We start from the raw sequence: 113,952 nt of genomic DNA, 5'->3' as shown, positions 1-113,952 counted from the left end.
TAAAACGTTGGAAACCACATGGTAAAGGCCTGGTAGTTTCGCTTAAAGGTGTGAGTGATCGCACTGGTGCAGACGAACTGGTTGGCTCCAATGTCTGGATCTCTAAATCGCAACTGCCTCAAGCAGGCGTAGATGAGTACTATTGGTCTGATTTAAAAGGTCTAACTGTGTTAGGTCTGGATGATGAAGAACAAGAAGTCAATCTCGGTCAAATTTTTGAGCTGTTTGAAACAGGTGCTAACGATGTGATGGTGGTTCGCGCAACTGCCGACAGCATTGATGGCGAAGAGCGAATGATCCCATGGCATAAAGATGTGGTGCAACGCGTTGATCTTGAAGCTGGTCGTATCTACGTCAATTGGGGCGTAGACTACTAATATTTTCGGAAATACGGGAGTCTGCGATGTTTTTTGCAGTCATTACGCTTTTTCCTGAAATGTTTGAAGCGATTACAGCCTATGGGATTAGCGGGCGCGCAGCAAAACGTGAGTTGATGCAAATTCATTGCATCAATCCTCGCGATTATGCGACGGGCAACTATAAACGGGTGGATGAACGTCCATTCGGCGGTGGTCCGGGTATGGTGATGATGGCTGAGCCTCTGGCAAAAGCAATCCAGCATGCCAAAGAGCTTGCAACGCAAGCAGGTGCAGTTCAGGTTCCTGTGGTGTATATGTCACCGCAAGGAAAGACCTTAAACGAAACTGCGGTACAGGATTTTGTCAAATATGACGGAATCATCGTACTGTGCGGACGTTATGAAGGCGTCGATGAACGTTTGATCCAGCAATATGTTGATCAGGAATGGTCAATTGGAGATTATGTCTTATCGGGTGGTGAGCTTCCTGCGATGGTTTTATTGGACAGTATTATCCGGAGACTTCCAGGTGCCATGTCTGATGAACAGTCACACGTGCAAGACTCATTTGTGGATGGTCTGCTAGATTGCCCACAATATACCAAGCCAGATCATTTTGAAGGTTTGGATGTGCCTGAGGTGTTAAAGTCCGGGCATCATGCCAATATTGAAAAATGGCGGTTTTTGCAGCGATATCAGCGTACACTTGAACGCCGCCCAGAGTTGGTGGAAAAAGTCGAACTGACCAAGCAGCAGAAAAAATGGCTAAAAGATTTGTAAGATATTGATGAGTGATCATTTCTATCTTCAAGCAAGTACTTAAAATGATTTAAGTATTCTTTAATAGGCTCTTTATGGTTGAGATGGTCAACCATAAAGGGAAAGATAATCGGGTGTATGCGCTTTAGCCTCTATACCCAGCGATGATCAGACCTCTTCTGACTCGCATATATTGGAGATACCCCATGAGCGGTAAGCATCCTTTAGTTCAAGTAATTGAAAACGCACAATTGAAACAAAACATCCCTGCTTTTGCACCAGGTGATACAGTTATTGTTCAAGTTAAAGTAAAAGAAGGCGATCGTGAGCGTTTGCAGGCGTTCGAAGGCGTTGTAATTGCTAAGAAAAACCGTGGTTTGAACTCTGCGTTCACAGTACGTAAAATTTCTAGCGGTGTTGGCGTTGAGCGTGTATTCCAAACTCACTCTCCAATCGTTGCTGGTATCGAAGTGAAACGTCGTGGTGACGTTCGTCGTGCTAAACTTTACTACCTACGTGAATTGTCTGGTAAAGCTGCACGTATTCGTGAAAAATTACCAGCTCGTAAAACTAAAGCTTAATTTTAAGCTTTATACGAGTGAAAAAATGCGCCTTTGGGCGCATTTTTTATGCCTAATTTTTATGTAGATTTATTCGAAATGTTCCTGCAAAGGCAAGATCATAGCATCCAAAATATCCAAGAAAATTTTATGAATAAACATCAGGAATAATACAAAATATCCCCAAGACTGGAATCCTGCATTAAAAAGTTGAATGCAAATAAAACATTGTGTGATAACCAGTAAAATACTGATCCATACATTTGCGATAATATGTCGATGACAATAGGGGCAATAATAAGGCTCATATTTTTTAAATTGAAAAGGATTAATGACTTTTCGTTTGCAACAGGGACAGGTTCTTTTAAATTTGTTTTTGATTTCTATAGAACGTATCTGCATTTATTTTATTTCACAGTTCTTTTTATATTTGATGAATATTTTATATGCAGTTTGATCATGATTAACAAGTAAATTTCAAGAAAAAATTTAGAGAAAAATAAGATAGAAAAAGCCTCTGGAGGAATAGAGGCTTGTGTAACTCTATAAACCTTGCAGTTTTAAGCGGTTGGCATGTTGACGATAGGCAGCAACTGGATCAGGTGCCAAGGTACCTTTAATGCCAAATAGCAAGTTGATTTCATCCAGATGATTCCATGGATAATCATCACGAATCGTTTTACCAAATTTGGCACTACATACCGAGACGATTCCATCATTCGCGCCAGCCTTACTTGCAGAAAGTAGATCCAAGGCTTTCATGGCGGCATCACTGACATCTAGGAGATTAGTCACGGGTTGATTGCCGGTCATTGAATACAGTGCAATGCCTTGGTCTGTATATTTGCCTTCACCACATGGGCTCAGCGAAAGCCCGAGTTTAAAGCGCTGGTTAAATTCGGCTGTGCCTTCAATTGAGGTGCTGTGTCCTGCTGCAAGGGCGTTGTGTGGGAAAGCTTGACCGTCTAAGCCTTGTGCCCACATGATGACGTTGCCAAAACTGCTGATCAGGGTATTAAGCAATTCAGATGTACCGGTTTGATTAGCAAGTCGCATAACATCAGAGGCGACAATCGTCCCTTGGTTGGCACCGCCCACAGTCATCACTGAGGCTACATGTTGCGGCATCACCCCGGCTGCATAACGCACGCTATGTGCACCATGACTATGACCAATTAAATTCAATTTTTTTGCGCCGGTGATCGCCATGACTTCTTTCAGTTGCTCCACATATTGTTCACCTCTGATTTCGCTAGAATTGAAAGGTGAGATGCGGGTGGCAAAGGCAGTTGAACCATTACGGGCTAAATCAGGCAGAATTTGATACCAATAGTCCATGCCTAAGGCATCAAAACCAATGCGATTAAAGCCGACCATGCCATGTGCAAATACAATGGGGTAGTGTGTTTTGGCATAATTGGACACGACAAATCTGGATTCTGCTTGCTGCAAATTGGAAGCCTGCACATATTGGCCCGTAAATAACACGCAGCATAAGGTTATAAAATGCGTTCTAATTTTCATAAAGTTCCATTTTGGCGGTTTAAAAATTAAAAAATCCCTGCACATTGTGATGACAGGGATGAGATTGAATTACAGGCCTTGCAATTTGAGCCGGTTGGCATGCTGGCGATAAACATCGACTGGGTCTGGAGCAAAGATATTCTTTAATCCAAGGAGCTGGTTCACTTCATCCAGATGGTTCCAGTTGTAGTTATCCCGAATCGTTTTACCGAATTTGGCACTACAGCGGGAGACCAGACCATCATTTTCCTTGCCGCCATCAATGAGTAAAGCTGTAACTTTCAATGCTGAATCAGGATCGAGCGGGTTGGTGACTTGACCTATACCTGTGAATGAATAATGGCGAATATCACCGTCTTTTTCCTTACCTTCACCGCAGGCGGTGGTTGGCATACCCAGCGGATATTTCTGGTTGAATTGAGCGGATCCTGCCAAGGTTAGACTGCTACCACCTGCCAGAGAGTCATGTGGGAAACTGTTTGGATCCAGACCTTGTGCCCAGGTGATGGCCTTAGACACCAGGTTGATACCACCGACTAAAGGCCCTTGTATCGGTGTACCTTCTGCTTGCAGGATCAGGTCTCCAACCGGGGAGCCCTTATGCGGAGCACCGACAGAAGTCAGGGAAGCGACTATTCCATTCCCTGCACCTGCGACATAACGAATGGTCGGGCCGCCATGGGAATGACCGATCAGATTGACTTTCTTTGCACCGGTAATGGCCAGAATTTCATTTACCTGCTCTAAAAGTTGCTCACCCCGAATTTCCGATGAGTTAAAAGGCGAGACACGTGTTGCCCAGACATTACCGCCATTACGCGCCAGATCCGGTAAAATCTGATACCAGTAATCCAGTCCAAACTGGTCAGTACCGATCCGGATGAAACCCGCCATACCATGTGCAAAGACAATCGGATATTGGGTCTTGGCATATTGTGAACTGGCTTTTGCTGTGACCTGACTGGCCTGGGTGGATGCCTGGGTGCTGAGACATGTACCCGCCAGCAGCAGGCCGGTGATTAATATTCCGAATTTCATTATATTTTCCTCACTTTTGTTGTTTTAACGGGATGATCCTCATCCAGTTGCCTAAAGTTCCCCTATGTAGCAGGGACTCAGTTTCCTAAGTTTTTTTAATTAATAAAGATGATCTATTCATAAAATAAGTGATTTATAAGCCTTGCAGCTTGAGCCGGTTGCCCATCCAGGAATAGTGGTAAATTCCATTGGATGTAAGTTTGCTGCCTTGGGTCTGACAGTTTTGGGGAATGGCAGAGGAGCCATATTTCACATTGAAGGCCTGAATCGCCTCTGGATTCATGGCTTGCAGTGCCTCGATAATACTGACCGGATACTGGTTAGCTGTAACCAGATTCATGCTATGGCCCAAAATTGTACCAATGGCATGGATAAAGGGTTCAAGCAGTGGCGTCTGGCTGGCATTGACAAAAAACGGGGTGCCTTGCATCGCCCCGGCAATGGCGGTTAAAGAGGCGGCTTTATGCGGTGCAACGCCCTCGATATATTGAATTGTTGGGCCACCTTGGCTATGCCCAATCAGATTGACTTTCTTCTGGCCCGTCAGTGCCAGTATTTCATCAATTTGCATCAAGAGCTGTTCACCGCGCAGTTCATTGGACGCAACAGCAGACAATTCGGCAGAAAACACCCGTGCACCATACCGGCTCAGGTCTTGGGGAATCTGATACCAATAATCTAAACCGATGTGATCTGTTCCAATCCGGTTAAAACCTAGACCAAAACCATGAACAAAGACCATCGGGTATTTTGTCTTGGCATAACTCGAGAGGACAAAATTACTTTTATATTCCTGTAATGCCGAGGCTTGCACAGGACTAGTCAAGATGGAACCCAGCAGCAAAAGGTTTAAGTGATACATTATTTTTTTCATTGCAGCTTCCCGATCGCGGATAGGTCAAATAAAAAGAACCAGAAAAAAAGCCTATATTTCAGCTGAAAATACAGGCACTCTGGGGTTATAAACCTTCTAATTTGAGTCGGTTGGCATGCTGGCGGTAGAGGGCGACCGGATCTGGTGCAAACACGCCTTTCAGACCAAACATCATATTGGCCAGGTCCGTATGATTGAGTTTGTACTGGTCATGAATCACCTTGCCCATGAACGCACTACAACGTGAAACCATGCCATCATTGTCTTTACTGCCATAAGATAAAGGGCCGAGCTGCATCAGGATCGTATCAATATCCAGGGCATTGGTGGCTTGGGCCACACCCGTCCATGAATAATAATGAATGCCTTTACTATCTTTCTGTTTTAAATTTTTATTGCAGTTTTCTGTAGAAGCCAATACGCCATCTTTGACCACCTGCTGTGCCACTGTGGCATTAAAAGTATTTGAACCGGTCTGGCTCAGGGATTTCATGGAAGCATCAAAATCAATTTCCAGTTCAGGCTTAAACTGACCCAGTGCAATCAATGGACCAATAATATAATCACCTAAAATGTTAAAGGCGGTACGCGTCAGGCTATTGTTCTGAATATCATCTGCCACTTTGGAGCCATGGTAGGTTCCTGCAACGCCGGTAATAGAGGCGATATACTGCGGCTGGGTCGCTGCAACATACAGCACTGTTGGTCCACCATGGGAATGGCCAATCAAGTTCAGTTTTTGCTTTCCGGTAATTGCCAGAACCTCTTCAACCTGATGGATTAGTTGTTCTCCGCGATGCATCGTTGTATTTGCCGGCGATAATTGTGCAGCAAACACGGTTGAACCATTACGTGCCATATCTGGCAGAATCTGATACCAGTAATCCAGCCCGATACTATCGGTGCCAATACGTGACCAGCCTAACCAGCCATGTACCATCAGGATCGGATATTTGGTCTTGGCATAGTCAGACCGGCTCTTTTCGATGACTTGTGTTGCACTCGCTGCAGCCTGAGTCTGTGCAGAAAAACTGAATCCCAGAGTGGTCGCTAAAGCCACAGTCAGTAACTGGGCTGTCTTGCTGAAAGTATACATAGCTGTCCCTTTTTAAATTTTATCGTTATTCAAGCAATCATTGCTTTTTGTAGAGTGTTGCAAGCCACAAATCAGACGATGAAAATACAGTTTAGGCCTTCAGTGGCTGAGCAATTTTTCTTTTGAAGAAGCGGTATTTTTTCATTTCAGAGGTCTAAAACCATGTCATTTGGGGACATGCAGGACAGGAGGAATTTACATTGTAAGTATGCGTTTTATTTGCAGATGTATTTAAATAAAAAGTCTTTGAAATCATTATAATTTTTCTAAGTTATTTTGTGTAAATACGAAATATTTGGAAACAACTATAAAAGATCATTTTGAGAAAAAATATAAAGTTATCAAAAGGGCATTTATAAAAAAGCCATCAACAGGTGATGGCTTTTAGGCTTAGTCAGCAAAGGGTAGTTTGGCTCCCTGATCATGAACCTGTTCAAAGGTTTCTACTCGTAGCTGTTCTTGCGGTGTATTAAAATGTTGGCTGCGAAGTTGGGCAATGGCTTGCTGTTTGGCAGTATCGGACATGCTGGACTGGGTAATCTGATCTCGTTCATCTAAATAGCCCGTCACCCGGTTTTTCCAGTCGCTGCGTTTTACATCCAGCTGTTCCAGACGTTGTGTTGCTTCAGCACCGACCAGATTTATCCGCATCTGCCGGATTTCATCACGGGAACCACCACGGGCTTTAATATCAGCGGTGAGTTTGCGCAGATCTTCCAGTTTATTCAGTTGTTCCAAATTTTCCTGCCAGTCCTGCGGAAGCTGCTGAAACAGTGCTTTGAGCTTTTGCGCTTTTTCAATCTCAGTCAAGCTTTTGTCCGCCAGTACGCTCATCCGGTCCAGGGTATATTCATGATAGGCATCTTCTGTACCGAACAAGCCTTCGATTTCATACTTGGAAAAGTATTGCTGGCGCAAATTTTGGGTACTGTTATAGATGCTACGATAATAGGCAGGATCTTCCTGATTCAGCCCAGTCGGTGCAGTGAGCTGGCCTAAACCCTGACGATACTGGAGATAACGATCCCATAAATCCAGAATTTGCGAGAGTGCCGGTTCTTTATGATTCTGGCGAATATAGGCTTTAAAATCCTGCTGGATCTGTTGCAGATTTTTTTCACCGAACTGGGTAATAAAATATTCAAAACAGTTGCGGGTCTGTTCATTCACGAGCAGACGGTTGCTGGCGTCTAGCTGCATCTGACAATTAATTTCGGTATCTTGCTGGCTGGCACTGGGGAAGGCTGCATTGGCAGGACCATTGACCAAGAGTGCGGTTTGCTCTGCCTGAGTTTCGGTTAAAGGCATTTTTGTCCCGGTATCCGCCTGGGTATTTTCTTTTGGGGACAGCCATAAGAGCAGTGTGAGGATGCATAGCACCAGCAACGCCAGAATGATCCATATTTTATATTTCTGCATATCCTATGCACCTATTTTCTCGTTATTTCATTATTTTTAGATATTTAAGCTTTTAGATATTAAAGCTTTTAGATGTTCAAGCCGGCTCAATATGCCATAAAAATCATTAGAGACTATAGAAAAGTTGTAAATCCTCTCGCAGGGTTTTACCATGGCGCCAATTTATAAAATGTCTGATTTTTTGCCATGAAAGCATCATCTCCTAAAATTCAGCGTCGTCATCTTAGTGGTGTCTTCCTGCTCAATAAGCCTTTGGGTATCAGTTCTAATGCCGCATTGCAAAGAGTCCGCTGGTTGTACCGTGCACAAAAAGCCGGCCATACCGGCGCGCTGGATCCGTTGGCATCCGGTTTATTGCCCGTGTGTTTGGGGGAGGCGACCAAGTTTTCGCATTATTTATTAGATTCGGTCAAGCGTTATCAGACGACCGTATTTTTGGGGCATAGCACCACCACGGGTGATGTGGAAGGCGAGGTGCTCTTGGAAAAAGTGGTTCCTGAATTATCCGAGTCTTTGATTCAGGAAACACTGGCGCAATTTGTGGGTGATATCCAGCAAGTGCCGCCAATGTATTCTGCCTTGAAAAAAGAAGGCCGTCCTTTATACGAACTGGCGCGCAAAGGTATCGAGATTGAACGTGAAGCACGTCCGATTACCATTTTAGCGATTGAGCTTTTATCCTTTACGGAGAACAGTATCACGCTGGATATTACCTGTTCTAAAGGGACTTATATCCGGGTATTGGGTGAAGATATTGCCAAAGCACTGGGAACTTATGGCCATCTGACTTATCTGCACCGCATCAAAACCGGTCATTTTGATTTGATCCCGAGTTATACCATTGAATATCTGGAAAGCCTGAGCGAAGCAGAGCGTGATGCACTGTTGTTGCCGGCCTATGCACCGGTTGATCATTTTCCAAAAGTGCAGGTACCCGAAGGTCGCGCAGAATATTTTAGCCGCGGCATGGAAAGCAATATCGAACATGAAGCAGCTGAACAGGTGCTGGTTTTTGATGGCGAGAAATGTCTGGGTCTGGCAGAAATCACCGACAAAAAACGTCTGGTACCCAAACGCGTCCTGAACCTCTAATCGAGTCAATATATGGAAATTGAGATCATCATCAGTCTGGTTGTCTTTGCATTTTTTGCAGGGGCGATTGATGCTGCCGTGGGCGGTGGTGGTCTGATCCAGATCCCGGCAATTATGGGGACTTTACCGCATTTACAGCCTGCTACGGTCTTTGGCACCAATAAACTCGCGTCCATTTGTGGCACCGCTTCTGCGGCATTTTCCTACCTGCGTCAGGTAAAACTGCCCTGGTTGCTCTTGAGCGTGATTGCACTGTGCAGTTTTGTCAGTTCTTTTATTGGTGCAGCCAGCGTTACGCTAATTCCAGTCGAGATCCTTAAGCCTTTTGTGCTGGTCATGTTGATCGTGATCGCAATCTATACCTTGATGAAAAAACAGTTTGGCCAGGTGCATACCGAACAAAAACTGAATCGGAAAATGCTGATACTGGCCGCTTTGGGTAGTCTGGCGATAGGCTTTTATGATGGTATCTTTGGTCCGGGCACCGGCAGTTTCTTTATTTTCTTTTTTATTCGCTATTTAAGCGTCGACTTCCTGCATGCATCAGCCTTATCGAAAATTGCCAATTTCACCACCAACTTGGCCGCCTTAAGCTTTTTTATTCCCAGTGGCAATGTGCTGTTTATGGTCGGGACAATGATGGCGGTAGCCAATATTTGTGGTTCCTTGGTCGGGGTGCGTTTGGCATTTAAATATGGCAGTGGCTTTATCCGGATTTTATTCCTGATTCTGGTCAGTCTGCTGATTTGCCGGATGGCATACCAGATGTTTTTTTTAGATCTAAACCCGATGTAAATCATTCTCGATATTAAAATTTCTTAACAAATCACTGTATAAACTGCGTCTAAACCTGTTCTGAAAATCTTCTAGAATCAATGATATGAAAAATAAAACAATCGGAGAAATATCGGAATGACGACTATTTTTGAAGCATTAAGAGAGAGTCATGAGATTCAGCGTGATCTTGCAGAAAAACTATTACAGACTTCCGGGGATACACCAGAACGCCGTGAGCTGTTCAAGCAACTGAAAAATGAATTATTTGCGCATGAAGCTGCGGAAGACCGTTATTTTTATATTCCCTTGATGATGACTGATTCAGGCCTGAATATTACCCGCCATGCTTTAGCTGAACATCATGAAATGGACGAAATGATCGAGGAATTAACTGTAACTGAATTGAGTAATCCAGGCTGGATTGCCATGGCCAAAAAACTTTCCGAAAAAGTGCATCATCACTTAAAAGAAGAGGAACATGGTTTCTTCCAGCAGGCCGGTAAAATTCTGGGTGAAGAGCAGAAGACCGCTTTAGCAGTGCAGTATAAGAATGAATACCAGCGTTATAAAGACATGAAAAAAGATATGCTGGTACAAAGCTAAGCTTTGCATTCAAGTCGAACAAATAAAAAAGATGGCTGTAGTGCCATCTTTTTTATGTCTTCTATATTTTGCTTTCAAAGCAAGTAAAAACACAGAATGGATAGGATATTTAATCAGTTGTTCAAATTCCAATAAGGCTTTTAGGTATTCTTTTCTGCTGATCCTTGACGGGCGGCACGTACAGTCACACCGACTGATGCTAGCATGATACAGATCAGTGCCACGGCCTGAAGAAGCGTAATTTTTTCGCCTAATAGTACAAAACCGGCCAGTGCAGCCAAAGCCGGAGACAGGCTGGACAGGGTGCCATAGCTGGTTTTATTCAAATGCTGAAGTGCCTTTAAATCCAGAGCATAAGGAATGGCTGTTGCCAGTACAGCAATAGTAATTGCCTTGCCCCAATACTGGGTGTCTATCAAGGCAGGAGCATTGTTATACAGTCCGATTGGTAACAGGCATAAGGCTGAAATACTGATCGCAATAGTCAGTGCATGCATGCCGATATTTTGCTGCACCACGCGTTGCCCGAAGAAAATATACAGTGCCCAACATAAACCCGCACCTAAAGCACAGGCGGCGCCCAGAAGGTCGAAATTACTACTATTGGCCTGTCCCCATGGCACCATTAACGCAATGCCTAAAATGGCCATCAATACCCAAATATAATCACTACGATGTTTGATCGAGAGCAGGGCCAGACCCAAAGGACCAATAAACTCCAGACCGACTGCAATTCCCTGCGGTAATCTTCCCAGAGACAGATAGAATAAAATATTCATGACCCCTAAAGCGGCGCTATAGCAGAGTAAATCCCGCCATTTCAAAAAAGGCAACCGCTGAATGATTTTCCAAGAACGAAACATTACCCCAACAATCATTGCTGCAAAGCACAGCCTTAAAATGGTCACAGTGACCGGATCCAGCACACTAAACAGCTGTTTGGCAAAAGATGCACTGATCTGGTAGGAGGTCATGGATAAGACCATGAACAATACGGCAAGGAGTTGGGCGTTTGGCATGGAAGCAGCTTCTACCCAGAATGGGTGAAAATGAGAAATAGGGGAAAGTGAAATTATAGCAAACTGGTTAATTTTTAATGAGTAGGGCAAGGAAATATTTTGCCGAGGCGAACTTAAATTTTGATTCAATCAAGTTAAGTTTTGGCCCGATCAAATACCTAAAGATTTTAAATTCAAAGTTAACCTTCTATGTAATTGCGGTTACAAATTAATCAATTTTTAAATTGATCTTGTTTCTATATTTATTAAAATATCTTAGACCTCGTGATTCGGGTTAGTTTTAAAATAACAATGAAAACATCTTAGATCCCGTGTTTCGGGACAGCATTAAAATAACAATATCAAATAATTAAGGTAGATAATAATGAAATTAAGAATACTCTCTTGCGCCATTTTTAGCTGCATGCTGGCAGCATGTGGTGGTGGTTCCGATAGTTCTGATAATAATGGACCAGTCACTAGTCAACCGGCACCCACCAATCCTGGAACCCCGGGTGATGGAGCATCAGACACCATTTCGGAATTCTATAACTATCAATTCAACTTACCGAATATTGATGGATCAGAGATGGAATCGCAAAAACTTCTGTTAGCCAGTCATAAAAATAAAATTACTGACGGCATATTATATGCGGATGATAACAGCGCTGTTGATACTGAATATGCGATTGAAGAGGATATTGTTTTTCCAATTTATGTCACAGAGCAAGGCGTGTTCCCTACAGATCGTACACTTACGACATTAGGTTATAAGCTGGAAAAAGTATTGGAAAATACACCGGACAGATTTACGAGCCGCCCTGTAACGATACCGGAAAACAACATCAGTAATCATCGGCATATAGAGTGGTATGACCTGTCTGGTAAGGCATTAACTGAACGCACTAATATTGCTGTGGTGAAGATGTATGATGATACTGAGACCCGGGTATTCTTTAATATTGATAATACGACAGCCGCTGACCGTAAATATTATAATGAGTTTGCAAGCAACTTTGTTGGTTTACAAAAAGCCCGTACCTTCCCGAATGGATCTCAATGTTTCCGTATTCTGGCGGAACACCCTGAGAAAGAATATATTGAATTTGATCCGGATATAAAGGCCGGTTATCGCACACTTGATGAATGGCAGGCTGGCGAAAGAATTGGAGATCTGGCAAAAGATATTCTGGATGAATCGATGTCTAACTTGAAATATAAAAAGGCAGAATATAAAGACGAAGCTATGCAATATTATAAATATTTTGGTGCGATCGAATATCAAGGTGAAATTTATCCAAGTGCTTTCTCTGAACATGGGGAACATATTGATCACGCTGACTATATTGCGCAATCCAAAAGGGTTGCGGTGGACAGCTTAAAGCAAGAGGGTGCAAGTCCTTTAATGATCAAATGGACAGAATACAATTATGACCATCTTGCTTCCGCATGTGATGGCTATAATGTGACAGCAGCAAATGCATTAAATACTGCAATTAAAGACGCAACACCACGTTAAAATTTGAAAATAAGTAATCTTAAATAAAGGCGCTCTAGCGCCTTTATTTTTATTCAATGCTTCCTTTTTTGTGCTGTCACTGTACAGCCTACCGAAGCACTGATAATCGTGGCCAATGCCAGCCACTGTGTCCACAACAAGGTTTCACCCAGAAACAATAGGCCTGAGAGTGCGGCAATAACGGGTTCCAAACTCATCAAGGTGCCGAAACTCAGTGCGCTTAAATTACGCAGGGCAATCATTTCCAGTGTGAAAGGCAGGGCACTGGCCAGTACTGCCAAAGCCACAAAATACAGCAAACTCATCGGTTCAAAAGTATGTGCCGGCATGCCTGCAAAGAGCGAAATCGGCATCAAAACCAGCATACCGACAAACATGCCCAAGCATACAGTATGATTGCCAGAAATGCCTGAAGGTCTTTGGCCGGCAACGATATATAAGGCCCAGCAGGCACCGGCACCCAAGGCAAATGCAATCCCGATCGGGTCAAGTGGCTGGGCAGCCTGATCAAAAGGAAATAGCAGAACCAGGCCCAGAATCGCCAGTCCGACCCAGACAAAGTCGAATTTTTGCCGTGCATAAAACAGGGCAACACTTAAGGGGCCAATGAATTCAAAAGAGACGGCAATTCCCAGCGGTAGGCGATCAATCGATAGGTAAAACAAGAGGTTCATGCCGGCCAGAGCAAGGCCATAACTGATAATGGCCGGCCATTTGATCTGTCTGAAATGGATTTGCCAAATTTTAAAAATCAGTGCCAAAATCACAGCGCCCAAAAGCAGACGCATTGCGGAAACAGTCAGGATCGGAAACTGACCGAACAGATATTTGGCAAAGGAACCACTGCTTTGCATACTGATCATGGCGATCAGCAAAATCAGCGGCGCTTGCACGATGGGTGCAATTTTAAAATTCAGCATGACTAAATAGGTTTCGATTGCTCGAATAACGGAAGAGCAGCATAAGCTGAAAAAGTTTTAAAATAAAAACCTTAAAAAACAAAAAACCACAGCCCGAGAGCTGTGGTTTTTCTACTATATTGAATTAGAACAATACGCGTGCGCGGATTGTACCTTCAACATTCGAAAGCATATCGAGTGCTTCATGAGATGCAGCAGCATCGACATCCATTACCAGGTAACCGACATCACCTTTAGTCATCAGTGACTGACCAGAGATGTTGATGCCTTGTTCAGCAAACAGGTTGTTGATTTTAGACAACACGCCCGGAATATTTTGATGGATGTGCAGTAAACGGTGTTTGCCTTCAGTCAATGGCAATGCGATTTCTGGGAAATTCACCGCAGATAAAGTCATACCTTTGTCAGAATAAGCTACAAATTTCTCAGCGACTTCCAGACCGATGTTCGCTTGCGCTTCCATGGTCGAACCACCCACGTGCGGAGTCAGGATCACGTTTGGCAGGTTACGCAGTGGAGAAACAAATTCTTCACCGTTCGCTTTAGGTTCTTTCGGGAATACGTCAACCGCAGCACCAGCAATGTGACCAGATTTGATCGCATCTGCCAGGTCTTCGATCACGACACAGGTACCACGTGCCGCATTAATGAAGATCGAACCTTCTTTCATTTGCGCGAACTGATCTTTGGTCATGAAGTTACGTGTAGATGGAACATCAGGAACGTGTAGAGAAACCACATCGGCATTTGCCAAAAGTTCGCCTAAGCTACCGACTTGACGTGCATTACCTAAAGGCAATTTAGTCACTGTATCGAAATAGATCACTTTCATACCCATGCTTTCAGCAAGTACAGAAAGTTGTGAACCAATTGAACCGTAACCTACGATACCTAAAGTTTTACCACGTGTTTCGAACGAACCAACTGCAGATTTGTTCCAGCCGCCTGTGTGTGTGTCTGCTGATTTTTCAGGTACACGGCGTAGAAGAAGAATTGCTTCAGCAAGTACAAGTTCAGCCACTGAACGCGTATTTGAGTAAGGTGCGTTAAAGACTGGAATACCGCGACGCATTGCAGCGTCCAGGTTCACCTGGTTGGTACCGATACAGAAACAACCGACAGCAATCAGTTTGTTCGCAGCTTCAAAGACTTCTTCAGTCAATTGAGTACGGGAACGAATACCGATGAAGTGAGCATCTTTGATCGCTTCTTTCAACGCTTCACCCTCAAGCGCAGTTTTACGATAATCGATGTTGGTATATCCAGCAGCATTTAGAGTGTCGATTGCATTCTGGTGAACGCCTTCTAACAACAAGAAACGGATTTTATCTTTAGGTAGAGATAGATGTTGGCTCATTACGGCTCCGCTACAAAGGCCAAATTTAGTCGCGGTATAATAGCACAGGAAAAGCGCACTTATACATTTCCTTGATGACGCTCACATCAGCTATTCTGGCAAGATATATTGATAATAATGATCATGGTATTTGATTTAAATCTGCATTTTCAAAGGTATATTATCAAAATTTTCATTTTTCGAGGGAAACGCTAAAAAATAGCTTATAATATTGCGCCATGCTTTTAAAGCAGCGTGATCCGGTGCTTTAATAATCATGTTTCGCCTGATTTGTATCCATGTTTTTATGCGTAAAAAATGTGCAAATGAACCAGCGAAGTCTCTCTTGTTTAAATCATGCTAGGTCTGTAAACGATGAATGCTCCAGTCGCTTTAACCCCTGAGTTATTGACCCAATTGACTGCAATTGTGGGTGAAAACCGTATTAAAACCGATACGGACAGCCTCCAGAATTGGGGTCGCGATCATACGAAGCACTTTGATCCAAACCCGTCAGTCGTCGTTTTTCCATCGTCCACTGAGCAAGTTCAAGACATCGTTAAATTGGCGAACCAATTTAACGTTGCAGTGACTCCATCGGGTGGTCGTACCGGTCTTTCTGCAGGTGCAGTCGCAGCCAATGGCGAGATCGTGGTCAGCATGGATAAGATGAACCAGATTCTGGAATTCTTCCCGGCAGATCGCATGGTGCGTGTACAGGCAGGTGTAGTGACTGAACAGTTACAAAACTATGCTGAAGAGCAGGGCATGTATTATCCGGTTGACTTTGCGTCTGCAGGTTCATCGCAAATTGGCGGTAACATCGGGACCAATGCTGGCGGCATTAAAGTCATCAAATACGGCATGACCCGTAACTGGGTGCTTGGCCTGACGGTTGTGACAGGTAAGGGCGATGTATTGCGCCTGAACAAAGGCATGATCAAGAATGCAACCGGTTATGCGCTTCAGCATTTATTTATCGGTGGTGAAGGCACGCTGGGTCTGGTGACGGAAGCAGAAATCAAGCTTGAACGTCAACCGCAAGACCTGCAAGTGATGGTACTGGGTGTACCTGACTTTGATGCGATCATGCCGTTATTGCATGCCTTCCAGGCGAAAATTGATTTAACCGCGTTCGAGTTCTTTGGTGAACTGGCAATGCAAAAAGTGTTGGCACATGGTCACGTGCAACGTCCATTTGAAACTGAATGTCCCTTCTATGTGTTGCTTGAGTTTGAAGCGCCGTTTGAACCGATTATGGACAAGGCGATGGAAATCTTCGAGCATTGCATGGAACAAGGTTGGGTGCTGGACGGCGTAATGAGCCAAAGCCTTGATCAAGTAGAAAGTTTATGGCGTTTACGTGAAGATATTTCTGAATCTATCGCGCCATTTATTCCATACAAAAATGACATTTCCGTTCTGATCACGCACGTTCCTGCATTCATTAAAGAAATTGATGCGATTGTATCGACGAATTACCCAGACTTTGAAATCTGCTGGTTCGGTCATATCGGTGACGGTAACTTGCACTTAAATATCTTAAAACCTGCTGATTTGTCTAAAGATGAATTCTTTGCCAAATGTCAGGTGGTGAACAAGTATGTCTTTGATACCGTGAAAAAATATGACGGTTCAATTTCTGCGGAACATGGTGTGGGCATGACCAAGAAGCCATATCTTGAATATTCGCGTTCGGCGGAAGAAATTGAATATATGAAAGCCCTGAAAAAAGTGTTCGATCCAAATGGCATCATGAACCCGGGTAAACTTTTCGATCTTTAATCGATCGGAATTGAAAAAAGCGCATCGAAAGGTGCGCTTTTTTATTGCTGTGTAAATACAGTTACAGAGTCTAAATGGTTTTGTAGTAAGAAGCTCGGCATGATGGGTTGGAATAAGAATGACGATAAAGGGTTAAATAATATGTTCCGGATATTGGCAGTCGCAACTCTCGATTTTGGTATATTGGGTTCAGGCTGTGCAACTGCTCAACAGGTCATTGCAAAGGTACAGTCGTCTTCGGACACGCCTTTGGAACAGGTTTTACAATTAAGAACGGATTTACGCAAGGAACTGGCAACGGTTGAATTACGGCAGTTCTTTGACAAGGTAGAGTCGCCCACGATTGGACAGGTCAAAGTCACTGAAACCGGTTTAATGGATGATTCGGTACATTCGGTACAGACCATTTATTATTTTAAACGGGAAGATAACAGCTGGATGCTGGAAAACACCGAGAAGTTGTATCGTTGTGCAAGAGGTTCAAATACCAAGACTTTCCAGAAAGCGGTCTGTCCATAATAGTGTTTGATCTTTAGGCAGTTTTTGGTTAAAAGCGTATCTAAGGATGCGCTTTTTTGTTTTGGGAAGGGGGAGTTAATGGACTCAAATATATTAGCCGCTACAATTGGCGTAATTGGAGGATTTTTAGCTTCACTCTTATTATTCTATCTAAATAGGTTTTATACCAACTACGATAAAAGAAAATCAGAAAAAATCCTACGAGAAAAATTATTGTATCGTGAGAAAGATAGTGAACTAGAGGCAGATCAAAATTTTATTTTTTCTTTATCTAATTTGAAAAGAGAAGTGTATTTAAACTGTCATATCAATTGGGATAGCGGAATCACTCTTAATATGATGAAAGGTAATGAAGACTTAATCTGGTTTTTAAGATTCTGTTGGCTAAGCTTAGGGCGTGTCCTCATTTGGCTTTACACCAAATAAATATGCAAGCAATGTAAATCATAGACTGGTAATTTCGTGCAAGCTTATCAAATCGGGTTGCAATCGCTCGGAAATGCTTCAATCTCGCAAACACATTTTCAACTAAATGTCTTAATTTATATAGATATTTATCAAACTCCTTATTCGATCTTTTACTATTTGATCTCATTGGAATGATGGGAATCATATCCTTGTTCTGGGCATATATTCTAATGTGCTCAGCATCATACCCCTTATCAGCAATGAGATAAGTTGCCTCGCCTACAGTATCAATCAGTTGTTTTGCAACTTGACTGTCGTGGACGCCACCCCCAGTGATTTTAAAATCAATCGGTAATCCATTCGCGTCGGTTGCAAGATGTATTTTTGTTGTTCGTCCACCACGTGATTGTCCAATTGCTCTTTCGAAACCATTCCGAGCTCCACTTGCATGTTGATGCACGCGTATGTAGCTTCCGTCAATGAATACCCATTCTTGATCCAAGACGCCTCGTAATCTAAAAAAAATTTATTCCACAATCCCTTGCTTGCCCAACGATTAAAACGATTATAAGCAGTTTGCCAAGGACAAAATTCTTGAGGAATATCACGCCATGTGGCGCCTGTACGCAGTTTCCATAAGATCGCTTCCATGATATTTCTACTATTCTTTGAACGGTAGCAACCATGTAATCGCATAGTATCTTGAATTTGCTGCCAGATATCATCGGTAAGAAGAGTACGTGCCATTGAAAATATAGAAATAAAAATAACTCAAAGGAGGATTTTAAGTATTTAAAACCAATTCTTCAAATGAGGACACGCCCTAGTAAGATTTTTTCCTCAAGATCATTTTTCAACAGAAGGACATGTTAATTATATTGATCAATTTATCATGGATAGGGCTAACTATCATTCCTCTAGATTAGACTGTAGTGACCAATTAAAAAGTGGGAGTATTTCAAAAATAACGCTAGGATATTCAATAGCAAAAGATATTGATCAACTAATTATAGACTTGGTAGAACAAATTCTTCATTTTGAAAATGTTAGAAAAGAAAAATGGTTTCAAGAGTGGAATTCAGTAGAGTCTATTTGATTTTTATAAATTATTAGAATATAGATGAATAATGTATCCTCCCTTGATTTGTAATGATTATAAGTACTTTTCATTTCACGGCTTTTCAATAATTTTTATGAATTAGATAATTTGGTTTCAAGTCGCTAAAAGCAAAAATAATATTTTGATTAGGTCATTAAAAAAGAGAACGGACTTAAAAACAGGACTCTGCTAAAATTTCTTCTTTCTATTTTAAACAAAGTTCAGTCTGTTAAAACGGGCAGACTGACAATAAAAACTCCCATGCAAAAAATCCAAACCCAAAAACTGACCCGTGCCACACTCATGTTCCCGCTGGCACTGGTCCTATTTGAATTCTCAGTCTATATCTGTAATGACCTGATTCAACCGGCCATGCTGGCGATTACCCGTGATTTTGGCGTGAGTAGTTCATGGGCACCATCCTCCATGTCCTTTTTCCTGTTGGGCGGGGCATTTGTCGCAGCGATCTTGGGGCCATTGTCCGATCGTCTCGGACGTAAAACGGTACTGCTCGGCGGTGTGGCATTTTTTACCCTCAGTTGTCTGGCCATTTTATTGACACCCAATATCGAAAGTTTCTTATTCCTGCGCTTTTTACAGGGCTTTGGCCTGTCCTTTATTACTGCTGTAGGTTATGCCGCCATTCAGGAAAGCTTTGAAGAACGTGATGCCATCAAAGTCATGGCACTGATGGCCAATGTGTCTTTGCTGGCACCCTTGCTAGGACCAGTGCTGGGTGCCTTTATGATTGATCATATCTCCTGGCATTGGGGCTTTATCGGGATTGCATTTCTTTCATTTCTGAGCTGGTTTGGCCTGAAAGCCAAAATGCCAAACCTGAAAGTCAGTATTCCCAGACAACCGGTCAGCTATATTCTGGATGACTTTAAACAGGTTCTAAAAAATAAACGCTTTGTGATCATGACTGTAGCCTTGCCTTTGGTGAGTCTGCCCTTGATGTTATGGATTGCCTTGTCACCGGTGATTCTGGTCGAGCAATTTGGATTCAGTAGTGTGCAATATGGTCTGGCGCAGTTTCCGGTCTTGGGTGGCCTGATTGCAGGTAATCTGATTTTGCTGAAAATTATCGATAAAATGCCGCTGGGTAAAACCGTATTATTGGGTCTGCCACTGATGCTGTTGGGTGCCGGTTTATTGATGTTGGGCTTATTGATTCCAGAGTATTTTGTTCATTGTCTGATTATCGGCACCACCTGTATCAGTCTAGGTGAGGGCGTAAGTTTCTCGGTACTATACCGTTTTGCACTGATGTCTTCAGAAGTGTCCAAAGGTACGGTGGCTGCGACGGTTTCTATTATCCTGATGCTCAGCTTTTTTGTGGTAATTGAAGCAGTAAGAATGGCATATGAAGCTTATGATATCTGGGCCTATTGCAGTGCGTCTTTTATCTTGATTGCACTCTGGTTTACTTTGCCACGCATGCAACTCAAACAGTTAATGCTGGAAAGACAAGAGCGTGGAGAGTTTTGATTCCTTATTAAGGGAAATTATAAATTATTGAAATCATATGTTCAGTATTGAATTTCCCTCTCCTTTTAGGAGAGGGCTAGGGTGAGGTTAAGTATTTAATAAGTTCCCTCTCTCTAACTCTCTCCCAAAGGGAGAGAGAATTTTCTTTTGACTGATCTAATTATATTAGGATTCTACAATTAAGCTTCAGCGGGCTGTTCCAGCTTCTTTAGTTTCATATCAAACAGGAATGGACCGAAAGGCAGAATCGAAGCGATTAAACCCATCACAAACATGCTGAGAGACCATTTCTGTTTTTCACATACCGCGAATAACACCACCAGAAACAGCACAAACAGTACGCCATGACCCATGCCGACATATTTCACTAAAATCGGATTATCCATCATATATTTCACTGGCATCGCGATAAATAACAGCAGCAGGAATGAAATCCCTTCAAGCAAACCGACCAGACGCAAAGTTTTGATGTTCATAATACATATTGATTTAACCGAATTAGTTTTGAGTGTACCGAATATCACCTGAATATTGAATCTTAATAATAAAAATATATTCAATATTTTTAATAAGTTATAACCAAGTGAGGCAGTTGGTTATTTAATCTCGGCACCTAGTAATTCATGACGTAATTTTAGTAATTCCGGTAAGGTTTCCAGCAATAAACTGATCTGTTTCAGCACCAAAAGCAGATGTGCTGACTGGTTTTCCTGGGTACTTAAGCGTTGAATTTCTGCCAGTTTATGATCAATGTCGTAGGTAGCTAAAGGCTGTTGTTGCAGCAATACCGCAGTTAAGGTCTGCTGGCACCAACGCATTAAATCTAGAATTTGCGCATCAGTGACCTGCTCACGGTGACTCCCCAATGCTGCAATATAACTGAGCTGGCTATGGCTATAAACCAGATAGCGAAAGGCACTTTTGACTAGTTGCGGATCTGGATTCGGTTCGGTACTCAGGCTTGAAATCATGCTGGATAAATCAATCTGTGCATTGTGGGCCAGACGCCGTGCAGTCCTGTAAGCAATACTGTTATCTTTACCGTTTTGATATTGCTCGACCACTGCAGCAAAATAGTCCAGTGTAGCAAGCGATGATTTTTTAATATTGCTGGAAATATTGCGAAAATTCCAGTCAGGCCAGATCCAGCTTACTGCCATCCAGGCAATCAGACAGCCTATGAGGGTATCAATGATACGTGGCAAAATGATCGCGTAACCGGCACCTTTCAGGTTGAAGATCAGGAGTACCATCAATGTCGCCATGAGAGTGGCCATGGCATATTTTTTGGAACGTAGATAGAAAAAACCGACACCAAAAATTACTGTCAGGAGTAACTGACCTTCGACACTTGGCACAAAATACAGAATGGGAACACCCAGCATGACACCCAATAATGTTCCTAGGGTCCGCAATTTGAGCCGGCTTTTGGTGGCAAAATAACTGATCTGACAGACAAACAGGCTGGTCAGTAAAATCCAGTAGCCATTTTTTGCAAAGGGCAATAATGAAATGGCATAGCCGACTAGAAACACAATGGCAATCCGCACCGCATGCCGAAAGAGTGCCGATTGTGGACTCAAGTGCGGTTTGAGTTTCAGCCAGAGATCTGTGCTATCGCGAATATCATCATCAAACAGACTCAGGTCATCAAAATGCTGCTGATAGCGTGGCTTATACAGCGCCTGTTGATCATGCAGGTGTTGTAACTGCTCATATACACTCAGCAGATTGGCCAGAATAAGCTGTAAATTTTTAACTTCAATATTTTGTGGGTGTTGAGCAATCCAGTCCTGCATCGACTCCTGTAAATGTTTTAATGCCAGTTCATCATCTGTAGACAGGTAAAATTTCTCATTGCGCAGTACACATTCTGCCAAATGCTGACAGGCAAGGGCTTGCAGACGGATATTTTTCTGAATCCGGAAAATCAGGTCAGTGCGGCTAAAATGCTGTTCGATCTGTTCATAATGCAGATAATTCGCGGTGGCCTGTTCATGAATATCCTGCATCAAAAAATACAGATTCAGCCAGTAAATGGTATTACGATTGGCACGCGAAGCTTTGAGTCGGGTCAATAGCGAATCTTTGCTGCGGTTAAAACTCTGAATGACTAAAGTATTTTTAAGTGACAACTCATAGAGCAGGTTTTCAACATTCGCATGCTGGTCCGGATCAAACAGTTTGGCTTTACTCAGCAGTAACTCCGACATGTGCTGCAAGCTTTGTGCGAGATTTTCCTGAACCTGCAAGGTAGGACGCAGCAGAAAAAATAGAATAGACGTCAGGCCGTACCATAGCGCCCCAATGACAAAATAAAGCGGCTGTTCATACCAGTGCTGATATTCGCCCAAGCCGAACATGGTATAGATTGATAGTAAAATGGTGCCAAATGAAATTGTGGCATAACGTTGGCCTAATGCACCCATTAGAATAAACAGTGCACTCGACAGTGACAGCCACAGTGCAAACCAGAATTTATGCGGAGCAAGAAATTCCAGAATGCTGCTGACACTAAAAAACAGAATGATGACCAGTAACAGGTTGCGCAAACGCAGGCTTAGCCGGTCATCAAAATCAGTCAGTGCCGTGGCAATTGCCCCTAAAGTTACTGGAACGATCAAGAAGTCATAACCCAGAAATTTCAGACCGAAAGTGGTACCTAAAAACACTAGCAAGATTTGCAGGCAATAAGTCATCAGCGCACTAGACTGAAAGGGCAGCAGGACAGGTTTTATAATTTTAACAAAAGTAGCAGTCGCAGGTCGGGCAGCATTCACAAGGACAGGATCCGGGAAGTAAAAACGCAAAGTTCTGAATGCAATTTAGACGCCAAAATAAAGGAAATGTCTATAAAAAACGGGCATAGTGCCCGTTTTTCTATTGAGTCATTGGCATGAAGGTGTTTAGATCACACCACAGGCAATACGTTCACCGCCGCCGCCCAAGGGTAATGGGTTATCGGAATAATTGTCGCCACCGGCATGTACCATAATGGCACGACCCTGAACATCAGCCAGTTTCAGACGTGGCGCAAGCAGGGTGACACGTGCAGTTCCATCTGTATTGACTTTCAATGCGGGTAAATCACCTAAGTGACCTGTCACTGGTGTACCGTGATGCGGTGCCTGATTTGGATTGTAATGGCTACCTGCAGCCAGTGCTGCACCCATCTTGCCGTCTTTCATGGCAGGCGCGCATGAACCATTTTCATGAATATGGAAACCGCGTTCACCCGCAGGAAGTTGTTTCAGGTTGGTACGAATGACCAGACCGGCTGGGCTGTCACTGAGTAATACGGTCCCAATCTCTTGGCCCACACCTTGAGCATTTACAGCATTCACAGTCACTGCTCTGACCACTTCATTTGATGGAGAGGTTGATGCACAACCGGTAAAAAGTGCGGCGCTTAACGCGCAAAGTGTCGTAATTTTAAACAATGAAGACATGATTTTGGCATCCTGATCTTTATTCTGTTTTGTGGATTCATTTAAACAGAGCAAGATCAGAAGCTCTATATAGAATCAGTACTTAAATGTTTTGTTTTGTTTAAGTCGATTCTATCTATGCTTTAAGGTGCGTTGGGCGGTGTGTCTTGTGTTTCCGGATCAATCTCATGTGCCATAGTGGCTTTAGGCATCATTAAAGGTTCATTCAGATTACTTTCATGTAACCATTCACGCCAGATTGCAAGCAGCACAGCCAGAATCACCGGGCCAATAAACACCCCGACCAGACCAAAACTGGCAATACCACCCAAGACTCCAAACATGATCAGCAGGAAAGGAATCTGGGTTGCACCAGAAATTACCAGTGGACGAATCACGTTATCGGCAGTACTGACAATACAGACACCCCAGACCATGACCCCAATGGCCTCAATGGTTTGTCCTTGTGAAAACAGCCATAGCGCCACCGCACTATAGGCGAGAGGTGGGCCAAAGGGAATCAGGGCAAAAATAAAGGTCACAATGGTTAAAACCATCGGATTCGGCACACCTGCAACAAAATAGCTCAGACCAGCCAATAAGGATTGTGCAATTGCGGTCAAACCGACGCCATATACTACGGCACGTGTAGTCGCAGAAATGGTGGAAAAATAATGATGTACACGTGGACCGACCACCATTTCAAAGGCTTTACGCACCTGATTTAAAATGGTCTGACCATCACGATAGAAGAAAAACAGCGAAAGTATCGCAAAACATAATTTAAAGATGTTTTTACTAACTTCATTCAACACCACTTTGCCGTAATTCAGATGGCCTTGAATCCAGGTCGATACCGACAGTGCAATACTCTGCGGATCCGTATTGATTTCATTTAAGGTTCGGGTAATTTCCTTGCCGACAATCGGAAGCCCGCGAATAAAATCAGGGACATTCAGGTGACCGGAAAACACTTGTCGCTGCAATTCAAAATACAGGTTACGACCTTCGTGCTGCAGCATGAAAATGGCGAAAATAAACGGCAGACCAAAGACTAGAATCACGGCCAAGATCATTACGGTTGCGCTCAATGTTGGTCGATTGCCGCACAGGCGTAACACCGACTGATACAGCGGCCAAGTCATATAGGCAATAATGGCTGCCCAAACTACAGGAATGATGAAATACTTGAGTATATGAAAACTCAAAAAAATCAGGATAAAGAACAATCCAAATAATAAGACTTTTTGTAATGTAGGCGCGTACTGTTGCACTGAATTTAATGACTCATTTTTTAGGTCGTGTTGAGGCATATTAACTGAAAAAAAAGCGATCGAAAATGATAGCTAGCCAAGTAGCGAGATTATTTTCCCAAAGCTATACCACGATTCAGATGATTGACTCAAAACCACTGACTCGGATCATCAATAATGGCATTCAGTACCGGTTGCCATTGAGCCTGCAGCTCCCGATAGATTTTCTGAGGTTTATCAAAGACGGACAGGCCTTCCATAGCCAGTCGGCTATAAGGGGCACGTTCCGAAATCCAAGCCACTGGCTGCTGGTCAATCTTGTCAAAAAACTGCTGTATGTCCTGATTGCTGGCTGCATTTGCTTTGGTGCGATTGGCCAAAAGTAAAATTTCAACCTTGCCCTTACGGATGCGTTTGATGTCCTGCAAATGTTTGAGAAAACGGCGGGTCGAATCGATATCAAAAAAAGAAGGCTGGATCGGGATGATAATCGCATGTGCTTCACTGATCAGCTGTTCGGCATGATCATCGGTCAAAGCACCTGGTGCATCAATAATCAGGTATTCGATCTGTTTCGGCGCATCACCAATGGACTTGCTATTGCGCCAGTCCAGACTTTGGATCTGCGCTGCCTGTGCCGGACGATGCTTGAGCCATTGCAATGTTGATTTCTGGTTGTCGGCATCGGCCAATGCCACCTTATAACCCTTTTGTGCGAGTGCTGACGCCAAACTAATGGCTGTCATGGTTTTGCCACAACCGCCTTTCTGATTCGCAACTAAAATTGTTTTCATGACTCAAGGTGATTTTATTCTGTTCCGGCCTAGCATATCATTCTTTTCAAGTATGCAAATGGCCGAAGTCCTCAACTTCAGTCGAATGCGATGCTATAAAAATCAGGCAAATTAGGAAGATTGAATGTCCATATGGATGGCCATGTTGATTGGCGCATGTATCGGGGTGGTATTGACCACTATTATTTTAAGTCAGACGCGCAATGGACGGATCAAGGCCGAATATGAGCAGTATATTGCCGAGCTGGAACTAGAGCATCAGCAGTCCCTCATTGCCGCGCAAAAACGCAGCGTGAATACCAGCCGTGCAGTTCTCAAAGGAAAAATGGCGGAACAGCTCGCGCCGATCATGCCGGAATTTCAATATCTGCCGAGTGATGCCAAGTTTTTGGGTGATCCGGTGGATTATGTGGTCTTTGATGGTTATACCGATTTTCGTGATGGCGAAGGCGACGCTGAAGATATTGAAGTGGTTTTGATTGACATTAAAAGTGGCGGAGCACGTCTGACCAAAGGCCAGCAAGCCATTGCCCGTGCGGTTCAGGAAGGGCGGGTACGTTTTGAAACCATTCGGATTGATTTTCAGGATTGACCAAAATCCAGTGAAGAATAAAAAATTATGCAAAAATTACTGATCACTGCGCTGCTGTTTATGCTAGGACTCTGGGTGTGGAATGAATTTTTTCGTGCCATTCCGCATCTGCAAGAAAAGGGCGTACTTAAAAACTTTAAAGTAGAACCCGTTAAGCGCATTTCCGCGACTTATATTGTGCATGATCACCGTTTCGTAAAACCTGATCGTCGGGTGCTGCATCAGGCCAGCCCTGTGGTGGGGCATTTTAATGATCTGGCCTATCTGAGTAATATTGATGTGCTGTTGCTGACTCAACCGCTGCCCGCTATACAGGCAAAACTGGAGTTTGATGAAGCAAAACGCTGCTATCAGCTCGAAGGACAAACCAATAAAGCGGAGCGTGACTTCGTCAATACGCATGTACAGTATTTTAGTCTGATTGCTGCCACTGAAAAAATTGCCGATCAGATTCGCCGGCTAAAATCGGGGCAGAAAATCACGCTCACTGGTGATCTGGTGACAGTTCATTCAGGCACGACTGGACAAGAATTCCGGGTCGGGACGGGCTCTGAATATCGTGCTCATTGTCAGTTGCTGCAAGTAACCCACCTTCAGCCACACTAAATATAAGATGGTCGTAAATTAGCTTCCTAGTTTACGAACACGTGCTAACAACATACGTTGGCCAATCTTGGGTATACCTTCCGCATCTACATAATTTAAAGTTTCTATTTCAAAACCGGTTTCCAGCAAGGCGGTCTCAATATCCCGATTCAGATGACAGCCATCTGCGACTTTCTTTTGAATGGGAGTGAGTAAATGTTGTAGACGCTGAATATTTAAATTTTGTCGATTCAGAACATGTTCGACCACATGTAAAGTCCCACCCGGTTGTAGCACACGATAAATTTCCTGCAGGCTCTGTTCCAGCTCTGCAATACTACAAAGCGTCCAGGCAGACACAATATTTTCCACACTATTTTCGGCAAAAGGCAAAGCTTCTGCACTGGCCTGAATATGCTCGACCTGAAACCCTGCCTGTTGAATTCGCGCTTCTGCCAGTTTGAAGATCGCCGGATTTGGTTCTAGCGCATAGACCTTATCAACCGATTGATAAAAAGGCAGATTCAGGCCGGTACCAAAACCAATTTCCAGTACTTCACCGGAAATATCCAAAAGTAGTTCACGACGCAAGTCCATCAAGGATGGCGTTTGCATCACTTGATTCAGCAGATGCGGAAAGATATGTTGTTGATAAAGTTTATACAGCATTTGAGTTATTTTAATTTGATGGAAATACGTTCTAGCTTAACTGAAAAATAAAATGACAGGCATATATCGAGCTGACTAAATACGTGCAGTTTGTTACCAAGTTCAACTGTTTATTCATTAAAAAATCCGTAAGATCAAGGAAGATATCCTTAAAACGTTTGATCAACTTGATTAGGATTAGATTAAAAATTATGTTCAAATACGTTAAACATTATGCTTTGCTGGCCAGCCTGTTGCTGCCTATTTCGGGCTATAGCTCGGTCGACCACAATATTGCCAAAGGTTTGCCTCCTGTCGTTAAAGGCCAGTCAATTTCGGTCTTGCAGCCTTTTAAAGGTGATTTTCGTATTCTGGGTTCCAAGGTTTATAGTTCTGACCCGCAAGCCAAATTCTCTCCGATTGATTATGCTGTCAGTTGGGGGCTGTTTGCCGAACCTGAAATTGCTCGACATATCACGGTCAATCAATATGACCGCTATTTGAACTGGAAAATGGATCGGGTGCCAGTGCCGGTAGAACAAGCCAAGCAGATGGTGTCCAATATGCATATCATTCCCGCTAACCCTGAAATTGCTAAGGCAATTAAAAAGGTAAAGCGTGGCGATCTGGTGCGTATGCAAGGGGAACTGGTTGAAGTGCGTGACAAAGATCTGGTCTGGAAATCGTCTTTAACTCCGACCGATACGGGTGATGGTGCTTGTGAGGTCTTCCGCGTCAGTTCCATTAAATGGATCGAAAAAGTCGGTAAAAGCTAAAACATACTTCATGCACGCTTCTGAGTTGCAGATAAAAAACCGCTCCTTTGAGCGGTTTTTTATCTGCTTAGTACTTACTTCGCAGTTAAAGCCTGACCTTCAAAGGCAATTACATCCCAGCCATTGAGCATAAACTGGCGGATATTCTGATGATCAGTCGCCTCTGGCGTTGCCAATACAGAAGCATAATGCTCAGCAAACAGGCTTAAGGTCTGTGCCTGATCCAGACCATTTAATTGTGCAAAAGAAAAGACTTTGGCGCTGCCCTGGTTTTCTGTGGCCGCATTATTCTGCTGGCCATTTTTAAATGCAGTCGGTATATGCGTATAACGCGATTCGATATAAGCAATCACATCTGCAAATTTTGCTTCGCCTGCTGCCAACTGGGCCAATAAATCCTGTGCCATGCTGTTTTTTTCCTGTACCATTTATGAAAATTCGATGCGATAAATATAGCAATTTTCTTGCGAAGTTCCATGGTATTTCATTGATTTTCGGTTCAAGATAGCAGTGAAATTTATCCATGCTAAATATAAAACTTTGGATAAAATAAACTTGATCAATAAATAGAACAGGGAAAAATATGGGCTGGCTTTGGGTGGCAATGGGTGGGGCAATCGGTGCCAGTCTGCGTTATGCAGCAGGACTTTGGCTGTTTAAACCGCAAATGCAATTTCCCTGGCCCACCTGGTGGATCAATATTCTGGGCTGTTTATGTGCCGGGATTTTTTTTGCCTGTAGCCAAAAGTATCCAGTACTCCAACAAGAAGCTCGTCTATTTTTAATGGTGGGAATTCTCGGGGGCTTTACCACATTTTCCAGCTTTGGCCTGGAAAGCTTTTTGTTATTGAAACAAGGTGCTATGGGCCTAGCGCTGTTATATGCATTATCCAGCTTAATTGTCGGCATTATTGTTCTGGCACTGGGCTTTTATTTCACTTCACTCGTGTTGGCATAGAGTTAAAATAAACGCATAAAAAAGTCAGGAAATTGGAGGTCATTTCCTGACATAAACCGCGATTTAAATCTTAAGATAACCGAGGTTTTTCGGTTTTAACCCCGTTTAAAACGCCCAAAACGTTTGTTAAAGCTTGCCACACGTCCTTCATTGCTGGTCTGACGTTGCTCACCCGTATAGAAAGGATGTGATGCACTTGAAATATCTAGTGTTACATAAGGATATGTTTTACCTTGATATTCTTTGGTTTGACTCGAGTTCATCGTGCTGCCAATCACGAAATAGGCATCGGCATTGGTATCATGGAATAACACTTCACGATACTCAGGGTGGATATCTGAACGCATATCTAACTTCCTCATGATTCTTGATCAAATGTTATAATGTAACATTTGATATTTCAAGTAATCTAGGGTTACAGCGTGTAAGCCTATCGTCTCAACTTAACTTCGGCTCGGCACTAGTTCTTCAAATACATCACTTAAATCATCATGTACTTTGAGATGAATCAGGTTCCAGTATTGTCCTGAAATTGTCCGGTTCACCATCAAGGTATCAGGAGAGGGCTTAAATACATCCCAATATTTCAACGAAGGTTTCAGCAACTCCATCCCATCATGATGCGCTGAGTTTTCGGCAAAATCATAGTCAGTGACCAGAGGACGCATGAGCACTTCCAGCCATTGTTCATATAATTCTTTCGGGAATTTTCCAGTTTCAGTCAAGGAATGCAGCGCATCCAGCTGTTGCTCGATCACGGGAATATTCTTCTCGCGTGCAGCATGGATCAGTTCCCTAAAATGTCCAATCACTTCAGTCGATAAGGTTTTGACGCCACCATAATCATAAACAATCACAGAGCCATCTTCACGAAATGCAAAGTTGCCTGGATGCGGGTCACAGTGAAAGCGTTTCAGATAAAAAATTTCCTGACCAATGGCGCGGAAGAGGCGGCGGCCTAAAGCATTTCGGGTTTCGAGTGGCCAAGTGCTGGCAGTTTCGATACTTTCACCAAGCTCTTGGCTTAAGGTCAAAATATGTCGCGATGAATACTCATGAAACACTTTCGGAATCACAATTTTATTGTCCAGAGGCTCATGGAAGGCACGGGCGATTTCCAGATTCTGGGCTTCAATTTCATAGTTCAGCTCATTGTCCAGACTGTGCTGAATTTCTTTAAATAATTGATCTTGAAGTTTACGGTCAATCTTTAAGACGCCCATCATGCGCAGTGCCAGACGAACTTGTTTCAGGTCGCTTTCGCAGGCTTCATCCACACCAGGATATTGTACTTTGACCACAACTTGCTGGCCATTCGGTAGGGTGGCTTTATGCACCTGACCAATCGAGGCCGCGGCAAATGGCTGCTCATCAAACTGCTGGAAAAGTTGCTGTAAAGGTTTACCCAATTCTTTTTCCACTTGTGCCTGAATTTCTTTAAACGGCATCGGTGGCGCCTGACGCTGTAACTTGGCAATGGCTTTAGCGACTTCGGGCGGGAAAACATCTTTATATTGAGAGGCGATCTGGCCAACTTTCATGACTGCGCCTTTCATTTCCCCCAAGGTATCCGCAATCTGCACACCAATATCCTGAAATAATTTACTGCGCGCAGTGTTTTTCTGCTCGTCATCGGCAGTTAAATTTTTAATGGAATTGGAGAGGGTTTTACCTGCAATACTTGCGGTCATTCCGGCAAGTTTCATAAAGCGACGACCGGGTGTGCTAGCCGTTTTTGCCATGCGAGATTCCTTGAAACCAACTATGAATGGATGTATTTGATCATAGGTGACAAAGGTTCAATTGCCTAGATTTAATTGTAGAGGTTGTGTTGTGATTTCCTTCAGCTTCTCCATGTTTAATGCATCATCTTTGATTTGTTAAAAGATTTATCTTTATTGCTTGCGTTTAAACTATAAGAATATGCCGGAATCCATCATCGTTTTAGATAAGACCGAGTACTAATTCTGAATGTTGTTTTATAGCTAAAAGCTTAAAATAAACAGATTGCTGTAATGAAGAAAATTCAATGAAAGTCTATCGATATTTTACTGGGAAGGATGATGTGCATTTTTGTGCGCGGGTGACCCGTGCCTTAAATGAAGGTTATGAGCTATATGGTTCACCCACCATGGCTTTTAATGGTACGGATGTAATTGTGGGGCAGGTGGTGACCAAAGATGTGGCGGATGAATCGGAGATTCCACAAGGATTGAAGGAGGCTTTGGGAGCTAATTCTTAACTTCTACATCGAAATTAGAATACTCAAGGCTATGCTCTCATCTTTTATTTTTATGCTGTCGCATCGGCAATTTTTACTTTTGTCATGGCAAAAGTAACAGAACAGTTTCGTTGATCTGATGCTACTTCCCTGTATCACAGCTCAACGGTGACATTCATGTCACCTACTTATTATTTAAGATTGCTTGAAAGTCGCTAAGTTTTTACAACTTTAAGCTTAAACGTCTGTTATTGCTATAGAGTCGTGCCAGCAATAAAACACAGGCAACACTCAGACCCACGATCAGGCCAACCCAAACACCGGCGGCGCCCATCTCCGTAAAGCGTGATAAATATACCCCAACCGGGAAGGCGATGACCCAGTAAGCCAGCATAGTAATCCACATTGGCCCCTTGGTATCCTGCATGCCGCGCAGACAACCTGCTGCACTGATCTGCCAGGCATCCATCAGCTGATAGGCAATGGCAAACAGAATCAGATACACCGCAATTTGGGTCACGATCAGATCTGAGGTGTAGAGCGCCACGATTTCATTGCGAAAAACCCAAAGCAGAATCATGGTCAGGATCGCCAGAATAGTGGCAGTGATCAGGCCGAGATATTGCACTTTACGCATCGCTTGCCAGTTCTGTTCACCATAGTAGGTGCCGACCCGAATAGTCAGGGCAATCGCCAGTGACATGGGAATCATGAACAGTTGTGAAGTGACAGAAATAGCAATCTGATGCGCAGCGACAATAGTCTCACCCAAAGGACTCAGCACAATTGCCGCTGTACTGAAAATACTGACCTCAAAGAAAATTGCCAATCCAATCGGAAAACCCAGTTGCAGAATACGCTTCACCCATTCCGGGTTGATTTTTTCCCAGTGAGTAAAAGGCTGAGTACGCTGATAGGCTCTGTTTTTAAAGATATACAATGCCAGAGTCATGAGCATTAACCACTGCAAAATCGCTGTGGCAAATCCACAGCCTGCACTGCCTAGGGCCGGAACAGGACCAATACCATACATAAAGATATAGTTCAGCGGAACCAGCAAAACCAGGGCCAATAAACTAATTACAGTGACCGGGCGAGGATTTCCAATCGCTTCTGAGTAGCCGCGTAAGGCCGCATACATGGTTACCGCTGGCATACCAAAACCAATCGCATGCAGAAATAAACCGGCTTTAGGTTGTAAGCTTTCCGGTACACCTAAAAGTGGCAAAGTGGCCGGCAAGAGTTGCAAAATCAAGCCGGCAATTACCCCAAGAATCAGGGCAACCCAAAGTGATTGACGTGCAATGGTGGCAATTTTTTCAGGTGTACGTGCGCCATTGGCCTCAGCAACCAAAGGCGTCGTGGCAATCATAATGCCACTAAACAGCAGCATCACCGGAATCCAGAGTCCTACTCCGACGGCAATCGCGGCAAGATCGGTAGCAGACAGGTGACCGGCCATAATGGTATCAATCAGACCCAGACCAGCCTGAGAAAATTGGGTCACCAGAATGGGTAACATCAGATGAAACAGTTTTTTTAATTCAAAACCAAAGGTTGTGACTGGTGAAACATTCGACACAAAAATTACTCATCGTGATCATGTGCTTAAATAGAAGGTTTAGCGTTGTAAAGTGAGAAGCACACCAATAAAAATTACCACGCCGCCTAAAAGACGTTGCCAATTAATCGGCATTTTTTCATTACCCAATAATCCCAGATGATCGACCAGCATCGACATCACCATCTGACCAAAAATAATGAGACCGCTAAGAACCAGAAAGCCAAGTTTGGGCGCTGCATAAATGCTCATGCTAATCGCGTATACACCCACGATGCCCCCGAGCCATAAATACCAGGGAACACTCATCAGTTCCTGTAAACCGGGTTTGGGATTGGACTGAAAAAGTACGATTACGGCGAGCACTATTGTACCAATCAAAAAGGAAAAAAATGCAGCTTGAATAGGAGAATATAAATATTCTTTTAGTTGTGTATTAATTGCGGTCTGGAGTGTCAATAAAACACCGATTGCAAAAACCAAAGGAAGTAAAATAATAAGTTGAGAAGATATTTTCATAATTTTAACTGACTAATTCTATTTAAATTTTTAGGCATATCACACGATCAAATTTAATTTTAGCAGTGTTGCCGCCGAGTCATGTTAAAATTCGGCTATATCTTGTAATCGTTTTTGAGTAGTTCTTTGGCTGAATTGAATCCTGCTGCTGTCCCTTTGTCCTTATATATTCATATGCCTTGGTGTGTGCGCAAATGTCCTTATTGTGACTTCAATTCGCATGCGGTTCCGGATGGTCAATTATCACTGGAATTGGAACAGGAATATTTACGAGCACTGGTGGAAGACTTTAAAACTCAGGTCGATTTTGCCCAAGGCCGGCAGATTCACAGTGTCTTTATTGGTGGGGGGACGCCGTCACTGATTTCTGCCCCAGGCTATCAATGGTTATTTGATCAGCTCAAAGCCGTTATTCCCTTTGCCGAAGGCTGTGAGATTACGCTGGAAGCCAATCCCGGCACAGTCGAACATGATCCGTTTGCCGGTTATTTACAGGCCGGAATTAACCGTCTGTCGATTGGGGTGCAGAGTTTTAATACCGAGCATCTCAAGCGTTTGGGACGGATTCACAGCAATGAAGATGCGATTTCTGCCATTGGGTTAGCACGTGAAGCCGGCTTTCAGCGCATTAATGTCGACTTGATGCATGGTTTGCCTGAACAGACCTTGGATCAGGCTTTGCATGATTTAAAATTGGCCGTGGAGCAGGGTGCTACACATATTTCCTGGTATCAGCTAACGATTGAGCCAAATACGGTATTTTTCCGGACTCAACCGATTTTGCCTGTCGATGAAGTATTGGAAGATATTCAGGAGCAGGGTGAGCTCTACTTAAAAGCGCAGGGTTTTATCAACTATGAAGTTTCGGCTTGGCGTAAAGAACTGCCTTCAGCACATAATCTGAATTACTGGCAGTTTGGTGATTATCTGGCAATTGGCGCCGGAGCACATGGCAAAGTCACTCAGACAGATGGCGTGTATCGGTTCCAGAAAACCCGTTTACCTAAGGACTACTTAGCCAAAGTACCTGCCGAGCATGTGCAGTTTAAGCGGATTGAAGATGCCGACATGCCATTTGAATTTATGATGAATGCGTTACGTTTAAATCACGGCGTGGAAGCCAAGCTCTATGCAGAACGTACTGGCCTGAGTCTGGATCGCTTGAATGAGTTGCTGAGTTCTTTGCGTGACAGAAAGTTAATGGTCGATGATCAAGATCGTCTTTCATGTACCGAGCAGGGGCATATCTTTTTAAATTCGGTACTGGAAGAATTTCTTTAATTATTTAATTTCCCCATTGTTCTAAAAGAAACCCTAATAGGATTCTATTGGGTTTTTTTATTGCCTTAAATAAAATGCCTAAATTCTGATTGACGCTTTCTTAGAGAGAAGTTTTCTGAGAATATTCAAAGATTAAATTAAATGAATATTACGCCAATCTCAACTTTTAATTAAGTTTTCCAACTGTAAAGGAGGATTACCTAATTGAGAATTTAAAACGACTGAAATTGTATGTGAAAGAATTTTTCGAGTGATACGATGAGATAAATGCCATAGATCTCTAGCCCTGACTTTTTGTATATTAAACTGCGCTGTTAGTTGTCCTATGACTGTTTCAATTTTCCTTCGGGCATTCATCAGTATTCTCATAGCTTCTTTCGGTCGATGGTCAACCATATTTTTTCTAAATGGTGTTTGTAAATCAACAGACTGTAAATCATAATATTTTTTTAGTTCAGGTCTTAAATACCCTTTATCAGCACCAAGCAGACCATGAATATTCTGTGTAATTTCAGGTGCAACATCTCGTTCATCGCAGTTTGCTGGAGCAAAAGTATAATCTGTAATCATTCCTGAGAAATTAATCACAATATGTCCTTTAAAACCATAATATTTTTCTTGTTTAGCTGCACAATAACTGAAGCCAGCATCGGTTTTAAAATTTCTATGTTTTTTTGCTCGAGCATAGCGACAAACAGGAATAGGAAAGCCATCAATAAAATGAATATTATCGTGCATAAAGGTTTTTCTAATCTTGGTCATAATTTGCTGATTGACTTGCCATAAATTTGCACAGTGTTTACAGAAATTAGGATAAGAACCTAATTTTGGAAACCAGTCTAAGTAATTGTGTTTAAAATATTTCCAGATATTTTTATCAGAATCCAATCCTAAAAATTCACCTACAATTTGTATAGTAATTATTTCAATATCGGTTAAAGCTGGAGGAAATCCTCTCGTTCTTAATGGCTTTGTGACGATAAGTGAATAGCAAGAATCTATGAATAAATACACAGAAATGATAAATTCGTAAATGGACATAACACGAGGTAGTTTTCTTGGTCGAAATCTAAATTGTGTTATGTCCTTTTTATTTCAATAGTTTAGAAAGTTGAGATTCGCGTGAATATTATAATTTCTAGAGGGTGGGCAGGTGGATACATTATGGGATTTTCAACAGCTGGATTTAACTAATACCCGATTCTTTATTTTTGATAGTAAAAGTGATCATCTGGTTTATGAAGATCGGGACTTTAAAGAATATCATTGGGATCAGTCTAAATATAATCGAGTCAGGGAAGGGGATTTCTTTTTATATCGACGACCGCAAAAAGCCTCTGAAATTAAAAATCAATTCTATCTTTATGGTGCAGGCCGTATAGCCAAGATTATTGCACCTACTGCCATTCCTCAAAATCATCAAAAACGCCGAACCAAACCGGTCTTTGCGAAAGTGATCGATGGTATACGTTTTATAGATCCTATTCTGCAGTCCGATTTGGAAGATTTTCAATGGACTTTTAAACCACGCGGAAATACTTGGGAACATTTTTTTCAACAATATGGCATGAATGAGATCACGGCAGATGATTTTTGGCGATTACTTAAATTAGCAGGAATAGGCGAAAAACAGGATGCTTTGTTAGATACGCATTTACGTCAAGAAATCCTCGATTATAGTGTTGAAGATCAATATGCCAATGTAAAAGTTCGCGGTTCGCCACACCAGGAATTTGCTTTACAAGTTAAACTTAATTATCAATATCAATGTGCGATCTCTGGTATTAAGACCAAAGCCTTTTTAGTGGCTTCTCATATCGTACCTTGGTCTGAAAATCAGGTACATAGAAGAAATCCGCGTAATGGAATTTGTTTATCTTCTTTATTGGATCAAGCTTTCGATCAGGGATTTATCACGCTAGATAAAGGGCTTAAAGTGTGTCTTGCGAATCAAGCCAAGCAAGATGCGAGTTTATACGCCTATTTAAAACTTTATCACGGTAAACGAATCGACGTACCAAAACGTTTTGCCCCTGATCCGGTATTTTTAGCCTGGCATAGAGCACACCGGTTTTTAGAACAACCCAATGATCTTTAAAAGCGAGCGGTATGAGAGAAATGATAGGCACAAAAAAAGCACTCTAAGAGTGCTTTTTTCAATATCTTGCTTCTAAATTATAGAGCAACGATATTTACAGCTGTCGGGCCTTTTTGACCTTGAGCTACGCTGAAAGAAACCTTTTGGCCTTCAACTAAAGTTTTGAAACCTGAACCAGTGATTTCGCTGAAATGAGCAAAAACGTCTGGACCTGATTCTTGTTGAATGAAACCAAAACCTTTAGTTTCGTTGAACCATTTTACTGTACCGTTAACTGTATTAGACATAATATAACCTATTGAATCGTATGAATTTATAGCCAAAATTTCAGATGACTAACTGTAACTTTGAAAAATAAAAAGGATGGAGCTTTTTGATCTGTAATACGAAGGTTTATGACTAAAACTGCGATACTTAAAAGAAGACTAACCAAAACAAGAATTTTTCTAGTTGGGATTATCATACCGCTTATTTTGAGATATACAAGCGTTTTATTTGGCTAATTTATTAGGATGTTGAAAAATATAAAATTAAATTTGTATATTTTCTATCCAGAAAGGTTTTTTAAGTTAAACAAGGGCGTCTGCGTCAATAAAAAGAGCGCCGAAGCGCTCTTTTTAACTCAATTTACAACTTAATAGTCAAAGCTAAAGTGTTCTGGAGCGAGTGCCGTCATGGTTTTAGATGGATTCACCATCGCTTCTGCGTGACCTTGGGTACGTGGCAGGATACGTTCAAAGTAGAAATCAGCAGTTTTGATTTTTGCTTTATAGAATTCTGGAACTTCCGCACCATCGCCAGAAGCCAGTTTGGCTGAAGCGACTGCGGCTTGCTGTGCCCAGAAGTACGCCATCATCACATAACCGGAGAACATCAGGAAATCGACTGACGCAGAAGAGACGATGTCACGGTCCTTACGTGCTGCCAGCATGATACGTACGGTTAATGCATTCCACTGTGCACATAGCTTGGTTAAATCCCAGGCAAATCGGCGCATATATTTATTCCGTGCATGCTGACCACAGAATTTCAGGATTTCAGCAGTGTAATCACGAATTACTTTACCTTTCGATGTTAACAGCACTTTACGGCCAATCAGATCCAGTGCCTGAACGCCCGTCGTGCCCTCGTACAAGGTAGAGATACGTGAATCACGTACGATTTGTTCCATGCCCCATTCTTTGATATAGCCATGGCCACCGAAGACTTGCATACCGTGATTTGATGCTTCATAGCCCATTTCGGTCAGGAAGCCTTTCAGGATTGGAGTATAGAACCCCAAATGATCATCATGCTGTTCAAATGCAGCAGTATCGCCACGCAGCAAAGCATCATTCATGTTGTCGGCAATTTGCGCAGCATGATAAATCATGGCACGGCCACCTTCAGCAATGGCTTTTTGCGTCAACAGCATACGGCGTACATCGGCATGATGAATGATCGCATCCGCCACTTTTTCTGGATCTTTTTTGCCAGACAAGGCACGCATTGACATACGTTCTTTAGCATAAGGTAAAGCACCCTGGAACGACAGTTCAGCATGACAAATACCCTGAATCGCAGTACCAATACGCGCCGTGTTCATAAAGGTGAACATAGCGTGCAAGCCTTTATTCGGTTCGCCAATCAGGTAGCCAGTCGCATTGTCAAAATTCAGTACAGCCGTTGCTGAAGCGCGAATCCCCATTTTGTGTTCAATCGAACCGCAGTTCACTGGATTACGCTCGCCGATCCCGCCATCTGCAGCAGCAATAAATTTCGGTACGATAAACAGAGAAATCCCTTTGGTACCTTGCGGCGCATCTGGAAGGCGTGCCAGTACGATATGTACGATATTTTCAGTCAGGTCGTGCTCACCTGCGGAAATAAAGATTTTGGTGCCTGAAATGGCATAGCTGCCATCTTCTTTCGGCTCTGCTTTGGTCTTAACTTGACCCAAGTCAGTACCACATTGCGGCTCAGTCAGACACATGGTGCCCGCCCAAGTTCCTGCAACTAAGTGAGGCAGATACGTGTTTTTCTGCTCATCGGTACCATATTGCATGATAGTGTTGATACAACCCACACTTAAACCCGGATACATCTGGAATGACCAGTTTGCAGTCCCCATCATTTCCGATTTGATCAGGTTTAAAGACATTGGCAGGTTTTGGCCACCAAATTCTTCAGGATAAGACAGACCTTGCCAGCCACCTTGTACGAACTGGTCGTAAGCTTCTTTAAAGCCTTTCGGTGTTTTTACTTCGCCATTTTCAAAATGACAGCCTTCTTCATCACCGCTTTGATTCAACGGCGACAGTACATTTTCACAGAAATCTGCAGCGCCTTCTAAGATCATATCTACCGTGTCGGCATCGGCATATTCACCATTCGACAAATTCTGGTAGTGCGCAGGGTAGTCAAGCACTTCATTCATAAGGAAGCGAATGTCGTGTAAAGGGGCTTTATATGCTGGCATGCGTTTAATCCTGATTGAAATTAGTTTTGGATTATCTGTATCGATTCTTTGATTATTCACATTCGGGATAAAAAAACATTGATGAATTCAGTGAATAAAAATGTCAGAAAAGCGAATCGGTTTTTGAGGCTAATGAATGAAATCCTCGAATTTCATCATTAGGCGTTTACATTACAGGAAGATTAAAAAATTGTTGTATCAATGGACTTTAATGAATTAAAAGGTGATTTGTCCAGTATGTTTTTGTATAAACTGTGCTCGGATTGAAGTCGAAAAATAACTCATTCTAAAATGTCATTAAAACCAATCCATGGTTTTCAGCTTATAAAAATTAGTAGGAGGGAAGTAAAGGGTTGCAGTTGCAACCCGAACTGATTTCATCGAGATAAATTGGACGCTTAAAGAAACTCTTTTAAATCCGGCTTGATACCATTCCAGATGTAAAAAGATTCAATTGCCTGACCGACCAACATGCCAAAGCCTTCGGATGTCGGTACACCGCGTGCCTTGGCCTGATCCAGAAAGGAAGAAGGTTTGCCATAGGCCATTTCATAGGCCCGTTTAAACTGTAGCGTTTCCGGTAAAACCAAAGCATCACCGCTGAGGCTTGCAGAGGTGGCATTAATCACCAAATCAAATTTACCGGCTAAATTATCTAGGGAAATTACCTGTAATTCGACTTGCGGTACGGCATCCTGAAGATCAGCGACCAGTTGTTCTGCACGTGCCAAGGTACGATTGGCGATCACGATTTTTTTCGCACCTGCCTGGGCTAGGGGATAGATTACACCACGCGTGGCACCGCCTGCACCAATAATTAAAATATCTGTATTTTCCAGTGGCCAGTCCAAGGCACGGATGGCTTCAACCAGTCCCTGACCATCGGTGTTGTCGCCATGCAGGATGCCATTTTCCATCCATAGCGTATTCACGGCTTTGGCAATTTTGGCTCGTTCACTCAGTACCTGACAGTGGGCAAAAGCCTGTTCTTTAAAGGGTACGGTGACATTTATGCCACTACCGCCATTGCTAAAGAACTCCTGAATGTTGGCTTCAAAGCCATCTAGTGGCGTCAGACGTTTAGTGTAATTCAGGTCGATCCCGGTTTTGGCTGCAAAGGCGTGGTGCAATTCTGGAGAACGTGATTGTTCAATCGGGTTACCAATCACGGCAAATTTTTTGCTCATTTCACAATGTCCATGTGCGGAAATGGCCATCAATATACGTGAAAAAGCGCAGGGACTAAAGCCTGCGTGATTTTGAATTGCTGCTAAGTTATTAGGATTTTAGGAACTACAAATATCCATAATATGTTCCGCAAACATCAGCGCCATACTGAGAACAACCCCAAACCCAGTCAGGATACTCACCAGAATAGCGGCGCCATCCAGAATCAGGTTGTGACTCAAAATTGCGGTACTCATCGCACTGATGGCGAGAGCCAGAAAAAGCCAAAAGGCCAACACAGGTAGATTTAATTGAAGATTATGCATTGTTATTCTCACTAGACATCAAATGGAATATGATCGATGTAGCGATAGGGTGCCGCGATCAAATCAGGTATTTCTATGCAGCAGTATAGAGGATATATCTATTAAAACAGCCCTCTATTTGAGGGCCGTTTGTATCATTTCATTGCGTTGGATTTTAATTCTGTTAACCAGTTATGTGGTTTCAGGTAGTAATCTGTTAAACGTTTTTCCGGTGAGCCTTCATCCCATTCAGGACGATAAGACCATCCGGTAAGCGGGGGCAGGCTGACCAGAATCGATTCAATCCGGCCACCAGTCTGCAAGCCAAACAGGGTGCCGCGGTCATAAACCAGATTGTATTCCACATAACGGCCGCGACGGTATAACTGAAACTCGCGTTGTGCTTCGGTATAAGGCTTATCCTGATTGCGCTGGAAAATCGGCAGAATGGCTTCTAGATATCCATTGCCTACAGCCTGCATATACTGGAAACAGGTTTCAAAATCCCATTGATTCAGGTCGTCAAAAAACAAGCCGCCAACGCCACGCTGTTCATCACGATGTTTCAGATAAAAATAATCATCACACCATTGTTTATGTTCAGGATAAACCTCTTCGCCGAATGGCGCACATAGATCATGCGCTGTTTGATGCCAAGACAGTACATCTTCATCATTCGGATAAAACGGGGTGAGGTCAAAACCGCCACCAAACCACCAGATTGGATCCTGGCCTTCTTTTTCTGCGACAAATAAACGCACGTTGGCATGTGAGGTGGGCACATTCGGATTTTTCGGATGAATCACCAGCGATACCCCCATGGCCTGTGCTTTGGCACCGGCAATATTGGGATGGCGTTCGGTCGCAGAAGCGGGCAGCTTGGAAATGTTGATGTGGGAGAACATCACGCCGCCTTTTTCAATCACCGTGCCATTTTGCAAAACACGTGAACGGCCACCACCACCTTCTGGACGCTCCCAGTCATCGATGATAAATTCGGCCGTACCGCCGCCAGCACGTTCCTGCTGTTCTAGTGCTGCACAAATCCGTGCCTGCAAATCGAGGAGAAATTCACGAACGCGTTGAATATCCGTAGATGTAGGATGCTGCATCAGAGCCTCGTAAGTAAATAAAAAACTAACGACATCAAAGCATAAAATCAGTCAAAGATTAAGGTGTATTTGGTGATGCAGTTGATCGTCCGAGACTTTAAATTTCAAGATTCGTAAGCAGAATGCATCATTAAATCCGACCAAAGGGCTAGGTTGAATTCTTTTTTCAAGCTCAGCACAATAACTCCCAAGCGCTCATTGGCTTGAGCATTTTTCGATGGTAAAGGTGGGTATCATGTCGGTACAGGTCAATTCCCTGATTCAAAAATATAATGTTCCCGGGCCACGCTATACCAGTTATCCCACTGTTCCGTATTGGGAAGAGCAGAATTTCTCGCTGGAACAATGGAAGCAAACGCTAAAAAAGTCTTTTAATGAATCCAATCAAAGCGAAGGCATGAGCCTGTATATCCATCTGCCATTTTGCGAAAGCCTGTGCACTTTTTGTGGTTGTCACAAGCGCGTGACCAAACGCCATGAAGTTGAACAGCCTTATATTCAGGCAGTACTGAAAGAATGGGATTTATATTGTGAGCTATTACAAGAAAAGCCTCTGATTAAAGAGATTCATTTGGGCGGGGGAACACCGACTTTCTTTTCAATGGCGCATCTGGCTCAACTGATTCAAGGCATTCTGGCCAAAGTAGACGTAGCGCCTGTACATGAATTCAGTTTTGAAGGGCACCCGAACAATACCACACGTGAACATTTGCAAGGATTGTATGATCTGGGCTTTCGTCGGGTCAGTTATGGGGTGCAGGATTATAATGAAACAGTGCAAAAAGCCATTCATCGGATTCAGCCTTATGCACATGTTAAACAGGTGACCGAATGGGCACGTGAGATTGGCTATGAATCGATTTCTCATGATCTGGTGTTTGGTCTGCCTTTTCAGAGTCTGGATGATGTCTTAAATACTATTGAGCAAACCAATTCGCTTTTGCCGGACCGTTTGGCTTTATATAGCTATGCACATGTGCCCTGGATTAAAGGCAATGGTCAGCGTGGCTTTAAAGATGCTGATGTGCCCAAAGATGCAATCAAACGGGAATGCTATGAAGCGGGTAAAAAGAAGTTGCTCGCGCATGGTTATCATGAAATCGGCATGGATCATTTTGCCTTAGAAAAAGATGCGATGTACCAGTCCTTTCAAGCAGGAACATTACACCGCAATTTTATGGGGTACACCGCCTCTAAAACCCAGGTGATGATTGGACTCGGGATTTCTTCAATCAGCGATAGCTGGTACAGCTTTGCCCAGAATGTGAAAACCATTGAAGAATATTATGAATGCCTAACGCGCAATGAAATTCCGGTATTTAAAGGACATGTCTTAAATCAGGAAGATCTGATCATTCGGCAACATATTCTAAATTTGATGTGCAGCTTTAGCACCTCATGGGAAAATTCCGAGCTACGTTTTCCTCAAATTGATGAGGTTTTGGAACAGCTTGAGGAAATGGCACAGGATGGTTTAATTCAATTTTCAGACTCGTCAGTCACGATTCTGGAGAAAGGGAAACCATTTGTACGCAATATTTGTATGGCTTTTGATTTACGTTTAAAACGACGGATGCCTGAGAACCGGATTTTTTCCATGACGATTTAATCTCCCCTTAACCCCATTTTTAAGAAAAAGAGGGAAAGCCTCCCTGAGCAAGACTTAAGTATGGCTTTAAGTCGAAGCGCAAGAAAGGGAGGTTTGGAGGGATGAAGTTAAAATAACGCGGTAAGGAGTTTAAAAATATTAAAAATCATCCTTTTGATAAAGATGTGCCATGCGTTCGTGCTTGGTCTTAAGATATTGTTCATTAAACGGGTTTAAGCCTACTGTTAGCGGTACACGATCGACTACATTAATGCCTTGTGCTTTTAAGGCTTCTATTTTTGAAGGGTTATTGGTCACGAGACGTACCGATTTTACCTGTAAATGATCCAGCATAATGCTACACATGTCGTATTGGCGTGCATCCGCCGGTAGGTTCAGCATCAGGTTGGCATCTACTGTGTCATGTCCCTGATCTTGCAGGGCATAAGCGCGAATTTTATTGGTCAGGCCAATACCACGACCTTCCTGACGCAAATACAGAATGACCCCGCGGCCTAATTCATTGATCAGTTTTAAAGTCGCTTGCAATTGCGGGCCACAGTCGCATTTGAGTGAAGCAAAGGCGTCACCGGTTAAACATTCAGAATGTACACGCACCACCACCGGCTCATCTGATACTTCTTCAAGTCCTTTGGAAAGTGCGACATGTTCTTCGCCAGTCTTAGGGTCTTGAAATACAGTAATTTTAAATTCACCGTGAGCGGTAGGTAATCTTGACGTTGCGACAAATTCGATTGGCACAGCTGAACCCGTTAAATCCTGAAATTGGCTAAAGTATAGCGTAATGCTTGAATATTGGTAGAATTGCAAAGTCGAAATTCTGCAATAGATTTTCTTTTTTGTAGAAAGCGAACGATAATAGTTGATAAATAGTAAGATTATTCAGGATAATCGTAGGCTGCAATTTTTCACCCCGACGAGATCATTGTTTAATATTGCATCGCTAGAAGCGTAGCTGAATTGAAGCTGCTACAATTCAGCTATATGATCGGGTACTCCCCATTGACCTAGCTTTAGATTTGCCAGGCTTTAGAAGGCTTTGCCATAATATGCTGTATACAGAAATCCCAACTCAACGCCCTGTAACACCGTTGCTTGATGCGATCAATCATTCTGAGCAACTGCGTGCACTCGAGCAAAGCCAGCTGGAACAAGTGGCGGATGAGTTACGTCAATTCATTTTGTATGCTGCCGGGCAAAGTGGCGGACATTTTGGTGCCAACCTCGGTGTAATTGAGCTCACCGTGGCCTTACACTATTGCTTTAATACGCCACATGATCGCCTGATCTGGGATGTAGGTCATCAGGCCTATCCGCATAAAGTGTTGACTGGTCGTCGTGAACAGCTCACCACCATTCGTGCCAAAGACGGTCTGGCTGCATTTCCGGCTCGTGAAGAATCTGAGTTTGATACTTTTGGGGTAGGGCATTCTTCGACGGCGATTTCTGCTGGTCTGGGTATGGCGCTGGCACGTCGTTACCAGAATAATCCGTGTGAGGTGGTATCGATTATTGGCGATGGCGCCATGACGGCAGGTATGGCTTTTGAAGCCTTGAATGATGCCGTGGCACACAGTGCTGATCTGATGGTGGTGCTGAACGACAATGATATGTCGATTTCTTGCAGTACCGGTGGTTTTGCCAAACATCTGGCTGCCATTTGGGAGCGCGGTGAGTTCGTTAATGTTACCGAGCAGGGTGAGGCATATGTACAGCCACATCCAGAATGGTTGTATAACTCGCGTTTGCACAGTGCAGCGACCGATGCTGCAGATAACTTATTCCAAGCCATTGGCTTTGACTATTTTGGCCCGTACGATGGTCATGATGTCAAACAGCTGGTGCATGTCTTTAATGCGCTGAAAAAGCGTAAAGGCCCACGCCTGATTCATGTCTATACTAAAAAAGGCAAAGGCTTTGCTCCGGCAGAATCCGATCAAATCAAATATCACGCGATTAGCAAAATCAACGCCGTTGCCGCCAGCAATACTGCACCGAAATATTCGGATGTATTTGGACAATGGCTTTGCGATGAAGCGGCACAAGATGCCCGTTTGCTCGCAATCACACCTGCGATGTGCGAAGGCTCAGGCATGGTCAAATTTGCCAAAGAATATCCAGAACGTTTCTTTGATGTCGCGATTGCCGAACAGCATGCGGTTACCTTGGCTGCCGGTATGGCTTGTGAAGGCTTGAAGCCGGTGGTTGCAATTTACTCGACTTTCCTGCAACGCGGTTATGATCAACTGGTACATGACGTGGCTTTGCAGAATCTGGATGTTACTTTCGGTATTGATCGTGCCGGTCTGGTTGGTGAAGATGGCCCGACGCATGCCGGTGCTTATGACTATGCCTATATGCGTACTATCCCGAATATCGTGATCATGGCGCCGAAAGACGAAAATGAATGCCGTCAAATGCTGCATACAGCGTATTTGTATCCAGGGCCGGCAGCGGTACGTTATCCGCGTGGCAATGGACTGGGCGTCGATATCCAGCAAAAGATGATCGAGATTCCGATCGGTCAGGCGGAAATTGTGGCCAGCTTTAATGGGCAGTATGATGAATATATTTCTGTACTGGCATTTGGTAGCCGGGTACAGGCTGCAGTCGACGCTGCTGAAGCATTTGCCGTGAAACATGAGATTGGCGTGCGTGTGGTTAACATGCGTTTTGTCAAACCACTGGATACTCAAATGCTCGATGATCTCGCTTTAAGCACCAGTCTGTTTGTCACGGTGGAAGAACATGCAGTGATGGGCGGTGCAGGTAGTGCCGTGAATGAATATCTGGCAGAAGCACAGATTGTCAAACCGATGTTGAATCTGGGTCTGGATGATACGTTTATGGCGCAAGCGACCCATGCACAGATGTTGCAGCAAGCGGGTCTGGATGCGCAAGGCATTGAAAAATCGATCAATCAGGCTTGGTCCAGCCTGGGGCAAAGCGTCTTGTCATAATATCTTAAAAATTTTAGACACATTTTTCCCAAAAAAGCCCTGATATTTGCTAAGATATCGGGGCTTTTATGCATTATTCTTTATCAGTGTCTTCAAATTTGTAGTGGGTGTTCAATGGAACCTATGGTGGTGATGGCTGCGCGTGCGGCTCAGTTAGTTGGTCAAGAGCTTTTAAAAGCGCATCAGAATCGTCATAAACTCGATCTACAAGTCGAAGAAAAAGGAATTGATGGTCCGGTAACGCGTGTAGATCGTTATTTGGAACAGTTGACCATCGATACCCTACGTAAAAGCTATAAAAATCACAGTTTCCTTGGTGAAGAGTTTGGCTATCAGGAAGGTAAGGGTCATGACGCCGATTGGTGTTGGGTGATCGATCCGCTAGATGGTACTTTAAACTTCATTAACGGTTTCCCGCATTTCTGTATCTCTATCGCAGTTCAGCACAAAGGCATTACTCAACACGGGGTGATTTATGACCCGGTGAAAGATGAGCTATTCTCTGCCAGTCGTGGTCGTGGTGCCATGATGAACCAGCGTCGTATTCGTGTGAATGTCAAAGACAGTCTGGAAAATACCTTTATGGCTGTTGGTCACGCTTACCGTGCTAAACGTTATGGCGAAGTTGTATCTTATGCCAAGAACCATTTTCAAAGTTTGTTAAACGTGACTGAAGCTGGCGCGCAATATCGTCGTTCAGGTTCTGCGGCATTGGATTTAGCCTATGTTGCTGCAGGCCGTTTTGATGCTTACTTCGAACTTGGTTTAAAACCTTGGGATATCGCAGCGGGCGAATTGATCGTGAAAGAAGCAGGCGGTACTGTGGTTGATGCACGTGGTGGTAGCGACTCTATGGAAAATGGTCAAGTTTTGGCTTGTTCAATGAAAATGCTGAAGCCTTTAATGCAAGCAGTTGTTCCTGCTTGGGGCGAAGCCGCAAAATAATCGGGTTTAGATGAATCAGATCTAATATTGAGAAAAGGCGTCCTTCGGGATGCCTTTTTTATGCATGGGAATCTAGGTCACCAGTTACTGATATAAAGTTGTTGATCTTTGCTTGAATACTGGAAATATCAGGTGAATTGGCGAAAAGTGACTTTTTATACCGCCTGTTACATTTTTTATTATATTTTAAGTATTAGAAATATATAAATAAATTAAGAATAAGGGAAATTAGTTTTAAAACTTAATGACATTGTGGAATATTCTGCTATAATTCCGCCACGCACTTAATTTCTGTTCTTTACCTGAACACTATCTTCTAATCATTGTATGCGCGTGCTGTCCATAGAGAGGACATATCCTTCGCGCCCCAATCGCTTAAGCGATTCCTTCAGGTTTGCGGCCGTAATCATGCGTGCGTTATATCCACATCGTCGTTACTCGGATCGCTGCTGAATCCTAATATTTTCAGCATTATTTGCTGTGCCGCTTTTTGCCGATGTCCATAATTGTTATTTATTAAATGGAGCACCCACTTCAGGGTGAATACTCTCTATGAGCAAAACTTTTGCTGATTTTTCCCTCGACGAATCTCTAACCCAGGCTCTCGACGCTTTAGGCTTTACTACTCCTACTCCTGTACAAGAACAAGCGATTCCAGCTGCGCTTGAAGGCAAAGACCTTCTTGTGTCAAGCCAAACAGGTTCTGGTAAAACTGCTGCATTCTTACTGCCTACGTTAAATGCGTTGGCAAACCAAGATACATTAGTACCGTTTAAAGACCGTATGAAAGCGGTTACTCAACCGAATATTTTGGTGATTTCACCGACTCGTGAATTGGCACAACAGGTATGTCAAGACGCAATCGCATTTGTACGTCACATGAAAGGTGTTCGTATTGCAGCAATCATGGGCGGTATGCCTTTTGGTAAACAAATTCAACAGTTGAAAGGCGCGCAAGTTGTTGTTGCAACTCCAGGTCGTCTACTTGACTTGGTGAATCGTCGTCAAATCAAATTGGATAAAGTTGACGCGTTAATCGTCGATGAAGCTGACCGTATGCTTGACCTGGGCTTCTCTGAAGACTTAGAAGCAATTGGTGAGTTGGCTGCAAACCGCAAACAAACTCTTATGTTCTCTGCGACTTTTGCACCACGTATCATTACACTTGCAGAACGCATGATGAATGATCCAATGCGTATTTCGATCGAAACTGGTCACTCTACAAATACTGATATTACTCAGACTTTGCATTGGACTGACGGTTTTGAGCACAAGAAAAAACTTCTTACTCACTGGTTGAACGAAGAAGACGTTGATCAAGCAGTTGTATTTGCGTCAACTCAAGAAGACACAGATATGTTGGCTGAAGAGCTTGCTGAAGCAGGTTTATCTGTTGTAGCGCTTCACGGTGCTATGCCACAAACTGTTCGTAACCGTCGTTTACGCAGCATCCGTGAAGGTCGTGCGAAGATTCTGGTTGCAACTGACGTTGCAGCGCGTGGTCTTGACGTACCAACTATTTCACACGTAATCAACTTCGGTCTTCCAATGAAGAACGAAGACTATGTACACCGTATCGGTCGTACAGGTCGTGCGGGTCGTACTGGTAAAGCAATTACTTTGGCGACTTACCGTGAACGCGGTAAAATCCGTGCTTTGGAAGACTTCCTTGATGCGCGTCTAAACGTATCTGAAATTGAAGGTCTTGAGCCATCTCCACCTCCTGCACGTGGTAGCCGTGATGGCGCTGGTCGCGGTCGTGGCCGTGATGGCGGTCGTCGTGATGGCGGTCGTGGTGGTTTCGGTGGCGGTCGTCGTTTTGAAGGCGAAAGCAACTTCAAACGTCGTGAAGGCGGTGATGATCGTCCACGTCGTAGCTTCGATGACAAACCTCGTGGCGAACGTCCAGCATTTGGCGAAGATCGTCCACGTCGTGACTTTGGTGATCGTCCTGCTCCACGTCGTGAAGGCGGTTTCGGTGATCGTCCACAACGTTCGTTTGATGACCGTCCAAAGCGTGACTTCGGTGATCGTCCAGCTCCACGTCGTGAAGGCGGTTTCGGTGATCGTCCACAACGTTCGTTTGATGACCGTCCAAAGCGTGACTTCGGTGATCGTCCAGCTCCACGTCGTGAAGGTGGTTTTGGTGACCGTCCTCGTTCTAATGATGACAACCGTGGCAACCGTGTAGATTATAAACCAGCTCGTGAAGGCGGTTATGGTGATCGTCCAAAACGTGATTTTGGTGATCGTTCAGCTCCACGTCGTGAAGGCGGTTTCGGTGATCGTCCAGCGCGTTCATTCGGTGATGACCGTCCAAAGCGTGATTTCGGTGATCGTCCAGTACGTCGCAACTTTGATGACAAGCCACGTGGTGAACGTTCGTTCGGTGGTGAAGATCGTCCACGTCGTAAATTTAACGACTAATTCAGTCGCTAGATGAAGATAAAAAAACCGGTAGAAATACCGGTTTTTTTATGCATTGAGTTTTTTGCTTTTTAACGTAAAATGTCTACTAAATCATATTTTGTCAGGGTTATGATAATTATTAATATGAAAAGCTTAGCTCTTCGATCTCAATTGATAGAGGTGTATATGCCATATATCGCATTGACTTTGATTTTATGTAATATTATCTATTATTTATACAGTCTTTTTAATTAATCAATGTGCTTGAATCAAGCTTAAGTGCATATTTTTATTATAAAAAATACGAAATAATCCATTGTTGTCATTTTTTTATGATATTAAACCATCTTTTTCAACTGCTAACATTTTGAACTTCGTTCCTTTATAGTATGCATGCTGAAAAAATGCAGGAATAAACTCAGCTATGAAAAATCAAACAGCGCGAGATACTCAATCTCTGATTGAAGTCAAGAATCTGAGCTTCAAGCGGGGTGAGCGCGTGATTTATGACGACGTGAGTTTAAATATTCGTCGTGGGCAGATTACCGCCATTATGGGACCATCCGGTACTGGTAAAACCACCTTATTAAGATTGATTGGTGGGCAGCTGGTTCCTGAGCACGGTCAGGTTTTATTGGACGGCAAGGATATTGCCACGATGTCACGTTCCGAACTTTTTTCAGCACGTGCACGGATGGGCATGCTGTTTCAGAGCGGTGCTTTGTTTACCGATATGAGCGTGTATGAAAATGTCGCATTTCCGATTCGAGCACATACTAAATTGCCGGAACATCTGATTAAGGAAATCGTGGCACTGAAGCTGGAATCAGTCGGTTTACGTGGTGCAGAACAGATGATGCCGTCTGAACTATCCGGTGGTATGAACCGACGCGTGGCTTTGGCCCGTGCGATTGCGCTGGATCCTGAGCTGATCATGTACGATGAACCCTTTGCCGGACAAGATCCGATTGTGATGGGCGTTTTGACTCGTCTGATCCGTTCATTACGTGAAGCACTGGACTTAACCACAATTATTGTCTCGCATGATGTTGCAGAAACTTTATCAATTGCAGACTACATCTATGTGGTGGCAGAAGGCAAAATTCAGGGCGAGGGCACACCGGCAGAGCTGAAAGCGCATCCGTCTGCTTTTGTACAGCAATTTCTGACCGGTTCGGTAGAAGGTCCAGTGGATTATCAGTTTAGTCATCAAGCTTATTTAAGTGATGAGGTTCGTTCATGAATGCAATTGCCGCATTAGGTAGACGCGTTATTGAACGTGTACAGGGGATTGGGGTCGCGACCCTGATGCTGTTGCAGATTTTATTTTCCATGCCGACCTGGCTTGGCGTAAAGCTGTTTATTTATCAGATGTATCGGGTTGGGGTATTGTCCCTGCTGATTATTGTGGTTTCTGGCCTGTTTATTGGTGCCGTGCTTGGTTTGCAGATGTTTAGCATCTTGTCGACCTTTGGTAGTGAGTCGATGCTAGGAACAGCGGTCGCGTTGACCTTGCTGCGTGAACTGGCACCTGTGGTCGCTGCTTTGCTATTTGCAGGACGTGCCGGTTCAGCCTTGACTGCGGAAATTGGCCTGATGAAAGCTACTGAACAATTGTCCAGTATGGAAATGATCGGTGTCGATCCATTGAAGCGGGTGATTTCGCCGCGTCTTTGGGCAGGGATTTTTAGCTTGCCAATGCTTTCCGTCATCTTTGCCGCAGTTGGCATTATGGGCGGTAAAATGGTCGGGGTAGATTTCCTGGGTGCCGATGAAGGCGCTTATTGGAGCGGCATGGAAAGCAGCGTGCAATTCTATAAAGATGTCTTGAATGGCACCATTATTAAAAGTTTTGTATTCGCATTAATTTGTACCTGGATTGCGGTGTATCAAGGCTATGCCTGTGTCCCGACATCGGAAGGTATTGCAACTTCTACAACGCGTACAGTCGTGTATTCTTCACTGTGCGTTTTAGGCTTTGATTTTGTGTTGACTGCGGTCATGTTCGGAGGTGTTTAATGAAATCACGTACTAGTGAGCTGGCCGTTGGTGTTTTTGTTATTTTGTTTGGTATTGCCTTATTTTTCCTGGCGATGCGTGTCAGTGGTCTGGTCGGACACAATATTTCCGACAGCTATAAAATGACAGCGACTTTTGAAAATGTAAATGGGATCAAGCCGCGTGCCAAAGTGGCATTGAGTGGTGTGAAAGTGGGGCAGGTGGATGATATTACCCTGGATCCAGTGACGCGTCTGGCGACCGTGCATATGACCCTGGATGGCTCATTGACTTCGTTTAATACTGAACAGTTAAAGCAGGTTCAGCAGGAAGCGTTGGAAGAGTTACGTTATAGTTCGGACTATACTACGGCTACCCCTGCGCAACAAAAAGACATGGAAAAACAACTGTTAGCTAACATGAAATCCATCACCAATATTGATGAGGATGCTTATATTATGGTAGCGACCAATGGGTTATTGGGTGAAAAATACCTGAAAATTATTCCAGGTGGTGGTCTGAACTATTTGAAACGCGGTGATCAGATTGCCAATACCCAAGGCACCATGGAAATTGAAGATTTAGTGACGAAGTTCATTACTGGCGGTGCCGGTAAATCGTCAGATAGTCAAGAAACTGCCCCAGAACAGGCGACAGTTTCAGAATCGACTGATGCAGAACCTGCATTTGTTGAATAATAGATTGAGGAGATTTCAGTGAAGACTTTAGTAAAACAAACGCTTGCAGCAAGCATTCTTTCAACAATGGTTGCTGGTACAGTGTTTGCTGCACCGTCTGAAGCACCACCTGCTTTTATTAAAAAAGTGGCAGATGGTTTGATTGAGCGCCTCAAAGCTGATAATGCCAAATTGCAGAACAATCCAGCGCTGGTAAAAGCGATTGTCCGCCAGAATCTGGATCCATACATTGATTCACAGTCTTTCACGCGTATTGTGATGGGGACTTATGCGACGAACCAGTATAGTACGGCTGCACAGCGCGCTCAGTTTGAAAAGAATTTCCGTGAAACGCTCATTGAAAATTATGGTTCTGCATTTTCCAAGTTCAGCAATCAGACCTATAGCGTACGTCCATACAAGGCTAGCAATAGCAAAAACCCTGTTGTAACCATCGACTTTAATAATAAAGGCGAAAAAATTCCGGTAGCGTTTCAGCTGGTGGACAAAGGTTCACAATGGAAAATCCGCAACATCAATGTATCGGGTATTGATCTAGGTTTGCAATTCCGTAACCAGTTTGCTGCGACAGTCAAACGTAATGGCGGTAACATAGATAAAGCTATTGCTAACTTCAAACCGGATGCAGAAGCTGCAATCGACAAGAAATAATCAGATAGGTGAGCCGTGATTGTATTCAAGGATCAGGAATTGCAGGTTTCAGGCAAGATTGACTATGCTAATGCGCAGGACTATTACTTAGATGGTCTGCGTGTGGTTCAGTCGCAGAGCAAGTTTCCGCTTGTGGTTAATCTGGCTGGGCTTGAAAGTGGCAGTACTTTGGCTTTGGCAGTATTGGTGCGCTGGTTGCGCCAGACTCCTCAAGCGCAAGGACTACAGTTTAAAGCTGTCCCTACTAAAATGATGAATATCATTCAGGCCTGTCATTTACAGGATGATTTACAAATCATTCAGTAAATAAAAAAGCACCGAAAGGTGCTTTTTTATTGCTTTTCCAATAAGCATGAATCAGATGAGGAGCGTTTCTTGCACTTCGCTTTAAAAGCAGTGCTTTAAAGCTCGCTCAAATCCACTTCTTCCATCTAAAGTAAATTAATGGCCCGATTAAAAAGCCGATCAAAATAATACTGACCATAATGAAGCTCATGGTGCCTTGTGCAAAAGGCAGGACTTCGGTATTCATCCCATAAATACTGGCGATCAGCATCGGCGGTGCAAGCATACTTGGCAAGATCGAGAATCGACGAATCGTATCGTTCTGTTCCGTGTTAATGAATCCGGACGTGGTATCGAGCAGGAAGCGCACTTTCTGGAACAGGAAGGCATCATGTTCAACCAGCGAGCGCACATCTTCACTGAGTTCTCGGATATCCGCATCATAAATATGACTGCCCAAGGCGCGTGGACGAGACAGGAAAGTCAGAACACGACGTAAATCGATCAGACAAAGCTGCGCTTTACCGAGCATATCTTCCAGTTGAGCCAGACGGGTAATCATGTCATCCAGATCGAGAATCTGTTCACGATGACGGTTATTCAACACTTCAGTTGAATATTTTTCTAAATCTTTATGGACATCTTCCAGAATGTCGGCCAGTTCATCCAGTTTGGCTTCGAGCAGGCCCAATAAAATCCAGGTCGGATCTTTATAATCGATTTCATAATCATTGCGGCGTGCACGAGCACGGAAGGCACGAAAGGCCACCAGCTTTTCGCCACGCAAGGTAAACAGACGGTCCTTATGCAGAATGAATGCTACGGTTTGCACCGTCGCCAGCATGCTGGATTCATCTTCGTTTTCGTTCTCGACCTGATAGTTTTTATTTTTGGTTAAAAAATAGGTGCTGATATGCAAAATACCGTCATCATCACGGTAAAATCGGGCACTCGAGGAAATATCTTCCAGCGATTTTAAGGTCGGTAAATTTTGCGCATAGGCATCTAGAATCCATTGCTGCTCTTCTTGTGAAGGTGCAATCAGATCAAGCCATACTAAATCTGGATGTAGGTCGAAATCACCGTTAATCGTGATATCTTCTAAGCTACCGCGCTCTGTGGCGTAAAAGGCTTCAAGCATGCTGTCTTTTCTCCCTGGCGCAGTATGTGAATTGGAATGGGTGTATTTTAGACAAGGAATTGAATAAAAACACTGATATTAAGCAGTTATTTTTGGAAAAAATGCGCTTGCAGCGATTTCGTACAATATAGCGTCAATTGGAGAGTGAAATAATGAATTCTATCGCAATTTTTTGTGGTTCAGCACTGGGCTCGGATCCTCTCTATGCCGAGATCGCCGAAAAGGTTGGCCAGACCTTGGCAGCAAGGCATCAGACGCTGGTCTATGGCGGTGGTCGTTCCGGTTTGATGGGTATTGTTGCTGATAGTGCTTTGGCTGCTGGTGGCAAGGTGATTGGCGTAATTCCAAGACAGCTGGTCAATCGTGAACTGGCGCATCCGCATATTACCGAGCTATTTGTGGTCGATAATATGCACGAGCGTAAAACCCGCATGTCGGAACTGGCACAGGGATTTATTGCCATTCCGGGTGGTGCTGGAACCCTGGAAGAAATTTTTGAACAATGGACCTGGGCACAGTTGGGAATTCATAAAAAGCCTTGTGCTTTTTTAAATGTAGATGGTTTTTACGATGATTTACTCAAATTTATCCATATGACGACTGAGAAAGGTTTTACCAAAGCGCGCTTTAGCGATGCTTTAATTGTGAGTGATAATCTGGATGATATTTTGCGCCAGTTTGAAAGTTATCAGCCGCCTGAAGCGAAATGGGGTATGGTCGATCAGACAGATCTTGTAAAATAAGCTGTCCACAGCATGATTTGTAGAAAATAAATGAACGTGATTACGGTGGCTGCGGCCATTATTTTAAATGAAACGCAGCAACTGCTGGTGGTTCGCAAAAAAGGGACGTCCTGCTTTATGCAGGTTGGTGGCAAGCTGGAGCCAAATGAAGCACCAGAAGCAACGATGTTGCGTGAAATTCAGGAAGAGATTGGCACACAGGCGCAGATTCAGCAATTCATTGGGCGTTTTGAAACCCAGACGGCGAATGAACCAGATCATCAACTGGTGAGTTATGTCTATTGGGTAAGTCTGGATCAAGCACCAAAAATTGAAGCGGAAATTGCCGAAATGAAATGGGTCGATCTGGATGAAAAAGAGCTACGACTCGCACCCTTGACCACTGAAATTGTGATTCCTTGGGTGAAGTCGCAGTTACTCGCCCAAGCTTAAATTTTCAGATTTGAGCACCTGCCAGACAGGCTGCATAAACTTTTTGACAGCCCAGTTGTTCAAGTGTTTGGCTCAGTGCTCGAATCGAGCTGCCGGTCGTCACCACATCATCAATAATCAGCACCCGACGATACCGTAGCTTGGAAATGGTACTGATCTGGAATTGTGATTGGATGTCTTCAATCCGCTCCAGCCGGCTTAGGCCCTTTTGCGAGTGTTGTTTCATTCGTCGAACAGGTTGCCAGATGGGTACATTCAACTGTTTTGCCACATGTTTGGCCAGCACTAGAGATTGATTATAACCGCGCTCAGCCAGACGCTCATTCGAGATCGGCATCGGTACTATCGCACTGACTTTAGGTAGGTCTAAACTTAACAGCACACCTGCCAGTAAATTTTGCAAATGCAGCTTCTGTTCATATTTAAACAGTTGAATCAGCCGGTCCATCGGGTAAGCATAGTCGCAGGCAATCTGGAACTGCATTTCCTGCCGTTGAATGGTTTGATGTGCCCAAGGTAATTGTCGCCAGCAATCTTCACAGACTGAATGAATGGACTGATGATCAGTCAGACACAGCTGGCAGGGCTGCAAGCGAGTCAGCCAGGATTTTCCATGTTCCAGTAGTTTAAACATAGGCATAGCGCGGTGCTTCCGGTAGCCAGCGTTGCAATAATGCCTCCGCCTGATCAGGATAATCCTTGAGCATCTGCTGAGCCACATAATGTGCCTGATTGAGCAGGTGATCATCACGTTCCAGTTTGGCCACACGGAAATTCATGTCGCCAGTCTGTTTGGTCCCGAGCAGCTCACCTGGGCCACGCAATTCCAGGTCTTTCTCTGCAATCATAAAACCATCATTGGTTTCGCGCATGATTCTTAAACGTTCCTGACCATTTTGCGAAAGAGGGTGTTTATAGAGCAGGGCGCAGAAACTGGCTTTGGCACCACGACCAACCCGGCCACGTAGCTGATGTAATTGAGACAAGCCCAGACGTTCAGCATTTTCAATCACCATAATAGATGCATTCGGAACATCCACGCCGACTTCGATCACGGTGGTGGCAATCAGGAGCTGTAATTCATTATTTTTAAACTGCTGCATTACCGCCTGTTTTTCATCGGCTTTCATCTTGCCATGTACCAGTCCGATATTCAGCGCAGGAAAGCGCTCGCGAATTTCGGTAAAAGTCGCTTCGGCAGCTTGAGCATCTAGGGTTTCGGATTGCTCTACCAGGGTGCAGACCCAGTAGGCCTGCTTGCCTTCGGCACAGTTGCTGGCAATCCGTTGCAAGACTTCTTCGCGTCGATCTAATGGAATGGTCACGGTCTGAATCGGGGTACGGCCCGGCGGCAGCTCGTCAATCACCGAGGTATCCAGATCACCATAGGCAGACATGGCCAGTGTGCGGGGAATCGGAGTCGCAGTCATCACCAGTTGATGCGGAGACATACCATCTAGCCCTTTATTTCTGAGTGCAAGGCGCTGATCCACACCAAAGCGGTGCTGTTCATCAATAATCACCAGACCCAGTTTGGCAAACTCGACATTTTCCTGAAACAGGGCATGCGTTCCGATCACCAGATGGGCGCTGCCATCACGAATAACCTGTTCTGCTGCGGCACGGGCTTTGCCTTTCTGTTTGCCGGAAAGCCAGGCCACATTTAAACCTAATGGCTCAAACCAGCGTTTAAAGTTCAGATAATGCTGCTCGGCCAGAATCTCGGTCGGTGCCATCAAGGCCACTTGCCAGCCTTCCTCTAAGGCATGGCAGGCTGCGACACCGGCCACTAGGGTTTTACCTGCACCAACATCGCCTTGCACCAGACGCAACATTGGTTTATTGCTTTTTAAATCCTGCACGATTTCTCTGGATACACGTTTTTGCGCACCGGTCATTTCAAAAGTCAGACTCGCTAGTAACTGTTTGGCATAGGTCTGACTGGGCGCAAATGAAGGCGCTTCGACCTGCTGAATAAAAGCCCGACGTGTCAATAAACTGATCTGATGCGCTACCAGCTCTTCAAAGATCAGACGCTGCTGTGCAGGATGTGAGCCTTGTGCCAGCTGCAGCATATTGGCGTTGACAGGCGGGTGATGGATATATTCCAGTGCCTGTTTCAGCGCATAACCGTTACTAAATTTTGCTGGCAGTAGTTCAGGCAGATGGTCGCTGTATTGAGCCAAGGCCTGCTGAATATAATCCCGTATTTTGGGTTGGGTCAGGCCTTCAGTCGCAGGGTAAATCGCCGTGAGCTGGGTTTGAGGTAAAAGTGTGTCCTCAGTAATGACTTGCAGTTCGGGATGATACATTTCCAGACCGCGCGCACCGACCCGCACTTCACCAAAAATTCTTAAACGGTTACCCAGTTTGCAGCGGTCAGTAATACCTTTATAGATATGATAAAAACGTAAAGTAACCTTGCCAAAATCATCATCCAGCAGCACAGCCATAGATTTGCGTTTACCGGGTGGAAAATCTACACCTTTAACGATCCCTTCCAGCAGATAACTGCGTCCCACGCTCAATTGATTCATGGGAATGATCGTGCTACGGTCTTCATAGTCACGTGGTAGATGAAAAAGCAAATCATCAGTATTGAAGATATTTAGTTTTTCGAGTAATGAAGCGGCGGCATTGCCAACGCCTTGTAACTGATGGACTGCAGCCATGTCCCCTCAACCAGATTTGTGATTCGGTGCTCAATGCATATTTTATTTACCGGTTATGGTAAAACATCCCGACGTGTGGCTAAACAACTATTTGAGCAAGGTCATCAAATTAGCACAATTAGCCAGAGTCCCAAAACAGATTCATTCGCAACTCATCTGATTCAGGATGTGCATAAACTGGATTTAACAGCAGTTACACCGATTGACTGGGTCTATGTATTACTTAGTCCAAAACAAAGTACGGTTGAAGGCTATCAGCAAACCTATCTGGATTCTGTTCAGCCTATTGTGGCTGCCTTGAAACAGCATCCGGTGAAACAGATTGTGGTGGTGTCATCCACCCGGGTCTATGGGCAAAATTCCGGTGAAATCGTAGATGACGAAACTGAAATTCACCCGAATGATGCTCAGAGCAAAATCTTGCAGCAGATGGAGCAGGCTTATTTCACTGCTTATCCTGAGAAATGTACCATCATTCGTCCAAGTGGGATTTATGGAGCATCGGTAGAACGCCTACAAAAAATGGCCGCCTCGATGTTGAGATATCCGAATCTGCACTGGTCCAACCGGATTCATATTGAAGATTTATCACGTTTCTTGTCACATATGATTCACGTGGAACATCCGGAATCTTCTTATATTGTGACCGATAACCAGCCAAAATTATTGCATGAAATATTGCAATGGTTCCAACAGCAGCTGGGACTTCCTTTGTTGCAAGTAGAAAGTGAGCAGGTGACAGGTAAGAAACTTTATGCGACTCGAATGCAGAAAATGGGATTTGAGTTAGAGCATCCAGATTGTTATGAGGATTATTTGGAGTTGATGGAAAAATAATCTTTAGCCCCTTCTTTTAAAAGAGGAACATTCCTCCTTTTCTCGAAGGGGAGAGGGAGGATTAAATTCCCTCTCCTTTTAGGAGAGGGCTAGGGAGAGGTGGAGAATTTTTTGAACATTTTTCCTCATCTCCCTTGCGAAGCAGTGCTTTTCACCGCGGAGGGAGAAGGAGCTTAGGGGCTTAAATAATCTTACTTCTTCTTCCGCTTCGCGCGTTTCTTGGCTTGTTCAGCCGCAACTGCATCCAAAGCTTCTTTCAGTTCTTCATCCGTAAAGTCGGTGATGTGGTGCAGCATTTGTAGCTTCACTTCATCCAGTACCAAATCTGCATATTGAGCCACATTGGTTAGCTGCTCATCAAAGACAATCGCATTGTCTTCATTGGTACACAGATAACCTTTTTGGGTTAAGACTTTAATAAAGCTCTGGAATAGGGCTTTGTCGAAGAACTCAGGTGAGTTGAACTCATATAGCACAGACAGGCGCTGTCCCACCAGATAACTCAGCTCTTCGACCTGACGGGTCGAGATATTGCCAGAACCACGCTGGGTAATCAGTGCCAAAGTCATGTAATAACGTTCCAGACTTTGAGTCACGGGTGCAGCCAGAACTTCGAGCTGATGATGCGCTTCCGTATTCGGTGCAGGTGCAATCAGGTTTTCGCCATCTTGCGTGATCAGTTTCAAGGCAATTAAGCTATCAATATGGGCATTGACCTGATTTTGAATCTCATCTTCATGCCATTTTAAAAATAGCTCAGCTTTGAGGAACGGATATAGGGTGCTGCTGATATTGATCACATCATGACGGCGGATGGTGCCGTTATGTTCAGTCAGGGCTGCAATCAGGGATGGCAATATAAAAGTATGCACAATATTATTACGGAAGTAAGTTAGCAGAACCGCCTGATTATCCTCAATCGCAATAATATCTCCCAGTACATGCTTCACCCGTTTGATCAGTTTCAGCTTCATTGCATAGGCAATTATTTCTTTGCCTGACAGCGGTGTAACCTGCATGCGTTCATCATAAGGCAGGGCGGTGAGCAAGGTGCGATAGGTATCCAGCTGTTTGATACAGATTTCTTCATCCAGCGTATGTTTTGGTGTAGCCAGTAAGATTAAAGATAATAATGATACCGGATTGATCACGACCGCACTGTTGATATTTTCCAGAATGGCCTGTGCCGAGCTATTCACTGCATCAGAAACGGCTTGTGGAATCGGATCATCATTCTTTTCGATCTTGATATGTTCTGCGCCATGCTGTTTCAGAATATCATCCAGAAACACTGGGTTACCGAAGTTCAGGTGCACCTTGCCAAAAATGCGTTCAATCTTGCGCAGGGTTTTCAAAATACCAAAAATAGACTCAGCTTCTTTTGGCTTGCCACTCATTTCACCGACATAAGTGCCACCCTCCATCAGGCGTTCATAGCCAATATAGGTTGGCAAAAACACAATCGGTTTAGATTTGCCACGTAAATGACCATGTACGGTCATCGCCAGCATCCCGGTTTTTGGCGGAAGCAAACGACCGGTGCGTGAACGGCCGCCTTCAATAAAGTATTCCAGCGGGGTATTACGTGACAGGACGCTATACAGATATTCTTTGAACACCGTGGTATACAGGGCATTGCCGCGGAAAGTACGGCGAATAAAGAAAGCGCCACCACCACGTAAAATCTGACCGACAAAAGGCATATTGAGGTTATCGCCCGCAGCAATATACGGCACCATCAAGCCACGGCGATAGATCACATAAGACAATAATAAATAGTCAATGTGACTGCGGTGACATGGGGTATAGACAATTTCATAATCCTTGGCCAATTCACGCACGGTACTGAAATTATGGACTTCTACGCCGTCATAAAGCTGGGTCCATAAGCGGGTCAGGGCCTTGTCGGCAAAACGTACGGTAGAATGAGAATAATCGGAAACGATTTCGTTCAGATAACCAATCGCACGACGTTCAGATTCCAGCATCGAGATTTTGCTACGAATACTGTCATTGCGAATCGCTGCCTGTACATCGGGTGACTTGATCAGGCCATGCATGACATTACGGCGGTCGGACAGATCCGGCCCGAGAATGACTTCACGCTGACCATCCAGGTAATCATTTAAAGTGCTGACAATATAGGTGGCCGGCGCTGAATTTGGATGCGTCTCTTTGGCAAAGTTAATCAAGGTGCGTAAAGACTGCGGTTCATGAAACTCTAAATAAGACTGGCGACCATGCAGGCCGATATTGACCAGTTGCTTGACCCGGCTTGGTGTAGACCAGGTATCGGTAAATAGCAGTTTAAACCAAGAATCTTCTTTCTCCGGTTCACGTCCCCAAAGTACTGTTACCGGTACCAGTTCGACATCCAGCTCAGGATGCTGTTCCAGAATTTCAATCAGGCGTAACAGGCGCGGCGGGAAAGCATGCGGTGGTGAGCTCAGCAAATTATTTTCATCATGATGCTGTAAAAACAGTACCGATGCTTTTTCCTTGTTGTTTCCGAGTTGCATTGGATCAAGTGCAGCCGGTAATTTTAAGCGGCGTGTTTCTGCATCGACCACGAGCGCATTACTACGTGAATGGTTCTGTAAAACGTAGCAGACCAGCTTTTGCGATTCTGCTGTAGTCTGATCAGATTCAGGTGCTGTCACTTCACTTGGTACTTCCCCAAGAACATGAGGGGTAACCACAAGATCAAGTAACTTACTTGAAAGCTTGCGATACATTTGACCAAAGCCATTCTTGGACATAGCTGCTCCTAATTTTACTGACCAAAACCACAGGACTTCTGAGGGAATTTATTTTGCCGGTTTCTAAAGCGAAACAATATATCTTTTTTTAACAACTTCAACAGAAGTGCTTCAATTTTAGCGTGAAAGCAGGTGCTTTTCCTAGTCACTTATGACATCAGTATGACAGAACAGTCATGCAAACTTTAGAGTTTCGGTCTGATTTTGTGGCAGAATATTCCAGATCAATTATTTAGATCCTTTTTTCCATTTTGGGATATCTCCAATATTAGATAGGTTGCTTATGAATGCCTTAACACAGGAACTGGTCGAGCTGCTCAGCTTAGAAAAGTTAGAAGAAAACATTTTCCGGGGAATCAGCCGGAATCTGGTGGGCAAGCGCGTGTTCGGTGGGCAGGTTTTAGGGCAGGCACTACGCGCCGCGTCTTATACCACAGACCGTCCAGCACATTCATTACATGCCTATTTTTTGTTTGGCGGGGATGTCAATGCACCGATTATTTATGAAGTGGATCGTATCCGTGACGGCAAGAGCTTTGTCAGCCGTCAGGTGCGCGCTATTCAGCATGGCCGTACCATTTTCATGTGTATGGTGTCTTTCGCGCATCAGGAAGAAGGGCTAAATTACCAGATTTCAGAGCCTGAATATCCACCGGCAGAAAGCCTGAAAAATGAAGCGGAACTGATCAAACAGATTATTGAGTTTATTCCGGAAAATGTCCGTGCATCTTTCACTCGTGATCGTCATGTGGAAATTCGTCCGGTCAATCCGCAAAATCCATTCCAGCCTCAACCTGAAGCACCGTCTTATGCGCACTATATCCGTACGCATGACCGTATTGCTGCAGAAGTCGATCAGATCTCCTTGCATCAGGCTATTGCTGCTTTCTATTCTGATTTTACCTTGATGACCACAGCGCTTCGTCCACATGGTCTGAGCTATATCTCGCCAAGTTTGCAATGTGCCAGTATTGACCATGCCATGTACTTCCATAAACCGTTCCGTGCGGATGAGTGGATGCTTTACGATATGGATGCCACCCAAAGCGCCAGTTCGCGCGGCCTGAATTTTGGCCGGATGTGGCAGAACGGCGAGCTGGTCTGCAGTACCTCTCAGGAAGGCCTGATCCGCTTACGTGAAATCGAAACGCAGTAATTTTTTCTTGCTCAAAAAGCCGAATCCTAGATTGGATTTTTTGTTTTTAAGCCGGATGAAAAAGGCCATTTGATATCATGTCCTCACGCCGCGTTTATAAAATATTACTCGATTCTGTAGAATTCGCATGGCATAGTGCGGCTTAAGATCAATATTAAAAATGCATGAAAAGATGAGCTTAAATACGCAAATTCTAATTGCCGCCGTATTGGGGGTGCTGTTTGGATTTCTATTGACGATATTTCCGCAGACCTCATTTTTTGATGTCAGCTTATATGGCATCGGTATCGTCAGCAGCATTTTTATTGGCTTGTTAAAAATGCTGTTAGTGCCGCTGATTTTTAGCTCGATCGTGGTCGGCGTATCCAATCTGCAGGCGGGTGGGCAGCTAAGCCGCACCTGGAAAATCACCCTGATGTGCTGTGTGACCACCACTACCTTAGCACTCATTTTGGGGCTGGCGTGTGCGCATTTGTTTAATGTCGGTAAGGGTGTTGATGTGCTGATGTTCCAGGATGCTATGGCGCAACATCAAACACCGGATACGCTTACGCCATCTTCTTTCTTTACCAACTTTATTCAGAATACCCTGATCAATCCGTTTAAAGCATTTGCCGATGGGAATGTCTTGGCGGTGGTAGTCTTTGCCTTATTTGTGGGTGTAGCACTAGTCGCAGGTGGAGATAAATTCCGTACTGTGCGCAAGCTGAGTCACCAGTTTTTTGAAATCATGATGTTGATGATTGGCTGGGTGATGAAACTGGCACCGCTCGGTATTTTTGCCTTATTGGCTAAATTAATTGCCACTGAAGATGTTTCAGTTCTCAGTCGTCTGGCTGAATTCGCTGCGGTAGTCACCGGTACGACGATTTTTCATGGCATCGTGGTTTTGCCTTTATTGCTGTGGATTTTCGGCAAGATGGATCCGGTCACGTTCTTTAAAGGCACACGTGCTGCCTTGATTACTGCCTTTGCCACCAGTTCCAGTTCGGCCACCATGCCCTTGTCGATGAAATGCGCGCAGGAAAATTTAGGGGTACGTCCACATACTGCAGGCTTTGTGATTCCACTTGGTACACAGTTGAATATGGATGGTACGGCGCTGTATGAAGCAGCTGCAGCTCTGTTTATTGCCAATTTAATGGGGCTGGATCTGAGTCTGGGGCAGCAACTGGTGGTCTGTGCAACTGCGATGATTGCATCCTTAGGTGCACCGGGAATTCCGAGTGCCGGTATGGTGACCATGATTATGGTCTTGCAATCGGTTGGTTTACCTGCCGAGGCGATTGCCATTCTTTTACCGATCGACCGTTTACTGGATACCGTACGTACAGTGGTGAATGTTCAAGGGGATATGATGATCAGTGTGGTGGTGGACCGGCATACGCGTGAACCCGATCTTCAAGCTACAGATAGCTAAAACATTTAAAAAATAAAAAAAGCAGGCCATTGGTCTGCTTTTTTTATAAGGTAAGTTTTAATAAATCCAGAACGATCCCAGACCATTGCGGTGATATGGATCTTAATCCGGTGAATGCTTATTCTGATTCAATTCATCTGCCGCTTTAAGCTCGGATTGATCCTGCTCAAGTAATTCCAGCGGTTCTTCAGCTTCATTTAAATCATGAGTCGATACTTCAGCATGCTCAGAATCAGCTTCACTAAGCTCGAGCTCTTCAAGCGGTTCATCAGATTCATTCAAATCATGCGCTGATGCTTCCGGAATGCTGTCCAGATCATATTCAGATGCTTGATCTAAGGTAAAGTTCAAACGGCCACCCATGACGCTGGCCAGTTCTTCTAAACCTTGTTTGTTCATGGAGGAAAACAGTTGAATCGAGAAATCCAGCTTCATCTTTTTCAATGCCGCTTTGACTTCCTGCAAGGCTTTGGATGCAGGACCACGGTTTAGTTTATCTGACTTGGTTAACAAGACATGCACGAACAACTGGCGGGAATAAGCCCATTCCAGCATCATCACATCAAAGTGTTGCAGTGGATGGCGGATATCCATCAGCAATACCAGGCCTTGCAAGCTTTGACGGTGAATCAGGTAATTTTCCAGTTCTTTTTGCCAGACCAGTTTCATTTTTTCAGGCACAGCCGCATAACCATAACCGGGTAAGTCGACCAGACGCTGATCCGGATTGCCCAGGCTGAAAAAGTTGATCATCTGGGTACGGCCAGGTTTTTTCGATGCACGTGCCAACTGTTTCTGGTTGGTCAGGGCATTAATCGCACTAGACTTACCCGCATTCGAGCGGCCGGCAAAAGCAATTTCATAGCCTGTATCTTCTACACAAAGACTGAGTTTGGGTGCACTCATTAAAAATTCGGCTTTGCGTAGCCAGTTGAGTGCGCGCACAGAATATTCAGTAATGGCAGAATCAACTTTTTTCTCGTAGCTGATCTTTTGCTTAGGCGCATGGGCTGTCTTACTGTTTTTGGATTTTCCTCTGCTGTGGTGCATAACTCAACTTCAATAAATGATCTACAATGAAACATTATAAAGGAAGTCGCACAGGCAAGCGAACTTTGCCGCAAGAATAAGTCACAAGACATGACCCTGAAGACTTTAAAGATTAATCAGGCTGATCGGAGAATTTGTGCTGAAACGCGCATTTCGTGGCGTAATCACATCTTTAAGTACATAGTGATCCAGACTGCTATAAAACTGTTCCACGGCATCATCTAAAATGCCTTTTAAGCCACAGGTCGGACGTAATACGCAGGGTGGGCTATTGCATTCCACTACATTGTTGTCGCGTTGCAGGATCCGCACAATCTGTCCCAGCTGGAGGTTCAGGCTGGCCGGATTTAAACGTATGCCGCCACCTTTACCACGTATGGTAATCAGCCACTCCTGTTTCGCCATAAAATGCACGATTTTCATGGCATGATTTTGTGAAACCTGTAATCGCTCGGCAAGTTCTGCAATGGTATAGGGGAGATCACGTGGCTGTGCGACATACATCAGAATCCGAAGCGCATAGTCAGTGAATTTATTGAGTTGCATAAGGTCAACAGCTAGAAAATGAAAGAATTGAATGTTAAAAGCTCCACGAATGGAGCTTTTAATCAGAATCTGATGCTAGTCTAAACCGTTTTTGCAATTAAAGCTTGAGCGGGGCAGACACTTCAACTACATCACCAACTTTGTAGTGGTCGATCAGTGTCTGTGCAACCGAGAATGCGGTTGGATTTTCTTCCGCTTTCACAGTAATTTGATATTGCTCGTTTTGAGCCTGATCAAAGCTAAACTGTTGTGGTTGACGAATGTGCTGTTCAGGCACCTGTACACGTACTGAAATATGTTCACCGGCTTCAGCACTTGCAATCGCTGCACCATCTTTAGCTTTAAGTGTAAAGATTTTACCTGCGTCGGTATCATTCACTGCTGCTACTTCAAATTCGCGCCAGCCCGCCCAGCCACCATTTTCAGAAGCTAGGGTGGCATATTTAGATTTTTCCACACCAATCAAAATATCTGCCAGTTGCATATACGCTTCTTTCCAGGCTGCAATCAGGTCTGAGTCCATGGGTACATCTAAAACTTCGCTGATCGAGTGCAACAGATTCTCACCGACAATCGCATATTGATCCGGTTGAATATCCAGGCTGACATGTTTAGTGGTAATGCGTTCGATGGCTTTGGCCAAAACGCCCGGATTGGTAATGTTTTCGGCATAGGCAAGTACTGCGGCAGCCAAGGCACGTGGTTGACGGCCAGTACTTTGATGATCCATGTTGAAGGTGTTTTTCAACTCTGGATGGTTTTTCAGCATGCGGTTATAGAAATACGTGGTAAGTGCTACGCCGTTTTCACGTAAAACAGGAACAGTCGCTTGTACAAGTTCAATATGTTGTGGAGTCATGAGAGCTATCTACAGATGTTTTTTAAAAGATGTATTTAAATTACATCTTTTAAAACGGCTTTACAATAGCGCATAGTCATAAAACCATAAAAAAATTACGGGATATAAAAATATCCCATAAAAAGTGTGATGATGATCGGAAAAGGAGGGGGATTATTTGCGGCCAAACAGCGAACCCAGTAAGCCGCGCACAATTTTCTGCCCCGTACTCCCGCCCAGGCTGCGGGCAGCACTTTTGGCAAAGGTGCCGACAATATCCTGAGTCAGTTTTTCTCGTTGCTTGGCTGCGCGTTCAGCTTCTTTTTGCTGTTCTCGTGCCAGACGTTCCTGTTCTTTAATTTGCTGCTTGGCAAGAGCTTCTTGTTCCTTGCTTTGTTGTTTGGCAAATTCGGCGGCCTGAGCCTGTTGCTGGCGTTCTGCGACCTTGTTTTGCAGCATTTCGTGGGCGCTGTCCCGATCGACTGGCTGCTCATAAATACCGGCGACAATACTTTGCTGCATGAGAGCCTTGCGTTCTTCAAGCGAGATCGGTGTAAAGGATGAATGCGGCGGCATGACCCAGCCACGCTCTACAATTTGCGGAATGCCCTTTTCATCCAGGCAGCTAATTAGAGCCTCACCTACTGCTAACTCAGTAATCACCTGATCGACTTTAAATTCAGGATTGGCTCGGAAAGTCTCTGCTGCGGTTTTCACTGCTTTTTGATCTTTGGGAGTGAAAGCCCGCAAAGCATGTTGAACCCGATTGCCGAGCTGGCCTAAGACACTTTCCGGCAAGTCCAACGGATTTTGCGTGACAAAATAAATCCCTACACCTTTCGAGCGAATCAGGCGCACCACCTGCTCAATTTTATCCTGTAGGGCAGGGCTGGCATTATCAAACAAGAGATGGGCTTCATCAAAGAAAAACACCAGTTTAGGTTTGTCCAGATCGCCGACTTCGGGAAGCTGTTCAAACAGCTCGGAGAGCATCCAGAGCAAGAACGTGGCATATAGCTTAGGCGTATTCATCAGCTTGTCAGCCGCCAACAAATTGATATTGCCACGGCCCTGACTGTCCGTTTGTAAAAAGTCCATCAGATCCAGCGCCGGCTCGCCAAAAAACTGGTCACCGCCTTGGTCAGCCAGAGCTAACAAATTACGTTGAATCGCACCGAGACTGGCGGGTGAAAGATTGCCATATTCAGCTTTAAACTCAGCCGCATGCTCAGAGACATAACTCAGCATGGCTTTCAGGTCTTTAAAGTCGATTAGCAATAAACCCTGATCATCGGCAATCCGAAACACGGCAGATAAAACGCCTTCCTGGGTGTCATTCAGATTCAGTATTTGCGCCAGCAGCAGCGGGCCAATTTCAGAAATGGTAGTGCGAATCGGATGACCCTGTTCGCCAAATAAATCCCAAAACACCACTGGTGAGGCTGCAAAAGGAATGGACTCGATATTGAGACTTTTAATCCGTTCATCAAACTTGGGGCTGCTTTCACCTGCTTTGGCCAGGCTGGACACATCGCCTTTGGCATCGGCGAGGAATACAGGTACACCAATTCGAGAAAAGCTCTCCGCCAATACTTTTAAAGTCACAGTCTTTCCGGTACCAGTGGCACCTGCAATCAAGCCATGTCGATTGGCAAGTTGGGAATGCAGCACAATATCCTGTGTGGTATCCGCAGTTTTTTTAGCAATAACAATTGGTCTACCCATAGCTGTTCCTGTTATTTATTATTCGTTTTTAAGTTTTTTCATTTGTTCTAGTGCATGCTGAATATCTTGAATCAAATCTTCCGGATATTCCAGTCCAATACAGAAACGAACCAGCAAGCCGTCTTTTAAGTGTGAATGTTCCAGCACACGCATGTCTTTTAAGTTATATAGCATGACCAGACTGACAGGGCCACCCCAACTAAAGCCAAGCTTAAACAGTTTTAAGCTATCACAGAAATTCCGGATATCCTGCATTACGTATGTGCTGTCAAAGATCACGCTGACCAGGCCGGCACTATCACCTTGCTTGCAAATTTCTTTCCAGTACTGATGGCCTGCACTGTCCGGATCTGAAGGATGCAGCACCTGTACAAACTCGGTTTGCTGTTTAAGCCATGTCATTAATGTCAGCGCACTTTTCGACTGGTGTTCATAGCGAAGTTGCATCGAAGCCAGACTGCGTTGTACCTGTGCCACATCATCACCAGAAACACTAATGCCCTGAATGGCATGCGCACGGAACAGTTTGTGATGCAGGGTCTTATCTCGCGTAACCACTGAGCCCATCAGGATATCACCACCGCCGCTTGGATATTTGGTCAGAGCATGTACCGTCATATCTACACTTAAATGCTCTTCACTAAAATCAAAGGCATCAAAAGCCAGACCTGCGCCCCAGGTATTATCCAGTGCCGTCAGAATATGATGTGCCTGGGCTTTTTTCACCAAACCAGCCAGATCCGGAAATTCCAAAGTGACTGAGCCAGCAGCCTCGAGCCAGATCAGTTTGGCTTTATCTGTAGGCTGAAATGTATCAAGCTCTATGGAATTGTAGACTTTAACCGTAATTCCATAACGCTTTTCCAGATTGCGTAAATGCTCCATGTTTGGACCATAAATATTGTCAGCCACCCAAACCTCATCGCCCTGGCTTAAAAAGCAAGAATTCACGAGATTAATCGCGGATAAACCACTCGGTGCGAGCAGGTGATATAAACCACCTTCGAGCTGTGCGATGTTATCGCCCAGCGTAAAGGTCGTAGGCGTGCCATGCGTGCCATAACTATAATCATAGTCATCGGTCCAATGGCGATTAAACAGGGCATCGGTATTGTTAAAGATAATGGTCGATGCACGATAGAGGGGAGGCTGAATGGTGGAAATCGCTTGAGGAGCCTTTCGTGGTGCATGAATCAGGCGAGTTTGAGAGTCTTGTTTCACGTGAATGCGCTCAAATGTAATCAAATATTACTCTAGCTTAAGAGAATCTGTGACTCACTGCCAGTTACGTTGTGAATTGTTTAAAAACAACAAGTCTTATAAAAAGTTGGCTTCATTTTTGCAAAACCTAAATCTATATAGCTAATAAAATAGGTTGAGGAGCATGAAGTCGCATTTAAAAGTGCATTATTTTCAGCATATTGCTGGTGAAGGTTTTGGTAGTTGTTATGAATTTTTAAAGCAGCATCAGGCGCACATTACCGCGACTGAATTTTTTGCTTTACCCGTGGATCGGCCGCTGGAGATCGAGGCGCTGCCTGCAGTGGAAGAGGTGGATTTGCTGATCATTATGGGGGGAACCATGAGTGTGAATGATGAAGCAAATTTCCCTTGGTTAAAAATAGAAAAACGCTGGTTGCGTCGCTATCTTTCGCATGGTAAACCGGCAATTGGCCTGTGTCTGGGTGGGCAGTTGATTGCAAATGCTTTGGGTGCAGGTGTTAGTCGCAATCCAGAACAAGAACTGGGGTGGACCACGGTGCACAGAGTGGCGAATCTACCAGAGACGTGTTTTAGCCTGCCGGAGCAGTTTAATATTCTGCAATGGCACAATGAAACATTTGAATTGCCCAAAGGTGCAGTCCATCTGGCAGAAAATGAAGCCTGTCGTAATCAGATGTACCAGTTGGGCAGAAATGTATTGGGCTTCCAGTTTCATCCTGAAATCACGCCGGAAACCCTGGCATTGTTTTTGGAAAATGAAGAAGAGCTTGCGCAATTTTCAGGAAAATATGTGCAAAATTTATTTGAATTAAAAAAAACCACGAAGCAAAAATTTATTGAAGGAAATCAGATGTTAAATCGTGCTATAGAATATGTTTTGGCAAAAACTGCCTAATATTTAAACAATAAACTATTGTTTTAAGTCATAAATTGAAAACTTGGATAAAACCATAAAAGAGATTTGCTTATGCATTAAACAATGGCTATAATAAGCGACCCTTCAATAGGAAGGGGGTTAACTGCGAATAAAGTAGTTAACTATCGTTACAGTCGTGGCATCGATCATGACCTTAGTGATATTTCACTGCTCTTGACACTTGCCCATATAAAGTGGGGTGAGATGCGTCAAGAGTGATTCTTTATATATTTGGCTTGGAGTTTACTGGTATGTCTAACCAGAGAATTCGTATCCGTCTTAAGTCTTTTGATCATCGCCTGATTGATCAATCAGCTCAAGAAATCGTAGAAACCGCAAAACGTACTGGCGCACAAGTGTGTGGTCCAATTCCAATGCCAACACGCATTGAACGTTTTAACGTTTTAACATCACCACACGTAAACAAAGACGCGCGTGACCAGTACGAAATCCGTACTTACAAGCGTTTGATCGACATCGTTCAACCTACAGACAAAACTGTAGATGCATTGATGAAGTTAGATCTTGCAGCTGGTGTTGATGTTCAGATCGCATTGGGTTAAGGCTTTCGGGTTAATTAACACTCTAAGTTAATTAGGCCGCTTTTTTAGAGGTTTATGCACATGGCTATTGGTTTAGTCGGTCGCAAGTGCGGTATGACACGTATCTTTACAGATGCTGGTGTTTCTGTGCCTGTTACAGTGATTGAGGTTGATCCTAACCGCATCACTCAAATCAAAACGCTTGAAACTGATGGTTATCAAGCGATTCAAATCACTACTGGTGAACGTCGCGAATCTCGCGTAACTAACGCTCAGAAAGGCCACTTCGCGAAAGCGGGTGTTGCAGCTGGTCGTCTAGTTCAAGAATTCCGTGCTACAGAAGCTGATCTTGAAGGTCGTGAAGTTGGTGGTACGCTTACCGTTGAATTGTTCCAAGTTGGTCAAGTTGTTGACGTAACTGGTCAATCTAAAGGTAAAGGTTTCCAAGGTGGTGTTAAGCGTTGGAACTTCCGTACGCAAGATGCAACTCACGGTAACTCAGTTTCTCACCGTGTTTTAGGTTCTACTGGTCAAAACCAGACTCCTGGTCGCGTATTCAAAGGCAAAAAAATGGCTGGCCATTTAGGTGCTGAACGCGTAACTACACAGGGTCTTGAGATCGTTGCTATCGACACAGAACGTTCAGTTCTAGTTGTTAAAGGCGCGGTTCCTGGTGCTACTGGTGGCGACGTAATCGTTCGTCCTACGATCAAGGCCTGAGGGGAAATAACGTGAATTTAAATACTGTTTCCGGCTCTGCTGTTGAATTATCAGAAGTTGCGTTCGGTCGTGAATTTAATGAAGCTCTTGTTCACCAAGTGGTTACAGCTTATTTAGCTGGTGGCCGTCAAGGTTCAAAAGCTCAGAAATCACGTGCAGACGTTTCTGGCGGTGGTCGCAAGCCATTCCGTCAAAAAGGTACTGGCCGCGCTCGTGCTGGTTCTATTCGTAGCCCAATCTGGGTTGGCGGTGGTAAAACTTTTGCTGCTCGTCCACAAGACTGGTCTCAAAAAGTAAACCGTAAAATGTACCGCGGTGCTATGCAATGCATCCTAGCTGAACTTGTTCGTCAAGATCGCCTAGTTTTAGTTGAAGAGTTTGCTGTTGCAGCTCCAAAAACTAAAGAATTGCTTGCAAAACTTAACGACTTGAATGCGACTCGCGCATTGATCGTTACTGATGCTGTTGATGAGAACCTGTATCTTGCTGCGCGCAACATTCCACACGTTGATGTGGTTGATGCTGCTGCAATCGATCCGGTTAGCTTGATTGCGTTCGACAAAGTTGTTATGTCTGTAGCTGCTGCTAAGAAAATTGAGGTAGAACTCGGATGAACAACGAACGTATCTATCAAGTCCTGCAAGGACCTGTATTCTCAGAAAAAGCACAAGTTTTAGGTGAAACTGCTGGTGTTCAAGTGTTTAAAGTTGCATTAAATGCAAACAAGCTTGAAATCAAAAAAGCAGTGGAACAACTCTTTGGTGTGGAAGTTGTTAAAGTTAACACGACTATCACTAAAGGTAAGTCTAAACGCTTTGGTAAAACATTAGGACGTCGTTCTGATGTTAAAAAAGCATACGTCACCCTGAAAGCTGGCCAAGATGTTGAAATGGCTGACTTGGGCGATACCGCTGAAAGCACAGCGGAATAAGGACGAGAATTATGCCTATTCAAAAATGTAAGCCAACGTCTCCAGGACGTCGCTTTGTAGAGAAAGTGGTTCACGATCACCTTCACAAAGGCGCACCATACTCTCCGTTGGTTGAAGCTAAAAAACGTACTGGCGGCCGTAATAACAACGGTCACATCACGACTCGTCACGTTGGTGGCGGTCACAAGCAGCACTACCGTCTAGTTGACTTTAAACGTAACAAAGATGGTATTCCTGCAACTGTAGAGCGTATCGAATACGATCCTAACCGTACTGCACACATTGCACTTGTATTGTATGCTGATGGTGAGCGTCGTTATATCATCGCTCCTAAAGGCCTTCGCGCTGGCGATAAAGTACAGTCTGGTAACGATGCTCCAATTCGTCCAGGTAACTGCTTGCCGCTTCGCAACATGCCTATCGGTTCTACTCTTCACAACATCGAACTTAAAATCGGTAAAGGCGCGCAGTTAGCTCGTTCAGCTGGTACTTCAGTTCAGCTGTTGGGTCGTGACGGTTCTTACGCTATCGTTCGTCTGCGTTCAGGCGAGATGCGTAAAATTCACGTTGAATGCCGTGCTGTGTTAGGTGAAGTATCTAACTCAGAAAGCAACCTTCGTTCACTAGGTAAAGCGGGTGCATCACGCTGGCGTGGTGTTCGTCCTACCGTTCGTGGTATGGCGATGAACCCAGTTGACCATCCACATGGTGGTGGTGAAGGGCGTAACAAAGGTATTCAACCTGTAAGCCCATGGGGTCAAAAAGCTAAAGGGTACAAGACACGTACCAATAAGCGTACGACTAAGATGATTATTCGCGACCGTCGCGTTAAGTAACAAGTAAAGGAATCTGACAATGCCTCGTTCTCTGAAAAAAGGCCCATTCGTCGATGCGCACTTGTTCGCTAAGGTTGAAGCGGCTATCGCGGCTAATAACCGTAAGCCGATCAAAACTTGGTCGCGTCGTTCGATGATCCTCCCGGATTTTGTTGGTTTAACAATTTCTGTACACAATGGCCGTAACCACGTTCCTGTGATCGTTTCTGAGCACATGGTTGGTCACAAGCTTGGTGAATTTGCACCAACTCGTACCTATCGCGGTCACGGTGTTGACAAGAAATCTAAACGTTAATGGGTGCTATGATGGAAGTAACTGCTAAATTACGCGGTGCCGCTATCTCGGCACAAAAAGCTCGTTTGGTTGCAGATCTTATCCGCGGCAAATCTGTTGCGCACGCTCTTAACATCCTTAACTTCAGCAACAAAAAAGCTGCAGTTCTAGTTAAGAAAGCGTTGGAATCTGCGATTGCAAATGCTGAACACAATAACAGTTTAGATGTAGACGACCTTAAAGTTTCTACGATCTACGTTGATGAAGGCATGAGCCTGAAACGTATTATGCCACGTGCTAAAGGCCGTGCAGATCGTATTACTAAGCGTACTTGTCACATCACCGTTAAGGTAGGGGTTTGATATGGGTCAGAAGGTTCATCCAATCGGTATCCGCCTAGGTGTTGTGAAACGTCATAACGCTAACTGGTATGCGAATCCGAAACAATACGCTGAATACTTGCTTAAAGATCTTCAAGTTCGTGAGTTTTTGATCAAAAAACTTAAAAACGCGATGATCAGCAACATTCTTATCGAACGCCCTACAGGCGCTGCTAAAGTAACTATTAGCACTGCTCGTCCAGGTATCGTAATCGGTAAAAAAGGCGAAGATATTGAGAAACTACAACGCGAATTGACATCTATCATGGGTGTTCCTGCGCAAGTAAGTATCAATGAAATTGATCGTCCAGACTTAGACGCGCGTCTAGTTGCTGAAGCGATCGCTTCTCAATTAGAGAAACGTGTAATGTTCCGTCGTGCTATGAAGCGTGCGGTACAAAACACAATGCGTGCTGGTGCTAAAGGTATCAAAGTAGAAGTTTCAGGCCGTTTAGGTGGTGCTGAGATTGCTCGTACTGAGTGGTATCGTGAAGGTCGTGTACCTCTACATACGCTTCGTGCAGATATCGACTATGCGACTATGCGTGCTGAGACTACTTACGGTACGATCGGTGTTAAAGTTTGGATCTTCCGTGGTGAGATCTTGGGCGGCATGAAACAAGTCATGAACCCAGCTCCAGCAGAAGAGCGTCCAGCTAAACGCGGTCGTGGTCGTGGTGAAGGTCAAGAGCGTCGTGGTCGTCGCAATGATCGTTCTGCTGAAAAAGGAGAATAATCCATGTTGCAACCTAAGCGTACTAAATTCCGTAAAGTGCAGAAAGGCCGTAACACTGGTCTAGCACACCGCGGTAGCACAGTATCTTTCGGTACTATTGCACTTAAATCAGTTGAACGTGGTCAAATGACTGCGCGTCAAATTGAAGCAGCGCGTCGTACAATTAGCCGTCGTATTAAGCGTGGTGGTAAGATCTTTATCCGTGTATTCCCGGACAAGCCGATTACTTCTAAGCCTCTTGAAGTGCGTATGGGTAAAGGTAAAGGTTCTGTGGAATATTGGGTTTGCCAAATCAAACCAGGTAAAGTCTTGTACGAAATTGATGGTGTTAACGAAGAATTGGCTCGCGAAGCGTTTACGCTTGCAGCAGCTAAGCTTCCGTTTAAAACCGCTATCGTGACTCGGACGGTAATGTAATGAAAACTAAAGATCTACGTGAAAAGTCGGTAGAAGAGTTGACAGCTTTGCTTGATGAGCAACAGCTTAACCAATTCCGTCTTCGTATGGCGAAAGCAACTGGTCAATTGGGTAAATCGCATGAAGTTGCACTTACTCGTCAGACTATTGCTCGTATTAAGACCCTCCTTACCGAAAAACAGGGGAACGGACAATGAGTGATAAAACAGTCCGCACGTTAACTGGCAAAGTTGTAAGCGACAAGATGGATAAATCTATCGTTGTTCTTATTGAACGCCAAGTTCAACACCCGTTGTATGGCAAATTAATCCGCCGTTCAACAAAATTACATGCTCATGATGAGAACAACACAGCGAAAGCTGGTGATGTTGTAACCATTAAAGAAAGCCGCCCAATTTCTAAAACTAAGTCTTGGACTTTAGTTGAAGTTGTTGAAGCAGCTGCTGAGTAATTAACGTTCTTGTTGCATCATCGGTCAATTTCGAGTACTCTTTGAGCCTTTCGAAATTTCGACCGGTGTTGCTCGGTTTTGGAGTAGGGCAATGATTCAGACCGAAACTATGCTCGACGTAGCAGACAACAGTGGTGCACGCCGCGTACAATGTATTAAAGTACTTGGTGGCTCGCATCGTCGTTATGCTTCTGTTGGCGACATTATTAAAGTTACTGTAAAAGAAGCAATTCCACGCGCACGTGTTAAAAAAGGTGACGTGATGAATGCGGTTGTGGTTCGTACAAAATTCGGTATCCGTCGTGCAGACGGTTCAGTGATTCGTTTCGACGATAACGCTGCTGTTATTTTGAACAACAACAAAGCGCCGATTGCAACTCGTATTTTCGGACCAGTGACTCGTGAACTTCGTACTGAACAGTTCATGAAAATTATTTCATTGGCTCCTGAAGTTCTATAAGAGGCGATCATGGCTAAGATTAAAAAAGGCGATCAAGTAATTGTGATCGCAGGTAAAGAAAAAGGCAAACAGGGTACTGTTCTGTCTGTTTCTAATGACCGTGTTAAGGTTGAAGGCCTTAACTTGGTGAAGAAGCATCAGAAGCCGAACCGTGCTACAGGCGCTGAAGGTAGCGTTGTAACTCAGGAAGCTTCGCTTCATATTTCAAACGTGGCAGTTTTTAATGCTACAACCCAAAAGGCTGACCGTGTTGGTTACCAAGTGATTGATGGCGTGAAAACTCGCGTATTCAAATCAAATGGTGAATCAGTGGCGGTAGCGAAGTAATAGGTTGATATAGGCCATGGCCAGACTTAAAACACGTTACAACGACGAACTTAAAGCTCAATTACAAGAAGTATTGGGCGTTAAGAATGTGATGGAGATTCCTCGCATCACTAAAATCACGATCAACATGGGTGTTGGCGCAGCTGCTGCTGACAAAAAACTCCTTGATGGTGCTCTTTCAGATATGCAAGCTATCGCTGGTCAAAAACCAGTACTTACGTTAGCTCGTAAATCAATCGCTGGTTTTAAAATCCGTGATGGTTGGCCGATCGGTTGTAAAGTTACTTTACGCGGCGAACGTATGTACGAATTCTTGGACCGTTTGATCTCGATTGCGATCCCTCGTATCCGTGACTTCCGTGGTTTCTCTGCGAAATCATTCGACGGTCGTGGTAACTACTCAATGGGTCTTAAGGAACAAATCATGTTCCCTGAAATCGATTTTGACAAGATTGATCGTATTCGTGGTATGGATATTACCATTACTACGACTGCTCGCACCGATGACGAAGGCCGTGCGCTTATGCGTGCATTCGGCTTCCCGTTCAAATAAGAGGTCGATATGGCTAAGAAAGGTATGATTAATCGCGAATTGAAACGCGAAGCTACTGTTGCTAAATACGCTGCAAAACGTGCTGAATTAAAAGCTGTTATTGCAAACGTAAATGCATCAGACGAAGAACGTTTCGAAGCGATGATGAAATTACAAGCATTACCACGTAATGCATCTCCAGTACGTCTACGTAACCGTTGTGGTTTAACTGGTCGTCCTCATGGTTACTTCCGTAAGTTCGGTTTAAGCCGTAACAAATTACGTGAAACAGTAATGCAAGGTGATGTACCTGGCGTTGTTAAGGCAAGCTGGTAAGGAGCACTATAGATGAGTATGCAAGATACCGTTGCCGACATGCTAACACGTGTTCGTAACGCACAAATGGCAAAGAAACAAACTGTTTCTATGCCTAATTCTAAGTTGAAAGTAGCAATTGCTAACTTACTTCAACAAGAAGGTTATATTTCAAACGTAGAAGTTGCGGATGCTGAAGGCAAACCAACTCTTACTTTGACTTTAAAGTATTTCGAAGGCAAACCAGTTATCGAAACTGTGAAACGCGTAAGCCGTCCAGGTCTACGTCAGTATCGCGGTAAAGATGCACTTCCTAGCGTTAAGCAAGGTTTAGGTATTGCAATTGTTTCTACAAGCAAAGGCATCATGACTGATCGCGCTGCACGTGCTGCAGGCGTTGGTGGTGAAGTTATTGCTTTTGTTTCTTAATAGGTGATTCCTCATGTCTCGTGTGGCTAAAGCCCCAGTAACTGTACCTAACGGTGTAACAGTTACTCAGAACGGCCGGCAGGTCGAAGTGAAAGGCACTAAAGGTACATTGTCTTTCAACCTGCATGCGCTGGTCGAGCTTAAACAGGAAGACGGTATTCTAGCTATTGCTCCAGTACAAGAGTCAAAAGACGCTTGGATGCAAGCTGGTACTGCTCGCGCTGTGCTTAACAACCTTGTAAAAGGTGTTAGCGAAGGTTTCGAACGTAAGTTACAGCTTATCGGTGTTGGTTATAAAGCTGCGGTTAAAGGTGACGTTGTTCATCTTAACCTTGGTTTCTCTCACCCGATCGATTATGCACTTCCTGCAGGTGTAACTGCTGAAACTCCAACTGCAACTGAAATCATTCTTAAATCTGCTGATAAAGCAGCTTTAGGACAGGTTGCTGCAGATATCCGTGGTTACCGTCCACCAGAGCCATATAAAGGCAAAGGTGTTCGTTATTCTGACGAAGTTGTACTTCGTAAAGAAGCTAAGAAGAAATAAGGCGCGAGGTTCTTATGAACGAAAAGAAACAATCCCGTTTGCGTCGTGCGAAAAGCACACGCTTGCACATCCGTGCATTGGGTGCGACTCGTTTGTGTGTAAACCGCACTCCGCGTCACATCTATGCTCAAGTTATCTCTGCAGATGGTGGCAAAGTATTAGCGCAAGCTTCTACTTTAGACGCTACTCTACGTGCGGGTACAACTGGTAACGTTGAAGCAGCTCAAAAAGTAGGTGCTTTAATCGCAGAACGCGCTAAAGCAGCTGGTGTTACTAAAGTTGCATTTGACCGTTCTGGTTTTAAATATCATGGTCGTATCAAAGCCTTGGCTGATGCTGCTCGTGAAAACGGCTTGGAGTTCTAATCATGGCTAAAGTTGAACAAAACGAAGGTCTTGTTGAAAAGCTGGTTGCCGTTGATCGTGTAGCCAAAGTTGTTAAGGGTGGTCGTATCTTCTCTTTCACAGCATTAACTGTTGTGGGTGATGGTAATGGTCGCGTAGGTTTTGGTCGTGGTAAAGCACGTGAAGTTCCAGCTGCTATCTCTAAAGCACTTGAAGCTGCTCGTCGCAATATGATTACTGTTGACCTTGTTGATGGTACGTTACAGCACCCAATTCATGCACGTCACGGCGCTAGCCGCGTATTCATGCAACCTGCCTCTGAAGGTACAGGTGTAATTGCTGGTGGCGCTATGCGTGCAGTTCTAGAAGCTGTAGGCGTACGTAACGTGTTGACTAAATGCCGTGGTTCTACTAACGCTGCTAACGTAGTAAACGCAACTTTCAATGGTTTGCGTGATATGACTACTCCTGAAAAGGTTGCTGCGAAACGTGGTCTTTCAGTAGAACAAATTCAAGGGTAATCAATCATGAAAACGATTAAAGTTACCCAGACTAAATCTGCATCGCACCGCTTGAAAAATCACAAGCTTAGCCTGCAAGGTTTAGGTCTGCGTCGTATTGGTCATACTGTAGAAGTGTTAGACACACCTTCTAACCGTGGTATGATCAACCAAGTCTACTATATGGTTAGTGTAGAGGAATAAGCCATGACTCTGCGTTTAAATACAATTGCACCTGCAGAAGGTGCTAAACGTGACAACCTTCGTTTAGGCCGTGGTATCGGTTCTGGCGTTGGTAAGACCGGTGGCCGTGGTGTCAAAGGTCAAAACTCACGTAAGAGCGGTGGTACTCGTCCAGGTTTCGAAGGCGGTCAAACAGCACTTTATCGTCGTTTGCCTAAATTCGGCTTCACTAGCCAATTGGCTTTGAAAACTGCTGAAGTACGTTTATCTGAGCTTGCTAAAGTTGAAGGTGACATCGTGTCTCTTGAAACTTTAAAAGCTGCGAACGTTGTACGTAAAGACATGATCCGTGCTCGTATCGTACTTTCTGGTGAAATTACTCGTGCATTCACTGTTCAAGGTGTTGCATTGACTAAAGGCGCTAAAGCTGCTGTTGAAGCTGCTGGCGGCAAAGTCGAGGAGTAATCCCCAGTGTCTATGACTCCTAGTTCTTCAGGTCATGTCAACATGATGAAAGGCCAACCATTTCATGTGAAATACCGTGAAATTATTCGTCGAATGATGTTTCTCATTGGTGCGTTGTTGGTGTTTCGACTAGGAGCGCATATTCCAGTACCAGGCATCAATAATGCTGCGTTAGAAAACTTGTTTAATGCAAACCAAGGTACCATCCTTGGTTTGTTTAACATGTTTTCTGGTGGTGCATTAGAACGAATGTCTATTCTTGCTCTCGGGATCATGCCATACATCTCTGCGTCGATTATCGTGCAGTTGATGTCAACTGTGGTTCCTTCGCTGGAAGCTTTAAAGAAAGAAGGCGAGCAAGGCAAACGTAAAATTAATCAATACACACGACAAGGTACATTATTCTTAGCGCTGGTACAGGCGATAGGTATGTGTGCAGGCCTGATCAGTCAGGGGATTACCCTGAATACTGGTTTGGCTTTTTATGTTCCTGCAGTAACCTCACTGGTTGCGGGGACCATGTTCTTGATGTGGTTGGGTGAACAGATTACCGAGCGTGGGGTGGGAAATGGTATTTCCATGATCATCTTCGCGGGTATTGTTGCCGGATTGCCTAATCTGATTATGCAATCTTTCTCCTCTGTAGATAATGGCCAGACCAGCCTGATTGGCTTGGTAATTTTTGGTTTGTTATCTTTGGGTGTTTTGGCAGCGATCGTGTTTATTGAGAAAGCGCAGCGTCGTATTCCGGTAAACTATGCTCAAAAACAACAAGGTCGTCGTGTATTTACTGCACAGCAGACACATTTGCCATTAAAAATTAATATGGCGGGTGTGATTCCGGCAATTTTTGCCAGCTCATTGCTTTTGTTCCCTGCGAGCTTAGGTCAGTGGGTGGGTAGTGCAGATCCAAATGCTGGATTTATTAAGCGTAGCCTGCAAGATGTCGCATTGGTATTGTCGCCTGGTCAGCCGTTGTATTTGGTGCTCTTTGGTGCGTTAATTATCTTTTTCTGTTACTTCTATACAGCACTGGTATTTAGTCCTAAAGAAGTGTCAGAGAACTTGAAACGCAGCGGAGCTTACGTGCCTGGTATACGTCCAGGTGAGCAAACTGCTCGTTACTTAGATCATATTCTCAATCGTTTGACCTTTATTGGCGCGATTTACATCGCAGTCATTTGTTTGATGCCGATGGTATTGCAAAGTTCATTTGGTATTCCATTCTATTTGGGTGGTACCTCTTTGCTGATTGTTGTGGTAGTGGTGATGGACTTTATGGCTCAGCTGCAATCACACCTCACTTCGCACCAATACGATAATCAAACGTTAATGAGAAAAACGACTGCTCATCCTAAGGGATAAGCGCACTTGAGGTTTCATCATGAAAGTACAAGCTTCTGTTAAGAAAATTTGTGGTAGCTGTAAAGTTATCCGTCGTAATGGGGTTATCCGCGTAATTTGTAGCGCAGAACCTCGTCATAAGCAGCGTCAAGGTTAATCTGATTAAGACCTGTTGATTTCTGTAGGCGAATTAGGTTATTATCCGCCCCTCAAGATTTTTGTGGGGCGGTTGATTATCTACTGCCTTTTTGGAGAAAATTGAATGGCTCGTATTGCCGGTGTAAACATTCCGGATAACAAGCACGCTGTTATCTCTCTAACGTATATCTTTGGTATTGGTCGCCATACTTCAAAAGCTATCTTAGCTGCTGCTGGTATTGCTCCAACTACTAAGATCCGTGAATTAGATGACGCTCAGCTTGATGCGATTCGTGCAGAAGTTGCTAAGGTTCCGACCGAAGGTGATTTACGTCGCGAAATTTCCATGAACATTAAACGTTTAATGGATTTAGGCTGCTACCGCGGTCTTCGTCATCGTCGCAGCTTGCCTGTCCGCGGTCAACGCACCAAAACTAACGCTCGTACCCGTAAAGGTCCGCGCAAACCTATTAAGAAATAAGATTTCTGGAAGCTAAAAGATGGCTAAAGATACTCGCGCACGCAAGAAGGTCACTCGTACCGTCTCTGAAGGTGTCGCACACATTCACGCTTCTTTTAATAACACCATTGTGACTATTACCGATCGTCAAGGTAATGCACTGGCTTGGGCCACTTCAGGTGGACAAGGCTTCCGTGGATCACGTAAATCAACTCCGTTCGCTGCTCAGGTAGCTGCTGAAGTTGCTGGTAAAGCTGCTTTAGACTACGGTTTGAAAAACTTGGACGTCCTTGTAAAAGGTCCTGGTCCTGGTCGTGAATCTGCGGTTCGTGCTTTAGGTGCAGTGGGTTATAAAATTAACAGCATTACCGATGTGACGCCAATCCCGCACAACGGTTGCCGTCCACCTAAAAAACGTCGCGTGTAAGGAGAAACATTCATGGCTCGTTATATTGGTCCAAAATGCAAACTCTCTCGTCGCGAAGGGACAGACCTGCAACTTAAATCAGGCGTTAAACCGTTTGATGTTAAGACAAAAAAACATGCGAAAGTTCCTGGCCAACACGGCGGGGCTCGTGGTGGTAAACAATCTGAGTACTCACTACAATTACGTGAAAAACAAAAAGTACGTCGCATGTACGGTGTTTTAGAGCGTCAATTTAGTAACTACTATAAAGAAGCTGCTCGTGTTAAAGGCGCAACTGGTGAAAACCTGTTGAAGCTACTTGAAAGCCGTCTTGATAACGTTGTTTATCGTATGGGTTTCGGTTCTACTCGTGCAGAAGCTCGTCAGTTAGTATCTCACCGTAGCATCACTTTGAATGGCCGTCGTGTTAACATTGCGTCTATCCAAGTTAAAGCGGGTGATGTGATCGCAGTTCACGAAGGCGCTAAGCAACAATTACGTATCAAAAACGCAATTGAATTAGCTACTCAACGTGGCATGCCTTCTTGGATGGAAATTGACCATTCTAAATTAGAAGGTACGTTCAAAGCTGCACCGGATCGTTCTGATTTACCTGCTGAAATCAACGAAAGCTTGATTGTAGAATTGTATTCTAAATAATCCTTGAGGAAGCAATATGACGCGTACTGCAAATGAGTTTCTAACTCCGCAAGCGATCAAGGTCGAAGCGGCAAGCGGGACCTCGGCAAAAGTTATTCTAGAACCATTAGAGCGTGGCTTTGGTCATACTCTTGGTAATGCTTTACGTCGCATCCTTCTTTCTTCTCTACCTGGCGCAGCTGTGGTAGAAGTTGAGATTGAAGGGGTCGAGCACGAGTACAGTACTTTGGAAGGCTTGCAGCAGGACATCGTCGAGCTCTTGCTGAACCTAAAAGGATTGTCGATTAAGCTGTTCGATCAAAATGAAGCTTATTTAACATTAGAGAAACAAGGTGCAGGCGACGTAACTGCGGCTGACCTTCGTTTACCTCATAATGTTGAAGTGGTTAACCCTGAACATTTGATCGGTACTTTAAGTGCCTCAGGCTCATTGAAAATGCGTCTGAAAGTGGCTCAAGGTCGTGGCTACGAGACTTCTGATTCACGCTTCCCAGAAGGCGAAACTCGCCCAGTGGGTCGCTTGCAGTTAGATGCGTCTTACAGCCCAATCAAACGTGTTTCATATACCGTGGAAAACGCGCGTGTAGAACAACGTACTGACCTTGATAAACTGATCATTGATCTTGAAACTAACGGTACTGTAGATCCTGAAGAGGCGATCCGCAAAGCTGCAACTATTTTGCAGCAGCAAATTGCGATCTTCGTTGACCTTCAGAAAGATCAAGCACCTGTTGCTCAAGAGCCTCGTGAAGAAGTTGACCCAATCTTGCTTCGCCCAGTAGATGATCTAGAGCTAACTGTTCGTTCTGCTAACTGTTTGAAAGCAGAAAACATTTACTACATTGGTGATCTTGTACAGCGTACCGAAGTTGAGTTGCTTAAAACTCCTAACTTGGGTAAAAAATCGCTTACTGAGATCAAAGATGTTCTGGCTTCTAAAGGCTTACAACTCGGCATGCGTTTAGAGAACTGGCCACCGGCTAGTCTCCGTATGGACGATCGTTTCGCCTATCGTAGCCGTTAATTAAGTAGGACTATCACCATGCGTCATCGTAATAGTGGTGTGAAATTAGGCCGTACAAGCAGTCATCGTAAAGCGATGTTCCAAAACATGGCTAACTCTTTGTTCGAGCACGAGTTGATCAAAACAACTGTGCCTAAAGCAAAAGAGTTACGTCGTGTAGCTGAGCCTTTAATCACTTTAGCTAAAAACGATACAGTAGCAAACCGTCGTTTGGCGTTTGCTCGTACTCGTTCAGCAGCAACTGTTGGTAAATTATTTACCGTTCTTGGCCCTCGTTACAAAGAGCGTAACGGCGGTTATCTACGTGTTCTTAAAGCGGGCTTCCGTGCAGGTGATGCTGCACCGATGGCTTACGTTGAACTAGTAGATCGCGAAGTTAACTAATTTCGTGAAGAATAACGCAAGTTGTTCGAAAAGGTCGGTTGAATAAACCGGCCTTTTTTAATGCCTGTATATTTTAATTTAAAGTGATTGAGTTACAGATAACTGATCTGGCCTCAAAAGATAAAAAAATAACGCCTTTTTAATAAACTTGACATTGTGTATTGTCAATTTTGTGATTTAATAAAAATAGATAGCATCGCTTAGGTAAAAGAACAACATGGAAAAGCAGGTAGATATTTTAATTGTGGGTGCGGGAATCTCGGGGATTGGTCTGGCAGCGCATCTTTCTAAACATTGTCGACAACGCTCTTTTGAGATTATTGAACGCCGCGAAAGTATTGGTGGAACTTGGGATCTGTTTAAATATCCGGGAATCCGTTCTGATTCGGATATGTCGACTTTTGGTTTTAATTTCAAACCCTGGAAGAAAGAAAGCGTGCTTGCCGATGGCGCATCCATCAAAAATTATCTGGCTGAAGTGGTAGAAGAGTTTAAACTTCAGCCAAAAATCCATTTCCAGCATCGGGTTCTGAGTGCTAATTATGATTCTGCCACCTGCAAATGGTCAGTAGAGATTGTGGACGCACAGGGTAAGACGCAGATCTGGATCGCCAACTTTATATTGGGTTGTACCGGTTATTATAATTATGATCAGGGTTTTCAGCCGGAGTTTCCAAATCAAACTGCATTCAAAGGTGAGTTTATTCATCCGCAACATTGGCCGGAAAATTTAAACTATAAAGGCAAAAAGGTGGTCATTATTGGCAGTGGTGCGACCGCGATTACATTGGTTCCTGCGATGGTGAAAGGTGGAGCAGGGCATGTCACCATGTTGCAACGTTCCCCAACTTATATTGCTTCTGTACCCTCGGTCGATTTTATTTATTCAAAAATGCGTAAATATCTGCCCGAGGAGGTCGCTTACAAGCTGACACGTGCGCGTAATATCGGCATGCAGCGCGGGATTTATGCTTTGGCACAGAAACAGCCAAAATTATTAAAATCGCTTTTGCTTAAATCGGTGCAACTTCAGCTAAAAGGTAAAGTGGACATGAAGCACTTTACCCCGAATTATGAACCTTGGGATCAGCGTCTGTGTGTGGTGCCAGATGGGGATCTGTTTAAAATTTTACGTGAAGGGCAGGCATCAGTTGCAACGGATCAGATAGAAATATTTACCGAAACGGGAATTCAGCTGAAATCAGGTCAACATCTGGATGCTGATATTATCGTCTCTGCCACCGGTCTGAATATCCAAATTCTTGGCGGGATTCAGGCGACGATGGATGGTCAGCCTATCGATACCTCACAGCATATGTTGTATAGAGGCATCATGGTCAGTGATATACCGAATATGGCGCTGATTATTGGCTATATCAATGCCTCCTGGACGCTTAAAGTCGACATTGCAGCTGAGTATATTTGCCGTCTGCTGAACTATATGGATCAGCAAGGTTATGCGCAGGTGATTGCTCAGGGAGATCAGAGTGAATTGCTTCAGGATACCGTCATGGGTAGTCTCAGTTCAGGTTATATTGCCCGGGCTGCAGATGTGATGCCAAAACAGGGTAAACATGCCCCATGGAAAGTCAGCAATAATTATCTGGCAGACCGCAAGGAACTCAAGCAGGCTTCGTTTGAAGATGGCGTGCTGAAATTCAGGAAAAAGAGCAGTACGCTCAATCAGAAGCCGCGTCTGGTTTCTTAAAATTATATTTTTGCATACAGAAAAAGGAGTCCTGAGTGACTCCTTTTTGATACGTCGGTTTTACAGTGAACGTGCGATGAGTTCTTTCATGATTTCATTGGTACCCGCATAAATCCGGTTGGCACGGTTGTCGATATAAGCCCGGGCAATTGGATATTCCAGCATATAACCATAGCCACCATGCAGTTGCAGACATTCATCTACGACTTTGCTGTACATTTCTGAAATCTTGTATTTGGCCGCAGCAGCGGCATCTACGCCTAATTCGTGCTTGAGTTGCAGCTGCATACAGCGATCCAGATAAGTGCGGCACACATCGATCTCGGTACGTAGTTCTGCCAGTTTAAAACGGGTATTTTGAAAATGGCTGATGCTCTTGCCAAATGCCTGACGTTCCTTGGTATATTTCACTGTATGGGCAAAAGCGGCTTCAGCGCCTGCCTGACAGATAATCGCCACAATCAGGCGTTCCCAAGCCAGTTCTTTCATCAGCATCATAAAGCCCATGCCTTCCAGACCGAGCAGGTTTTCTGTGGGTACCCGAACATTGTCAAAGAACAGTTCGCAGGTATCCTGACCTTTCATGCCAATTTTATTCAGCGGCTTGCCTTTACTAAATCCGGCACGCTCTGCTTCGACCATAATCAATGAAAGATTGGCTGAACCTTTGTCATTATTGCCGGTTTTACAGACCACAATCGCCATGTCACAGAGATAGCCATTGGTAATAAAGATTTTGGAACCATTAATCACATAGTCATCGCCATCGAGTACTGCCGAGGTACGCACTGCTTGCAGGTCAGAGCCAGTTCCCGGTTCGGTCATGGCAATCGCGGTGACGACCTCTCCAGACGCCATTTTCGGTAACCATTGTTGTTTTTGAGCTTCATTACCAAAATTCAGCAGATAATTGGCAACAATATCTGAATGCAATGAAAATCCAGTCGCTGAATCTCCGGCATAGGCCTGTTCCTCAATCAAAATCATGCTATACAGCCGGTCTACGCCAGAGCCGCCATATTCTTCGGGCATGGTAGCGCAGAGCAATCCAAGCTCACCGGCTTTATTCCACAGCTCTCGATCTACATGCTGTTGACTTTCATAACGCTCGGTATGTGGAATGACTTCTTTCTCATAAAATTTACGTACCGTCTCGCGAAAAGCATCATGTTCGGTACTAAAGAGTTGGCACGGCAGCATCGGGGCAAGTGGGCGAATGGCTGCAGATTGCATCTTGTTATTCCTTATTTTGATTTGTTTGGTTTAACTTAGGTCATGCCAAGATCAGCAGCAATGAGCGGAATGTTCAAATGACTTAAATCTGCTGATGCTTTTGGTCATTTCTATGAAATCCCTCGAAATTCAGCCAGCGCTTCAGGTAAACTATTCGGGTTTATAACGAGTTGGGGAAATTCGATGACTGATGACATCAGCTTAGAAGAGCGCAAAGTGATTTATCGTGCGCGTCGTGGTCTAAAAGAACTGGATGTATATTTTGATCCCTACGTAAAAAACCATTACCTGAATGCCGAGCCTTTCGAAAAACAGATGTTTGCAGAGCTGGTTGAGCAGGAAGACCCGGATTTGCTGGACTGGTTTATGGAAGTGTCTGAGCCACCGCGTCCTGAACTGAAAGATTTTATCAAGAAGCTTAAATTTTACGTTCATGGATAATCGTTGCTTTAAGCTGAAACGCAGTCTGTGTGCATTGGCGTTTCAGCTTTTTATTTTTGCACTGCTGATGTATCTGTTGTATCAGTTATTACCGATTGCACTTTGGGCAGTGTGTGCTGTCATAGGCTTGGTGATTTATCAGCTGTTTTACCGCAAGACACCACAGATTGAGCAGTTTGAATATCTGGATGGACGCGAATGGTCATTGACCGCCAAAGCACGGCCGACCCGTCGGGTATGTATTAGTCACGTGATTGATCATCAGGCGTATATTGTGGTGTATTTCCAGCATGCCAAGGCGCGACCTTTATTGATCTGGTGTGATCAATTGCCCTTCAAACAATGGAAATCCTTAAAATTATTGACTAAATTAATTTAGTTGTAAAAAAAACGCATTTTAATGATTTAATTAAAATGCTCATAAAACAAATATTTAGACCAAATTCCTATTTTTATCGTCAGACAGAAATCAAGGTTAATCCATGACTTAGAGGAATTGTCTGACAATTTATTCCCTATGTTTTATTTTTAGCCTGTACATTTAACTCACCAACAGCAACTACGGGAGACCTTAATGGAATTTCCAGTATGGATGTTTCTGATCGTAGCGATTGTTTTAACGCTGGTGATCGGACGACTCGGGACAGTGTTGAAGGATAAATTTTCATCTTAATCAAGCAGGGTTTATTATTTTTCTGCTTGTACAGTTAATAAGTAGCATGTGCTGAACCGTCGCAATGCTACTTTTTTTTGCCCAAAATTTGGTATTCTTCTAAATACAGTCAATTGCAGCGCGGCTATTTAATGGCAAAGTGTCTCGTCTAAATTAGAGTAAATACTCTTTTATTCACAAAATGCTTCTGATATCTTTAGCAGAAAGATGGACATAATCACAATTATAGAGGACAGGAAAATGTCAGACGTCCGTAAAATATGCCAAGGTATGGCGACCATTGCAATAACAACAACAGTTTTGACGGGGTGTTCTCAGGTCATTAAAACCGGTGCCAATGTTGCACTGGGTTTCACCGAAAACCATATTGTACCGCCGATTTTAGCGATGGATGATGCTGAAATGGTGTGTAATTCAGGGAATTCTTTAACGCCGGCCATTATGGCGACCAAAGAAATGGGGGCGGATCCAACACGGGTGGCCGTGCTGATGTATTCGGCTGCCGGTATTTGTGCCGAGCAAAAAGCGCTGGAAGCCGAGTTACGCTATTTACGTGCTTCAAAAACCAATCAGGTGGCAGAAGCTCAAGATGCCCGAATCGAGCAGAAGCGCTGGGCGGCACTGGCAGCACAGCGTCAATATACCGGTTATCAACTGTTCCAGAGCCGTTATGAAAAGAAATACCAAAAAGCCCTGGGTGAAGAATGCCCACGCATGAACAGTGATATCGAGCAAACGGTTTATCTGTTGGGTATGCTCAGTGGCTTGCAGGCCATGACCAATGATATTAACTCGGGTGGTGCAGTGCATGTACCGAAAGATATTGCTGCCGTGGTCGAGCGTGGCATGGTGTGTCTGGATAACGCGAAATTCTGGGGTGCGCCGAATGCCACCCGTGCGGTGATCTGGACTTTGTTGCCAGGCGCAGGGGAAGGCAAGCCTGACCCTTACCAAACATTAAAACAATCTACACAAATTGGTGAGCAAAAAGGTGTACGTTTATCTCATGCCTTGTATGCCGTAGCGGCTCAGGCCAGTGGCGATGATGCCAAAGTTCGGGATGCCTTGAAAACCTTTGCTCAGGCCCGTACGGAGGAAAAACCGGTCAATCCGCAATTCAAGCTGATTGACAGCATGGCCGCGATTATGGTCAGTGGCATATCAGATCGTTACTGGACAGAAAATACTGGTATACGTAGTGGCGATGATGGCATGCAACGTTTCTGGGATGAATCCGACAGTTCTTCCGAGCTCGATGATCTGTTCAGTGCGGATCTGTAATGCAGATACCCTGTATGAAGCTTCAGGGATGAAGTCAAACTAGAGGGTCGGGGAGGACAACAGGCCGATGCTAGATCAACATTTTCGACGAAAAATTATTTTTCTAGCGGCTTTTGTCTCTTTCTCTGCATGTCTGCAAATTTTTCACGATCATTTCATTTACTGGCAAGAAAGTCTGCTGGGTGAATTCTGGCGACTCTGGACGGCGCACTGGGTACATGTGGGCTGGATCCATTATTTTCTGAATATTCTCGCCTTTATCTGTTTACCTTTTATTTTTCCACGCGCCACGGTCTGGCATTTCTGTGCCATTTTGCTGATTTTGCCGCCGTTGATCAGTTTAAGTTTTTATTTTTTCTTGCCCAATATTGAAGCTTATGCGGGTCTGTCGGGCGTGCTGCATGGTGCCTATGTCGCCGTAGCCTGTGTACATTTGCTGTATAAGCGGGAACGCGGCTTTGCGGCGTTAGTGTTATTTTTGATCTTTGCCAAACTGGTCTGGGAAAACACCATTGGCAATGTCGGGACGGCGCAGCTGATTGGCAGTCCGGTTTTGGTTGAGGCACATTTACTTGGGGTGATTTGGGGCGTGATTCTGGCGCTGATCTATATTGTGAGCAATTATTTTCGGGATAATTAAAGTGCAGAGATAAATAATTTACTTGGCAGAAAATACAAAAAGAAAATATAAATTGTCATTTTTATTGTGCCAATTTTCATGCAAAGTCAAAACATAGAATAAAGATCCTGACCTTTGAAAAGGAATTTTCGGGGCAGAAGGGAAGATCAGCGTCCTAGACCAAGCATCAGGCCGCTAAAATAAAAATAGGAATACACATGCAAAATGATGATCAAAACAGATCAGGATTAGGTCTGTTGCGTTATATATGGACAGAGTGGATCTCGACCTTCGTCGTGCTGGTTTTACTTTTGCTCACTTTAATTATTGGCACCGGGGAAATGATTCACGGCCAGTTGCTGCGTATGGGTGAGCGTATTTACGGTGATCCGGCAACAGGAATGCAATATTCATTTTTAAGGGCTGAACCGACGCGCCCACAATGTGAACGCAATATCAATGTCGATCAGCGTGTTCAGCAGCAGATGAAAGCCGATGCAGCCGATGAATACGCCGATTTCTTCGGAGTGCGTTCGGAAGCGGATGTCCGTGCTGCGGTGTTACAGGCACAGCAGGTCTGTGAAGAATCCTACCTGTTTTATGATAAAGCCATTCAACATGTGCAAGCACATCCAAGTATTCGGGCTTATCGGACCTTTGAAACTTCTTTCTTTGGCATCTTCAAGTTTGGTACGGAAAACCGGGCTTTGCTTCTGGTCATCATGGTGGTCTTTGCTGCGATCAGTGCCACTCTAAAAACCCATCATATTGGCTTGCGTAGCCCGAGCACGCGTATCGACTTTAAAGTTTATTCGGTCGCCATGCTGGTCGCTAATGCTTTCCTGGCATTTTCATCCTATAGCCAATATCAGTCCGTATTGAACTCGGGCGTGCCGATGGGGGAGATGAAATACATCTACTGGTTGTGGATGATTCTGTTCAGCGCACTCACCCTGATCAGCTTGTATCAGGTGATCAAACAACCAAAACCAACACGTGAGGGTGGCAGTTTTGGTCTGGCCTTTCTGAGTGTACCGCTATATGCCTATATGGCCATTACTACCGGGATAAACTTCACTTTCTTTATGGACTATCCAATGGGACAGGGGATTTACCTCGGTCAATTGGTGGAGTTTTCTAGTATCTTTCTGAACTTGGCCTTGTTTATCTGGGCCGGTATGTTGCTGAAACAGACCCGTGTCGTGGACATGTTTCTGAATATTCTGCGTCCATGGAATCTGGCCCCTGAAACCCTGACTTGGTTAATCTTGCTGGCAGCTGCATTACCGACCGCCTATACCGGAGCATCAGGGATTTTCGTAATTGCCGCAGGTGCGATTATTTATAAGGAAGTCTGGAATGCGGGTGGACGCCGTCAGTTTGCACTGGCCGCCACTGCAATGTCCGGTTCACTGGGCGTAGTCTTACGTCCTTGCTTGCTGATTGTCGTGGTGGCATCACTGAATAAAGAAGTGACCACCGACTTGCTCTATCACTACGGGATTTATGTCTTCCTGCTCAGCTCGACTTTATTCCTGGTAATTTCCCTGTTCTTTGCAGAAAATAAATTCCGCATTGCCGCACCTACTGTGGCCGCTCCTCAATCCAGTCGTGCCTTTATTGCGATTATTCCTTATATCGTGATTTTTATTCTGATCTGGTTATTCTATAAATATGCCTTGTCGACTGACCTAAATGAATTTACCGCACCGGTAATGATGCCTGTGATTCTGCTGATGATTGTCTTGTTCGACAAGTTACGCCATGAACCTGCGCCGTTGCCGGCAGTGGGGCATTGGGATGAAACCTTGACCGCAACTTTAAACTCAAGATCTACACCAGAACTGGCGACAGCCGGTGCCGCAGCCAATGCAGAATATCGTGAGGCTGAACATAGCGAACAACCAGGCAAAGAACTGGCTGTTGATCATGCTGTGCAGCGTTCGAAAGCGACAGAAATTCTGCGTCATGTCGGTTTCTGGAAGTCTATGCATATTTCGACCAGTGAGACCGTGGGGCATATTGGTGCCTTGGTCATTCTGATGGCACTCTCGGTGAGTGTGGGTGGTTTGCTGGAACGTATTGAAATTATGGAAGCCTTCCCGACCGATATTAGTAGTACCATTCTGGTGATTTCACTGATTGTCGGCTTGATGATTTTTGTCGGGATGATCATGGATCCATTTGGCGCGGTCATTCTGATTTCCGCGACCGTTGCGCCAGTGGCCTATCAATACGGCATTCATCCGGTACATTTCTGGATGATTACCCTGATAGGTTTTGAGCTGGGTTATGTGACGCCACCGGTTGCGCTAAATCATCTGCTGGCCAGACAGTCGATTGGCGATGCCGAAGTGGCCGAGGCGGATGCAGAAGTACGACACTTGTCTTTCTACTACCGTTATGAACGCTGGATTTTGCCGATGATAGTATTGCTGCCTGCGATGCTGATCATTGCCTATGTGCCTTATATGTTTAAGCTGTTCGGCTGGTATCAATAAAAGAAAAGCAATAAAAAAGCACTTTCGGGTGCTTTTTTATTTATTTGATTTAAATTCGTTAATCAAATTTTGGATGAATTCAGGCGCTTTTGTAGGATCGGGCTACACAATAGAATCGCACAGAAAATCAGCCCCAGCCCAATCACGCTATAGAGGTCCGGAACTTCCTGCCAGAACAGAAAGCCCCACATGCCGGCAAAGAAAATCGCCACATAGTTGACCGGCCCAATCTGTCCTGCCGGAGCCAGCTTGTAAGCATTGGACATAAACAGTTGACTGAAATTGGCCAGTATACCGGCAGTAATCAGATAGCTGAGTTCTGTCAAGGTATAAGGTCGCCATAGCCAGAACATCGGAATCACTGAAATCAGGGTGCCAATAAAGCAGAAATAAAATACGATTTTTTCCGGAGACTCGGTTTTGGTCAGCGCCCATACCGTGACAAAGGCCATCGCTGCCAGAAAGCTGGCACTCAAGCCAATGACCGACATCAGGTTAATTAGACCCGAATCTGGTTTGGCGACACAGAGTACGTCGATGAAACCAATCAGAGCTGCGGCTAACATGCTTGTGGTGATTTTTTCCTTGAGAAATAGCCAGGCAATCAAAGGAATAAAAATCGGGGAAGAGTAGGTGAAGACCATGGCATTGGAGAGTTTTAAATGAGCAATGGCATAGAAAAAGCCGTACATGGCAGTCAGGCCGACCACTGCGCGCCAAGTGTGCATCCATAGTTTTTCAGTTTTGAAAAAACCAATGCCTTTATTGAAAATGAAAGGCAGGAAAATAAACAGCCCAACAAAATTGCGAAAGAAGACCACGGTAGCATTATCAACCGTTGCCGAGGCATAACGGATACAGACGCCCATGACTGAAAAGAGAAAAGCAGAGCAGGTCAGTAACAGAATGGCTTTAAGCAGATGCGGAGCGGCTGGGACAGACATGGAAACAACTGAGCTAGAAGATCTGACGATATTCTAGCTGAAATGCTGTCGAGATTTACTGGCTTTGAGCAAGTTGTGCTTCAAGTAACTTGATCTGTTCCTCTTTCAGTTGGATCAACTGGTCGGCATCGCTATGCTGCGCATCCAGTGTGGCTTTTTGTTCATTGAGCTGAACTTGGATGTCATCTAATTTAGCCACTTCTTCTTTGGCCAAACTGGCATTCTCCGGCACTGGTGCATCTAACAGCTGATTTGATACCAGTGCTTTAGCTTCGATCGTCTCAGGTGCTTTCGCTGCCGCCGTATCTTCTTCAGTTTTCGCCGCAGGTTTTGCTGCCGGAACAGCCGCGATATCTTCCTGATGTATGCGTTCCGCTTCACCGGAAGAGGCATTCAACCACTGATATAGCAATACCAATGCAACGACAGTAACTAAAGCCCCCATAATTCCCATTAAAAGTTTGGGGTTATTTCTTTGTTCTACTGACATAGCTTGAACCTTGATTTTTATTTTACTGAACGAGGTTTAAACTGAATCACGCCAACTTCATCTGGAACAGCTGGTGTTTCTGGTTGATCAACATGTGTGGGACGATTTTCTTCATAACCACATTCAATACATTCGATCCATTCATCTTCACCAGAGGTCAGCATGACGACGCGATCTAACGCCTGACATTTTGGACATTTTGCGCCTGCAATGAAACGACGTTTAATGGTCATCATACTCACCTTGTGATCAACTTAAAAAGCTAGTTTAAGCGTTTTTAGAGGGGTTCGTCCAACCTTGATGACGCAGCAACGCATCTATTTTTGGCTCGCGTCCGCGGAAATTGATAAATGCGTCAAGTGCTGTGTCTTTTCCGCCAACTGCGAGGATATTTTCCCGAAACTGCTTTCCGGTAGTGGTATTAAAAATACCTTCATCTTCAAAGCGGTCGAAGGCATCACTGGCCAAAACTTCGGCCCATTTATAGGAATAATATCCTGCTGCATAACCACCGGCAAAAATGTGACTGAAGCTGTGCTGGAAACGGTTATAGTCGGTGGTCGGTAGGACCGCATACTTTTCACGGATCTCATTCAGAGTAGCCTGAACCTGTGTTGCATTTAAAGCCGGATTGGCTCGGTGAATACTCAGGTCAAACAGGGCAAATTCAAGCTGACGCAGGGTTTGCATGCCAGACTGGAAGAAACGTGCATCCAGCAGGGCTTTCAGCAACTCTGCCGGCAAGGATTCTTGAGTTTCAATGTGCTCGCTGAGCAGATCCAGACTTTCCTGATCCCAGGCCCAGAATTCCATAAACTGGCTTGGCAGTTCGACCGCATCCCAAGCCACGCCATGGGTACCTGCTACCGCAATATTGTCCACTTCTGTCAGCATATGATGCAGGCCATGACCAAATTCATGGAACAAGGTGATGACTTCATCATGGGTCAAGAGTGCAGGGCGATTGCCGACGGGTGGAGTAAAGTTACCGACCATATAACAAATCGGTTTTTGCAAGCCATCACTGGTCTGCATACGAGAACGGAAACCGCTCATCCATGCACCGCCACGTTTGCCTTGACGTGCATACAGATCAAAATAGAAACCGCCAATCACCTGACCCTGATCTTCCAGTTCAAAATAACGTGCATCCGGATGCCATACAGGCGCTTCACGTTCAATCACCTGAATGCCATACAGACGATTCACAATACTGAACAGACCTTGCAGGATTTTCGGTGCAGGAAAGTAAGGTTTCAGCGCTTCCTGTGACAGGTTAAATTGCTGCATTTTCAGCTTTTCAGAATAATAGCCGCTGTCCCAAGGTTGCAGATCACGGATGCCATCTTCAGCAGCAATCGCTTTCAGTTCAGCAATTTCTTGCTCTGCCGGTGCGCGGGCATGTTCTGCCAGTTCATGCAAGAATTCATCTACTGCCTCTACACTTGGTGCCATTTTGCTGGCTAAGGACAATTCCGCATAATTATTAAAGCCAAGCAGTTTTGCCATTTCCAGACGCAGACTGAGAATTTCTTCGATCAATGCAGTATTGTCAAACTCGCTCTGTTCAGCCTGATCTGACGCACGCGTGGTGTAAGCTTTATAGAGTTCTTCACGCAGAGGACGATTTTCTGAATGGGTCATGATCGCCAGATAAGACGGGAAATCCAGCGTAGCCACCGGTTGATCCAGTTCACGTTGCTGACCATATTGTTTTAACAGCTCAATATTACTGGTAGATAGACCCGCTAACTCCTCTTCATTTAGCGGTCTGAAATAGGCCTGAGTCGCATCCAGTACATGGTTGGAGAAGTCGGATGATAATTGGGACAGACGAGCCGAAATTTCCGCATAACGTTTTTTCGCTTCACCCTCTAATGCCACCCCAGACAGTTTGAAATCACGTAAGGCCAGTTTAATGGCGCTTCGCTGCGCTGCCGGCAGTTCATTATAAATCGACGCATCATAAATATGCTGATAGGTCTGATAGAGCGCCGTATGTTGACCCAGTTGCGTATAGTATTCGCTAAGACCCGGTAAGAGTGCTTGATAGACATCACGGGTTTTGGCATTGTTCATCACGGCATTTAAATGTGACAGGATGCCCCAAGACTCACTCATATTGTTTTCAAGTGTGTCGACATGTTCAAGAGTAGCCAGCTGCTCCTGTACTGAAGTAGGTGTTTCGGTAAGTTCATTCAGGAACTTTTGCCCTTCAGCGATACAGCTTTCAATTTTTTGTTTTAGCTCAGCCAGCGTAATCTGATCAAATTGCGGAACAGGCAAAGTTGCCTTTTCTAAAGTCATGTCGGTCTGCCAAATTAATTTTCAGTGTTAGTTCTAGAAGTAAGGCTTCTTGATCGAGAAATCAAGCTTGACCGGTGATTTATTCTGAAGCAGGAGGTATCGAGATTTATTCAATCTCGTTCACAATGATGTCCAAGCTACTTTTACTAATGTTGAGTTATAGTTCAACTGATTGGTGTTGCTCGCTGAAACTCCGAAACAGATAGTTTAAGAATAGGCAGAATTCCATAGTCTGTTTCAAAGAAATAGGAAATATGTCTTTGCAGATCTTTGAATTTCACTGCTTGAGTGTAGATCAAAATAGGAGGCAGTTTTCCTGTCAGTTTTGTTTAGAAATAGGGAAGGTACCTGATCAGACTGATCTAAGTTGATGATTCGATGCGGTAAGTATTTTTACTCTAATCGTATTTATTCTGGATAAGGTTTAAAAGAAAAAAGAGCGCCGTAGCGCTCTTTTTAAACCATCAAAAATTATTCAGTCTTGGCTTTTGCATTCGACTTTTTCTTTTTGACCTTGGCCTTTTTCTTTACTTTATCTTTAACCTTTGCTTCAGACTTTCCTGCAGATGGTTTAGCAGACTTTTTACTGTAAGAGCTGGGTTTTCCTTTTCCTTTTTTGCGTCGTATGGGCTGTTCTCCATCGGTGCTCAGGTTGGATTTAGATTCACGTTCATTGTTGCCGAACACTTCTTCGGTTGCTGCTGGACGTGATACTGGTTTTTTCTCGCTCACGCGCGGTGCACGGGCACGAACTGCACGGCCGGCATGACTGAGTTGTTGCACCAGTTCAAAGTCGATCTTGCGTTCTTCCAGATTGACACCGGCAACCTTGATTTTGACTTCATCGCCCAGACCAAAGACCTGACCACGGTTCTGGCCGATCAGATTCTGGCTGCTTTGATCAAAGACAAAGAAGTCATCCCCTAGCTGGCTGACATGCACCATACCATCGACATACAGATCTTTTAACGTGACAAACAGGCCAAATTCTGCCGTTGCACTAATAATGCCGACAAATTCTTCGCCCAGATGCTGCTGCATATAATGACATTTCAACCAGGTCGTCACCGAGCGCGACGCTTCATCTGCACGACGTTCTGTGGCAGAGAAATGGTCACCAGCTTCATCTAAAGCACCGCCTGAAAGCGGAGATGGCTTGTTATTTAAATGTGCTTTGATTGCACGATGCAATAACAAATCCGGATAACGGCGAATTGGTGAAGTGAAATGTGTATAGGCTTCATAAGCCAGACCATAATGGCCTGCATTACTCGCACCATAGTAAGCCTGCATCATGGAGCGTAATAACACGGCATGAATACTTGGTGCATCAATCCGTTCTTTGGTCGCTTCAATCACCGCCTGATAATCTTTCTGAGTCGGCTGTTCCGGGAAATTCAAACCCAGCAGCTTGACGAAGTCACGGACTTTCTGGATACGTGAGAACTCTGGTGGCTCATGCACACGGTACAACATTGGCATTTCATTTTTCAATGCATATTCTGCGGCTGCCACGTTGGCCAGCAACATACACTCTTCAATCAGCTTATGCGCATCATTACGGCTGCGTGGAAGAATTTCTTTAATTCCGCCCAGTTCGTCGAAGGTCATGTAAGTTTCAACAGTTTCAAATTCCATGGCATGGCGTTCAGCACGTAAACTTTTAAGAACTTGATAAAGTTGGAACAGGGTGTTGATCGACTTGCGAACTTCGCGATCTTCGGTAATCGCCTGGCTGTCACCTTCCAGATACTGTGCGACCTGATCATAGGTCAAACGTGCCTTGGAATGCATGACAGACGGATAGAACTCAAAACCGGTGACTCGGCCAGCACGTGACAGTTTTAAATCACAGACCATACATAGGCGGTCAACGTTCGGATTTAACGAACACAGGCCATTCGACAATGCTTCAGGCAGCATCGGTAAAACGAAGTGCGGGAAGTAGACTGACGTCCCGCGTTCCTGCGCTTCATCATCTAGCGGTTTGCCTGGACGTACATAATGGCTGACATCGGCAATGGCCACGACCACACGATAGCCACCACCCGGACGTTTTTCGGCATAAACGGCATCATCAAAGTCACGTGCATCTTCACCATCAATGGTGACCAAGGCTAAATCACGTAGATCCACACGACCTTCACGGTCTTTGGCCGTTGGCTCTTTAAAGCTTTCGGCTTCTTTAACCACTTCTTCCGGGAATTCATACGGCAAACCATATTCTAAAATGGTTTGTGGAATAATGATTTCAGTATCGGCCTTGTCTGCCATGGACTGCACAATATGTCCAGTCGCGAATTCTTCACGGGTCGGATAGGTATCAATCGCCACACGAATAGAGTCACCCAGATTAGCCTGGGCATGTTCGATCAGTTCTTTTTCAAGGGTGATTGGCTGATGCGCATTTGGGTTGGCTGGCTGGATAAAGTATTCACCATCATATTCTGACACTTTACCAATGATCTGTTTGACACGATGCTGCACAACTTCAGTAATATAGCCCCAGGCTTTACCTTTACGGTCTACCGAAGTCTGACGCACTTTAACGCGGTCACCATTAAAGACCAGGCGCAGTTCACGCTCAGCCAATAATAGGTCGTCCTGGCCGGAAATGTTGGCAGTTCCCATCCCTCGGGAATTGATATAAACCGTCGCTTCGGATTCAGGTTGCTCGACGGCAATCTGAAACTTGTAGCCATCTTTCATCAGTTGCCCGTCACGCACCATCGCAATTAAACGATGGCTCAGGGCATCAATACTTTTTTGATCAGCAATTTCAAAATGTTCGACCAGGTCTGCATGGGACTGGGCATTGTTCTTTTCGATAGTTTCTAAAATCAGCGTGCGGCTAGGGATAGGGTTGTCATAACGTTCGGCTTCAGCTTTTGCTTCAGGATCGACCCAGTTTTTCATCATGTCTTTAAATTTATCTTAGGAGATTGGTTTAGCATAAAACATGTATGCGCAGACTGCACGTAAATGATTGCAATAATCCATTTAAGTTTTCAATTTTCTGTTAATTTTCGATAACTGGAAATTTATGCAGTTTTTTCGCTATCAAAATGCACGAAAAATCGAGGAATTGCTTAAAAAGTATTTAAACGAGCAAAAATATGCACTTTTTTTTGATGCTGCGCTTGCAGTGCCATGCCGAAATTTGTATTATGGCCGCACGTTACGGTGAGATGGGTGAGTGGCTGAAACCACGTCCCTGCTAAGGACGCATACGGGTAACTGTATCGAGGGTTCGAATCCCTCTCTCACCGCCACGCTTATTTACATCGCGCGCTCATAGCTCAGCTGGATAGAGCACTTGGCTACGAACTAAGGGGTCGGGAGTTCGAATCTCTCTGAGCGCACCAAGTAAGTTAAGCAGAAAAATGTATCGCCAACCTAGGCACACAAGTTACGCGCTCATAGCTCAGCTGGATAGAGCACTTGGCTACGAACTAAGGGGTCGGGAGTTCGAATCTCTCTGAGCGCACCAACTTGAACAATCAACCGCACATGTTGCGGTTTTTTTGTGCCTAAAATTTACAGAAACACCAGACATCACGTGCTAAAAATAAGTCTCAGGCGATTTAATAAAAATAAAGGCAGTCGTGATGAGAAAAATCATTGTCCAGGAATTTTTGACCCTAGATGGCGTGATGCAGGGGCCCGGAGGCCCGAAAGAAGATCTATCTGGTGGTTTTCAATATGGTGGCTGGGTGGCGCCGTATTTTAATGCGGAACCTGATCCGGCATTTGATGCCATCATGCAAAACTGGATGCAGCCCTCCGATATTCTTTTAGGAAAAAATACTTTTCAGATTTTTGAATCTTACTGGCCCACACATGCTGAAGACTGGCCGGGAATTAATGATGTCAATAAATATGTTCTTTCTACCAGTCTGGAGCACTCGGACTGGCAAAATACGATCTTTCTAAAAAGTATTGATGAGATCATTAACCTGAAGGCTTCAGGGGAGGGGAATATTCGTGTATATGGTAGTGCTGCAGTGGTACAGGCGCTTTTCAAATATGAGCTTGTGGACGAACTTCGTCTGCTGACTTTTCCAATTATACTGGGTGTTGGCAAACGCCTGTTTAGTCATGAATCAATACCTGCCGCTTTTCAGTTGATAGATCATCTGGCCAGCTCAAATGGTATTGTGTTTACGCATTATCAACGGGCAGGAGAAGTAAAAACCGGCACAATAGGCGAGTGATAACGCGTACAAGTGACGGTCGTTTTATATTTGAATTCTATTCTGGCTGAATACCTGCTTGTGAATACTTAAGGCTGCCTCATTGCATGGTGCTGGAATTTTTTGGAAAATCTGGCTTCTTGGTTGAATTAATTAAGTGCTTTTAGCTCTAAATCCGTAGAAGTTTTCAGCAGAAAACTATAAATATTGCTGCATCGTTTAATTACTGTACATTCAGTTGTGATTTTATTAAAAAACACTTAACAAGACTGAAAAAGCTCGTATAATGCACCCCATCAAGACGTCGCGCTCATAGCTCAGCTGGATAGAGCACTTGGCTACGAACTAAGGGGTCGGGAGTTCGAATCTCTCTGAGCGCACCAATTTTGATAAGAATTCTGAAAAAACCGCACGTTGATGCGGTTTTTTTACGTCTGTGATTTTTAACTATTTTTCATACAAAAAACCAATAACTCTCTGCTTCCTGCTCATCTTAATTTCTGCTGCACTTTCAGTGCATAAACGGTATTGCCGCCTACCGCAGGTAAAACATCGTGATAGGGCATACTGCGCATGGCTCTTAATAAGAATGGCGCCTGATCGTGAATCTTCATGCTGCTGGTGATTTGAAATAAGGTACCTTGTGACTGCGGCAATAAGCGCATGCCACCTTTCACAAACTTTAAGTCACCGCCATTGGCATTGAACTGGTTTTGCAAGGAATCAGGCTGGTAAAAACGCATTTTGAAGTTAAATGGAATCTGAATCACCCCTAAACCGACCGACACCTTATAGTTGGCATCTATATTCTGGGTATTGACCGGATTCAGTTCGACCTTCTTGATTTGCCGGGGGAAAAGTTGCTGCGTCGCTTCAGCAGCCAACCATGGCCGCAATTTTTTGACCGGATGCGCAAAATATTGATAGGTGCTGCTAAATCTTAAATTTTCTGAGGCTTTTCCTTCTTTGACCTGATAGCTCGGTAAAATGAAACTGACCGGTTGCCCTGATTTTTGGCTGATCTGGGCAATTTTTTGTAGCTGTTGAGGGTTGAATCTCATCTGCGGAATTGGAGTTGCTAGTGCCGCTGTATGATCGGTTTCAAAGCGCTGTTGTAGTGCTTCCAGTAGAAATGCATTGGTACTCGGCGGAATGCCGAGTTTGGCTTCAGGCAGCGCATTCAGGATTTTACTGAATAAAAAGCCTTTGGGCTGATTCAGGTCGCCCCATTGGGTGACAGTCACCAGCGTTTTATGCGGACCTAGTGCAAACCATTCCAGTTTTCCTGCACCATAGGGAATTGGCGCATCGATAATTAAAGTACTAATGCTGTTATCACCCAGATGATGCTGCATCACCACGGTTTCTTTAAAGTTCAAGACCGAAATCGGGGTCGGGATATGAACCTGATATTTAACCTGCTGAATCGAACCCTGCTGCTCCAGCACTTTGGCTGACTTTAAGGTCGGAAACAGACCCACATAATTCGGATAATGGCGCAGCAATTTTTCAACTTGAGCTTCAGCCACAGGCAATATCACAGCCGCACTATAAAACTGTGTCTTGCTGGCTGCATTACTGTTTAAGGTGGGAAGCTGGGTTTTAGTCGAGGGATGCGCATAAATCAGAATTCGCTCGCCGGTTAATTCTGCCAGTTGCTGGGCATTGCCCTGATAAGCACTCAGACTGCTCGGCAGTTCGGCATTCCAGGGAATGATTTTGGCCAGTGCTGGAGCAGAAACTGCCAAACAAACACCGATGAGCATGCATTGCTTTAATCCTTTCATTCAACATCCTGTTGCGTATTTTTTGTTTTAATTGCTGTTTATTTAAAACCAAATGCACGTATTTCCAAAGCAAAGTTATGTAATTGATGCGACAGGCCATAAGCGCTATGGATATTTTGGTATAGTATTGGGCAAGATTTTATTTTTGATGTGATGCTATGACTGAGTCAGCACCGACTTTATCGACCCGTTATTTTCTGACTTTAGAAGAATCTCAGGATGGTTTTGCCCTGGCGACGTTTGGTAAAAAGCAGATTTCACGTTTTCTGACCCCTTTGGTCAGTATCGGGATCATCATCTGGGGTTTCTCGATGGGCTTTGATGGCGTCGGACGTTATTACGTGGCTTTGGGCGCATTCTTTCTGCTCCTGCAAGGTATTATGCGTTACTGGTTCCTGCCGATGATGTTTAAACGCCAGTTTGTTAAATATCAGTTTGGTAAAAGCGAACAGGGTATTGATTTGTATCAGGACTATGCGGAAATTTTTACCAATGATCGTAGCAAGCTGGTGCCATATAGCGAAGTGCAGAATTTTGCTGTTGGTAAACTGACTTATATGCTGGAATTGAAAAACCGTACCGTGGTTATTGTGCCGAAGCGTGCATTTAAGGACGGCACTGAACAGAGTATGTTCGAGCATACATTTAAAAAATAATTCAGATATCTATAAAAGGAAAAGGGAAGTTTTGATCATGAGCACACGTCCATCCAAAATCGTTTGTGTGGGTCGCAGTTATGCCGATCATGCCAAAGAACTCGGCAATGCGATCCCTGATCGTCCGGTATTGTTTATCAAGCCACCGAGTGCCTTAAGTTCGCTCGAAGCAGGCATTGAGTGGAATCCGGAATGGGGCAATTGTCATTATGAATGTGAACTCAGCTTGCGTATTGACCGGACTTTAAGCAAAGAAAGCGATCCTGTGAAAGCACTTGAAGCTGTGGGGGCGGTGACTTTAGGTCTGGACTTAACTTTGCGTGATTTACAGGATGATCTCAAGAAAAAAGGCCAGCCTTGGGAACGTGCCAAAGCCTTTGATGGTTCTTGTCTGTTGTCGGACTGGGTGCCTGTCGCCGATGTAGTCACTGACTGGAAAGATGTGCATTACACACTCGAAGTCAATGATGAGATGCGTCAAAAAGGCGATACTGCATTATTGATATTTGATATTGCGACGTTGCTGGCTGACATCAGTCAGGTCTTTACTTTGGAAGAAGGCGATGTGGTGATGACCGGTACCCCGGCAGGCGTTGCGGCATTGCATTCAGGCGATCAACTGAAAATGACGCTGAAGGGGCAGGCTCAGGATTATGTCTGGACGACTTTTGTGAAATAACCAAGATTTTGAATCAAAGGAGCCAATGGGCTCCTTTTTCATATGCATCATTTTATTCATTAACAGTATAACGCTTGCGAAACTGATCAGGGGTGCTTCCCATCCAGCGTTTAAACATATTGATAAATGCCGAGGCATTGGCATAGCCCAGATCAAAGGCAATGCTTTCAACGCTATGACCTGAATTTAATAAAGACATGGCCTGCATCACTTTCAGGCGTTGCCGCCATTCATGCAGTGACATTCCCAGTTCTTTCTGGCTGTATCGGGCTAGCGTCCGCTCGGTTAAATTGACGCGTTCGGCCAGTTGCTGCAGCGAGCTTTGATCTGCCGGATGCTGATGTAAATAATCTAAAATCTGTTTCAGCAATGCATGTTCTGAATGCGGTAAATAACTGCTGACCAGTTGGGCTTGCTGGAGCTGATCGAGCAGCACCTGTAGCAGACGCTGATATTCAGCTGAATTCTCGAATCCCGGATGATCTTGCTAATGTAGTTGTTTCAGGTGGGTAAATAAAGCAGTGACCAAGGGGGCGCTGAGCAGGATGCCCGGTTGAGTGGGCAGTTGGCTACAAAGTGATTCATGCACATACAGAGTGCCATGAGAAACTGCGGTACGGTTCAGACCACGATGCTCTAAATTCGGTGGGAGCCAGATGCCGTGAGGTGAAGGCGTCACATAATTTATATGATTAATATTCACTTCCATCACGCCATGAAAAGCATAGACAAATTCTCCCCAGGCATGACCATGCAGCGGATAAACAGATTGCGCAGGATCTTCCCTGAAACTGATCCACAGAGGTGCTTTAATCAGATCATGGGTCGGAAGTTGCTTGAGCGAAGCTGAATCTGCTTGGATTTTTTTATGCATCACCGAAATTGCCTGAATAACACCATCATTTGTCTGTTTTGAAGTATATCTTTTATTTCTGACACTTTTATAGTGTACCTTCCAAATGAGCAACAGGACCGTATGTGAGCCAGCGTCAGGCATTAGATGCCAAAGCATCTGCCATCATGTTTGTATTGTGTATGTTGTGGGGTTTACAACAGGTGGTATTGAAATGGGCCGCCAGTGATATTTCAGCCCTGATGCAAATTGCCTTGCGTTCAGCCTTATCTGCGCTGATGGTTTATCCCCTGATTCAGCAAAGCGTACGCCGTCAACTGTGGAATGCACGCTATTTACCTGCAGGATTGCTGGTCGGTGTGTTGTTTGCAACCGAATTCTATCTGATTGGTGAGGCACTGCGTTATACCTCAGCCTCGCATACGATTGTTTTACTCTATACTGCACCGATTTTTGTGGCTTTGGGTTTGCACTGGAAATTGCCGGCAGAGCGTTTGTCTGCTGTGCAATGGGGCGGAATATTTCTCGCCTTTAGCGGAATTGTAGTCAGTTTTCTGTTACGTCCACAAACGGGGTCAGGTCTACAGACTGATGCCTTGTGGGGAGATTTTCTGGCCTTGCTTGGCGGCGTATTCTGGGCAGCCACCACAGTCAGTGTACGTCTGAGCCGGCTGGCTGAAGCACCTGCAACCCAGACTTTGTTCTATCAATTATTGATGGGTGGAATCCTGTTATTGCCTCTGGCTGTTCTGACTGGGCAAGCAGCTATTCAATGGACGGTGTTGTCTATTTCCAGTCTGATTTTTCATACCGTACTGATTTCCTTTGCCAGTTATCTGATCTGGTTCTGGATGCTGAAGCATTATCTGGCATCGCGTCTAGGGGTATTTTCCTTTTTGACCCCTGTATTCGGCATGCTGTTCGGCGTACTGATTCTGGATGAACATATCGAAATCAATTTTATTATCGGCACCTGTATGGTCATGCTGGGTGTGATTCTAGTGAGTTTGCAGGGATGGCTGAAAAAACCGAATATCAATAAAAGCATTCAAGAGCAAGCATGAAAATCTGGTCTGTAAATTTAGCGACCTGGATTGGTCTGTCTTCTATTCTGATCTGGGCCAGCCTGGTCGCCGTAGTGAAACTGATTACTGAATCCACCAGTGCAGTGCAGGGGATTGCTTTAATTTATAGTTTTAGCAGTCTGGCGATTTTTGCGTTCACCGGCTTTCCAAAAATCATGCAAATGTCCAAGCGTTATCTGCTCGGTTGTGGCGCTTTATTTGTGGCTTATGAGATTCTATTTCTGGTTGCTGTGGCATGGTCGGATAATCGTGAACAGGTGATGCTGATTGCCATGATCAATTATCTGTGGCCACCCTTGATGATTGTTTTTTCGATTTTTGCCCGACAGTTGCAGGCTCGCCTCTGGGTGATTCCAGGCTTTCTGCTCGCTGTGATGGGACTGATGCTGGTGGTCAATCCAGAAATCACTAATCTGCCGAAGTTTATGCAGGCTTTAGCTGAAAATCCTTGGGCCTATGGCTTTGCCTTTCTCGGCGCTTTGTTATGGCCTTGCTACTGCGTTCTAACTAGGACCTATGGCCGCGGACAAAATGGTGTACCGATTTTCTTTTTGGTCGCTGTAATTAGCTTATGGTTCTTACATTTAGGATTAAACGAACCTTTTATCATGCCCACATTCAAGCTATGGTTGGGAATTGCAGTGGTGGGTAGTCTGATTGGCATCGCCTATAGTAACTGGAATCAGAGTATGCAGTTCGGCAATATCAAGGTGCTGATTTTAGCCACCTATTTTATGCCGATTCTTTCTTCGGTCATGTCAATGCTGATTCTGGATGTCAGACCCGAACTCAGTTTTTGGATCGGGACGGGTTTGGTGACTGCAGGCGCTATAGTCTGCTGGAAATCTACCGCTATCAGTTAAAAAAAATCCTCTCAAGCGAGAGGATTTTTTTATTTATGTCGGAACAGTTCGGACAATGGAAAATTGAGTTTTTCTTCCAGATATTGATCGGTTTCCTGTAATCTAGGTGAGAAATTTTGCATCCAGATGTCATCAGTCTGGGCATTGGTGAGATGGTTTTTGCGTGGCAGTGGATAGGGTAATTGCAGATAAAAATTCCAGAAGCTGACCTGATCCAGATCACGAACCAGCACATATTCATTTTCATCGGTACGTTTGATCAAATTCTGCTTTTCAAACATGGCGACATAGCTCGGCCAGCGTCCAATTTCATCCCGGCCTAAGACCTCAAGTGCTTGGGCTTCACTGATGCTTTCACCAGTTTTCTGCTTTTTATAAAATAATTCTAACAGATCCAGCAGCATGACGATGGGATGGCGTTTATTGTCCTGCCCAGATTCAAACGCCGTCAGGGCATAGCTGATTTCAACCCCCAGTAATACAATAATCCACGACAGATAAATCCAGAGCAGGAAAATCGGCACGGCGGCGAAGGCACCATAGACGATCTCATAGCTGGTAAAGTTTGACATGATATAGCCAAACAGATTTTTTAGCAGCTCAAACACCACGGCACTAAATAGACCGGCAATAAAGGCAGATTTAAGCGGTACACTGCGATTCGGGATGGTCCAGTTCAAAATGAAAAATCCGAGTACAGTCAAAGAAAAGGAAATCGCCCAGAGAACAAAGGCACCATCCAGCTCATAACCGGCAAAGTTATTGCTGAGAATGCTCATGGATGCCACGGTCGAGGAAATCACAAACGCACTGCCGAGTAAAATCGGCCCCAGCGAAATAATGGTCCAGTAACGCATAAAGCCCATAATTCCGCCCCGCGTTTCAGTCACGCGCCAAATGCGGTTAAACACCGTTTCGATACTGCTGAGCATCAATACTGTGGTCACAAATAAGAACAGAATACCAATGATGGTGAGATTGCTGGATTTATCGGTAAAGGCATTCAGGGCTTTATCAAAGGCAATGGTGGTTTTGGGTAAAAAATTACTATAAATCAGCTGCTGTAATTGCTGCCGCGCAGGTTCTAGGGCTTTAATGGAAGAAATAATCACCAGAAAAACCGTCAGCATCGGCACTACGGCGAACAGGGTGGTATAGGTCAGGGAACCTGCCTGTTCGCGACAGCGGTCTGTTTCAAAGCGTCGAAGTACAAATAAAACAAATTGAAACCAGTGTTTTTCATAGAAAGGTAATTTCTTTAAATACTTAACAATCATCTGCATCCAATCTCAATTTTTTTAATCATCATGAATTTTCATCATCAGCTTAACCAAAAAACTTGCAAAGTATCGTATAGTTTTATTTTTTAAGTAATGAATAAGAACCATGATGCAACCTTATGTCCTTGTTTTATATTACAGCAAATATGGCTCAACCAAAGAAATGGCGCATCTGATTGCCAATGGAATTGAAGCGGCAGGCGTGGCAGTAAAAATCAGGACAGTTCCAAATATATCCAGCATGGTAAAAGTCGCTGAACCGAGTATTCCGGCAGAAGGGGATATTTACTGTACTCTGGACGATCTGGCGCAGTGTGCCGGCCTGGCGCTCGGTTCACCGACCCGTTTTGGTAACATGGCTTCTGAAATGAAATATTTTTGGGATCAGACCACGAGTCTGTGGCTGAATGGAGCGCTACACGGTAAACCGGCTTGCGTGTTTACGGCATCAGGTTCCATGCATGGCGGACAGGAAAGTACTTTGCTGACCATGCTGCCGCCGTTGTTCCATCATGGCATGATGATCATGGGGCTTAGTAACTCAACACCGGCACTCTCGAATACCAAAACTGGTGGTACGCCTTATGGCGCTAGTCATGTCAGCGGCCCACGGCATGATCAGGGCCTGAGTCAGGATGAAAAAATTCTGTGTGAAGTACAAGGCAAGCGTTTAGGTGAAGTGGTACTGAAACTCAATCGAGTCTGACAAGCACTCACAGGAAATGAAGCATGAACTTCATTTCCTGAATTTTATTAGGCTTCTTTTTGATCTTTTTGATCTTTTTGATCTTTTTGATCTTTTTGATCTTTTTGATCTTTTTGATCTTTTTGATCTTTTTGATCTTTTTGACTAAATCTGTATTTGCATTTCAGACATTGATAATCCTGAAACAGATTACGGTCGACAGAAACCCCGGCTTTTTTCCCCAGAAAATTACCGACCACACCGCCGGTAATCCCGACACTGATTGCACCGACAAAAGTGCCTACGGTTCCGCCGACAATCACACCTAAAGGTCCGGCTACTGTACCAATTGCAGCGCCAATCGATGCACCTGAAGCAGCGCCACCCACAGTCCCTGCAGTTGCACCCGCTGAACTCATGAGAATGCCGCCAATTTTCTTTAAATTCTGCTCATGATCGCGCTGTTCGATATCAGCTGAGCCACATTTAGGACATTGCATAGATTGTTCCATCAAGGATTGAGATGTGCTTGTTTTAGGTTTGTCGGGAATAGGATGTGTGCCCTGATCAGCACGTATTCATAACATACAACAACACACTAGATAAGTTTTGAATTCGCAAATCAGAAACATTGCATACTCACTTGATTCTAGTTGAGTTCACGCTAAAACATTGTATTTCAGCTGTAAATATATGCCTTCTTGGTTGATTAACGCAATTCTTAACCTGTCATTGAGGAAATGGCAAATCTCAAGATCATCAGAAATGTTCTTCTCTCATCAGTCTAAATATTGCGATCTTAGGTAGGCCATTTCTGGATTCGAAATGAAAAAGGAAGGGAAGTCGAAAAATATGTAAACGAGTTCTTATCAGGTCTATTCAAGTTTTCAGCCAAAATACATCTGAATATTGGCGTTTCTTTATAAGTCACCTTCATTGTAATTGATTAATTATATTTTAAATAAATCGTGACATTTATCCTTATTAAATAGAAGTTCTAATAAAATAAAAATTTACGACTTTTAAAATATAAAAAGTATAATAATTCTAATCTTTATTAGATAAATTTTTGATTATTGATAATATAAAAAATATATTATCTTAATCAAGTTTTTTGGATGAATTTTATATTCAAAAAAAATTTATATAATGATTTCTTACAAATCACAAATAATAAACAAATATATATTAATTTAATAAAAACAATAATTTATATTTTTAAATAAAACAAAAAAATATGTGAATAGGGATATTTTCTACATTTTATAATTTTATGTGATTTAATATTTTTCAGATAAATTTAATCTTACTTAAACGAAAAATTAAATAAATATCTTAAATCAGAGGATATTAAGATTATGAGAATATTAGTTATCAATCTGGGTTTATTAGGTTTATGTTTTCTGAGTAACGCTTATGCCACCTCTGATGAGTGGACTCAGCGTTGGAAATCATCCAGTGCCCGTTCCAATGAGAATCTAGTTCAAGCCAATCTGATCGAACTTAAGGAGTCAGACTATTATTCCGGATTAGGTAAAACCACCGTTCATAGCACTTCGACCACCTCCATCGGGACGGTAAATACCCCGACCAACAATATCAATGTAGAGGGTACAGACAACAGTATCGATATTACGAGTGAGTTGCTGAATGAAGCACCAGTCAATTCAAATACCAACCAAAATCCTCAGCGCTGTCTTAATTTAAGTAACAGACCAGGAGAATCACAATGTTGAATTTCTCCTCGACCAGAAGACATATATCTTTCGTGAGTGCCACTGTCCTTTTCAGCTCTTTTTTAACAGGCTGCACAGGCTTGGCACCTTCAAACAAGAAGCCAGTTAGCCTGGTACAAGGCCCCCCAATTACCGATATTTTTACCCCTTTTGATATGGCTTTATCCTGCCTAAAAGGACAATTACGTAGTGATGTGAGTTTCTCCGTGGGGGCAATTCTGGATCAAACCGGTAAGGATGTAGTTACCAATGGTGGTAGCGGAAAAATGGTGACCCAAGGTGCGGGAGATATGGTGCAATCTGCCTTGTTTCAGGCGGGGGTAAGCTTAATGAACCGGCGTGATCCCCGGATTATCGAAAGCGAAGCCAAGTGGGGCATTCGTGATCCAAGACAAATCCAGGCTTCTGATTATTATGTGACAGGCAGTATTAACAGTCTGGATTTTATTCCGGGTGGTGGTTTTGACATGCAGATCGCTGGTGTCGGTCCGAATTATAGTCAAACCCGGATTATGGTCGGTCTGGATTTATCTTTGACTGATACCCGCAGCAGTAAAGTCGTGGGCAATGTTTCATTGCAGAAGCAAATTGCTGCACAGGATTATGGCTTAAGTGCAGGCAGATTCGCTGGTCGTACACTCTTAAATATTCAGATTGGAAAAGGAGAACGAGAGGCAACTAACTTTGCCTTGCGGCAAATGTTGAATCTGGCCACTTTTGAATTGCTGAGTCAGGTTGTCCCACCCGCCGTATTTGAAAGTTGCCGTGCGCAGATACCGCCAGAGTTTGGTCAATTGAACTTAACCCGAAGTTCTGTCGCTCTGCATAAATACAAGAAAAACCAGCAACAAAATAGTACAGCTTCAAGCAGTGTTGTTCAGGAGTCAGTCTCAAGCCAGGCAGACTCATCTAATGAAAAAAATAAGTCAACCAACTCACCGAGCAAAGATACGAAACCGCCAAAACAGAAAGAGTCCGAGGTGATTCAAAACCCTGAAGCAGAGCCTGAAATGAGCAAACAGGACTTGATTAAATATATTAGCAAGAAGCAGCATCCACCTTCTTCAAATGAAAAGAATGAAGAAAAAGATACTCAAGAAAAGGCTGATAAAGAACAAGAAGATGAAAAAACCACAACGCTATGGGAGGCCAATCCTGAGGTGGTCGAAAATTACTGGTCTAGCACCCAGCGTGATTAAAAATATTTAAAAATGGGCTCGCTCCCATTATAAGAAGGAGTACTTAGCGAGAGGTACTTCAAAACAAAAGTAGGAAGAACAACGATGAAAAACACGATCAAAACAATCGCTTTATCCGTCGCCTTTCTGTCTAGCGCAGGTATGGCATATGCCCAAGGAGATGAAACACCTACTGACGTCACCGTAGATACAGGCTTGCAAGCTACCTTGGATTCTATTTCTCAGCAGGTTGAAAATGGTTCTGCTTTGAATCTTGCAGTGAATACAGGTGATGTTGATGCAAGCGTTGATTTAGAAGCAATTGCAGAAGCTACAAGAGAAGCACCAGAGGCCATTAGTTCAATTGAAGGTACAATTGAAACTACTGCGATTGGTGCCGCGAATACAGGTAGTATCAGTATTGAGCAGGGTAGCTACAATAAGGTGGTATCAGACATATCAGATGCCACGGATAACTACGACTACAGTGCAGTAACCAGTGCAACTAATAATTCTGAAACTCTAGAGGAGCTATCAGAGGTTTCGGATAGTTCAGATATCTCGGAAGTTATAAGTTCGACACTGAGTACTGACTATAGTGAGGAAATCAATGAAACTTTAAGCAATTATAGTGTAGCGAATATTGCCTATAATGCGGGTGCTATTGATGCATCTGTCAGTGCTATTTCAGAAGGAACTCAAACTGCTATTAACAACAGCATCACAACTACCGCTATCGGTGCTGTGAATAGCGGTAGTATCACTGTGACTGTTAAATAAACTCTTTTTTCGAGGTGAACACAGGTCTAACTATTGGCAGATAGTTAGGCCTCTTTATTTTATAATAACATCCACATAAATTGTTGTTTATTCATCGGATAAAAAAGTACTTATTGTTTGACACTCTCTATTTCAGAAATTGAGTAGTCTGGAGCTTAAGATTAAGTCATTTATCTAGGATCAAATCTGGAAGAATAAATAAGAATTTAGGCTGAGCTATAGCCGAGTTTTGGATATTTTAAATTTATATCATCAGAAAAACGCAATAAAAAAAGAGCGCATCAGCGCTCTTTTGAAATTCATTGGCGAGCTTAGTCGCGAACAAATTCAACTGTGCCATTTGCTAAAGACTTCACACGTGCCAGTGATTCCACACGGTAGCCTTTTTCAAGCAGCAGATCACGACCTGGCTGGAATGATTTTTCAATCACAATGCCAATACCGACTACTTCTGCATTTGCCTGATGAATCAGGTCTGCAAGACCTAAAGCTGCTTGACCATTAGCCAAGAAATCATCGATCACTAAAACCTTGTCGGTTGAGCTGATGTGTTTATTTGAAATCGCGATCGTGCTTTCAGTTTGTTTGGTAAATGAAAAGACTTTAGAACGATATAAATCATCTTTCAGGGTCAGAGACTGGTATTTACGTGCAAAGATCACCGGTACGCCAAGCTCTAGGCCGGCCATTACGGCAGGTGCAATACCTGATGCTTCAATCGTAATAATTTTGGTAATACCAGCATCCTTAAACAGACGCGCAAATTCTTGACCAATCAGTTGCATCATGACTGGATCAATCTGATGGTTTAAGAAAGAGTCTACTTTCAAAACTTCTTCAGAGAGGACGATGCCTTCAGCCAAGATTTTCTGTTCTAGTGCATGCACGGGAGAATCCTCAAGAGCAGGTGCTTTTTCAAGCAAAAGCGTATTGTAAAAAGCACCCGGAAAAAATCAAGTGAAATTCGCCAAAAACTTAGTTGCTTGCACCTTTATAGTCAGTTAACAGTAAACCATAGGAGGTTTTCTTGTCGACATGCGAAACTTTGACTGGAAGATAGTCAAGTTTTGGTGCCAGCCAGAAAATGGTTTCACGACCTGGTTTGCTATGTTTCATCACCACTTTAATGGTATTAAAAGATCCGTATTTGGTACTTATAGTCTCTGAACCCTGTTTGACAAACTTGCGGCCTTCAACTTCTTTAGCATCAGCGATGTAGTAATTTGCTTT

Annotated in this window: 120 protein-coding genes, 4 tRNA genes and 4 pseudogenes (2 of these 128 running past the window's edge); 80 read left to right on the top strand and 48 right to left on the bottom strand. The window is 44.1% G+C overall.

Annotated features, from left to right (window positions below; translation table 11 throughout):
* The 3 genes from rimM to rplS all read left to right on the top strand — a co-directional run.
* Nucleotides 1-377: the 3' portion of a ribosome maturation factor RimM gene (rimM, locus tag J7649_RS08780; protein ID WP_004281200.1), read on the top strand. 172 nt of this gene lie to the left of the window's left edge; 377 of the gene's 549 nt are visible here — the last part of the coding sequence; its start codon lies off the left edge, out of view; the stop codon is at nt 375-377.
* A 26-nt stretch (nt 378-403) separates the two neighbouring features.
* The gene (gene trmD, locus J7649_RS08775) at nt 404-1,138 is read left to right on the top strand and encodes a tRNA (guanosine(37)-N1)-methyltransferase TrmD (protein WP_071850938.1); all 735 of its coding nucleotides are present in this window, start codon (nt 404-406) and stop codon (nt 1,136-1,138) included.
* A gap of 185 nt (nt 1,139-1,323) precedes the next feature.
* Nucleotides 1,324-1,698, top strand: coding sequence for a 50S ribosomal protein L19 (gene rplS, locus J7649_RS08770; RefSeq protein ID WP_004281205.1), 375 nt, complete (start codon nt 1,324-1,326; stop codon nt 1,696-1,698).
* Nucleotides 1,699-2,220: 522 nt separating this feature from the next.
* On the opposite strand, the gene J7649_RS08765 is transcribed toward rplS, so the two are convergent.
* The 5 genes and pseudogenes from J7649_RS08765 to J7649_RS08745 all read right to left on the bottom strand — a co-directional run bounded on the left by J7649_RS08765 (nt 2,221) and on the right by J7649_RS08745 (nt 7,628).
* Nucleotides 2,221-3,201, bottom strand: a complete 981-nt coding sequence (locus tag J7649_RS08765; RefSeq protein WP_219307451.1) for an esterase/lipase family protein — start codon at nt 3,199-3,201, stop codon at nt 2,221-2,223.
* A gap of 69 nt (nt 3,202-3,270) precedes the next feature.
* The gene (locus J7649_RS08760) at nt 3,271-4,239 is read right to left on the bottom strand and encodes an esterase/lipase family protein (protein ID WP_219307449.1); all 969 of its coding nucleotides are present in this window, start codon (nt 4,237-4,239) and stop codon (nt 3,271-3,273) included.
* A gap of 154 nt (nt 4,240-4,393) precedes the next feature.
* Nucleotides 4,394-5,113: pseudogene (locus J7649_RS08755) on the bottom strand (esterase/lipase family protein); the annotation flags it as partial.
* 85 nt (nt 5,114-5,198) lie between these two features.
* Nucleotides 5,199-6,209 (bottom strand): esterase/lipase family protein, encoded by a 1,011-nt coding sequence (locus J7649_RS08750; protein ID WP_005248304.1) that lies wholly within the window; start codon nt 6,207-6,209, stop codon nt 5,199-5,201.
* A gap of 390 nt (nt 6,210-6,599) precedes the next feature.
* On the bottom strand, nt 6,600-7,628 hold the full coding sequence (locus tag J7649_RS08745; protein ID WP_219307447.1) for a lipase secretion chaperone: 1,029 nt from the start codon (nt 7,626-7,628) through the stop codon (nt 6,600-6,602).
* 186 nt (nt 7,629-7,814) lie between these two features.
* On the opposite strand from J7649_RS08745, the gene truB reads away from it, so the two are divergent.
* The 3 genes from truB (at nt 7,815) to J7649_RS08730 (ending at nt 10,100) form a co-directional block, all read left to right on the top strand.
* A complete protein-coding gene (gene truB, locus J7649_RS08740; RefSeq protein ID WP_219307445.1) occupies nt 7,815-8,720 on the top strand; it encodes a tRNA pseudouridine(55) synthase TruB in 906 nt (301 codons plus the stop codon).
* A 12-nt stretch (nt 8,721-8,732) separates the two neighbouring features.
* Nucleotides 8,733-9,515 carry a sulfite exporter TauE/SafE family protein gene (locus J7649_RS08735; protein WP_219307443.1) on the top strand — a complete coding sequence of 261 codons (783 nt, stop codon included), beginning with the start codon at nt 8,733-8,735 and terminating at the stop codon, nt 9,513-9,515.
* 117 nt (nt 9,516-9,632) lie between these two features.
* The gene (locus J7649_RS08730; protein ID WP_219307441.1) at nt 9,633-10,100 is read left to right on the top strand and encodes a hemerythrin domain-containing protein; all 468 of its coding nucleotides are present in this window, start codon (nt 9,633-9,635) and stop codon (nt 10,098-10,100) included.
* Between the two features lie 140 nt (nt 10,101-10,240).
* On the opposite strand, the gene J7649_RS08725 is transcribed toward J7649_RS08730, so the two are convergent.
* Nucleotides 10,241-11,119, bottom strand: a complete 879-nt coding sequence (locus J7649_RS08725; RefSeq protein ID WP_219307439.1) for an EamA family transporter — start codon at nt 11,117-11,119, stop codon at nt 10,241-10,243.
* Nucleotides 11,120-11,483: 364 nt separating this feature from the next.
* Between J7649_RS08725 and J7649_RS08720 the strand changes: the two genes are divergently transcribed.
* Nucleotides 11,484-12,617 (top strand): hypothetical protein, encoded by a 1,134-nt coding sequence (locus J7649_RS08720; RefSeq protein WP_219307437.1) that lies wholly within the window; start codon nt 11,484-11,486, stop codon nt 12,615-12,617.
* 53 nt (nt 12,618-12,670) lie between these two features.
* Here J7649_RS08720 and J7649_RS08715 read toward each other — a convergent pair whose 3' ends face one another.
* Both J7649_RS08715 and serA read right to left on the bottom strand, forming a co-directional pair.
* The gene (locus tag J7649_RS08715; protein ID WP_219307435.1) at nt 12,671-13,537 is read right to left on the bottom strand and encodes an EamA family transporter; all 867 of its coding nucleotides are present in this window, start codon (nt 13,535-13,537) and stop codon (nt 12,671-12,673) included.
* Between the two features lie 124 nt (nt 13,538-13,661).
* Nucleotides 13,662-14,894, bottom strand: a complete 1,233-nt coding sequence (serA, locus tag J7649_RS08710) for a phosphoglycerate dehydrogenase (RefSeq protein WP_005108551.1) — start codon at nt 14,892-14,894, stop codon at nt 13,662-13,664.
* Nucleotides 14,895-15,248: 354 nt separating this feature from the next.
* Here serA and J7649_RS08705 point away from each other — a divergent pair, with 354 nt between their 5' ends.
* The 3 genes from J7649_RS08705 to J7649_RS08695 all read left to right on the top strand — a co-directional run bounded on the left by J7649_RS08705 (nt 15,249) and on the right by J7649_RS08695 (nt 17,603).
* Nucleotides 15,249-16,658 carry an FAD-binding oxidoreductase gene (locus J7649_RS08705; RefSeq protein WP_004644999.1) on the top strand — a complete coding sequence of 470 codons (1,410 nt, stop codon included), beginning with the start codon at nt 15,249-15,251 and terminating at the stop codon, nt 16,656-16,658.
* Nucleotides 16,659-16,799: 141 nt separating this feature from the next.
* Entirely contained in the window at nt 16,800-17,177 is a 378-nt protein-coding gene (locus J7649_RS08700; protein WP_219310083.1) for a hypothetical protein, read from the top strand.
* Between the two features lie 78 nt (nt 17,178-17,255).
* Nucleotides 17,256-17,603 carry a hypothetical protein gene (locus tag J7649_RS08695; protein WP_228738634.1) on the top strand — a complete coding sequence of 116 codons (348 nt, stop codon included), beginning with the start codon at nt 17,256-17,258 and terminating at the stop codon, nt 17,601-17,603.
* On the opposite strand, the gene J7649_RS08690 is transcribed toward J7649_RS08695, so the two are convergent.
* A protein-coding gene (locus J7649_RS08690; protein ID WP_228738633.1) for an IS5 family transposase occupies nt 17,581-18,332 on the bottom strand; the annotation gives its coding sequence in 2 pieces (ribosomal slippage) (nt 17,581-18,098 and nt 18,098-18,332; 753 coding nt in all). The two genes, J7649_RS08695 and J7649_RS08690, sit on opposite strands and share 23 nt — an antisense overlap.
* Nucleotides 18,333-18,945: 613 nt before the next feature.
* On the opposite strand from J7649_RS08690, the gene craA reads away from it, so the two are divergent.
* Nucleotides 18,946-20,175, top strand: a complete 1,230-nt coding sequence (craA, locus tag J7649_RS08685) for a chloramphenicol efflux MFS transporter CraA (RefSeq protein WP_219307433.1) — start codon at nt 18,946-18,948, stop codon at nt 20,173-20,175.
* Between the two features lie 179 nt (nt 20,176-20,354).
* On the opposite strand, the gene J7649_RS08680 is transcribed toward craA, so the two are convergent.
* The 5 genes from J7649_RS08680 to J7649_RS08660 all read right to left on the bottom strand — a co-directional run bounded on the left by J7649_RS08680 (nt 20,355) and on the right by J7649_RS08660 (nt 25,650).
* Entirely contained in the window at nt 20,355-20,651 is a 297-nt protein-coding gene (locus tag J7649_RS08680) for a DUF3817 domain-containing protein (RefSeq protein ID WP_004645001.1), read from the bottom strand.
* 120 nt (nt 20,652-20,771) lie between these two features.
* Nucleotides 20,772-22,955 (bottom strand): YccS family putative transporter, encoded by a 2,184-nt coding sequence (yccS, locus tag J7649_RS08675; protein ID WP_219307431.1) that lies wholly within the window; start codon nt 22,953-22,955, stop codon nt 20,772-20,774.
* Nucleotides 22,956-23,081: 126 nt separating this feature from the next.
* Nucleotides 23,082-23,624, bottom strand: a complete 543-nt coding sequence (gene sodC, locus J7649_RS08670; protein ID WP_005108558.1) for a superoxide dismutase family protein — start codon at nt 23,622-23,624, stop codon at nt 23,082-23,084.
* A 122-nt stretch (nt 23,625-23,746) separates the two neighbouring features.
* Nucleotides 23,747-24,877, bottom strand: a complete 1,131-nt coding sequence (locus tag J7649_RS08665; protein ID WP_409655215.1) for an AI-2E family transporter — start codon at nt 24,875-24,877, stop codon at nt 23,747-23,749.
* Between the two features lie 128 nt (nt 24,878-25,005).
* Nucleotides 25,006-25,650 carry a ParA family protein gene (locus J7649_RS08660; protein WP_004281566.1) on the bottom strand — a complete coding sequence of 215 codons (645 nt, stop codon included), beginning with the start codon at nt 25,648-25,650 and terminating at the stop codon, nt 25,006-25,008.
* Nucleotides 25,651-25,774: 124 nt separating this feature from the next.
* On the opposite strand from J7649_RS08660, the gene J7649_RS08655 reads away from it, so the two are divergent.
* Nucleotides 25,775-26,242: a Holliday junction resolvase-like protein gene (locus tag J7649_RS08655; RefSeq protein WP_004645008.1), complete on the top strand. Its 468-nt coding sequence runs from the start codon at nt 25,775-25,777 to the stop codon at nt 26,240-26,242.
* A 27-nt stretch (nt 26,243-26,269) separates the two neighbouring features.
* The gene (locus tag J7649_RS08650) at nt 26,270-26,848 is read left to right on the top strand and encodes a hypothetical protein (protein ID WP_004732353.1); all 579 of its coding nucleotides are present in this window, start codon (nt 26,270-26,272) and stop codon (nt 26,846-26,848) included.
* A gap of 18 nt (nt 26,849-26,866) precedes the next feature.
* Here J7649_RS08650 and J7649_RS08645 read toward each other — a convergent pair whose 3' ends face one another.
* Complete coding sequence (locus J7649_RS08645) at nt 26,867-27,496, bottom strand: class I SAM-dependent methyltransferase (protein WP_219307427.1); 630 nt, start codon at nt 27,494-27,496, stop codon at nt 26,867-26,869.
* Nucleotides 27,497-27,687: 191 nt separating this feature from the next.
* On the opposite strand from J7649_RS08645, the gene J7649_RS08640 reads away from it, so the two are divergent.
* Entirely contained in the window at nt 27,688-28,251 is a 564-nt protein-coding gene (locus J7649_RS08640) for a hypothetical protein (protein ID WP_004281559.1), read from the top strand.
* A 74-nt stretch (nt 28,252-28,325) separates the two neighbouring features.
* Here the strand turns inward: J7649_RS08640 and J7649_RS08635 are convergent, their stop codons facing one another.
* Nucleotides 28,326-28,658 carry a HopJ type III effector protein gene (locus tag J7649_RS08635; RefSeq protein WP_219307425.1) on the bottom strand — a complete coding sequence of 111 codons (333 nt, stop codon included), beginning with the start codon at nt 28,656-28,658 and terminating at the stop codon, nt 28,326-28,328.
* A gap of 176 nt (nt 28,659-28,834) precedes the next feature.
* Here J7649_RS08635 and crcB point away from each other — a divergent pair, with 176 nt between their 5' ends.
* Nucleotides 28,835-29,209, top strand: coding sequence for a fluoride efflux transporter CrcB (crcB, locus tag J7649_RS08630; RefSeq protein WP_219307423.1), 375 nt, complete (start codon nt 28,835-28,837; stop codon nt 29,207-29,209).
* Between the two features lie 95 nt (nt 29,210-29,304).
* Here crcB and J7649_RS08625 read toward each other — a convergent pair whose 3' ends face one another.
* Complete coding sequence (locus J7649_RS08625; protein ID WP_004732342.1) at nt 29,305-29,556, bottom strand: type B 50S ribosomal protein L31; 252 nt, start codon at nt 29,554-29,556, stop codon at nt 29,305-29,307.
* A 96-nt stretch (nt 29,557-29,652) separates the two neighbouring features.
* A complete protein-coding gene (locus tag J7649_RS08620; RefSeq protein ID WP_005248249.1) occupies nt 29,653-30,951 on the bottom strand; it encodes an ABC1 kinase family protein in 1,299 nt (432 codons plus the stop codon).
* A 287-nt stretch (nt 30,952-31,238) separates the two neighbouring features.
* Here J7649_RS08620 and J7649_RS08615 point away from each other — a divergent pair, with 287 nt between their 5' ends.
* Nucleotides 31,239-31,451 (top strand): DUF1737 domain-containing protein, encoded by a 213-nt coding sequence (locus J7649_RS08615; RefSeq protein WP_005108569.1) that lies wholly within the window; start codon nt 31,239-31,241, stop codon nt 31,449-31,451.
* A gap of 202 nt (nt 31,452-31,653) precedes the next feature.
* On the opposite strand, the gene J7649_RS08610 is transcribed toward J7649_RS08615, so the two are convergent.
* Both J7649_RS08610 and J7649_RS08605 read right to left on the bottom strand, forming a co-directional pair.
* On the bottom strand, nt 31,654-33,012 hold the full coding sequence (locus J7649_RS08610; protein WP_276530807.1) for an MATE family efflux transporter: 1,359 nt from the start codon (nt 33,010-33,012) through the stop codon (nt 31,654-31,656).
* Between the two features lie 39 nt (nt 33,013-33,051).
* Nucleotides 33,052-33,510 (bottom strand): DMT family transporter, encoded by a 459-nt coding sequence (locus tag J7649_RS08605; protein ID WP_005108571.1) that lies wholly within the window; start codon nt 33,508-33,510, stop codon nt 33,052-33,054.
* A gap of 126 nt (nt 33,511-33,636) precedes the next feature.
* Between J7649_RS08605 and hemW the strand changes: the two genes are divergently transcribed.
* On the top strand, nt 33,637-34,791 hold the full coding sequence (gene hemW / locus J7649_RS08600; RefSeq protein WP_005249859.1) for a radical SAM family heme chaperone HemW: 1,155 nt from the start codon (nt 33,637-33,639) through the stop codon (nt 34,789-34,791).
* A gap of 159 nt (nt 34,792-34,950) precedes the next feature.
* Here the strand turns inward: hemW and J7649_RS08595 are convergent, their stop codons facing one another.
* Nucleotides 34,951-35,832 (bottom strand): IS982 family transposase, encoded by an 882-nt coding sequence (locus tag J7649_RS08595; RefSeq protein WP_005104069.1) that lies wholly within the window; start codon nt 35,830-35,832, stop codon nt 34,951-34,953.
* Between the two features lie 112 nt (nt 35,833-35,944).
* Between J7649_RS08595 and J7649_RS08590 the strand changes: the two genes are divergently transcribed.
* Nucleotides 35,945-36,889 (top strand): HNH endonuclease, encoded by a 945-nt coding sequence (locus J7649_RS08590; protein ID WP_219307421.1) that lies wholly within the window; start codon nt 35,945-35,947, stop codon nt 36,887-36,889.
* Nucleotides 36,890-36,966: 77 nt separating this feature from the next.
* Here J7649_RS08590 and J7649_RS08585 read toward each other — a convergent pair whose 3' ends face one another.
* The 5 genes from J7649_RS08585 to hemF form a co-directional block, all read right to left on the bottom strand.
* Entirely contained in the window at nt 36,967-37,176 is a 210-nt protein-coding gene (locus tag J7649_RS08585) for a cold-shock protein (protein ID WP_004281542.1), read from the bottom strand.
* A gap of 347 nt (nt 37,177-37,523) precedes the next feature.
* A complete protein-coding gene (locus J7649_RS08580; RefSeq protein WP_005248240.1) occupies nt 37,524-39,347 on the bottom strand; it encodes an acyl-CoA dehydrogenase C-terminal domain-containing protein in 1,824 nt (607 codons plus the stop codon).
* A 398-nt stretch (nt 39,348-39,745) separates the two neighbouring features.
* Complete coding sequence (gene aroE, locus J7649_RS08575; protein WP_219307419.1) at nt 39,746-40,534, bottom strand: shikimate dehydrogenase; 789 nt, start codon at nt 40,532-40,534, stop codon at nt 39,746-39,748.
* Nucleotides 40,535-40,633: 99 nt separating this feature from the next.
* Entirely contained in the window at nt 40,634-40,840 is a 207-nt protein-coding gene (locus J7649_RS08570; RefSeq protein ID WP_004281539.1) for a hypothetical protein, read from the bottom strand.
* A gap of 134 nt (nt 40,841-40,974) precedes the next feature.
* Nucleotides 40,975-41,931 carry an oxygen-dependent coproporphyrinogen oxidase gene (gene hemF, locus J7649_RS08565; protein ID WP_004645025.1) on the bottom strand — a complete coding sequence of 319 codons (957 nt, stop codon included), beginning with the start codon at nt 41,929-41,931 and terminating at the stop codon, nt 40,975-40,977.
* A gap of 235 nt (nt 41,932-42,166) precedes the next feature.
* Here hemF and hemN point away from each other — a divergent pair, with 235 nt between their 5' ends.
* Nucleotides 42,167-43,540 carry an oxygen-independent coproporphyrinogen III oxidase gene (hemN, locus tag J7649_RS08560; protein WP_219307417.1) on the top strand — a complete coding sequence of 458 codons (1,374 nt, stop codon included), beginning with the start codon at nt 42,167-42,169 and terminating at the stop codon, nt 43,538-43,540.
* Nucleotides 43,541-43,678: 138 nt separating this feature from the next.
* Here hemN and ribA read toward each other — a convergent pair whose 3' ends face one another.
* Complete coding sequence (gene ribA / locus J7649_RS08555) at nt 43,679-44,281, bottom strand: GTP cyclohydrolase II (RefSeq protein ID WP_005108581.1); 603 nt, start codon at nt 44,279-44,281, stop codon at nt 43,679-43,681.
* Nucleotides 44,282-44,589: 308 nt separating this feature from the next.
* Between ribA and dxs the strand changes: the two genes are divergently transcribed.
* The 8 genes from dxs (at nt 44,590) to J7649_RS08515 (ending at nt 53,507) form a co-directional block, all read left to right on the top strand.
* Complete coding sequence (gene dxs, locus J7649_RS08550; RefSeq protein WP_219307415.1) at nt 44,590-46,500, top strand: 1-deoxy-D-xylulose-5-phosphate synthase; 1,911 nt, start codon at nt 44,590-44,592, stop codon at nt 46,498-46,500.
* Between the two features lie 114 nt (nt 46,501-46,614).
* Complete coding sequence (locus tag J7649_RS08545; RefSeq protein WP_219307398.1) at nt 46,615-47,445, top strand: inositol monophosphatase family protein; 831 nt, start codon at nt 46,615-46,617, stop codon at nt 47,443-47,445.
* 552 nt (nt 47,446-47,997) lie between these two features.
* Nucleotides 47,998-49,872 (top strand): DEAD/DEAH box helicase, encoded by a 1,875-nt coding sequence (locus J7649_RS08540; protein ID WP_004732315.1) that lies wholly within the window; start codon nt 47,998-48,000, stop codon nt 49,870-49,872.
* Between the two features lie 406 nt (nt 49,873-50,278).
* Complete coding sequence (locus J7649_RS08535; RefSeq protein ID WP_004645032.1) at nt 50,279-51,097, top strand: ABC transporter ATP-binding protein; 819 nt, start codon at nt 50,279-50,281, stop codon at nt 51,095-51,097.
* Nucleotides 51,094-51,873, top strand: coding sequence for a lipid asymmetry maintenance ABC transporter permease subunit MlaE (mlaE, locus tag J7649_RS08530; RefSeq protein ID WP_004281531.1), 780 nt, complete (start codon nt 51,094-51,096; stop codon nt 51,871-51,873). The genes J7649_RS08535 and mlaE overlap by 4 nt, the downstream gene beginning before the upstream one ends.
* Entirely contained in the window at nt 51,873-52,550 is a 678-nt protein-coding gene (mlaD, locus tag J7649_RS08525; RefSeq protein WP_044112243.1) for an outer membrane lipid asymmetry maintenance protein MlaD, read from the top strand. Before mlaE ends, mlaD begins: the two co-directional genes overlap by 1 nt.
* 18 nt (nt 52,551-52,568) lie before the next feature.
* Nucleotides 52,569-53,201 (top strand): MlaC/ttg2D family ABC transporter substrate-binding protein, encoded by a 633-nt coding sequence (locus J7649_RS08520; RefSeq protein ID WP_005249877.1) that lies wholly within the window; start codon nt 52,569-52,571, stop codon nt 53,199-53,201.
* 15 nt (nt 53,202-53,216) lie between these two features.
* Nucleotides 53,217-53,507, top strand: coding sequence for an STAS domain-containing protein (locus tag J7649_RS08515; protein ID WP_219307395.1), 291 nt, complete (start codon nt 53,217-53,219; stop codon nt 53,505-53,507).
* 106 nt (nt 53,508-53,613) lie between these two features.
* Here J7649_RS08515 and J7649_RS08510 read toward each other — a convergent pair whose 3' ends face one another.
* Nucleotides 53,614-54,627, bottom strand: a complete 1,014-nt coding sequence (locus J7649_RS08510) for a CorA family divalent cation transporter (protein WP_005248226.1) — start codon at nt 54,625-54,627, stop codon at nt 53,614-53,616.
* Between the two features lie 152 nt (nt 54,628-54,779).
* Between J7649_RS08510 and J7649_RS08505 the strand changes: the two genes are divergently transcribed.
* Both J7649_RS08505 and J7649_RS08500 read left to right on the top strand, forming a co-directional pair.
* Entirely contained in the window at nt 54,780-55,370 is a 591-nt protein-coding gene (locus tag J7649_RS08505; protein WP_219307393.1) for an LOG family protein, read from the top strand.
* A 30-nt stretch (nt 55,371-55,400) separates the two neighbouring features.
* Nucleotides 55,401-55,802, top strand: coding sequence for an NUDIX hydrolase (locus J7649_RS08500; protein ID WP_219307391.1), 402 nt, complete (start codon nt 55,401-55,403; stop codon nt 55,800-55,802).
* A 4-nt stretch (nt 55,803-55,806) separates the two neighbouring features.
* Here J7649_RS08500 and J7649_RS08495 read toward each other — a convergent pair whose 3' ends face one another.
* Both J7649_RS08495 and recG read right to left on the bottom strand, forming a co-directional pair.
* Nucleotides 55,807-56,442, bottom strand: a complete 636-nt coding sequence (locus tag J7649_RS08495; protein WP_219307389.1) for a ComF family protein — start codon at nt 56,440-56,442, stop codon at nt 55,807-55,809.
* Complete coding sequence (gene recG / locus J7649_RS08490; RefSeq protein ID WP_219307387.1) at nt 56,429-58,474, bottom strand: ATP-dependent DNA helicase RecG; 2,046 nt, start codon at nt 58,472-58,474, stop codon at nt 56,429-56,431. Before recG ends, J7649_RS08495 begins: the two co-directional genes overlap by 14 nt.
* Nucleotides 58,475-58,507: 33 nt before the next feature.
* Here recG and J7649_RS08485 point away from each other — a divergent pair, with 33 nt between their 5' ends.
* Nucleotides 58,508-59,311, top strand: coding sequence for an NAD-dependent epimerase/dehydratase family protein (locus J7649_RS08485; protein ID WP_005249885.1), 804 nt, complete (start codon nt 58,508-58,510; stop codon nt 59,309-59,311).
* Nucleotides 59,312-59,502: 191 nt separating this feature from the next.
* On the opposite strand, the gene plsB is transcribed toward J7649_RS08485, so the two are convergent.
* Nucleotides 59,503-62,070, bottom strand: coding sequence for a glycerol-3-phosphate 1-O-acyltransferase PlsB (gene plsB / locus J7649_RS08480; protein ID WP_219307384.1), 2,568 nt, complete (start codon nt 62,068-62,070; stop codon nt 59,503-59,505).
* Between the two features lie 283 nt (nt 62,071-62,353).
* On the opposite strand from plsB, the gene J7649_RS08475 reads away from it, so the two are divergent.
* Both J7649_RS08475 and J7649_RS08470 read left to right on the top strand, forming a co-directional pair.
* Nucleotides 62,354-63,226: an acyl-CoA thioesterase gene (locus J7649_RS08475; protein WP_004645045.1), complete on the top strand. Its 873-nt coding sequence runs from the start codon at nt 62,354-62,356 to the stop codon at nt 63,224-63,226.
* A 172-nt stretch (nt 63,227-63,398) separates the two neighbouring features.
* Nucleotides 63,399-64,646, top strand: a complete 1,248-nt coding sequence (locus J7649_RS08470) for a dicarboxylate/amino acid:cation symporter (RefSeq protein WP_228738632.1) — start codon at nt 63,399-63,401, stop codon at nt 64,644-64,646.
* Nucleotides 64,647-64,919: 273 nt separating this feature from the next.
* Here J7649_RS08470 and yihA read toward each other — a convergent pair.
* From yihA to J7649_RS08445, 5 genes and pseudogenes are all read right to left on the bottom strand, one after another.
* Nucleotides 64,920-65,696 (bottom strand): annotated as a pseudogene (gene yihA, locus J7649_RS08465) (ribosome biogenesis GTP-binding protein YihA/YsxC); the annotation flags it as partial.
* A gap of 105 nt (nt 65,697-65,801) precedes the next feature.
* Entirely contained in the window at nt 65,802-66,242 is a 441-nt protein-coding gene (locus J7649_RS08460; protein ID WP_219307377.1) for an RrF2 family transcriptional regulator, read from the bottom strand.
* 97 nt (nt 66,243-66,339) lie between these two features.
* The gene (locus J7649_RS08455; protein ID WP_004281516.1) at nt 66,340-67,101 is read right to left on the bottom strand and encodes a globin domain-containing protein; all 762 of its coding nucleotides are present in this window, start codon (nt 67,099-67,101) and stop codon (nt 66,340-66,342) included.
* 153 nt (nt 67,102-67,254) lie between these two features.
* Complete coding sequence (locus tag J7649_RS08450) at nt 67,255-68,805, bottom strand: helicase HerA-like domain-containing protein (protein WP_219307375.1); 1,551 nt, start codon at nt 68,803-68,805, stop codon at nt 67,255-67,257.
* A gap of 18 nt (nt 68,806-68,823) precedes the next feature.
* Nucleotides 68,824-70,026, bottom strand: a complete 1,203-nt coding sequence (locus J7649_RS08445; RefSeq protein WP_219307373.1) for a PLP-dependent transferase — start codon at nt 70,024-70,026, stop codon at nt 68,824-68,826.
* A gap of 163 nt (nt 70,027-70,189) precedes the next feature.
* Between J7649_RS08445 and J7649_RS08440 the strand changes: the two genes are divergently transcribed.
* From J7649_RS08440 to J7649_RS08295, 30 genes and pseudogenes are all read left to right on the top strand, one after another.
* On the top strand, nt 70,190-70,924 hold the full coding sequence (locus tag J7649_RS08440) for a type 1 glutamine amidotransferase (RefSeq protein ID WP_005108602.1): 735 nt from the start codon (nt 70,190-70,192) through the stop codon (nt 70,922-70,924).
* A 272-nt stretch (nt 70,925-71,196) separates the two neighbouring features.
* Nucleotides 71,197-71,508 (top strand): 30S ribosomal protein S10, encoded by a 312-nt coding sequence (gene rpsJ, locus J7649_RS08435; RefSeq protein ID WP_000070912.1) that lies wholly within the window; start codon nt 71,197-71,199, stop codon nt 71,506-71,508.
* Between the two features lie 60 nt (nt 71,509-71,568).
* A complete protein-coding gene (gene rplC, locus J7649_RS08430; protein ID WP_004645054.1) occupies nt 71,569-72,207 on the top strand; it encodes a 50S ribosomal protein L3 in 639 nt (212 codons plus the stop codon).
* Nucleotides 72,208-72,218: 11 nt separating this feature from the next.
* Complete coding sequence (rplD, locus tag J7649_RS08425) at nt 72,219-72,821, top strand: 50S ribosomal protein L4 (protein ID WP_004281511.1); 603 nt, start codon at nt 72,219-72,221, stop codon at nt 72,819-72,821.
* On the top strand, nt 72,818-73,138 hold the full coding sequence (gene rplW, locus J7649_RS08420) for a 50S ribosomal protein L23 (RefSeq protein ID WP_004281510.1): 321 nt from the start codon (nt 72,818-72,820) through the stop codon (nt 73,136-73,138). The genes rplD and rplW overlap by 4 nt, the downstream gene beginning before the upstream one ends.
* An 11-nt stretch (nt 73,139-73,149) precedes the next feature.
* Nucleotides 73,150-73,974: a 50S ribosomal protein L2 gene (rplB, locus tag J7649_RS08415; RefSeq protein WP_004281509.1), complete on the top strand. Its 825-nt coding sequence runs from the start codon at nt 73,150-73,152 to the stop codon at nt 73,972-73,974.
* A gap of 19 nt (nt 73,975-73,993) precedes the next feature.
* The gene (gene rpsS / locus J7649_RS08410) at nt 73,994-74,269 is read left to right on the top strand and encodes a 30S ribosomal protein S19 (protein WP_004281508.1); all 276 of its coding nucleotides are present in this window, start codon (nt 73,994-73,996) and stop codon (nt 74,267-74,269) included.
* Between the two features lie 11 nt (nt 74,270-74,280).
* Complete coding sequence (rplV, locus tag J7649_RS08405) at nt 74,281-74,610, top strand: 50S ribosomal protein L22 (RefSeq protein ID WP_001982638.1); 330 nt, start codon at nt 74,281-74,283, stop codon at nt 74,608-74,610.
* Nucleotide 74,611: 1 nt separating this feature from the next.
* Nucleotides 74,612-75,428, top strand: a pseudogene (rpsC, locus tag J7649_RS08400) (30S ribosomal protein S3).
* Complete coding sequence (gene rplP / locus J7649_RS08395) at nt 75,368-75,781, top strand: 50S ribosomal protein L16 (protein WP_004281506.1); 414 nt, start codon at nt 75,368-75,370, stop codon at nt 75,779-75,781. The pseudogene rpsC and the gene rplP overlap by 61 nt, the downstream one beginning before the upstream one ends.
* The gene (rpmC, locus tag J7649_RS08390) at nt 75,781-75,978 is read left to right on the top strand and encodes a 50S ribosomal protein L29 (protein ID WP_004281505.1); all 198 of its coding nucleotides are present in this window, start codon (nt 75,781-75,783) and stop codon (nt 75,976-75,978) included. The genes rplP and rpmC overlap by 1 nt, the downstream gene beginning before the upstream one ends.
* Nucleotides 75,975-76,232 carry a 30S ribosomal protein S17 gene (gene rpsQ, locus J7649_RS08385; protein WP_004281504.1) on the top strand — a complete coding sequence of 86 codons (258 nt, stop codon included), beginning with the start codon at nt 75,975-75,977 and terminating at the stop codon, nt 76,230-76,232. The genes rpmC and rpsQ overlap by 4 nt, the downstream gene beginning before the upstream one ends.
* A gap of 91 nt (nt 76,233-76,323) precedes the next feature.
* On the top strand, nt 76,324-76,692 hold the full coding sequence (gene rplN, locus J7649_RS08380; protein ID WP_004281503.1) for a 50S ribosomal protein L14: 369 nt from the start codon (nt 76,324-76,326) through the stop codon (nt 76,690-76,692).
* Nucleotides 76,693-76,701: 9 nt separating this feature from the next.
* On the top strand, nt 76,702-77,019 hold the full coding sequence (gene rplX, locus J7649_RS08375) for a 50S ribosomal protein L24 (protein ID WP_004281502.1): 318 nt from the start codon (nt 76,702-76,704) through the stop codon (nt 77,017-77,019).
* A 16-nt stretch (nt 77,020-77,035) separates the two neighbouring features.
* A complete protein-coding gene (rplE, locus tag J7649_RS08370; RefSeq protein WP_004645057.1) occupies nt 77,036-77,572 on the top strand; it encodes a 50S ribosomal protein L5 in 537 nt (178 codons plus the stop codon).
* A gap of 9 nt (nt 77,573-77,581) precedes the next feature.
* Complete coding sequence (gene rpsN / locus J7649_RS08365; protein ID WP_004732275.1) at nt 77,582-77,887, top strand: 30S ribosomal protein S14; 306 nt, start codon at nt 77,582-77,584, stop codon at nt 77,885-77,887.
* A 12-nt stretch (nt 77,888-77,899) separates the two neighbouring features.
* On the top strand, nt 77,900-78,295 hold the full coding sequence (rpsH, locus tag J7649_RS08360; protein ID WP_004281499.1) for a 30S ribosomal protein S8: 396 nt from the start codon (nt 77,900-77,902) through the stop codon (nt 78,293-78,295).
* 13 nt (nt 78,296-78,308) lie between these two features.
* Nucleotides 78,309-78,842: a 50S ribosomal protein L6 gene (rplF, locus tag J7649_RS08355; RefSeq protein WP_004645059.1), complete on the top strand. Its 534-nt coding sequence runs from the start codon at nt 78,309-78,311 to the stop codon at nt 78,840-78,842.
* Nucleotides 78,843-78,856: 14 nt separating this feature from the next.
* On the top strand, nt 78,857-79,207 hold the full coding sequence (rplR, locus tag J7649_RS08350; protein WP_004281497.1) for a 50S ribosomal protein L18: 351 nt from the start codon (nt 78,857-78,859) through the stop codon (nt 79,205-79,207).
* A gap of 2 nt (nt 79,208-79,209) precedes the next feature.
* Nucleotides 79,210-79,707, top strand: coding sequence for a 30S ribosomal protein S5 (rpsE, locus tag J7649_RS08345; protein WP_004281496.1), 498 nt, complete (start codon nt 79,210-79,212; stop codon nt 79,705-79,707).
* Between the two features lie 6 nt (nt 79,708-79,713).
* Nucleotides 79,714-79,890, top strand: coding sequence for a 50S ribosomal protein L30 (gene rpmD / locus J7649_RS08340; protein WP_004281495.1), 177 nt, complete (start codon nt 79,714-79,716; stop codon nt 79,888-79,890).
* Nucleotides 79,891-79,893: 3 nt separating this feature from the next.
* Nucleotides 79,894-80,334 carry a 50S ribosomal protein L15 gene (rplO, locus tag J7649_RS08335; RefSeq protein WP_004281494.1) on the top strand — a complete coding sequence of 147 codons (441 nt, stop codon included), beginning with the start codon at nt 79,894-79,896 and terminating at the stop codon, nt 80,332-80,334.
* A 45-nt stretch (nt 80,335-80,379) separates the two neighbouring features.
* The gene (gene secY, locus J7649_RS08330) at nt 80,380-81,699 is read left to right on the top strand and encodes a preprotein translocase subunit SecY (RefSeq protein ID WP_171054339.1); all 1,320 of its coding nucleotides are present in this window, start codon (nt 80,380-80,382) and stop codon (nt 81,697-81,699) included.
* A gap of 19 nt (nt 81,700-81,718) precedes the next feature.
* Complete coding sequence (gene rpmJ / locus J7649_RS08325; protein ID WP_000867907.1) at nt 81,719-81,835, top strand: 50S ribosomal protein L36; 117 nt, start codon at nt 81,719-81,721, stop codon at nt 81,833-81,835.
* A gap of 105 nt (nt 81,836-81,940) precedes the next feature.
* Entirely contained in the window at nt 81,941-82,297 is a 357-nt protein-coding gene (rpsM, locus tag J7649_RS08320; RefSeq protein WP_004281492.1) for a 30S ribosomal protein S13, read from the top strand.
* A gap of 19 nt (nt 82,298-82,316) precedes the next feature.
* Complete coding sequence (rpsK, locus tag J7649_RS08315) at nt 82,317-82,703, top strand: 30S ribosomal protein S11 (RefSeq protein WP_004281491.1); 387 nt, start codon at nt 82,317-82,319, stop codon at nt 82,701-82,703.
* 12 nt (nt 82,704-82,715) lie between these two features.
* Nucleotides 82,716-83,342, top strand: a complete 627-nt coding sequence (gene rpsD / locus J7649_RS08310; protein ID WP_004281490.1) for a 30S ribosomal protein S4 — start codon at nt 82,716-82,718, stop codon at nt 83,340-83,342.
* A gap of 16 nt (nt 83,343-83,358) precedes the next feature.
* Complete coding sequence (locus tag J7649_RS08305) at nt 83,359-84,366, top strand: DNA-directed RNA polymerase subunit alpha (protein WP_004281489.1); 1,008 nt, start codon at nt 83,359-83,361, stop codon at nt 84,364-84,366.
* Between the two features lie 18 nt (nt 84,367-84,384).
* Nucleotides 84,385-84,750 (top strand): 50S ribosomal protein L17, encoded by a 366-nt coding sequence (rplQ, locus tag J7649_RS08300; RefSeq protein WP_004281488.1) that lies wholly within the window; start codon nt 84,385-84,387, stop codon nt 84,748-84,750.
* 217 nt (nt 84,751-84,967) lie between these two features.
* A complete protein-coding gene (locus J7649_RS08295) occupies nt 84,968-86,458 on the top strand; it encodes a flavin-containing monooxygenase (RefSeq protein ID WP_219307371.1) in 1,491 nt (496 codons plus the stop codon).
* Between the two features lie 60 nt (nt 86,459-86,518).
* On the opposite strand, the gene J7649_RS08290 is transcribed toward J7649_RS08295, so the two are convergent.
* The gene (locus J7649_RS08290; RefSeq protein ID WP_219307369.1) at nt 86,519-87,691 is read right to left on the bottom strand and encodes an acyl-CoA dehydrogenase family protein; all 1,173 of its coding nucleotides are present in this window, start codon (nt 87,689-87,691) and stop codon (nt 86,519-86,521) included.
* A gap of 183 nt (nt 87,692-87,874) precedes the next feature.
* On the opposite strand from J7649_RS08290, the gene J7649_RS08285 reads away from it, so the two are divergent.
* The 5 genes from J7649_RS08285 to J7649_RS08265 all read left to right on the top strand — a co-directional run bounded on the left by J7649_RS08285 (nt 87,875) and on the right by J7649_RS08265 (nt 93,206).
* Nucleotides 87,875-88,132 carry an FAD assembly factor SdhE gene (locus J7649_RS08285; protein ID WP_004281484.1) on the top strand — a complete coding sequence of 86 codons (258 nt, stop codon included), beginning with the start codon at nt 87,875-87,877 and terminating at the stop codon, nt 88,130-88,132.
* The gene (locus J7649_RS08280; RefSeq protein ID WP_148334990.1) at nt 88,125-88,511 is read left to right on the top strand and encodes a hypothetical protein; all 387 of its coding nucleotides are present in this window, start codon (nt 88,125-88,127) and stop codon (nt 88,509-88,511) included. The genes J7649_RS08285 and J7649_RS08280 overlap by 8 nt, the downstream gene beginning before the upstream one ends.
* 534 nt (nt 88,512-89,045) lie before the next feature.
* Nucleotides 89,046-90,086 (top strand): hypothetical protein, encoded by a 1,041-nt coding sequence (locus tag J7649_RS08275; RefSeq protein WP_004281480.1) that lies wholly within the window; start codon nt 89,046-89,048, stop codon nt 90,084-90,086.
* Nucleotides 90,087-90,153: 67 nt separating this feature from the next.
* The gene (rrtA, locus tag J7649_RS08270) at nt 90,154-90,726 is read left to right on the top strand and encodes a rhombosortase (RefSeq protein WP_219307367.1); all 573 of its coding nucleotides are present in this window, start codon (nt 90,154-90,156) and stop codon (nt 90,724-90,726) included.
* Between the two features lie 197 nt (nt 90,727-90,923).
* Nucleotides 90,924-93,206, top strand: a complete 2,283-nt coding sequence (locus tag J7649_RS08265; protein ID WP_219307365.1) for a TRAP transporter large permease subunit — start codon at nt 90,924-90,926, stop codon at nt 93,204-93,206.
* Between the two features lie 62 nt (nt 93,207-93,268).
* Here the strand turns inward: J7649_RS08265 and J7649_RS08260 are convergent, their stop codons facing one another.
* The 5 genes from J7649_RS08260 to rnr form a co-directional block, all read right to left on the bottom strand.
* Nucleotides 93,269-94,150 (bottom strand): DMT family transporter, encoded by an 882-nt coding sequence (locus J7649_RS08260; protein ID WP_219307363.1) that lies wholly within the window; start codon nt 94,148-94,150, stop codon nt 93,269-93,271.
* Nucleotides 94,151-94,205: 55 nt separating this feature from the next.
* A complete protein-coding gene (locus J7649_RS08255; protein ID WP_005101172.1) occupies nt 94,206-94,640 on the bottom strand; it encodes a restriction endonuclease subunit S domain-containing protein in 435 nt (144 codons plus the stop codon).
* A 17-nt stretch (nt 94,641-94,657) separates the two neighbouring features.
* Nucleotides 94,658-94,867: a YheV family putative zinc ribbon protein gene (locus tag J7649_RS08250; protein WP_171054337.1), complete on the bottom strand. Its 210-nt coding sequence runs from the start codon at nt 94,865-94,867 to the stop codon at nt 94,658-94,660.
* 40 nt (nt 94,868-94,907) lie between these two features.
* Nucleotides 94,908-96,962, bottom strand: coding sequence for a M3 family metallopeptidase (locus tag J7649_RS08245; RefSeq protein WP_219310081.1), 2,055 nt, complete (start codon nt 96,960-96,962; stop codon nt 94,908-94,910).
* Nucleotides 96,963-97,418: 456 nt separating this feature from the next.
* On the bottom strand, nt 97,419-99,866 hold the full coding sequence (gene rnr, locus J7649_RS08240) for a ribonuclease R (protein WP_219307361.1): 2,448 nt from the start codon (nt 99,864-99,866) through the stop codon (nt 97,419-97,421).
* Nucleotides 99,867-100,129: 263 nt separating this feature from the next.
* Between rnr and J7649_RS08235 the strand changes: the two genes are divergently transcribed.
* The 5 genes from J7649_RS08235 to J7649_RS08215 all read left to right on the top strand — a co-directional run bounded on the left by J7649_RS08235 (nt 100,130) and on the right by J7649_RS08215 (nt 101,523).
* A tRNA-Ser gene (locus tag J7649_RS08235) sits at nt 100,130-100,219 on the top strand.
* 16 nt (nt 100,220-100,235) lie between these two features.
* A tRNA-Arg gene (locus J7649_RS08230) sits at nt 100,236-100,312 on the top strand.
* 48 nt (nt 100,313-100,360) lie between these two features.
* Nucleotides 100,361-100,437: transfer RNA gene (locus tag J7649_RS08225), tRNA-Arg, on the top strand.
* A 118-nt stretch (nt 100,438-100,555) separates the two neighbouring features.
* Entirely contained in the window at nt 100,556-101,161 is a 606-nt protein-coding gene (locus J7649_RS08220) for a dihydrofolate reductase family protein (RefSeq protein WP_219307358.1), read from the top strand.
* 285 nt (nt 101,162-101,446) lie between these two features.
* Nucleotides 101,447-101,523: transfer RNA gene (locus J7649_RS08215), tRNA-Arg, on the top strand.
* Nucleotides 101,524-101,628: 105 nt separating this feature from the next.
* Here J7649_RS08215 and J7649_RS08210 read toward each other — a convergent pair.
* Nucleotides 101,629-102,927 carry an SRPBCC family protein gene (locus J7649_RS08210; RefSeq protein WP_219307356.1) on the bottom strand — a complete coding sequence of 433 codons (1,299 nt, stop codon included), beginning with the start codon at nt 102,925-102,927 and terminating at the stop codon, nt 101,629-101,631.
* Between the two features lie 158 nt (nt 102,928-103,085).
* Here J7649_RS08210 and J7649_RS08205 point away from each other — a divergent pair, with 158 nt between their 5' ends.
* Nucleotides 103,086-103,583, top strand: a complete 498-nt coding sequence (locus J7649_RS08205; protein ID WP_219307354.1) for a YcxB family protein — start codon at nt 103,086-103,088, stop codon at nt 103,581-103,583.
* A gap of 37 nt (nt 103,584-103,620) precedes the next feature.
* Nucleotides 103,621-104,262, top strand: coding sequence for a fumarylacetoacetate hydrolase family protein (locus J7649_RS08200; protein ID WP_180180559.1), 642 nt, complete (start codon nt 103,621-103,623; stop codon nt 104,260-104,262).
* Nucleotides 104,263-104,314: 52 nt separating this feature from the next.
* Here J7649_RS08200 and J7649_RS08195 read toward each other — a convergent pair.
* A pseudogene (locus tag J7649_RS08195) lies at nt 104,315-105,136 on the bottom strand (AraC family transcriptional regulator).
* 104 nt (nt 105,137-105,240) lie between these two features.
* Between J7649_RS08195 and J7649_RS08190 the strand changes: the two are divergent.
* Together J7649_RS08190 and yddG are read left to right on the top strand one after the other, a co-directional pair.
* Nucleotides 105,241-106,179 carry a DMT family transporter gene (locus J7649_RS08190; RefSeq protein WP_219307352.1) on the top strand — a complete coding sequence of 313 codons (939 nt, stop codon included), beginning with the start codon at nt 105,241-105,243 and terminating at the stop codon, nt 106,177-106,179.
* Nucleotides 106,176-107,063 carry an aromatic amino acid DMT transporter YddG gene (gene yddG / locus J7649_RS08185; RefSeq protein WP_004281450.1) on the top strand — a complete coding sequence of 296 codons (888 nt, stop codon included), beginning with the start codon at nt 106,176-106,178 and terminating at the stop codon, nt 107,061-107,063. The genes J7649_RS08190 and yddG overlap by 4 nt, the downstream gene beginning before the upstream one ends.
* Before the next feature lie 29 nt (nt 107,064-107,092).
* On the opposite strand, the gene J7649_RS08180 is transcribed toward yddG, so the two are convergent.
* Nucleotides 107,093-108,340 (bottom strand): YihY family inner membrane protein, encoded by a 1,248-nt coding sequence (locus J7649_RS08180; protein ID WP_004281448.1) that lies wholly within the window; start codon nt 108,338-108,340, stop codon nt 107,093-107,095.
* A gap of 112 nt (nt 108,341-108,452) precedes the next feature.
* Between J7649_RS08180 and wrbA the strand changes: the two genes are divergently transcribed.
* A complete protein-coding gene (gene wrbA, locus J7649_RS08175; RefSeq protein WP_034438516.1) occupies nt 108,453-109,049 on the top strand; it encodes an NAD(P)H:quinone oxidoreductase in 597 nt (198 codons plus the stop codon).
* A 47-nt stretch (nt 109,050-109,096) separates the two neighbouring features.
* On the opposite strand, the gene J7649_RS08170 is transcribed toward wrbA, so the two are convergent.
* Nucleotides 109,097-109,540, bottom strand: a complete 444-nt coding sequence (locus J7649_RS08170) for a hypothetical protein (RefSeq protein ID WP_171065047.1) — start codon at nt 109,538-109,540, stop codon at nt 109,097-109,099.
* 846 nt (nt 109,541-110,386) lie between these two features.
* On the opposite strand from J7649_RS08170, the gene J7649_RS17035 reads away from it, so the two are divergent.
* The 3 genes from J7649_RS17035 to J7649_RS08155 all read left to right on the top strand — a co-directional run bounded on the left by J7649_RS17035 (nt 110,387) and on the right by J7649_RS08155 (nt 112,722).
* Entirely contained in the window at nt 110,387-110,764 is a 378-nt protein-coding gene (locus tag J7649_RS17035; RefSeq protein ID WP_005108624.1) for a hypothetical protein, read from the top strand.
* Nucleotides 110,758-111,963 carry a CsgG/HfaB family protein gene (locus J7649_RS08160; RefSeq protein WP_219307350.1) on the top strand — a complete coding sequence of 402 codons (1,206 nt, stop codon included), beginning with the start codon at nt 110,758-110,760 and terminating at the stop codon, nt 111,961-111,963. The genes J7649_RS17035 and J7649_RS08160 overlap by 7 nt, the downstream gene beginning before the upstream one ends.
* A gap of 84 nt (nt 111,964-112,047) precedes the next feature.
* Nucleotides 112,048-112,722: a hypothetical protein gene (locus J7649_RS08155; protein ID WP_005101144.1), complete on the top strand. Its 675-nt coding sequence runs from the start codon at nt 112,048-112,050 to the stop codon at nt 112,720-112,722.
* 311 nt (nt 112,723-113,033) lie between these two features.
* Here the strand turns inward: J7649_RS08155 and J7649_RS08150 are convergent, their stop codons facing one another.
* Complete coding sequence (locus tag J7649_RS08150; RefSeq protein WP_005094083.1) at nt 113,034-113,609, bottom strand: xanthine phosphoribosyltransferase; 576 nt, start codon at nt 113,607-113,609, stop codon at nt 113,034-113,036.
* Nucleotides 113,610-113,697: 88 nt separating this feature from the next.
* Nucleotides 113,698-113,952, bottom strand: partial view of a DUF3108 domain-containing protein gene (locus tag J7649_RS08145; RefSeq protein ID WP_071850839.1) — the final stretch only. Its footprint extends 459 nt past the window's final position; only the last 255 of its 714 coding nucleotides appear in the window; its start codon lies off the right edge, out of view; its stop codon occupies nt 113,698-113,700.

It is taken from the genome of Acinetobacter lwoffii, assembly GCF_019343495.1.
In the GTDB taxonomy this organism is placed as follows: Bacteria; Pseudomonadota; Gammaproteobacteria; order Pseudomonadales; family Moraxellaceae; genus Acinetobacter; species Acinetobacter lwoffii_P.
The sequence above is the reverse complement of the archived record's forward strand: the minus strand, read 5'-3'. Positions and strand labels throughout refer to the sequence as shown.

Bases quoted from the DNA above. Each gene is read 5' to 3' on its own strand.
- rpsN (WP_004732275.1), top strand. From the start codon at position 77,582: ATGGCTAAGAAAGGTATGATTAATCGCGAATTGAAACGCGAAGCTACT.
- J7649_RS08730 (WP_219307441.1), top strand. From the start codon at position 9,633: ATGACGACTATTTTTGAAGCATTAAGAGAGAGTCATGAGATTCAGCGT.
- rplP (WP_004281506.1), top strand. From the start codon at position 75,368: ATGTTGCAACCTAAGCGTACTAAATTCCGTAAAGTGCAGAAAGGCCGT.
- J7649_RS08470 (WP_228738632.1), top strand. From the start codon at position 63,399: ATGAGCTTAAATACGCAAATTCTAATTGCCGCCGTATTGGGGGTGCTG.
- rpsK (WP_004281491.1), top strand. From the start codon at position 82,317: ATGGCTAAAGATACTCGCGCACGCAAGAAGGTCACTCGTACCGTCTCT.
- J7649_RS08750 (WP_005248304.1), bottom strand. From the start codon at position 6,209: ATGTATACTTTCAGCAAGACAGCCCAGTTACTGACTGTGGCTTTAGCG.
- J7649_RS08765 (WP_219307451.1), bottom strand. From the start codon at position 3,201: ATGAAAATTAGAACGCATTTTATAACCTTATGCTGCGTGTTATTTACG.
- J7649_RS17035 (WP_005108624.1), top strand. From the start codon at position 110,387: ATGAGAATATTAGTTATCAATCTGGGTTTATTAGGTTTATGTTTTCTG.
- J7649_RS08460 (WP_219307377.1), bottom strand. From the start codon at position 66,242: ATGCAACTCAATAAATTCACTGACTATGCGCTTCGGATTCTGATGTAT.
- J7649_RS08295 (WP_219307371.1), top strand. From the start codon at position 84,968: ATGGAAAAGCAGGTAGATATTTTAATTGTGGGTGCGGGAATCTCGGGG.
- J7649_RS08640 (WP_004281559.1), top strand. From the start codon at position 27,688: ATGTTCAAATACGTTAAACATTATGCTTTGCTGGCCAGCCTGTTGCTG.
- rplE (WP_004645057.1), top strand. From the start codon at position 77,036: ATGGCCAGACTTAAAACACGTTACAACGACGAACTTAAAGCTCAATTA.
- truB (WP_219307445.1), top strand. From the start codon at position 7,815: ATGAAAGCATCATCTCCTAAAATTCAGCGTCGTCATCTTAGTGGTGTC.
- rpsH (WP_004281499.1), top strand. From the start codon at position 77,900: ATGAGTATGCAAGATACCGTTGCCGACATGCTAACACGTGTTCGTAAC.
- rplO (WP_004281494.1), top strand. From the start codon at position 79,894: ATGACTCTGCGTTTAAATACAATTGCACCTGCAGAAGGTGCTAAACGT.
- J7649_RS08655 (WP_004645008.1), top strand. From the start codon at position 25,775: ATGTCCATATGGATGGCCATGTTGATTGGCGCATGTATCGGGGTGGTA.
- trmD (WP_071850938.1), top strand. From the start codon at position 404: ATGTTTTTTGCAGTCATTACGCTTTTTCCTGAAATGTTTGAAGCGATT.
- serA (WP_005108551.1), bottom strand. From the start codon at position 14,894: ATGAGCCAACATCTATCTCTACCTAAAGATAAAATCCGTTTCTTGTTG.
- craA (WP_219307433.1), top strand. From the start codon at position 18,946: ATGCAAAAAATCCAAACCCAAAAACTGACCCGTGCCACACTCATGTTC.
- rplW (WP_004281510.1), top strand. From the start codon at position 72,818: ATGAACAACGAACGTATCTATCAAGTCCTGCAAGGACCTGTATTCTCA.
- J7649_RS08615 (WP_005108569.1), top strand. From the start codon at position 31,239: ATGAAAGTCTATCGATATTTTACTGGGAAGGATGATGTGCATTTTTGT.
- secY (WP_171054339.1), top strand. From the start codon at position 80,380: ATGAAAGGCCAACCATTTCATGTGAAATACCGTGAAATTATTCGTCGA.
- rplB (WP_004281509.1), top strand. From the start codon at position 73,150: ATGCCTATTCAAAAATGTAAGCCAACGTCTCCAGGACGTCGCTTTGTA.
- rnr (WP_219307361.1), bottom strand. From the start codon at position 99,866: ATGATGAAAAACTGGGTCGATCCTGAAGCAAAAGCTGAAGCCGAACGT.
- hemN (WP_219307417.1), top strand. From the start codon at position 42,167: ATGTCGGTACAGGTCAATTCCCTGATTCAAAAATATAATGTTCCCGGG.
- J7649_RS08645 (WP_219307427.1), bottom strand. From the start codon at position 27,496: ATGCTGTATAAACTTTATCAACAACATATCTTTCCGCATCTGCTGAAT.
- J7649_RS08625 (WP_004732342.1), bottom strand. From the start codon at position 29,556: ATGCGTTCAGATATCCACCCTGAGTATCGTGAAGTGTTATTCCATGAT.
- rplV (WP_001982638.1), top strand. From the start codon at position 74,281: ATGGAAGTAACTGCTAAATTACGCGGTGCCGCTATCTCGGCACAAAAA.
- plsB (WP_219307384.1), bottom strand. From the start codon at position 62,070: ATGTCCAAGAATGGCTTTGGTCAAATGTATCGCAAGCTTTCAAGTAAG.
- rpmC (WP_004281505.1), top strand. From the start codon at position 75,781: ATGAAAACTAAAGATCTACGTGAAAAGTCGGTAGAAGAGTTGACAGCT.
- J7649_RS08695 (WP_228738634.1), top strand. From the start codon at position 17,256: ATGGACTCAAATATATTAGCCGCTACAATTGGCGTAATTGGAGGATTT.
- rpsQ (WP_004281504.1), top strand. From the start codon at position 75,975: ATGAGTGATAAAACAGTCCGCACGTTAACTGGCAAAGTTGTAAGCGAC.
- J7649_RS08680 (WP_004645001.1), bottom strand. From the start codon at position 20,651: ATGAACATCAAAACTTTGCGTCTGGTCGGTTTGCTTGAAGGGATTTCA.
- rplF (WP_004645059.1), top strand. From the start codon at position 78,309: ATGTCTCGTGTGGCTAAAGCCCCAGTAACTGTACCTAACGGTGTAACA.
- J7649_RS08255 (WP_005101172.1), bottom strand. From the start codon at position 94,640: ATGTCAGTAGAACAAAGAAATAACCCCAAACTTTTAATGGGAATTATG.
- J7649_RS08170 (WP_171065047.1), bottom strand. From the start codon at position 109,540: ATGGAACAATCTATGCAATGTCCTAAATGTGGCTCAGCTGATATCGAA.
- J7649_RS08570 (WP_004281539.1), bottom strand. From the start codon at position 40,840: ATGCATAATCTTCAATTAAATCTACCTGTGTTGGCCTTTTGGCTTTTT.
- J7649_RS08510 (WP_005248226.1), bottom strand. From the start codon at position 54,627: ATGCTTGAAGCCTTTTACGCCACAGAGCGCGGTAGCTTAGAAGATATC.
- rpsE (WP_004281496.1), top strand. From the start codon at position 79,210: ATGGCTAAAGTTGAACAAAACGAAGGTCTTGTTGAAAAGCTGGTTGCC.
- J7649_RS08660 (WP_004281566.1), bottom strand. From the start codon at position 25,650: ATGAAAACAATTTTAGTTGCGAATCAGAAAGGCGGTTGTGGCAAAACC.
- J7649_RS08155 (WP_005101144.1), top strand. From the start codon at position 112,048: ATGAAAAACACGATCAAAACAATCGCTTTATCCGTCGCCTTTCTGTCT.
- crcB (WP_219307423.1), top strand. From the start codon at position 28,835: ATGGGCTGGCTTTGGGTGGCAATGGGTGGGGCAATCGGTGCCAGTCTG.
- J7649_RS08485 (WP_005249885.1), top strand. From the start codon at position 58,508: ATGCATATTTTATTTACCGGTTATGGTAAAACATCCCGACGTGTGGCT.
- J7649_RS08475 (WP_004645045.1), top strand. From the start codon at position 62,354: ATGAATGCCTTAACACAGGAACTGGTCGAGCTGCTCAGCTTAGAAAAG.
- rplR (WP_004281497.1), top strand. From the start codon at position 78,857: ATGAACGAAAAGAAACAATCCCGTTTGCGTCGTGCGAAAAGCACACGC.
- rplN (WP_004281503.1), top strand. From the start codon at position 76,324: ATGATTCAGACCGAAACTATGCTCGACGTAGCAGACAACAGTGGTGCA.
- rplQ (WP_004281488.1), top strand. From the start codon at position 84,385: ATGCGTCATCGTAATAGTGGTGTGAAATTAGGCCGTACAAGCAGTCAT.
- J7649_RS08580 (WP_005248240.1), bottom strand. From the start codon at position 39,347: ATGCCAGCATATAAAGCCCCTTTACACGACATTCGCTTCCTTATGAAT.
- J7649_RS08705 (WP_004644999.1), top strand. From the start codon at position 15,249: ATGAATGCTCCAGTCGCTTTAACCCCTGAGTTATTGACCCAATTGACT.
- J7649_RS08495 (WP_219307389.1), bottom strand. From the start codon at position 56,442: ATGCCTATGTTTAAACTACTGGAACATGGAAAATCCTGGCTGACTCGC.
- rplC (WP_004645054.1), top strand. From the start codon at position 71,569: ATGGCTATTGGTTTAGTCGGTCGCAAGTGCGGTATGACACGTATCTTT.
- wrbA (WP_034438516.1), top strand. From the start codon at position 108,453: ATGCAACCTTATGTCCTTGTTTTATATTACAGCAAATATGGCTCAACC.
- aroE (WP_219307419.1), bottom strand. From the start codon at position 40,534: ATGAGCAAAAAATTTGCCGTGATTGGTAACCCGATTGAACAATCACGT.
- rplS (WP_004281205.1), top strand. From the start codon at position 1,324: ATGAGCGGTAAGCATCCTTTAGTTCAAGTAATTGAAAACGCACAATTG.
- J7649_RS08605 (WP_005108571.1), bottom strand. From the start codon at position 33,510: ATGAAAATATCTTCTCAACTTATTATTTTACTTCCTTTGGTTTTTGCA.
- J7649_RS08290 (WP_219307369.1), bottom strand. From the start codon at position 87,691: ATGCAATCTGCAGCCATTCGCCCACTTGCCCCGATGCTGCCGTGCCAA.
- J7649_RS08720 (WP_219307437.1), top strand. From the start codon at position 11,484: ATGAAATTAAGAATACTCTCTTGCGCCATTTTTAGCTGCATGCTGGCA.
- J7649_RS08760 (WP_219307449.1), bottom strand. From the start codon at position 4,239: ATGAAATTCGGAATATTAATCACCGGCCTGCTGCTGGCGGGTACATGT.
- rpsD (WP_004281490.1), top strand. From the start codon at position 82,716: ATGGCTCGTTATATTGGTCCAAAATGCAAACTCTCTCGTCGCGAAGGG.
- J7649_RS08715 (WP_219307435.1), bottom strand. From the start codon at position 13,537: ATGCTGAATTTTAAAATTGCACCCATCGTGCAAGCGCCGCTGATTTTG.
- J7649_RS08735 (WP_219307443.1), top strand. From the start codon at position 8,733: ATGGAAATTGAGATCATCATCAGTCTGGTTGTCTTTGCATTTTTTGCA.
- J7649_RS08505 (WP_219307393.1), top strand. From the start codon at position 54,780: ATGAATTCTATCGCAATTTTTTGTGGTTCAGCACTGGGCTCGGATCCT.
- J7649_RS08220 (WP_219307358.1), top strand. From the start codon at position 100,556: ATGAGAAAAATCATTGTCCAGGAATTTTTGACCCTAGATGGCGTGATG.
- J7649_RS08275 (WP_004281480.1), top strand. From the start codon at position 89,046: ATGTCAGACGTCCGTAAAATATGCCAAGGTATGGCGACCATTGCAATA.
- J7649_RS08540 (WP_004732315.1), top strand. From the start codon at position 47,998: ATGAGCAAAACTTTTGCTGATTTTTCCCTCGACGAATCTCTAACCCAG.
- J7649_RS08440 (WP_005108602.1), top strand. From the start codon at position 70,190: ATGAAGTCGCATTTAAAAGTGCATTATTTTCAGCATATTGCTGGTGAA.
- rpsJ (WP_000070912.1), top strand. From the start codon at position 71,197: ATGTCTAACCAGAGAATTCGTATCCGTCTTAAGTCTTTTGATCATCGC.
- sodC (WP_005108558.1), bottom strand. From the start codon at position 23,624: ATGTCTTCATTGTTTAAAATTACGACACTTTGCGCGTTAAGCGCCGCA.
- rpmJ (WP_000867907.1), top strand. From the start codon at position 81,719: ATGAAAGTACAAGCTTCTGTTAAGAAAATTTGTGGTAGCTGTAAAGTT.
- yddG (WP_004281450.1), top strand. From the start codon at position 106,176: ATGAAAATCTGGTCTGTAAATTTAGCGACCTGGATTGGTCTGTCTTCT.
- J7649_RS08545 (WP_219307398.1), top strand. From the start codon at position 46,615: ATGGAACCTATGGTGGTGATGGCTGCGCGTGCGGCTCAGTTAGTTGGT.
- J7649_RS08620 (WP_005248249.1), bottom strand. From the start codon at position 30,951: ATGGCAAAAACGGCTAGCACACCCGGTCGTCGCTTTATGAAACTTGCC.
- J7649_RS08455 (WP_004281516.1), bottom strand. From the start codon at position 67,101: ATGACTCCACAACATATTGAACTTGTACAAGCGACTGTTCCTGTTTTA.
- mlaE (WP_004281531.1), top strand. From the start codon at position 51,094: ATGAATGCAATTGCCGCATTAGGTAGACGCGTTATTGAACGTGTACAG.
- J7649_RS08180 (WP_004281448.1), bottom strand. From the start codon at position 108,340: ATGATTGTTAAGTATTTAAAGAAATTACCTTTCTATGAAAAACACTGG.
- J7649_RS08280 (WP_148334990.1), top strand. From the start codon at position 88,125: ATGGATAATCGTTGCTTTAAGCTGAAACGCAGTCTGTGTGCATTGGCG.
- recG (WP_219307387.1), bottom strand. From the start codon at position 58,474: ATGGCTGCAGTCCATCAGTTACAAGGCGTTGGCAATGCCGCCGCTTCA.
- dxs (WP_219307415.1), top strand. From the start codon at position 44,590: ATGCTGTATACAGAAATCCCAACTCAACGCCCTGTAACACCGTTGCTT.
- J7649_RS08205 (WP_219307354.1), top strand. From the start codon at position 103,086: ATGACTGAGTCAGCACCGACTTTATCGACCCGTTATTTTCTGACTTTA.
- J7649_RS08650 (WP_004732353.1), top strand. From the start codon at position 26,270: ATGCAAAAATTACTGATCACTGCGCTGCTGTTTATGCTAGGACTCTGG.
- J7649_RS08285 (WP_004281484.1), top strand. From the start codon at position 87,875: ATGACTGATGACATCAGCTTAGAAGAGCGCAAAGTGATTTATCGTGCG.
- J7649_RS08265 (WP_219307365.1), top strand. From the start codon at position 90,924: ATGCAAAATGATGATCAAAACAGATCAGGATTAGGTCTGTTGCGTTAT.
- rrtA (WP_219307367.1), top strand. From the start codon at position 90,154: ATGCTAGATCAACATTTTCGACGAAAAATTATTTTTCTAGCGGCTTTT.
- J7649_RS08200 (WP_180180559.1), top strand. From the start codon at position 103,621: ATGAGCACACGTCCATCCAAAATCGTTTGTGTGGGTCGCAGTTATGCC.
- rplX (WP_004281502.1), top strand. From the start codon at position 76,702: ATGGCTAAGATTAAAAAAGGCGATCAAGTAATTGTGATCGCAGGTAAA.
- J7649_RS08450 (WP_219307375.1), bottom strand. From the start codon at position 68,805: ATGGGTAGACCAATTGTTATTGCTAAAAAAACTGCGGATACCACACAG.
- J7649_RS08585 (WP_004281542.1), bottom strand. From the start codon at position 37,176: ATGTCTAATACAGTTAACGGTACAGTAAAATGGTTCAACGAAACTAAA.
- rpsS (WP_004281508.1), top strand. From the start codon at position 73,994: ATGCCTCGTTCTCTGAAAAAAGGCCCATTCGTCGATGCGCACTTGTTC.
- J7649_RS08635 (WP_219307425.1), bottom strand. From the start codon at position 28,658: ATGGCACAGGATTTATTGGCCCAGTTGGCAGCAGGCGAAGCAAAATTT.
- J7649_RS08745 (WP_219307447.1), bottom strand. From the start codon at position 7,628: ATGCAGAAATATAAAATATGGATCATTCTGGCGTTGCTGGTGCTATGC.
- J7649_RS08700 (WP_219310083.1), top strand. From the start codon at position 16,800: ATGTTCCGGATATTGGCAGTCGCAACTCTCGATTTTGGTATATTGGGT.
- J7649_RS08535 (WP_004645032.1), top strand. From the start codon at position 50,279: ATGAAAAATCAAACAGCGCGAGATACTCAATCTCTGATTGAAGTCAAG.
- J7649_RS08725 (WP_219307439.1), bottom strand. From the start codon at position 11,119: ATGCCAAACGCCCAACTCCTTGCCGTATTGTTCATGGTCTTATCCATG.
- J7649_RS08305 (WP_004281489.1), top strand. From the start codon at position 83,359: ATGACGCGTACTGCAAATGAGTTTCTAACTCCGCAAGCGATCAAGGTC.
- J7649_RS08210 (WP_219307356.1), bottom strand. From the start codon at position 102,927: ATGAAAGGATTAAAGCAATGCATGCTCATCGGTGTTTGTTTGGCAGTT.
- rpsM (WP_004281492.1), top strand. From the start codon at position 81,941: ATGGCTCGTATTGCCGGTGTAAACATTCCGGATAACAAGCACGCTGTT.
- rpmD (WP_004281495.1), top strand. From the start codon at position 79,714: ATGAAAACGATTAAAGTTACCCAGACTAAATCTGCATCGCACCGCTTG.
- J7649_RS08160 (WP_219307350.1), top strand. From the start codon at position 110,758: ATGTTGAATTTCTCCTCGACCAGAAGACATATATCTTTCGTGAGTGCC.
- J7649_RS08500 (WP_219307391.1), top strand. From the start codon at position 55,401: ATGAACGTGATTACGGTGGCTGCGGCCATTATTTTAAATGAAACGCAG.
- J7649_RS08260 (WP_219307363.1), bottom strand. From the start codon at position 94,150: ATGTCTGTCCCAGCCGCTCCGCATCTGCTTAAAGCCATTCTGTTACTG.
- hemF (WP_004645025.1), bottom strand. From the start codon at position 41,931: ATGCAGCATCCTACATCTACGGATATTCAACGCGTTCGTGAATTTCTC.
- mlaD (WP_044112243.1), top strand. From the start codon at position 51,873: ATGAAATCACGTACTAGTGAGCTGGCCGTTGGTGTTTTTGTTATTTTG.
- J7649_RS08595 (WP_005104069.1), bottom strand. From the start codon at position 35,832: ATGTCCATTTACGAATTTATCATTTCTGTGTATTTATTCATAGATTCT.